Raw genomic sequence first — 112982 nt, 5'->3', positions numbered from 1 at the left:
GAGGCCGGGCCGGTCACCGGCGGCGTGGGCTCGACCGGGCGGTGCTGGCAGTCACACCAGGAGCCGCCCTTGCAGTCCTCGTGGCGTCGCTCGCGGCAGGCGCGGCAGATCATGCCGCAACCCTATGCGCTCCGGCGGCCCGACCGGGCAGGACACGGACCGTACGGCAGGAGAATAATGCGCCCATGACCAGGCAGCCCGTCCGTTCGCCGGGACGCCCGACGCTGGACGCCGTCGCGGCGCGCGCCGGCGTGGGCCGCGGCACGGCCTCCCGCGTCCTGAACGGGTCCTCGCAGGTCAGCCCGCAGGCCAAGGCCGCCGTCGAGGCGGCCATCACCGAGCTCGGCTACGTGCCCAACCGCGCCGCGCGGTCGCTGGTCACCCAGCGCACCGACTCGGTGGCGCTGGTCGTCTCCGAGTCCCAGGAACGGGTCTTCGGCGAGCCCTTCTTCGCCGGGGTGCTGCGCGGGATCAACGCCGCCCTGCTGGAGACGCCGCTGCAGCTCTGGCTGGCCATGGCCGCCTCGGCCGGGCAGCGCGAGCGCGTCGAGTTCCACCTCACCGACCAGCACGTCGACGGCGTGCTCCTGCTCTCCCTGCACGACGAGGACCCGCTGCCCCAGGTGCTGCGCGAGCGCGGCATGCCGTTCGTCCTCGGCGGGCGGCCGGCCAACCCGCACCCGGAGGACTACTTCGTAGACGTCGACAACGCCGCCGGCGCGCGCAAGGCGGTGGAATACCTGCTCGCCGCCGGGGGCCGCCGGGTCGCGACGGTGGCCGGCCCGCAGGACATGGAGGTGGGCCGGGCCCGGCTGGCCGGTTACCGCGCCGCGGTGCCCGGCCCCGGCCTGATCGAGTACGGCGACTTCAGCGAGCGGGGCGGCGCCGAGGCGATGCGCGCCGTGCTGGCCCGCGAGCCGGACGTCGACGCCGTCTTCGCCGCCTCCGACCTGATGGCCAGCGGCGCGCTGCGGGTGCTGCGCGAGTCCGGCCTGCGGGTGCCCCAGGACGTGGCGCTGGTCGGCTTCGAGGACGCCCCCGTCGCCCGGCAGTGCGAGCCGCCGCTGACCACGGTGCACCAGCCCGTCGAGGAGATGGGCCGGCGCATGGCCGAGCTGCTCGTCAGCCGCATCCGCCGGGAGCCGGTCGAGAATTCACACGTTCTGCTCGACACCCACCTGGTCCGTCGCGCCTCCGCCTGACCCGTCCTGGCCTGGGTCTCATTCGGGGCAATTCCCGGCGTCTTGACGGCCGGGACACGGCGGCGCAACGGTGGCGAAACGCCGCTCGGTCACGCTGGACGCCATCGGGCCGGCATCGCCGTGCCGGCCGCCCGGACGGGAGGAGTTGCATGTTGTTGCGGGTACGGGTCACTCTGCCGGACCGCCCGGGTGCCCTCGGCCAGGTCGCGCGCACGCTGGGCGTCGCCGGAGCCGACATCGTCCAGGTGGTGGTGCTGGAGCGGCTCGGCGGCCGGGCCGTCGACGACTTCACCGTCGTCTGGCCGGGCGCGTCCCGCGTCGAACGGCTCCTCGCCGGCCTGGCCGCCATCCCGGGCGTGCAGGTCGACGGCGTGTGGAAGGCCATCGGCGCGCCGGTGTCCGGTGGCCACGACGCCGAACTGCTCGCCCAGGTCGCCGCCAACCCGGCCGACGGGCTCGCCACCCTGGTCGACGCCGTGCCGGGGCTGCTGGCCGCCGACTGGGCCGCCGCCGCCGTGGTGCCCGCCGACTGGGCCGCGCGCAGCGCCGCACCCCGGCCCCTGCCGGCCGACGAACCGTCGCTGCGCCTGCCGATCGGCAGCGAACCCTCGGTCGCGTACGCGAGCTGGCGCGCGCCGTCCCCGCTGCGACTGCCGGAGGTCACCCCGCTGCGGGCCCGCCCGCTGACCGGCCCGGACAGCACCCGGTACGCGGTCGCCCCGTTCGGCCGCGCCGGACTGGTGCTGGTCGTCGCCCGCCCGGCCGACGCGGAGCTGCCCGCCGCGGCGTTCCACATCACCGAGGTCGACCGGGTCGCGCAGCTGGTCCGCGCCGCCGCGGTGATCCTCGGCGACCGGCTCGATCGCGCCGGTGTGCCACCGGTCGCATCGGCTGTGATTGAACCCTCATAGTTTTCGCAGCTCAAGCAATGTGCAGGTAACACCGGCGCGGGACGCTTAAATTCGGTTCAGGCGACTCGATCCGGAAGGGAAGTGCCGGCCCATGGCGCTGTGGCGGATCCGAGCGACGGTCGACGACCGCCCGGGCTACCTCTCGGTGCTCACGGCGAGCCTCGCGCTCCGCTCGGTCAACATCCTCGCCGTCCAGGTGCACACGACCGAGGGCGGCGCCGTGGACGACTTCCTCGTCGACGCCCCGGACACCATGTCCGAGCGGGAGTTGCAGTCCGCGATCGCGCGGGGCCGCGGCCGCGACGCGTTCGTCACCCGGGCCGAGGCCCAGGGGCTCGCCGACCAGCCCACCCGGGCCCTCGCCCTGGCCGGCCGGCTCGTGCACGACCCCGACGCGCTGGGTGAGGCCCTGGTCTCGCTGCTGGACGCGGCCGAGGTCCGCTGGCGCCCGGCCGGGGCGGTGGTGCTGCACGGCTTCGACGAGCAGCACATGACGCTGATCGACCCGGCCGGCGGCACCTACGAGGTGGTGCGCCCCGCGCCCGCGTTCACCCCGGCGGAGTACGCGCGGGCCCAGGCGCTGGTCGAGGTGAGCGGGGCCGTCCTGCGCCGCGCGGTCGAACAGACCACCCTGCTCCTCCCGGACGGCGCCGAGCTGCTGGTGCGTGAGGCGACGGGCGACGACGCCGAGAACGTACGCCGGCTGCACGAGCGCAGCTCCGCACAGACTCTGACCCGGCGCTACCTCGGCGGCGCGCAGGCCCCGTCGGACGCCCGACTGCGCCGGATGCTCGAGCCGGCCTCCGGCATCACCCTGCTGGCGGCGCACCTCGACCCGGCGACGGGCGAGGAGAGCGTGGTGGCGGTGGCCACGCTGCTCACCGAGGGCGACCTCGGCGAGGCGGCCCTGCTGGTCGAGGACGCGTGGCAGCGCCGCGGCATCGGCACGGCCCTGCTGCGCCGGCTGAGCACCTGGGCGGCCCGGACGGACCTGGAAGCGGTCGTGGCCCACGTCGGCGCCGACAACGTGGCGATGCTGCGGACCCTGCGCCGCCTCGGCGTGACAGGCCCGAGCGAGCGCGACGGCACGGTCCTGAGCTTCACGCTGCGCACGGGCGGCCGCCGCACGGCCGCCTCGGAGACTCCTGCCACCTCCGGGTGACGGGTGAGAGCGGCGGCGGCGGGCTCCCGGGCCCGCCGCCGCCGATGGGTAGCCGGCTCCGGCCCGCTGTGGGCGCCGCCGCCGTAGGTGCCGCGTGCCTCGCACGACGGTCGCCCGGCAAGGTCGCCGGGTGGGCAGCCCCGCTGACGGCGGGGGTCAGCGGATCAGGTCGGCCGCCAGGAGGTCCATCAGCAGGCCGTCGTGCCAGGTGCCGTCCGGGCCGCGCTCGTACTGCCGCATGATGCCGACCGGGCGGAAGCCGGCCTTCGCGTAGCAGCGGATCGCCGCGGTGTTGTCGGCTGCCGGGTCGATCACCAGGCGGTGGAAGCCCTCGTCGTCGATCAGGTGGGCGGCCAGGGTGCGGACGGCGTCCGTGCCGGCGCCGCGGCCGTGGACCGACGGGTCGAGGAAGATGTCGATGCTCGCGTGGCGGTAGTCCGGGTCCTGCTCCGCCGACCACTGGATCGCGCCGACGACGCGGTCCGCCAGCAGCACGGCGTAGTAGCGCAGGTCCGGGTCCACGAGGGACTCCCGGGTCTCGGCCGCGAGGTCGCCGCCGCCCCAGCGGGCCCGGACCTCGGGCTTCTCCCGTACGGCGACCAGCGCCGCCACGTCGTCCTCCGTCGCGGGGCGCAGCGTCACCACCGCGCCCCGGAGCACGCGCCCCGGACCCCCGGGCGGGTCAGGAGTGGCGGGCACCGTGCTCGACGCAGGTGGCCGTCCAGCCCGTCGGCACCACCTGCACCCTCATCCGGCGGCGGCAGTCGGGGCAGTAGCGCGGCGGCTCCAGGCGGCGGGCCTCCGCGCACGCGCTGTGGTCGCCCTCGCCGGCCGCCTCGCCGCACCGGTCGCAATACCCGAGGAGGGTCACAGCGTCGCCGACAACGCCTTGACCGGCATCTTCAGCTCCTTGAGCAGCTCCAGGTCGGCCGTCGCGGGGCGACCCAGCGTGGTCAGGTAGTTGCCCACGATCACCGCGTTGATGCCGCCGAGCAGGCCCTCCTTCGTACCCAGGTCGCCCAGCGTGATCTCGCGGCCCCCGGCGTACCGGAGAATGGTCTTGGGCATCGCCAGGCGGAACGCCGCGATGGCGCGCAGCGCGTCCTTGCCCTCCACGACCGGGCGATCGCCGAGCGGGGTGCCGGGACGCGGGTTGAGGAAGTTGAGCGGCACCTCGTGCGGGTCGAGCTCGGCGAGCTGGGCGGCGAACTCGGCGCGCTGCTCGACCGTCTCGCCCAGGCCGAGGATGCCGCCGCAGCAGACCTCCATGCCGGAGTCGCGGACCATCCGCAGCGTGCCCCAGCGCTCCTCCCACGAATGGGTGGTCACAACGTTCGGGAAGTACGACTTGCAGGTCTCGAGATTGTGGTTGTAGCGGTGCACGCCCATCGCCACGAGCTCGTCGACCTGCTCCTGCGTGAGCATGCCGAGGCTCGCCGCGACCTGGATGTCGACCGCCGCCCTGATCGCCGCGACGCCCTCGCGCATCTGGGCCATCAGGCGCTGGTCCGGCCCGCGCACGGCGGCCACGATGCAGAACTCCGTGGCGCCCGTCGCGGCGGTCTGCTTGGCCGCCTCCACCAGCGACGGGATGTCCAGCCACACCGAGCGGACCGGCGACGTGAACAGGCCCGACTGGGAGCAGAAGTGGCAGTCCTCGGGGCAGCCGCCGGTCTTCAGCGAGACGATGCCCTCGACCTCGACCTCCGGGCCGCACCAGGCCATCCGCACCTCGTGCGCCAGCTGGAGCAGGGCCGGCAGGTCCTCGTCGGGCAACCGCAGCACCTCGAGGATGCCGGCCTCGTCGAGCCCGGCACCGTCGGTCAGCACCCGGGCCCGGGCCCGGTCGAGGATCTCTGGCATGCCCGTACCCTACAAGGCATTCCGGGCCGGGAGGGTGTCGGCGATGAGTGATAGTTTCCCCGGCGAAACGGTCGGATCGGTGATTGCGGGGGACGCGGTGACGGGCTGGCAGGACGCGCTCGAGCGCCAGTCCCTCGCGCGCGCCAAGGCCGGGTTGACCCGCACGCTGCGGCCCCGCGCCGCCGGCGACGCCGTCGTCGACCTGGCCGGCAACGACTATCTCGGCCTGGCGGTCCATCCCGAGGTCGTCGAGGCCGCGGTCGGGGCACTGCGGGCGTACGGGCTGGGCGCCACCGGTTCGCGGCTCGTCCGCGGCTCCACGGAGGCGCACGCGGCGCTGGAGACGGACCTGGCGGAATGGCTGGGCTTCCCCCGCGCGCTGGTGTATTCCTCGGGCTTCCTCGCCAACCTCGGCGCGATCCGGGCGCTGGCGGGCCCCGGCACCCTGCTGATCTCCGACCGCTACAACCACGCCTCGCTGATCGACGGCTGCAAGTCCTCCGGCGCCGAGGTCGTGGTGGCCCCGCACGCCGACCCGGCGGCCCTCGCCGCGCTCCTCGCCGCCCACCCCGGCCGCGAGGTGGTGTATGTCACGGAGTCGGTCTTCTCCGTCGACGGCGACCTGGCCCCGCTGGCCGACCTGCACGCGGTCACCTCGGCGCACGGCGCGCTGATGCTGGTCGACGACGCCCACGCCCTGGGCGTGCTCGGCCCCGAGGGCGCGGGCGGCGTGGCGGCGGCCGGGCTGTCCGGCGCCCCGGACGTGGTCGTGACGGCGACGCTGTCGAAGGCGCTGGGCGGCGCCGGTGGCGTCATCGCGGGCCCGGAGCCGCTGGCCCGGCACCTGATCGACACCGGGCGCACGTTCATCTACGACACGGCCCCGCCGCCGTCCGTCGTGGCCGGGGTGGGTGCCGCCCTCCGGCTCGCCCGCCGGGCCGACGACCGCCGCGCGCTGCTGACGACCCGGGCCGATGCGACCGTACGCCGGCTGCACGCGGCCGGCTTCACGACACCCGCCCCGGCGGCGGCCGTGCTGTCGGTCCCCGCCCCGGGCCCGGAGGCGGCGCTGGCCTGGGCGGCGGACTGCCGCGACCGCGGGGTGGCCGTGGGCTGCTTCCGGCCACCGTCCACCCCGGACGGCTCGTCGCGGCTGCGGCTCACCCTGAACGCGGGCATCGCGGCGGAGGACTTCGAACGGGCTTTGGACGTGATCGCGGAGTGCGCACCATGACGACCGGCGACGACCGGACCCCCGACCCGCCCGATCCCGGGGCGGCCCCGCCCACCCACGGCCACCAACCGGCCGCGCCCGGGCCGGCCGCTCCACCGGCCGCCGCTCCACCAGCCGCCGCCGCCGAGCCAGCCGCCGCCAGGCCGGCCTACGCCGCTGAGCCGGGCGCCGCTGCGGACGAGCCGGCCTCCGCTGCCGCGCCGGGCACCGCCCCCGCCGAGCCGGCGCCCGCGGTCCGGCCGCGGCCCGTCGAGCCGGGCGAGTGGCGGGGCATCGTGCTGGTGACCGGCACCGACACCGACGTCGGCAAGACGATCGTCACCTCGGCCGTGGCCGCCGCCGCCCAGGCCGCCGGGCTGCGGGTGGCCGTGATCAAGCCGGGTCAGTCCGGCACCGCCGACGGCGGCCCCACCGACATCGACCGGGTGACCCGCCTCGCCGCGCCGCACACGTGCCGCACGCTGGCCTCCTACCCCGAGCCGCTCGCGCCCCTTGCCGCGGCCCGGGTCGCCGGAATGGCGCCGCTGGAGCTGTACGAGGTCGTCGACGTCATCCGCGCCGAGGCGGCCAAGCACGACCTCGTCCTCGTCGAGGGGGCCGGCGGGCTGCTGGTGCCGATGGGCGTACGCCCGTCCGGCCAGCCGTGGACGGTGGCCGACCTCGCGACCACGCTGGGTGTGCAGACGCTCGTGGTGACGCGCGCCGGGCTCGGCACCCTGAACCACACGGCGCTGACCCTGGAGGCGCTCGACCGGCGGGGCGTACCGGCGAAGGTGGTGCTCGGCGCGTGGCCCGCCGAGCCCGAGCTGGTGCACTGGGCCAACCTCACGGAGCTGGTGCCGTACCTGGTCGGGGCCCTGCCGGACGGCGCCGGCCAGATGGACCCGGGCGTCTTCCAGCGGTCCGCCCCGGGCTGGCTGACCCCGGCCCTGTACGGCGTCCTCGACGACTGGCGGGTCTGGGCCGACGAGGTGAGCTGACGGCCCGGCGCCGCGCGACGGTGACCGTGTGTCGCTAGCGTGGGGGGATCGTGATCCGTACGGCGAGGGACTGGGGCTGGCGTGGATGGCATAGGCGGGCAGGTGGTGCTCGTGCTGGTGCTCGTACTGGTGAACGCCGCGTTCTCCGGCAGTGAGATGGCCCTGGTGTCCTTGCGGGACAGCCAGCTGCACAAGCTGGAGCGGACGTCGAAGGCCGGCCGCGTGCTGGGCCGGCTGACCCGGGACCCGAACCGGTTCCTGGCCACCATCCAGATCGGCATCACGCTGGCCGGCTTCCTCGCGTCCGCGGCCGCCGCCGTGTCGCTGTCCGAGCCGCTGATCGAGCCGCTCGGGTTCCTCGGCGCCGCCGCCCGGCCGACCGCGATCGTGCTGGTCACCATCGCGCTGACGTTCGTCACGCTGGTCATCGGGGAACTGGCGCCGAAGCGGATCGCGATGCAGCGTACGGAAGGATGGGCCCTGCTGGTCGCCCGCCCGCTGGACCTGCTCTCGACGATCTCGCGGCCGGCGGTCTGGCTGCTCTCCGCCGCCACCGACCTGGTGGTACGCCTCGCCGGCGGCGACCCGCGCGCCCAGCGCGAGGAGGTCAGCACCGAGGAGATCCGCGACATGGTCGCCGCGCAGCAGGACTTCTCCGCCGAGCAGCGCACGATCATCTCCGGGGCGTTCGAGATCGCCGACCGGATCCTGCGGGAGATCCTCGTGCCGCGCCGCGACGTGCTGTCCCTGGCCACCGGGCTGCGCTCGCGCGACGCCCTCGGCCAGCTCATCGCGGGCGGCCACTCGCGGGCGCCGGTCGTCGGGCCGGCCGGTCTCGACGACGTCATCGGCGTGGTGCACCTGCGGGATCTCGTCGGCGCGGAGGGGCCGGTCGACGCCGTGGCCCGGCCCGGGCTGTTCCTGCCCGAGACGCTGCGGGTCTCCGACGCGCTGCGCCAGATGCGCCTGGAACGCCAGCAGCTGGCCATGGTCGTGGACGAGCGCGGCGCCATCGACGGCATCGTCACGATGGAGGACCTGGTCGAGGAGATCGTCGGCGAGATCTACGACGAGACCGACCGGGACGTGGCCGCGGTGGTCAAGGAGGCCGACGGCGCCCTGCTCATGCCCGGCTCCTTCCCGATCCACGACCTGCCCGACATCGGCTTCGCGGGCGACGTACCGGACGAGGGCGACTACACCACGGTCGCGGGCCTCGTGCTGGCCGCGCTCGGGCACATCCCCACCGGGCCCGGCGAGACCGTCACGCTGCCCGAGTTCACCGCCGAGGTCGTCGAGGTCACCGGGCGGGCGATCACCCGGGTCCGGCTGCGGGCCCTGCCGCGCGAGGACCACGACCCCGAGGATTAGGTACGCCGTTGCGGCGGGCGCGGCGACGGCGGGGCGGGCCGGTTCTCCGCCGGTGCCGGCGGCATGACCCGGGTCTCGCCCGCGGCCACGGTGAGCGGTGAGCCGTGGTGGTGGAAGGTCAGATCGGCACCGCTGACCGCGTACGTGACCCGGGTGTGCTCGACCGTGACCCGCAGCCTGCTCTCGCGCCACCGGAGGCTGAAGCGGAGCCGGGGCAGGCGCTCCGGCAGGCGCGGCGCGAAGGACAGGTGGCCGTCGTGGTCGCGGAGCCCGCCGAAGCCCTGCACCAGCGCGATCCAGGCGCCCGCGCAGGCGGCGATGTGCAGGCCGTCGCCGCTGGCCTCGCCGCCGGAACGCAGGTCGAGCAGGGCCGCCTCCGCGGCGTAGTCGTACGCCAGCTCCAGGTGGTCGGTCTCGGCGGCCAGCACGGCCTGCGCGGGTGCCGACAACGACGAGTCCCGCACCGTACGGGCCTCGTAGTAGGCGAAGTTGCGCCGCTTCTCCTCGGCGCTGAAGGCGTCGCCGCGCAGCATCATGGCGAGCACCACGTCCGCCTGCTTCACCACCTGGCGGCGGTAGAGGTCGAGGTACGGGTAGTGGAGCATCAGCGGGTAATCCTCGTCCCCGGTGGCGAAGTCCCACTCCTCGAGCCGGGTGAAGCCGCTGTGCTGCTCGTGCACGTCGCGCTTGGCCGCGTACGGGATGAAGAGTCGCCGGGCCGCCGACCGCCAGGCGCCGATCTCGTCCGCGGTGACGCCCGGCGCGCCGAGCCGCTCGGCGGCGTCGGCGGCACCCAGCAGATTGGACTGCGCCATCAGGTTGGTGAAGAGGTTGTCGTCGACCAGGGCGGTGTACTCGTCCGGCCCGGTGACGCCGTCGATGTGCACGACCCCCTCGTCGTCGGCGTGGGTGATCCAGTTCCACAGGCGGGCGGTCTCCACCAGGATCTCCAGCCCCGCCTCGCGCAGGAAGTCCTCGTCGCCGGTCGCGGCGACGTAGCGCAGCACCGCGACGGCGATGTCGGCGTTGACGTGCAGGGCCGCCGTCCCCGCCGGCCAGTATCCCGAGCATTCCGGGCCACCGATCGTCCGCCACGGGTACGCCGCCCCGGCGAGCCGCAACTCCCGGGCGCGCCGCCGGGCCGCGTCCAGGGTGGCGTGCCGCCAGCGCAGGGCCGGCCCGACGCACGCCGGATGGGTGTACGTGAGCACCGGCAGCACGAAGGTCTCGGTGTCCCACAGCACGTGGCCGTCGTAGCCGTTGCCGGTCAGCCCCTTGGCCGCGATCGGATGCGGGCCGGCCTGCGCGCCGGCCTGGAGGACGTGGAACAGGCCGAAACGTACGCCCTGCTGCACCTCGGGGTCGCCGTCCAGCTCGACGTCCGCGGTCGCCCAGAAGTCGTCCAGGTACTCGCGTTGCCGTTCGAGCAGGCCGTCGAAGCCGAGGCGTACGGCCTCGTCGCGGGCGGCGAGCGCGTTGTCCACAGGCTCCGCCACGCCCCACGCGTATGCGAGAAACTTGTCGAGCCGCAGCGGTACGCCGGGCTCCAGGGTGGTGCTGACCAGCGCCCGGATGCGGTCCGGTTCGGACGACGTCGTGAAGGGAGGGCCCACGTGGGCGACGGCCGAGGCCACCTCGATGCCGCTGCGCCGGGTGCGGTGCAGCAACGCGTCCGGCGTGTGCGACAGCGGCTCCAGCGGGGCGTCGAGCACCGCCGAGGCCCGCGGATCGTCGCGCTGATCCGGCTGCTCCTCGTTGGCGAGCAGGTCCGAGTCGATCCGGATCCGCACCGGCCGGTCCAGCGCCTCGACCTCGTAGCGGATCGCGGCGACCGACGGCAGCGGAAAGGACACGACCCGCACGCTGCGGATCCGCACGGCAGCCCCGGCCGGCGACACCCACTCGACGTCGCGGCTCAGGGTGCCCGCCCGCAGGTCGAGCCGCCGCCGATGATGCCGCACCGTCCCGGCGAGGATGTCGAACCGCTCGTCGTCCACGGTGAGGCTGATCAGCTTGCCGTTGGGAGCGTCGACGATCGTCTGGGTACGCTCCGGAAAGCCGTAGCCGGCCTCGGGGTATGGCAGGTCGCGCTCCTCGAGCAGCGAGTTGAGATAGGTGCCGGGCATGCCGCAGGGCGAGCCCTCGTCGAGGTTGCCGCGCAGCCCGATGTGCCCGTTGGCGAGCGCGAAGACGGACTCGGCCTGCCGGAGCACCGACGTGCTCCCCTCGGACGGGCCGCCTGCGTCCGGGCCGTTCGCATCCGGGCCGTTCGCGTCCGGGCCGCCGCCGGTCGGGCCGCCGCCGGTCGGGCCGCCGCCGGTCGGGCCGCCGCCGGTCGGGCCGCCGCCGGCTGCGTCCGGGCCGGGGGTGGCCGGTCTGAGCTTGTCGGGCAGGCCGGTCTCGGTGATCGTCCACGGCTCCGCGGGTCCCAGGTCACTCACCGGCGAGCTCCCGCACGCGCTTCTCCAGGTCCCCCGGCCGCAGATCGGGCCGCCCACCGGCATGCCCGACCGTCGCCCCGGACGCCGCCACGGCCCAGCGCGCGGCGGTCGCGGGATCCTCGCCCCGCAGCAGCGCCGCCGTCAGCGCCGCCGTGAAGGCATCCCCGCCGCCGGTGGTGTCGACCACCCGCTCGTCGGTGAGCGGCAACCGCAGATGACCGTCCCGCCACACGAAGAGGTTCCCGCCCTCGACCCCGAACGCCACCAACCGCGGCCCCCGCTCCAACAGCCGCCGGGCGTTGTCCACGGTGGGCGCCTCCCCCAGCAGCAACGTCGCCTCCTGCTCATCGGCCCGCACCACATCGGCAAACGCCAGCACGTCGCCACCCATCACGCCCCCGTCCCCCACCACGCCGCCCTTCCCCCCTGCCCGCCCGCTGTCCACTTCTCCACGCCCACCACTCCCACCCGCCGATCCGCCACCCTCTCCCGCACCGCCGCCACTTCCGCCCAGCCACACGCCGGCGCCGTCACCGCCCGGCCGCGCCCCGCCGCCGTCCCCGCCCGGCTGTGTCCCGCTCTGGCCCCCACCGCCGCTGCTTGGCCGTGCGCTGCTCTCTCCCGTGCCACCGCCGCTTTCATCCGGCCGTGCGCTGCCCTGTTGCTCACCGCCGCCGTCACCGCCCGGCCGCCGGCCCCCTTGCCCGCCGCCGGCCCCGCCCGGCCGTCCGCAGCTCTCTTCCCCGCTGCCGGCCCCGCCCGGCCGTCCGCGGCCCTCTTCCCCGCCGCCGGCCCCGCCCGGCCGTCCGCGGCCCTCTTCCCCGCTGCCGGCTCCGCTCGGCCGTCTGCCTTTTTCTGCGTCGTTCTCCTTCGCGGGGGTGGGTTCGGCGGGTGGGGGCACGCCGTCGAGGACGACCAGGGCGCCCGCGTGGTGGCCGATGCGGGCGGCGGTCAGGGCCGCCTCCGGGGGCTGTTGCAGCTGCACGAGGACGGCGTGGGCGGATTCGAGCACCCCGCGCGCCGCCTCGACGTCGTGTGCGGTCAGCAGCACGGCCTCCGGGAGGTGCTGGACGTAGCGCCACCTGCCATCGGCGTCGAGGAGTTCGACGATCAGGCCGGTCAGCGCGCCGGGGCGGCGTACCACCTGGGTGACGTCGATGCCGTCGCGGCGGGCCTGGTCGAGCAGGACGTCGCCGATGACGTCCTCGCCGGCCACGGCGACGAGGCGGGGGCGCACCCCGAGCCGGGCGAGCGCCACCGCCTGATTGGCGCCCTTGCCGCCGAGCTGCTCACGCCGCGCCGTGGCGTCGCCGGCGGTTCCGGGGCCGGGGACGGCGTCGACGGACAGGACGAGATCGCGGGCGAGTTGCCCGACCACGGCCGCTACCGGAGTGTTCACGGTGATCCAGTACCCGACAGAATGTGCGACATTCCCGCTCCCGGGCGCCATCACGGCGATTTGCCGTCGTTCAGGCATTGCGGCCGCCCCCGGAAGTTTCACTAGGCTCGGAGTCACCAAGAGTGATCAATACGTGAGGTGATATCCGTGACGAACAGCAGCCCGGTGTCCGGCGACGCCTACGAATACCTCGACACCATCAGCCCCGACGAGCAGCGCCGCCTCGACGCGGTGCGCCGGTACCGCCTCGTGGACCAGCCGGTCGAGGACGCGTACGACCGCATCGCGTACGTGGCCGGCGCCATCTTCGACACCCCGATCGCGACGGTGTCCCTGGTCGAGCGGGACAGGGTGTGGCTCGCGGCGTGCCAGGGCCTGACCGGCGTCCGCGAGGTGGGCAAGGAGCCGGGCCTCTGCGCGTCGGTGATCGCCCAGGACGACGTGTACGTGATCAACAACGCGTCGGTGGACCCCCGCACCCTGGAACACCCGCTGGTACGCGGCGAGCTCGGGCTGCGGTTCTACGCGGCGGCCCCGATCCGCACCCACGACGGCTACCGCCTGGGCACGGTCAACGTGATCGACAACCGCCCCCGCGAGGCGACGGCACGCCAGCTGAAGGCCCTCGAGCACCTGGCGTCGATGGTCTCGGACGAGCTCGAACTCCGCCTGATGGTGATCCGCAGCGCCGCGGCCGAGCAGCGCATGCGCGAAACCGTCAGCTGAACACCCAAGAGCCGGCACCGCACGGTGCGGGGCCCGGCGCGGCACCACACAACGCCGGCACGGGCAACCCAGCGGCGGGCGCCCCCTGAGGCAGGCGGCCCAGCGGCGGCCCGGGGCGGACGGCCCGACAGGGACAGCCCCGCGCAGGCGGCCCGGGGCGGGCGGCCCGGCCTGGAGCCGGCGGCCCGGCCTGGAGCCGGCGGCCCGGCCTGGAGCCGGCGGCCCGGCCTGGAGCCGGCGGCCCGGCCTGGAGCCGGCGGCCGCGCGGGTGGCCCGGGCAGGCGGCCCGGGGCGGGCAACCCCGAGGGGGCGACTCCGCCGGGGACGGCCCCGGCGCGGGCAGCCCCGGCACGGACGGCCCCGGCGCGGGACGCTTCAGAAAATGCGGGATCGGGTATCGGCCGGGTATGCGGACTCCACGGAAAGTCGCTGTGGTCGCCCATCAGCGCAAGACTCTTGGGGGCGGGCTCGATGAGCTGCGCCGGCGGATCACCGATGAGGGTGTCGAGGATCTGCTCTGGTTCGAGGTGCCGAAGAGCAAGAAGGCGCCCAAGCAGGTGCGCCGCGCCCTGAAGGAGCGGCCCGATCTGCTCGTGGTGTGGGGTGGCGACGGCATGGTGCAGCGGACCCTGGATGCGATCGCCGGGGCCAAGGGCGGGCCGAAGGTGCCCGTCGGCATCATTCCGGCCGGCACCGCGAACCTGCTCGCCACGAACCTGGGCGTGCCCGACGACCTGGCCGGCGCGGTGGATGTCGCGTTCCGCGGGCGGCGGCACCGGCTGGATCTCGGCGTGCTGAACGGCGAGCATTTCGCGGTCATGGCCGGGATCGGGTTCGACGGTGCGATGATCCATGATGCCGACGGGAAGCTGAAGGATCGGCTGGGCAAGATGTCGTACGTGTGGACCGGTCTTCGCCACCTCGACGACAACGCGCCCAAAGCGAGGATCAAGGTGGACGGCACCGACTGGTTCAAGGATGACGCGAGCTGCGTGCTCGTCGGGAACGTCGGCACGATCACCGGGGGCATCACGGCGTTCGACGACGCCAAGCCGGACGACGGGTGGCTGGACGTCGGGGTCGCCACGGCGCGGGGGGCCGCGCAGTGGGCGCGGACCATGGGGCGGATGGCGGTCGGGCGGTCCGACGAGTCGCCGTTCGTGCACATGACCCGGGCGCGGCGCATCGACGTGAAGCTGGGTGAGCCGTTGACGTACGAGCTGGACGGTGGCTCGCGCGGCGCCGTCAAGAAGATCCGCGTGGAGGTGGCGCCGGCCGCTGTCAAGGTCTGTGTCCCACGGCAACGATCGGATACCTGACACTTCCGTCCGTACCCTGAATCGCCATTTGTCAGGCTTTAAGCATGTATATCCGCTGGTAGTGGTCGGTTGCCGCCCCCAGACTGAGTCCAGTCCGGCATCGCTACGACTCTCCAGGGGGTTCGCATGACGTACCACCAGAGTTCCGCAGTGAGCGTCGCCACGGTGGTCACCGCCGCCACCGTAATCATGATCGGCTACCGGGTCGGGCGGGCCCACGCGGCTTGGCGGGATCTGCGCGCAGCGAAGCGCGACGTTCCCGCGAAGCGGAAGATCGCCTGGGGCCACACCCGGCCGCTGCTCCTGGGCGCATTGTTCCTGCTGGCCACCATGGTAGCCGCGGCGTACGACGCCGGGCACTGAACCTTCACCGCAGGACGAGGCCGGCGCGACGCCGGGCCGGCCTCGATGTCACGCCGAGAAGAGCGGGTTGACGCACGCCGGCCGCAAGGGCTGCGGCCGGCGTGCGTCAACCCATCGAGCCCTACAGCTGCTGCCACCAGCCGTCGACCGGCGGCGGGTTGTCCACGTCGACGCGCTCGCCCGGGCGGGGCACCGCGAGCCGCACGTCGCGGGCCTTCGCCTCCGCCCAGGCACGGTCGGCCGGCTCCGTCCAGTCGTGCAGCGCCAGGTTGAACGTGGCCCAGTGCACCGGGATCATCACCCCGCCGCGGACGTCCACGTGGGTGGCCACGCCGTCCTCCGGCACCATGTGGATGTCCGGCCAGGACTCGTTGTACGCGCCGATCTGCACGAGCGTCGCGTCGAACGGGCCGTGCTCCTCGCCGATCGCGGCGAAGCCGGGGAAGTAGCCGGTGTCGCCGGAGTAGAACACCTTGCGCTGCGGCCCGGCGATCACCCAGGACGCCCACAGCGTCCCGTCGCGGGAGAAGCCCCGGCCCGAGAAGTGCCGCGCCGCGGTGGCGATGAACTCGACGCCCGCCACGGTGGCGCGCTCGTCCCAGTCGAGCTCGATGATCCGGGTCGGCGGCACGCCCCAGCGCTCGAGGTGCGCGCCGATGCCGAGCGGCACCAGGAACGGCGCGGCCTGGAGGTCGACCAGGTTGCGGATCGTCTCCATGTCGAGGTGGTCGTAGTGGTCGTGCGAGATCAGCACGGCGTCGATCGGCGGCAGCGACCGCAGCGGCACTGGCGGCTCGTGCAGGCGCTTCGGGCCCTGGAGCCGCGACGGTGAACAGCGCTCGCTCCACACCGGGTCGACCAGCACCCGCCGGCCCTCGATCTCGATCAGCGCGGAGGAGTGGCCGTACCAGGTCACGTAGAGGCCGTCGCCGCCCGTCTCGGGGGTGACCACCGGGATGGGCCCGGCCGGATGCCGGCGCTCGCGGCCGGTCAGGGTGGCCGCCAGGATCCGCGGCATCGACGACGCCGCGAGCATGGTGGCGGGCACCGTGTTGTGGAACTTGCCGTCGGCGAACTGCGGGGAGCGGGCGTAGCGCTCACCGCGCTCGCCGTCCGCCCGGGCGCCGATCCGGCGGGAGCCGATCTGGAGCGGGACGTCGCGGGCGGCCCACACCGCCGCGGCTCCCAGCGCCAGCGCGACCCATGCCGCTGTGCGCCCTCGACGGCCGTTTGCCTGCTTCGCCATGCGCGGGTCCTCCGTGTCAGTTCTGTCCCGGCTGTCAGTCTGACCGGCCACGGGCCCTCACCGCCACCGGGTGCTGTGGATCTCCTCAGGAAGGGGCGCTGTGTCACACTGCGCCCGTGACAGTCGACACTCTTCAAAGTCAGCAGCAGCTCATCGTGCGGCAGCGCGTCCGTTTGATGGTCAATCAGTACGAAGTCCACGCCGTCGCCCCGGACGGGTCGGAAGCGGGCGTGCTCGCCTTCGCCCAGCAGAAGCGGATGGCGTTCAAGGAGCAGGTCACCCTCTACACCGACGACACCAAGTCGACGCCGGTGCTGGGCTTCAAGGCCCGCCAGGTGATCGACCTCGGCGCCACGTACGACGTGACGGACGCCGCCGGCACCCCGATCGGCCTCTTCCGCAAGAACTGGAAGGAGTCGCTGCTGCGCTCGACGTGGCACCTGGAGCAGCCCGGGCACGGCGAGATGATCGGCCGCGAGACCAACATGGCGGTCGCGATCCTGCGCCGGTTCGTGGACTCGCTGTCCTGGCTGCCGTACCACTTCGAGTTCCTGCTCGGCGACCGCCCGGCCTTCTCGGTGGTCAAGAAGTGGGGCCTGCGCGACAAGTACGTCGTGACGATCCACGACCCGCAGCTCGACCGCCGCCTGGTGGCGGCCATGGCCGTGGCCCTCGACGCGCTGCAGGCGCGCTGACGGCCCGGTACCCCGGATGTAATAGCGTCGGGCGCATGGAGGATCTCCGCGCCCGGCGCCTTTTCGGTGACGGCCTCGTCGCCCCCGGCGACCTGGCGGTCAGCCCGTTCCGGGTGGACCGGGACCGGATCGTCAGCTCGCCGTTCTTCGCCCGCCTCGGCGGCGTCACCCAGGTGATCAGCCCCGGCGGGGGCGGCCTGCTGGTGCACAACCGGCTGACCCACAGCCTCAAGGTCGCCTCGGTCGGCCGGGCCATCGCGGAGCGCCTGCTCCGCTCGTACGCGGACACCCTCGAGAAGCTCGGCGGCTGCGACCCGGACGTCGTGGAGGCCGCGGCCCTGGCCCACGACCTCGGGCACCCCCCGTTCGGCCACCTCGGCGAGCGGGTGCTCGACAACCTCGCCCGGCAGCGGCTGCGGCTGCGCGACGGCTTCGAGGGCAACGCCCAGTCGTACCGGATCGTGACGAGCACGGAGATCCGCGGCCAGGCCACGATCGGCCTCAACCTGACGGCCGCCACCCGCGCGGCGATCCTCAAGTACCCGTGGACCCGGCGTACCCACCCGTCGCCGCATCCGCGCTTCCTGGACCCGCCGCCGCGGGGTGCCGCCGCTCCCCCGGACGACCCGGACGGCGGGTCGCTGAAGTTCGGGGCGTACTCCACCGAGGTCGAGGACATGCTCCAGGCGCGGCTGCCCTTCGCGGGCCGGGTGGCGGACTGGCAGCAGACGCCCGAGGCCTCGGTGATGGACACCGCCGACGACATCGCGTACGCGATCCACGACCTGGAGGACGTGCACCGGGTCGGCGTCCTGCAGCAGGGTTCGGTGGCGGCCGAGCTGATGGCGTGGCAGCGCACCTCCTTCTCCGGTACGCCGGACGAGGACCTGGTCGCCCGCCGCCCGGGCAGCTCGATCGAGGCGCTGCGCCGCCAGTTGCACCGCAAGGACGGCTGGGTGGCCGACGACGACGCGTTCGCGGCCGCGGTCGAGCAGGTCCGCGCCGAGCTGGTCGACGGCCTGCTCAGCGCGCCCTTCGACGGCTCGCTGGAGGCGGAGGCCCAGGTCGCCGCGTTCTCGGCGACCTGGACGAAGCGGCTGGTCGACTCGATCGAGGTGACCGAGACCCCGGCGGTGCGCTCGGGTCATGTGCTGCTCGCCCCGGCGCAGTGGCACGAGGTGCAGGTGCTCAAGTTCGTGCAGAACCGGTTCGTGCTGGCCCGCCCCGATCTGGCGCTGCACCAGCGCGGCCAGGCGCGGCTGCTGGGCTCGCTGGTGTCGGCGCTGCTGGACTGGCTGGCCGACCCGGACGAGGCGGAGCGGCTCCCGCGGCGGCTGGGCGACCTGGTGGAACTCGCCGAGATGGAGCTGGGCGAGGGCACCCCGGACCGGTTGGCGCGGGCCCGCGGCCGGGCGGTCATCGACTTCGTCGCCGCGCTCACCGACAGCCAGGCGGTGGCGCTGATGGACGCGCTCTCCGGGCGTACGCGTCAGCTCTGGACCGACGCCTTTGTCCTTTGACTCTGGCGCAACGCCTGCAACGGTGTAAGCATGTAATCATGCGTTACCGCCCACCGTCCGGGACCCGGACCGAGCCGCCACCCGCCGACGACGCCGCGGCCTGGATCACCGGCGCCGCGCCCGACGGCTGGTTCGCCGAGCCGCCCGAGGTCGTCGTCGACCGCGACGAGATCATCATCTGGGGCCGGGTGCCGGCCCCGGGCCTCGCCGCCGACGCCACGGACGCCGACCGCACCGCCGCCCAGGCCGGGCGGATCCACCAGTTCCGCGAGGACAGCCGCGACGACCGGATCCGGGTCGCCCGCCAGGTCGAGCACCGCTACCAGCGCAAGGTCAGCTGGGGCGTGCGCTGCGGCGACACCGACGAGCTCTTCACCCACCTGTCCGCGCCGGTGATGACCCGCCTGCGCCAGCCCGAACGGCGGGTCCTGGACACGCTCGTCGACGCCGGCGTGGCCCGCAGCCGCTCCGAGGCGCTCGCCTGGTGCGTCCGCCTCGTCGGCGAGCACACCGACGAGTGGCTCACCGAGCTGCGCGACGCCCTCACCCGGGTGGCGGACCTGCGCCGGCAGGGGCCCGCGACGCTAGGGTAGGCGCGTGCTGCCCGAGGTCACCGCCGTCCGATACGTCACCCCGCTGCGGGAGGGCGGCTCGCTGCCCGGCATCGTCGAGGCCGACAACCTCGGCACGTACGTCGTGAAGTTCCGCGGCGCCGGTCAGGGCCCCAAGGCGCTGGTCGCCGAGGTCGTCTCCGGCGAGCTGGCCCGGCGCCTCGGCCTGCCCGTGCCGGAACTCGTCGTCGCCCAGCTCGACCCGGTGGTGGCCCGCGCCGAGCCCGACGAGGAGGTGCAGGAGCTGATCAAGGCCAGCGCCGGCGCCAACCTCGGCATGGACTACCTGCCCGGCTCGCTGGGCTACGACCCGGTCGCCCACCCGGTCGAGGCGGAGCTGGCCTCCCGCGTGCTGGTCTTCGACGCGTACGTGGAGAACGTCGACCGCAGCTGGCGCAACCCCAACCTGCTCGTGTGGCACGGCGATCCGTGGCTCATCGACCACGGCGCGACGCTGTACTTCCACCACAACTGGGCGCGGGCCGCGAACGTCGTGCACCGCGCGTACAAGTGGGACGATCACGTGCTGAAGCCGTACGCGACCGCCGTGCCCGCGGCAGCCGCCGACCTCGTCCCCCGGCTCACCGCGGACCTGCTCGACGAGGTGCTGACGCTGGTCCCCGACGAGTGGCTGGCCGAGTTCGACTTCGACAGCGCCGGCGACGCCCGCGCGGCGTACCGCGACCACCTGCTCGCGCGGGCGGCGGCACCGGCGGCGTGGGTGCCGGCCCCATGAGAGTCCCGTACGAGTACGCGATCATCCGCGCCGTCCCCCGCGTCGAGCGCGGCGAGCTGATCAACGTCGGCGTGGTGCTCTACTGCCAGCGGCTCGACTTCCTCTGCGCCCGTACGCACCTGCACGAGCAGCGCCTCCTCGCCCTCGACCCGAACGCCGACCTCGACAACATCCGCGCCGCCCTCAAGTCCTGGGAGATCACCTGCGCGGGCGGCACCGACGGCGGCGCGGCCCGCGAGCTGAAGCAGGGCGAACGCTTCCGCTGGATGGTCGCCCCCCGCAGCACGATCCTCCAGGCCGGCCCGGTCCACATGGGTCTGGCCGAGAACCCGGACGCGGAGCTGGACCGGCTCGTCGCCCTGCTCGTGCACTAGGCCCGCGCGGCCAGGTCCACCTTCGTCACCGATCCGCGCGGGGACTCGCTCACGATCGCCGGGCCCGGGTGCAGGCGGTCGTCGGTGGCGTACCACCCGGCGAGCCGGCGCTCGGCGGCCTCGTCACCGGCGTCGGCGGCGACGAGCAGCGCGGCCACCTCGTCGATCAGCCCCAGGTCGCCGTCGAGATCGTGCGACATGGCGCCGAAGCGGTCCCACAGCAAGAGCTCGTCGCCGTACCGGTGGGCGGCCTCGTGCAGCACGTAGTCGCGGATGAACCAGCCGCCGCCGATCGGGACGCCGGGGCCCACGCCGTACGTCGACGGGTCGAGCTCGCCGCGCCGGAACGCCTGCCAGACCCGCGACGCCGGCACCAGGCCGCCGTCGGCCAGCGGCACGTCCAGCGGGTCCACGGGCAGGCCGGCGGCCGGATCGAACTCGGTGTCCGCGGCGATCCACCGGGAGCCGTCCCACCACTCGGTGATCACGTGGTCGACGTGGAACTCGGGCTGGAGGTAGTCGGCGAACCCCACCCGGCTGCGCGCGGGCACGCCGTGCAGCCGCAGCGTCGCCACGGTCAGCAGGGTGAAGTCGCGGCAGCAGCCCACGACCCGCTCCTCCGGCGCCCGTTCCCGCGCGAGCGGCACGCCCGGGAAGCGCCGCTGGTCGTGACCGATCATCCGGTCCACCCAGCGGCTCTCGATCTCCTCGAGCCGGTCCGGCGGGAAGTCGAGGCCGCCGCGATAGTGCACGAGCACATTGCGGACGACGGCACCCAGCTCCGGCACGGTCGCGGGCAGCGCCGAGACGAGCTGTGCGTACGCCCGCGGATCCGAGTAGGCGGTCTGGCGGCGGTGATCGCGATCGGCCATGGCCGAAGTCTGCACCACCGGCACTAGGTAGTGGTGCTACCTTGTCTCGTGTGGAGCGGCGGCAGCAGTGGTTACGCGGGGTGCTCGACCTCTGCGTGCTCGGCGCGCTGACCCGCGGGGAGTCGTACGGCTACGAGATCGGGCAGCGGCTCGAGGCCGGCGGGCTCGGGCCGATCGCCGGGGGCACGCTCTATCCGGCCCTGCTCCGGCTGGAACGCCTCGGCCTGGTCGTCGCGGACTGGCGGGCCGGGGACGGCGGACCGTCCCGCAAGTACTACCGGCTCAGCGCGGAGGGCAAGGCCACGCTGGCGTCCGCCGGCGCCGACTGGGCCGTCTTCGTCGGCAACGTCAACGCAATCATGGAGGTCCCGTGACCGTCGATGACTGGCTCGCCGCGTTCGCGGCCGAGCTGCGCCGCCGCCGGGTCGATCCGGCCGCGCTGGTGGCCGAGGCCGCGACCCACCTGCGCGACAGCGGCCGCGCCCCGCTCCAGGTCTTCGGACCGCCGGCCGCCTACGCCGTCACCCTCGTCGACAGCCTGCGGGGCGCGACCGCCGAGCTGCGTCGCGCACCGTCCGGCGAGCCGCGCCTCGAGGCCACCAAGATCATCAAAAGGTACGGCCGCAGCACCGTCCTCCACGGCGTCGACCTGCGCGTCCACGCCGGCGAGACGGTGGCGATCATCGGCGCGAACGGCTCGGGCAAGAGCACCCTGCTGCGCATCTGCGCCGGCCTCATCTCCCCGGACTCCGGCCACGTCCGCATCCGGGGCACGCTCGGCTACTGCCCCCAGGACGGCGGCACCGCCGACTTCCTCACCGCCGACGAGCACTTCGTCCTCGTCGGGGCGGGACGGGGCTCGTCGCGTACGGAAGCGAGAGCGCAGGGCCGCACGGCCGCCGCGGCCCTCGACTGGCCCCGGCCCGGCACCTCCGGGGTGGCCCGGCAGCTGTCCGGCGGCACCCGGCAGAAGCTCAACCTGGTCCTCGCCGGCCTCGGCGACCCCGACGTCCTGCTGCTGGACGAGCCCTACCAGGGCTTCGACAACGGCAGCTACCTCGACTTCTGGCAGCAGGTCTGGCGCTGGCGCGACGCCGGCAAGGCCGTGGTCGTGGTCACCCACCGCCTCGGCGAACTCGACCGCGCCGACGCGGTCCTCGACCTGACCCCGGGGAGCCCCCGATGAGAATCCTGACCGTCGCCGAGATGGCCCTCCGCGAGATTTCCCGCCGCCGCGGAGTCCTCATCCTGCTGGCCCTCCTGCCCCTCGCCTTCTACTACAGCCGCCGGGGCGAGGCCTACTGGCAGTCGGTCCGCTTCGTCTCCCTGGGCATCGGCTGGACCCTCAGCACGGCAGCCCTCTTCGCCGGCAACGCGGCCCGCACGATCGAACCCCGCCTGCGCCTCTCCGGCTACGCCACCCACGAGCTCTACCTGGGCCGCCTGGCCGCCCTGTGGACGGTAGGCCTGACCCTGATCGTCCCGTACTTCCTCCTCATCCGCCTCGACCTCGACGTCCGCTACGGCGCGGTGGCCCTGATCCTGCTCCTGACGGTGGCGGTAGCGGCACCGTTCGGCCTGGCCCTGAGCGCCCTGCTCCCCCGAGAACTCGAAGGAATGCTGGTCCTGCTCACGGTGGTAGCAATGCAAATGATGCTCGACCCCGAAACAACGGTGGCCCACGCCCTCCCCTTCTGGTTCTCCCGAGAAATAGGCACCTACGCCATCGAGAACCCCGCCGACCCGCACCTCATGACCCGAGGAACAATCCACGCCACAATAACGCTGGCAGTGCTGATATCCATGGTGGCAATAACCTCAACAATACGCCTCCGCCGCCGCCCCCATATGTCTCTGGCCGCGCAGTAAGGGTCGCAGCATCCACGACCCCCCGGCCCATGCCAACGGTGGAGCACGCACGGGTGGAGCGGCGCACGGGTGGAGCGGCACACGCTCGGTGCGCGGCACGCACGGGTGGAGCACGTGACGACGGCGGGGCACGTGCTGAGTGCGCGGCGCGCACCGGCCGCTCGGCAGAGGGCGACAGCCAGGACCGAAGAGCTGCACGGATGGACGGCGCGGCACGCGCTCGCGGGACTGTAAGTGTGCGCGGCGGGGGCACCGCGTGACGCGCGGGTGCCGCGTGACCCGCGAGCACTGCGCGACCCGCAGGCACTGCCCGACCCGCAGGCACTGCCCGACCCGCAGGCACTGCCCGACCCGCAGGCACTGCCCGACGCGTCACCGGGACGGGACGTGTCGGTCTGCCGTGCTCCCCATCCCTGCGGGCGCCCACCGGCTGAACTGGTGTTTTCCCCACGCCGAGAGCCGGCTGGGGTGCACACGCCTGCACCCTCTCGGTCGACGGCTCGGGCATCGTCTCGGGTCGGGTGCCGGGTCCAGGGGTAGCCGGTGACGGGACCCGGTCACGCTCAGGCATGGTCGCCTCGGCCGCCAAGCCGTCGCCGGCCCGGGCGAGCCCGTCGCCCGCCCGAGCGACCCCGTCCCCCGCCGGAACGACCCCGTCGTCCACCCGAGCGAGCCCGTCCTCCGCCGGAACGAGCCCGTCGCCCGCCCCAACGAGCCCGTCGCCCACCCGGGCGAGCCCGTTCCCCGCTCCAACGAGCCCGTCGCCCACCCGAGCGAGCCCGTCCCCCACCCGAACGAGCCTCGGCGGCGAGGCGATGGCCGCCGCGTCGTCGGCCCGGTCGCGGAGGCGGCGTAGGCGTTCGGCGTGACGGCGGCGCAGGCCCCAGGCGCGGTGCCGCTCATGCGCGCGACGAAATGCTTCACCCGCGGGAGAATGGGAGCGGGACGCGCCGTGCTCGCGCATTCCCGCCATCTGCGCACCGGTGAAGAACTGTAATTGCCGCACTCCAGAATTATCCCGCCCTCCCCTCGGGGCATCCAAACCAGGAATGTGCCATTATCGTTGTTGCGCCGCAGCGGCCAGGAGCAAGCCGCAGCGGCCAGGAGCAAGCCAACAACGGCCACGAGCAAGCCACAACGGCCAGGAGCAACCGGCCGGGGCGGTGAGGGAATTGCCGACGGCCGCACAGGGGCTATCGGCGCATGCCGCGGCGTATCGCCAGGGCCGCCCCGCCGGTCACCGCCACGGCGGCCACAGCGGCCGCGCCCACCGCCGCCCCCACCGCCGTGCGTCCCAGCCGGGCCGGCCCACCCCCGTGGCGGGGCCGGCTGGAGAAGACGTTGCCGTCGTCCGGCGGCGCGGGCAGGCGGCGGGACAGCCCCAGCCGGCCCATCAGTGGCCCGACCAGGACGTCGTACACCGGCGGCAGCGCGCTGAAACCGAATTCGATGAAGCGGTTCGTCGCCCCCACGCTGAGGGAGCGGCGGGGGTGGCCGGCGAGGCGGACCACGGCCTCTCCCATCCGCTCGGCGGTGTCGACCGGGGGCGGCGGACGGCCCACGAAGCCGGCGTAGTTGGCCGCGCTGGTGTAGATGGGCGTGTCGACGCTGCCGGGGACGAGTTCGCAGACGTGGATGTCCGGGGCGTCGAGGGTCTCCTGCCGGAGCGTGCGGGTCAGGGCGCGCAGGCCCCACTTCGCGGTCGAGTACGCCGCCATGTTCGGTGCGGTGATGTGCCCGACCAGGGAGCTGGTGAGGATCAGGGTGCCCCGGGCCTGGGTGCGGAAGACCCGCAGCGCCGCCCGCGCCACGTTCGCCGCGCCGAGCAGGTCGGTGGCGATCACCTTCTCGAAGACGTGCGGTGGCAGATCCTCGAAGCGGCCGTACGCCATCACCGCCGCCGTGTCCGCCCAGACGTCGATGCGGCCGAAGCGGGCCAGGGCGGCTGCGGCCAGGGCTTCGACCTCCGTGCGTACGCTCACGTCGGTGGGGACGACGAGCACGTCGCCGCCGCATTCCGCGGCCACCTTCTCCAGGTCGGCGAGGCCGCGGGCCGCGAGGACCAGCATGTCGCCCCGTGCGGCGAAGGTCAGCGCGGCGGCCCGGCCGATCCCGCTCGACGCGCCCGTCAGCACCACCACCCGTGCAGTCATGGCCCACCGATACCCCGTGGAACGGCAGTTTCACGGCGTGGGCCGCGAGAATCCGGGCGGGAGCGGGGAGACTGGCGGGATGGACCTGCCGATCAACCCGCCCGTGAAGCCGATGCTCGCGAAGCCGGTCGCCGAGATCCCGCCCGGGCAGCTCTACGAGCCCAAGTGGGACGGGTTCCGGTCGATCGTCTTCCGGGACGGCGCCGAGGTGGAGATCGGCAGCCGCAACGAGAAGCCGATGACCCGATACTTCCCCGAGGTCGTCGAGGCGGTCCTGGCGAACTTCCCGGCGAGATCGGTGATCGACGGCGAGGTCATCGTCGCCGACACCGCGCGCAACACGCTCGATTTCGAGGCGTTGCAGCAGCGCATCCATCCCGCGGCGAGCCGGGTGAAGCTGCTCTCCGAGCAGACCCCGGCCGGCTTCGTCGCCTTCGACCTGCTGGCGCTCGGCGACGAGGACCTGACCTCGCTGCCGTTCGCCGAGCGGCGCGCCCGCCTGGTCGAGTGCCTGGCCGGGGCGAAGCCGCCGGTCTACGTCACCCCGGCCACCGACGATCTGGAGACCGCGCGCCGGTGGTTCGCCGAGTTCGAGGGCGCCGGGCTGGACGGGCTCATCGCCAAGGGCAAGGACCTGGGCTACGAACCGGACAAGCGGGTCATGAGCAAGATCAAGCACAAGCGTACGGCGGACTGCGTCGTCGCCGGCTACCGCGTACACAAGTCCGGCGACAACCGGATCGGCTCGCTGTTGCTGGGCCTGTACGACGAGCGCGACGTGCTGGTGTCCGTCGGCGTGATCGGCTCCTTCCCGATGGCCGTGCGCGAGGAGCTCTTCGCCGAGTTGCAGCACCTGGTCACGACGTTCGAGGGGCACCCGTGGAACTGGGCGGCGCACGAGTCGGGCGAGCGGACCCCGCGCAAGAACGAGGTGAGCCGCTGGAACGCCGGCAAGGACCTGTCGTTCGTGCCGCTGCGCCCGGAGCGGGTGGTCGAGGTGCGCTACGACTACATGGAGGGCGTACGGTTCCGGCACACCGCCCAGTTCGAGCGGTGGCGGCCGGACCGGGAGCCGCACTCCTGCACGTACGAGCAGCTGGAACGGCCGGTCCGGTTCAACCTGGCGGACGTCCTGACGAGCCGCTGAGGGATTCTGTCAGAACCACCGCGTAGCCTCGTGCGCGGAAACCGCCGTCGGAAACGAAGGCCGCGGGAACCGCCGCCGCACCGGGTGCGGCGGGGACTGCCGCCGGAAGAAAGGCCGCGCACTGTGCCGCGTACCCCCCGCCTGGTCCTGGCCGCCCTGCTCGCCGCGGTCGTCATGACCGCCGGCTGCACGCTGCCGGTCTTCTCGCCCGAGGACAACGACGGTGCGACGCCGCCGCGGACCAGCGGCAGCAAGGCGCCGCCCGCGGTTCCCGGCACCCAGGCGCAGTGGACCCCGTGCCCGGAGGTGCCGCAGGAACTGGTCGGCCGGGGCGCTCAGGGCATGGCGTACGACTGCGCGTCGGTGGCCGTGCCGGTCGACTGGAACGCACCGCAGAGCGGCGGCACCTACGACGTGGCGATGATCCGGGTGCGTGCGAAGACCCAGCGGGACCGGATCGGCTCCCTGCTGATCAACCCGGGCGGCCCCGGCGGTTCCGGCATCGACACGGCGATCTACCTCTCCTTCGGCCAGGCGCTCGGCGGGCTGCCCACGGAGATCACCGACAAGTTCGACCTCGTCGGCTTCGACCCGCGGGGCGTCGGCCGGTCCAGCCCGGTGAAGTGCATCAGCGACGCCGACCAGGACGCCACGTTCGCCGCGCCGCCGGACCCGACATCCGACGCCGATTTCCAGCGGATCGTGGATCTCAACAAGCGGGTGGCGGAGGGCTGCGGCCGCAAGTACGGCGACCAGCTGGTGAACTTCAGCACCGAGCAGGCGGCCCGGGACATGGACGCGCTGCGCGCCGCGGTCGGCGACGCCAAGACCACCTACCTGGGATTCTCGTACGGCACCCTGCTCGGCGCCACGTACGCGCAGCTGTTCCCGGGCAAGGTCCGCGCCCTGGTCCTCGACGGCGCGGTGAACCCGAAGCAGGACTTCATCGCCGGCTCGGAGTCGCAGGCGAAGGGCTTCGAGCGCGCGTTCACGAACTTCACGCGGTGGTGCACCGCCACCCCGGACAAGTGCCCGATCGCCCCGGACGCGCGGAAGGCGGTGACCGACGCGCTGGCCAAGGCGGCGGCCTCCCCGGTGCCGGGCGACGACGGCCGCGACGCCACGCCCGGCTGGATCTTCGTGGCGGTGATCTCCTCGCTCTACAACGAGGCCGGCTGGCAGCAGCTCGCCAAGGCCGTCGACCGGTTGCAGGGCGGCGACGCGAACGGCATCTTCGACCTCGCGGACCAGTACGCCGACCGCAAGCCGGACGGCAGCTACTCCAACCTGTTCGACGCGAACCTGGCCGTGAACTGCGCGGACACGGACGAGGCGCCCTCGGTCGAGCGGATCCGCCAGCTCCAGGGCGAGTGGCGCGCGAAGTATCCGCTGTTCGGCGCGGCGCTGGCGATCGGCATGCTGCCGTGCACGTTCTGGCCGGGCAAGAAGGACCCGTACCCGGTCGGGGCGGCGACGGGGGCCCCGCCGATCGTGGTGGTGGGTACGACCGGCGACCCGGCGACGCCGTACGAGAACACCGCCGAGCTGGCCGGCATGCTCGGCACCGGGCAGGTGCTGACCTGGGAGGGCGAGGGCCACACCGCCTATCCGGCCACGCCGTGCATCGTCAGCGCCGTGGATCAGTATCTGATCGGTCTGAAGGTGCCGGCGAAGGGGCTGCGCTGTCCGGCACGCTGACGCCCTCGCGCTCCGCCAGCTCCTCGAGGAGCCGGCGGACCCGGCGCAGGTTGTTCTTCAGCTCCTCCTGCTCGTCGTGCTTGAACGCGTCGGTGTCGACGATCAGCTTGCTGGCGAAGTGCGCGGTGATCAGGGGGACGACCACGAGCACCATCAGCGAGATGAGCATCGCCGCCATGATCCGCGCCTGCCACGACTCGGGCGAGATGTCGCCGTACCCGACCGTGGAGGCGGTGACGACCGCCCACCACAGGGCGTCGCCGAAGGACACCTTCTCGAAGATGTCGTAGAGCACCGAGCAGATGACGATCAGCATCAGGTACGACAGCATGAGCGTCCGCGGCGAGTTGGCCAGGTACACCAGCCCGCGGTAGACGTGCCGGAAGGGCAGGAGCAGCAACCGCATGGCGTCATCGTGCCCGGGGTCCGGCGCCGCGCGGCTCAGCCCGACGGGCGTGTCAGGATGTCCGCGTGGCTGACCTGATCTTCCGCGCCGCGGTGCGCGACGACGTACCCGTGATCCTGGACCTGTACGACGGCGGCCGGCTCCCCCGGCCCGGGGAGCCCGAGCCGTCGGAGGCGGCGTACCTGGCCGCGTTCGAGGCGATCGACGCCGATCCGCGCAACGAGCTGATCATCGCCGAGCTGGACGGCGAGATCGTCGGCACCTTCCAGCTGACCTACATCCCGTCGCTGAGCCGCCGCGGCGTCGAGCGGGTGACGATCGAGGGCGTCCACGTCCGCGCGGACCGGCGCGGGCAGGGCCTCGGCCGGCGGATGATGGCCTGGGCGCTCGACCGGGCCCGGGCGCGCGGCTGCGGCCTGGCGCAGCTCACCAGCGACAAGCGCCGCACGGACGCGCACCGCTTCTACGCGTCGCTGGGCTTCCACGCGACGCACGAGGGTTTCAAGATCATTCTGTGACGTCCCAGTTCGCGGGGTTCAGCTTGCTGGGCTGCACCCGGGGTGGCTCGCCCGGCATCTTGGGGTGGTCGGGCGGGTAGGGCAGGTCGCCGGCGCCGGCCCTCTCGTCGCGCGCCGACCATTCCAGCAGCGGCGTGATGTCGTGTGCCACGTCGTCGATGGCCGCGTGCGGGTCGCCGATCCGCGCGAACCGGGCCGGCACCGTCCGCAGGTCGAAGTCGTCGGGTTCGACCGCGGGCAGCTCCGACCAGGTGACCGGGGCCGAGACCGTGGCCCGGGCGTTCGCCCGCAGCGAGTACGCGCACGCGATCGTCCGGTCCCGTGCCATCTGGTTGTAGTCGAGGAACACCCGCTCGCCCCGCTCCTCCTTCCACCACGACGTGGTGATGCCTGCGGGGTTGCGCCGCTCGATCTCCCGCGCCAGCGCGATGGCCGCCCGGCGCACCTGCACGAAGGACCACTTCGGCTGAATCCGTACGTAGATGTGCACGCCCCGGCCGCCGGAGGTCTTCGGGTAGGACGCCCAGCCCAGCTCGTCGAGCACCTGCCGGGCGACGCCGGCGGTGGCGACCACGTCGGCGAAGCCGGTGCCGGGCTGCGGGTCGAGGTCGAGGCGCAGCTCGTCGGGGTGGTCGGGGGCGTCGCGGCGTACCGGCCAGGGGTGGAAGACGATCGTGCCCATCTGGGCCGCCCAGGCCACGTGCGCCAGGTCGGCCGGGCAGAGCTCGTCGGCCGTGCGCCCGCTCGGGAACGTGATCGTCGCGCTCTCCACCCACGGCGGCACGCCCCGGGTGGAGAGGCGCTTCTGGAAGAACATCTCCCCCTCGATGCCGTCGGGGAAGCGCTGCAGCGTGGTGGGCCGGTGGTGCAGGGCCCGCATGATGCCGTCGCCGACCGCGAGGTAGTACTCGAAGACGTCCCGCTTCGTGTAGCCGCGCTGCGGGAAGCAGACCTTGTCGGGGCTGCTCAGCCGTACGGAATGACCCGCGATCTCGATCTCTTCGGCGGGCGACCTGGAAGCTGCCATGCGATGACCTTAAGCCGGAACGGCGGCGGCCGTCCCCTCCGCGCGGAGGGGACGGCCGTGGCGGAGCGGAACGTCAGGCGTGGCGACGACGCCGGGTGTAGAAGACGGCGCCGGCACCGGCCGCCACCATGAGGGCACCGATGGCCATCGTCATCCCCATCGGCGCACCGGTCTTGGGCAGGGTGCCGCCGGCGCTGACGCCGCCCGGGGTGGTCTCGCTGGGCGTGGCGGCCGGCGAGGTGACGGGCAGCTCGCCGCCCGGCGGGACGGTGTCGACGCTCGCGGTCGGGGTGGCCGGCGTGGTGGTCGCCGGGGTCGTCGTCGCCGGGGTGGTGGGCGTGGTGCGCGACGGCGTCGGCGAAGCGGTGGGGCTCTCGCCGCCGTAGCCGCCGTTGCCGCGGGTCGGGCCGGTGGTGGCCGCACCCGGCGTGCCGCCGTACCCGTAGCCGCAGTCCTCGTCGCGCTGCCCCTCCGCGCACGGGGTCGTCATCACGGCGGGGCGCTGGGCGCGGGCCGCGGCCTCGTCGCCCGCCGCCGCGGCGGGCGTCCCGGCCAGCGCCAGGGCGGCAAGGACGGTGACGCCCGCCGCGGGCAGTACGGCGGCCAGTCGGCGCGTCAAACTCATGAGGAGCATCCGTTCTGTTGCTGTAAGTCCGTCTCGGTCCGGTGGGAGTTTAGCGCCTTCTGCCCTTTTTGCACGTAACGCCCCCCTTTTCTCACGAGGGAACTCCCCCGAATCTGTGGCTGCGCCAGAGGTGGGACAGCGCGAAGACCTTGAGCTCGAACTGGGGATCCGCGGCGAACAGGCCCCCGCTGTAGGGCGCCTGCAACCGCACGGACGCCCCGGAGTCGAGATAGACCGAGACGACCGTACGGGCACCCCGCCGCTCCGCCCGCACGTCCACGACCCGGCTCCACGGCTGCACGCCCGCCCCGAACGGGGTGACCGTGCGAATCCCCTCGGCCCCGATCTCGGTACGCACCCGCGGCCGCAGCAGCACCCCGCCGAGCGCACCCAGCACCGGCGGCCCGGCGGCGAGCCACGGCCAGACCCACGCCGGCGGCGCGGCGGAGTCGGTCAGGACCAGGACCACGGCCGTGGCCAGCACCGCCGCGGCGGCGAGCAGGCCGAGATAGAGGCCGTGCCCGAGGGCCTGCTGGCGGGTGGGCCGGAATCGCGCAGCATCCATGCAAGCTCAACGGCCCGGGGTACGCCCGCCCGCCGCACTCCCGGTGCGCTCCGACGTACCGTGGAGGGCATGGCAACCGAGGAGACCACCCTGCCCACCACCGAGGACGAGTGGCGGGTCCGCCTCAGCCCGGACGAGTTCCGGGTCCTGCGGCAGGCCGGCACCGAGGCACCCTGGTCCGGCGAGTACGTGAACACCAAGACCGAGGGCATGTACCACTGCCGCGCGTGCGGCGCGGAGCTCTACCCCAGCGACACCAAGTTCGACTCGCACTGCGGCTGGCCGTCGTTCGACGACGCCATCCCCGGGGCCATCAGGGAGATCGACGACCACAGCCACGGCATGGTGCGGACGGAGATCCGCTGCGCCCGCTGCGACAGCCACCTGGGCCACGTCTTCCGCGGCGAGATGATGACCGCGAAGAACACCCGGCACTGCGTGAACAGCCTCTCGATCAGGCTGGACCCGAAGGCCTGACGAGCGCCCGGCGCCGGACCGGGGTCACCGGCCGGCGCCGGTCAGCCGCGCGGGCGCAGCACCGCGTCGGTCGCCACGGCCACCACCACGGTCCCCGCCGCCATCCCGAGCGCCACCAGGACGCCGCCGATCACGAAGAGGCCGCTGTCGTCGGCCATGGCGGCCTGCACCGTCCAGGCCAGCGAGAACGCCAGGGTCATCGCCGCCGCCGCGTACCAGCGCGGGACGCCGGCGACCACCGCGAGGACCAGCAGCACCACGAGGGTCAGCAGGCAGCCGGCCACCTGCGGCACCGTGTACGGCCCCGACTCCACCAGCGTGACCGGGTCGACGTCCTTCTCCGTGTCACCGCCGAGGAAGACCAGCCAGGTCAGCACGGTCGCGGCGGCGAGCACGAGCGCGCCGGTCAGGGGCCGCCGGGCGAAGAGTGATCTCATCCGGCCGCGAGGTCCTCGACGAGGTAGCGGACACCGTTCTCCGCCGTCTGCCACTCCCCGGCCGCGGTGACCCGCCACTGCGGGCCGAGCCGCGGCGCGTACGTGTCGCCCTCGACCTCCAGGTCGATCCGGGTGCGGACGATATGCCCCGCGTGCGGCAGCAGCGCCGTGTAGACCGCCTCGCCGCCGATCGCCCAGAAGTCGTCGTGCTTCTCGAGCAGCTCCTGCACCGAGTGGACCGGGGTCGCGCCGGGGGCCGCCCAGCCGGGGCGCCGGGTCAGCACCACGTTGCGGCGGCCGGGCAGCGGGCGTACCCGCTCCGGCAGCGAATCCCAGGTGGCCCGGCCCATCACGACGGTCGCGCCCATGGTGCGGTCCTTGAAGATCCGCTGCTCTCCCGGGACCCGCCAGGGTATGCCGCCGGCCGCGCCGATCACGCCACCCCGGGCCTCGGCCCAGATGAGGTGGATCGTCATACCGCCACCGGGGCGCGCAGGGCGGGGTGGTGCCGGTAGCCGGTCACCGTGAGGTCCTCGTAGCGGTAGTCGAAGAGGGACGGCGCCGGCGCCAGCTCCAGCCTCGGGAACTCGTACGCCTCGCGGGACAGCTGCTCGCGCACCTGGTCCACGTGGTTGGAGTAGACGTGGCAGTCGCCGCCGACCCAGATGAAGTCGCCCGGCTCGAGCCCCACCTGCGCCGCGATCAGGTGGGTGAGCAGCGCATAGCTGGCGATGTTGAACGGCACGCCCAGGAACATGTCGGCGCTGCGCTGGTAGAGCTGGCAGGAGAGGCGGCCGTCGGCGACGTAGAACTGGAACATCGCGTGGCACGGCGCCAGGGCCATCTCGGACAGCTGGCCGACGTTCCAGGCCGACACGATCATGCGGCGGGAGTCGGGGTCGCGGCGCAGGGTGGCCAGCAGGTCGGTGATCTGGTCGGCGTGGCCGCCGTCCGGCGTGGGCCAGGACCGCCACTGCTTGCCGTAGACCGGGCCGAGCTCGCCCCTGTCGTCGGCCCACTCGTCCCAGATGGTGACGCCCTGCTCGCGCAGCCAGGAGACGTTGCTGTCGCCGCGCAGGAACCACAGCAGCTCGACCGCGACGGACTTGAAGTGCACCCGCTTGGTGGTGATCAGCGGGAAGCCGCGGGAGAGGTCGTAGCGCAGGCGTTCACCGAAGAGGCTGACCGTGCCGGTGCCGGTGCGGTCCGCCTTGGGGACGCCGGTCTCGAGAACCCGGCGGAGCAGCTCTTCGTACTGGGTGTCGGCCATGGCCGACACCGTAACGCGTTCCGCCGCCCGGGGCGGCTACCACCCCGGGCGAGCTGGAACACACCTCGCACTCAATGCGACCAGGACTCGCTCATCGCGGAGATCTGCTGGTTGAGCTGGGCCAGGTCCCGGTTCGGCTCGTCGGTCTTCTTCGGCTGCTCGGCCTTGAAGCCGAGCTGGGTGCCGAGTTGCTGCCAGCGATCGAACAGGATGGCCTCGATCAGCACGTCCTTGACATCGTCGTGTGCGGCCTTGAGCTCCGTAAAGGCAGTCTCGTACCGCTCCACCTTTTTCAGCAGTTCCGAACGCTCGTGATTGGTCATGTCCGCACAGTAGCGAGAAATGAACCTTCTTCGGGTTGATATCCGCAAAAGCGGGCGATGCCCGGGTTGACCCGCTAGAGGTCGAACTCCCCGTCCTTGGCGCCGCCCACGAACGCGTCCCATTCGGCCGGCGTGAAGAAGAGGACATCGCCGTCCGGGCGGCGGGCGTCACGGACCGCCACCCCGTCGTCCAGGAGGGCGACCTCGACCGCCGACTCGTCGGACGATGCACTGCGGCGCCACTGTGCGCCGCTCAGGTTCAGCTCGAACTTGTTGACCACGGCGGACAGTGTGCCAGCAGGTCAGAATGCATTTCAGCCGAGGTGGCGGGCCCCGGCGGTCAGCCCGCGAGCTTGCCGGCGACCCGGACGATGCGCTGTGCCAGGTGGTCGAGCGCGGCGAACTGGACGTCGGTCAGCGGTGCGTCGTTGGTGCCGCCGGTGACGTGGGAGACGCCGTACGGGTTGCCGTCGGCGAATTTCAGCGGATCGGTGTACCCGGGAGCCACCACGACGCCACCGAAGTGGTAAATCGTGTTGTAGAGCGCCAGCAGCGTCGACTCCTGGCCGCCGTGCGCGGTCATCGAGGCGGTGAAGCCCGCGTACGCCTTGTCCGCCAGCAGCCCCTGCCCCCACTGCGGGCCGAGCGTGTCGATGAACTGCTTGAGCTGGCTGGCGACGTTGCCGTACCGGGTCGGCGTGCCGAACAGCACCGCGTCGGCCCACACCACGTCGTCGGCGGTGGCCTTGGGCTCGTCCTTGGTGCGGTCGAAGTGCTGGCTCCACGCCGCGTTCGACGCGATGGCCTCCTCCGGCGCCAGCTCGGGCACCTGGCGCAGGCGTACCTCGGCGCCGGCCTTCTCGCCGGCCTGCTGCAGCCGCTCGGCCATGCCGTGGATCGTGCCCGTGGACGAGTAGTAGATGACGGCCAGCTTGACGTTAGCCACGAGGGCCCCTTCCGTCGTTGATAGGATCGCCAACAAACGTAGGGAAGTTCCCGGGGCCCCGCGGGTGAAACGTCAGAGAAGCAGTTCGCTGCCCTGCGGGCCCACCGCGTCCGCGTGGTCGTCGTCCATCCAGACCCCGTCGCTGGCGAGGTAGCGGAACCGGTAGTGGCCGGGGTCGAGCCGCAGGGTCACCGTACGCATGCCGTCCTTGCGGACCTTGAGCTCGTGCAGCCCGGGCTGCCAGTCGTTGAACGTGCCGACCACGCTGACCGGGCCCTCCGGGGTGTCCCGGGGCAGGCAGAACGTCACCCGGGTCTTGTTGCCGAACAGCTTGCTCCGCTTGATCATCCGCGCGCCCCCAATGCCGGTCTCCGCAGGGACCAACGGCCGGGGACGCGAGAAGTGACGCATAAGATTCCCGGGTGCCTCCGGAACCCCGCGAAGAGATCCGGGTGGCGTCGTTCCGCGAGCTCGGCGTCACCACCCTGTACGCGATCCTCAAGCTGCGCGTGGACGTGTTCGTCGTCGAGCAGCGGTGCCCGTACCCGGACATCGACGGGCGGGACACCGAGGCCGCCACCCGGCACGTCTGGCTGGCCCGCGGCGACGACGTGCTGGCGTACCTGCGGATCCTGGACGACGGCGGGGTCGAGCGGATCGGCCGCGTGGTGACCGCGCCGCAGGCCCGGGGCAAGGGGTACTCGGGCCGGCTCATCGAGCACGCCCTCGCCGTCATCGGCGACCGGCCCGCGGTGCTCGGCGCGCAGGCGCACCTGGCCGGCTTCTACGGCGGCTTCGGCTTCGAGATCTCCGGCGACGGGTACGTGGAGGACGGCATCCCCCACGTACCGATGCGACGGGGTTGATCAGGGCAGCGCCGCGACGATCTCGCTGACCGAACGGCGGCGGCCGGTGTAGAACGGCACCTCCTCGCGCACGTGCCGGCGGGCGCCGGAGGCCCGCAGGTCACGCATGAGGTCGACGATGCGGTGCAGCTCGTCGGCCTCGAACGCCAGCATCCACTCGTAGTCGCCCAGCGCGAACGCGGCGACGGTATTGGCTCGCACGTCCGGGTAGCCGCGGGCCATCCGGCCGTGCTCGGCGAGCAGGTTGCGGCGCTCCTCGTCGGGCAGCAGATACCACTCGTACGACCGCACGAACGGGTACACGCAGATGTACGGCCTCGGCTCCTCGTCGGCGAGGAAGGCGGGCAGGTGGCTCTTGTTGAACTCGGCCGGCCGGTGCAGCGCCATCTGCGACCACACCGGGGTCAGGTGCCGGCCCAGCCCGGTACGCCGGAACAGCCCGTACGCCTCCTGCAACGCGTCCGGCGAGCCGGAGTGCCACCAGACCATCACGTCGGCGTCCGCGCGCAACCCGGCGACGTCGTACGTGCCACGCACCGTCACGTCCTTGCCCGCGAGCTGCTCGAACAGCGTGTCGACCTCGCCGGCCAGCCCCTCGCGCAGCGCCCCCAGCGGCTCCGAGGCCCGGAACACGGACCACATCGTGTAGCGGATCGTCGAGTTCAGCTCGTTGATCCGGGCGGCGTTGCTCTGCGGCTCGCTCATCGCTCCTCCAGGTATTTCAGGACGTCGTCGGCGGCGGTCTCGCCGCTGGCCACGCACGCCGGGATGCCGACGCCGTCGTACGCGGCGCCGGCCAGCGCGAGGCCGGGCCGGTCGCCGAGCGCCGCCCGGGCGAGGGCGACGCGGTCGAGGTGGCCCGGTGCGTACTGCGGGAGTCCCCCGCCCCAGCGCTGCACCCACGACGCCACCGGCGGCGGCAGCTCCCCGCCGATGAGCCGGCCCAGCTCGGCGTGGGCGGTCGCGGTCAGCACCGCGTCGTCGTGCTGGAGCGTCTCCTCCTCGCCGGCCCGGCCCAGCGAGGCGCGCACGATCACCGGGCCGTCCTCGCGGGCCAGATGCGCCCACTTGCGGGTGAAGAAGGTGGCCGCCTTGACCAGGGTGCCCTCGGTCGGCGGCACGAGGAAGCCGGACAACTCGGGCAGCGGCGTGCCCGGGGGCAGGGCGAACGCGGCCAGCGCGACGCTCGCGTAGTCGAGCGCCTCGATCTCGGCGGCGGCGGAGAGGTCCACCCCGGCGATCATGCGGGCGGCGGGACGGGCGGGCACGGCGAGCACGACCGCGTCGACGTCGTCGGTCTGCGGCTCGGGGACCGGGCCGAGCAGGAGCCGCCACCCGTGCGCGGTGCGGGTCAGCTCGCGCACGGGCAGGCCGAGGCTGATCCGGGCCCCGCTCGCGGCGGCCGCGGCGCCGATCAGCCGGCCCATCCCGCCGTCGACCGCGGCGAAGATCGGCCGGCCGGGCACCCGGACCGAGGCGGCCTGGGCGGCCCGGACGGCGGCGGCGAGGGTGTGCTCGGCGCGCGCGGTGCGGGCCAGGGCGGGCATGGTGGTGGCGAGGGACAGCTGGTCGGCGCGGCCCGCGTACACGCCGCCGAGCATGGGGTCGACCAGCCGGTCGGCGATCTCGTCGCCGTAGCGGGCCCGGACCAGCGCGCCCACCGCGACGTCCTCGTCCTCGCCGAGCAGCGGGCGGCCGTCGTCGGGGTCGGCGCCGGCGACCGGCCGCGCGACCGTCCCCAGCAGGCCGGGATCCCCGGGTACGCCCATGAGCGTCCCGGCCGGCACCTTCTCGAGCCGTCCGCCGATGGCCAGGGCGGCCGGGACCGGGGCCGGGTGCACGAGCGAGTCGCCGAGGCCGAGCCGGCGGGCGAAGCGCACCGCCGCGGACTCCTCGCCGCCGGGGGCGCCCATCAGGAACGACTCGGCGCCGCGCTCGACGGTGATGCCCGCGAGCTCACCGGTGCGCAGCTTGCCGCCGAGCCGGCCGGACTGCTCGTACACGATGATCTCGGTGTCGGCGGGCGCGCGGTCACGCAGGCGCACGGCGGCGGCCAGCCCGGCTATGCCGCCGCCGACGATCGCCACCCGCTTCCGCACGCGTTCCACCCTGACAGGTTCGGTCGTCCCCCGGCCACCGGGGTCGTTCGATGTGAGCGGCACGGCACCACCCTGCCGGGCCGTCAAGATCGGATACCAGGGCCGAAGGTCCCCCGCCCGCTCAGGCGCCGGCCGAGTGGACCAGCGACACCAGGCGGGTGAGCACGTCCGGGTCGGTCTCGGGCAGGACGCCGTGGCCGAGGTTGAAGACGTGCCCGCGGGCCGCCCGGCCCTCGGCGATCACCCGGCGGGCCTCCCGCTCGACGACCTCCCACGGCGCGAAGAGCACCGCCGGGTCCAGGTTGCCCTGCACCGAGCGGTCCGGCCCGACGACGGCCGCGGCCCGGTCGAGCGGCGTGCGCCAGTCGACGCCGACCACGTCCGCCCCGGCCTCGCCCATCGCCCCCAGCAGCACCGCGGTGCCCACGCCGAAGTGGATGCGCGGCACGCCCGCGCCGGCCAGCCCGGCGAGCACCCGCGCCGAGTGCGGCAGGACGTACTCGCGGTAGTCGGCCTCGGAGAGCGCGCCGGCCCAGGAGTCGAAGAGCTGGATCGCGCTCGCCCCCGCCCCGGTCTGCACCCGCAGGAAGGCGAGGGTGATGTCGGCCAGGCGGTCGCAGAGCGTGTGCCAGAGCTGCGGGTCGCCGTACATCATGGCCTTGGTCTTCAGGTACGTCCGCGACGGGCCGCCCTCGATCAGGTAGCTGGCCAGCGTGAACGGCGCACCGGCGAAGCCGATCAGCGGGGTCGCGCCGAGCTCCGGCAGCAGCAGGCGGACCGCCTCGTCCACGTACGCGACGTCGCCCGGCTCGAGCGGCCGCAGGCGCGCCACGTCGGCCGCGGTACGGATCGGGTCGGCGACCACCGGCCCGGTGCCCGCGACGATGTCGAGGTCGATCCCGGCGGCGGCCAGCGGCACCACGATGTCGCTGAAGAGGATCGCCGCATCGACGTCGTGGCGGCGCACCGGCTGCAGCGTGATCTCGGTGACCAGGTCGGGACGGCGGCAGGACTCGAGCATGCCCACGCCCTCGCGGATCTTGCGGTACTCCGGCAGGGACCGGCCCGCCTGCCGCATGAACCAGACCGGGGTGTGCGGCACGTCCAGGCCGCGGCAGGCGCGTACGAAGGCGGAATCCGCGGGAGAGTTGGTCACCCGCGCCATCGTGCCACGTGAGTGAACGGGGCCCTGCGGCGCGCCGCGCGCGGACGTGAGGCAGTGATCGGCATAGGCTTCCTCCATGGCGCCCACGTCCGCTGCACCCGAGGCGTTCACCCGCGCGGTGGCCGGGTTGCGGGCGACCGCCCCGCGCGAGGAGATCCTGCTCGAGGAGATCGCGGCACCGCAGCGGCTCGCTCCGTACGCCTTCGCCCTGAGCGCCACCGTCCTGCGCGACGGCGACGAGGTGGCCAGCGGCCGGCTGATCCTGCTGCACGACCCGGCGGGGCACGAGGCGTGGCGCGGCAACCTGCGCCTGGTCACGCTGATCACCGCCGAGCTCGAGGCGGACCTGGCCGGCGACCCGCTGCTGCCGGCCGTCGCGTGGACCTGGCTCACCGACGGCCTGGAGCAGCACGGCGCCGCCTACACCGCGATCGGCGGCACGATCACCCAGACCACGTCGACCCGCTTCGGCGAGCTGGCCGGCCCGGCGCCGACGGCCGACCTGGAGATCCGCGCCTCCTGGACGCCGACCTCCGACGACCTCGGCGCCCACCTGCAGGGCTGGTGCACGATGCTGGCCTCCACGGCGGGCCTGCCCCCGCCGGGCGTGACCACCTTCAACCGCCACCGCGCCGCGGCGCCCTGACCCGCCTCAGCACACCTTGAAGGCGTCGCAGGCCGTCTTGATCGGTACGGCCAGCCCGATGCCCTCGGCGTCCCGGGCCTTCGCCGTGGCCAGCCCGATCACCTCGTCGGCGGCGTTCACCACGGGCCCGCCGGAGTTGCCGGGGTTGATCGGCGCGTCGAACTGGATCGAGGGCCCGTCCGCGTCGGCCGGCCGGTAGGCGCTCACCACCCCGGTCGTCACGGTGTCCTCCAGCCCGAGCGGCGCGCCGACGACCACGACCTGCTGGCCGGGCTTCACCGTCCCCGGCGCCGGTTCCAGCCCCGCGACCTCGCGGTTGGCGCGCAGCAACGCCAGGTCCTCGCCCTTGCTGACCTTGACGATGGTGGCCGACAACTCGTCGCCGCCGCGCTCCAGGAACACCTTCCGGTCGCCGGCCTCCCACACCGACTCGACCACGTGGAAGTTCGTCAGCAGGTTGGCCTTGCCCTTGCCGGCCCGGTCGCCGACAGAGAAGGCCGTACCCGTGAAGTTGCCGGCCCGGACCCGGAAGACGCTCGGCAGCACCGTCGACGAGATCGCCTCGGGGTCGAAGACCCCGGCGAGCTGCTTCTCCAGCCGGTCGGCGCGCTTGGCCAGGTCGGACTCGCGCTGCTGGGACGCCGCGAGCCGCTCGCCGAGCCGGCCGTCGGCCCGGTCCAGCCGCCACATCATGAAACCGCCGCCGGCGAGCAGCAGCAGGACCAGCAGCATCGGCGCGAGCCGGCCGCGGCGGCGCGCCTCGGGATCGGCCACCACCGGGTACGGCGCTCCCCCGGCCGGTGAGGGCAGGTAGGGCCCGTCGTGGCGGGCCGGGCGCGGATGACCCACCCGGGGCGGCAGCGGCGCCGGCGGCCGGGCGGCGGTCGCCCACTCGCCGGAGGGGTGGTCGGGCAGGCTCAACAGCGGATCCTGCGGCGGCCGGCGCTGACCCGGCATCCCGAAGGGATCGTAGGCGGTGGTCATGAAACTCCCGGGTCGGCGGGCGTGCGCTTCCGGGAGGTAGTACGCACGGAACCGCCCCCGCGGACGGGTCCCGGGCATCCATTTTCCGCAATGAAGTCGATCGAGCTCCGACGCGCCGGTACCCGGCTGCACACGCGGGGGGATGCATCCCCGTACGGTTACGGTGTGACCGACGAAGCACCCCTGCCCCGTCGGGACACGCCGGACCACGAAACCGACGGACCGCACGACGTGCCGCCCGACCCGACGTCTGGCGGTCCCGAGCCTGCCCGCGCCTCCGTTCCCCTGACCGCGCCCCGTGAGGGCACGCCCCGCCCGGTGGAGTCCGCCGGCGAGCTGGCGGAGGTCGTCGCCCGGATGGCGGCCGGCTCCGGGCCGGTCGCCGTCGACGCCGAGCGGGCGTCGGGCTACCGCTACACCCAGCGGGCCTACCTGGTGCAGCTGCGCCGCGAGGGTGCCGGCACGGTGCTCATCGACCCGATGCCGCTCGACGACCTGGGCACCCTGGACGCCGCGCTCGCCGACACCGAGTGGGTGCTGCACGCGGCCAGCCAGGACCTCGCCTGCCTCGCCGAGATCGGCATGAAGCCGCGGCGGCTGTTCGACACCGAGCTGGCCGCGCGGCTGGCGGGTTTCGAGCGGGTCGGCCTGGCCGCCATCACCGAGCAGCTGCTCGGCTACTCGCTCGAGAAGCACCACTCCGCCGCCGACTGGTCGACCCGCCCGCTGCCCGAGTCGTGGCTCACGTACGCGGCCCTGGACGTCGAACTCCTCACGGACCTGCGCGACCGCCTGGCCGACGAGCTGGAACGCCAGGGCAAGGCGGAGTGGGCGGCCGAGGAGTTCGCCGCCCTGGTGGCCGGCGCCGACCGGCCTCCGCGTACACGTCCCGACCCGTGGCGGCGCACGTCGGGCATCCACCGGGTCCGCGGCGCCCGCGCCCAGTCCCGGGTCCGCGCCCTCTGGTACGCCCGCGACGGCGTGGCGGCCCGCCGCGACTCGGCGCCCGGCCGGGTGCTGCCCGACTCGGCGATCATCGCGGCGGCCGAGCTCGACCCGAAGGACGAGCGCACCCTGCTCGGCCTGCCCGGCTTCGGCGGCCGCTCGGTGCGCCGGCTGGCCCGGGTGTGGCTGGACGCCCTGGACGCCGCCCGCGCCCTCGGCGACGACGAACTGCCGGTCAACCAGCCGGTCGAGGGGCCGCCCCCGCCGCACCGCTGGGCCGAGCGCGACCCGGTCGCCGCGGCCCGGCTGCAGCGCTGCCGGCAGATCGTCATCGGTACGGCGGAGGCGCACACCCTGCCGCCGGAGAACCTGATCAGCCCGGACTTCATCCGCCGCCTGGCCTGGTCGCCGCCGGCCGAGGTGACCCCGCAGACGATCGCCGACACCCTGCGCGGCTTCGGCGCCCGCAACTGGCAGGTCACCCTCATCGCCGACGGCCTGGCCAAGGTCCTCCCCGACCCGGCGCCCGCCGCCTGATCCCACCCCCGCCACGCGCCGACCGGGTCCACCCGGCCGGCGCGTGTTCGTCGGTGCTCTTGCCCTCGCCGCCAGAATGAGGCCACTCGCGTGCAACCCCGCGAGCGCCGCCCTGGCTCCTTATGGCGACGAAGGGAGCACGACCGAGTGGAAACGAAGAACGCGGAGGAATTCCGCGAGTTCGTCCGCGGACGGTTCGAACCGCTGCGCGCGCTCGCCTATGTGACATGCGGTGACTGGCAGACCGCCGAGGACGCCGTGGCGGGTGCCCTGGCCCGCCTCTATATGCGCTGGGACAAGGTGGCGGCGCCGGACGCGTACGCCCGGACGATGGTCGTCCGGGCAGCGATCCGGGAGAAACGCCGGCCCTGGCGGCGGGAGCGCTCGGCCGGTGACGCGCTGCCCGACGTGGCCGGCCCCGATCCGTCCGGCGACGTCGACGAGCGGCTGCGACTGCGGGCCGCGCTGAGCCACGTACCGAAACGGCAGCGGGCGGTGCTCGTCCTGCGGTTCCTCGAGGGCCTGAGCGTCGAGGAGACCGCGGAGATCCTCGGGTGCCGGCCCGGGACGGTCAAGAGCCAGAGCGCCCGAGGACTCGACACGTTGCGGACCGTCCTGGCCGCCGAGGCAATCACCCTGCACACTTTCGAGAGGAACGGCCATGTCCTACCACATTCAGGACGTGTTGAAGTCGGTGCAAGAGGCCGCACCGGCACCGCACACCACCACTGACGACATCATCGCCCGGGCCCGCCGGAGCCGGACCCGCCGGACCGCCGCCACGGTCGCCGGCAGCGCGGTGGCCGGCATCGCCGCGGTCACCGTCGCGGTGAGCGCGGCGGCCACCTCGGGCGCGTCCTCGTCCGGTTTCGGCGCGGCGGGCCAGCCGAGCGGGTCCGCACCGGCCCAGCCGGCCGTCTCGGCACCCGCACCTCAGGTGTCGGCGCCGGCGCCGCTGCCGGTCAAGCGGATCGACTTCGTCACCACCCTCACCGGCTACCGGACCGGGGCGTACCACGCCGGGCCGCCCGGCCTGGTCACCGCGGGCTTCCAGGAGCTCCCGGTCTATCGCGACGGCGAGACCTGGCCCGGGGACGACGGGGTCAAATACCCGCTGGCCACCGGAACGATCACCGCCTACCGGGCGAAGCTCTACAAGCCGGAGTCGTTCGCCTTCGACGAGAGCGCGACGCAGAAGCCCGGGAAGCGGTACCCGATCACCGTCGAGGGGCGGCCCGGGTTCGGCATCGACCTGACCTACATCTCGCCCGCCGACGGCACCAAGAAGTGGGTCAAGACGGCCCTGGCCTGGGAGTACGCCGACAACGCGTGGGCCACGTTCGTGCCGCGGGACGGCCAGGGGGCCGTGAGCCGGGCGGACGCGCTGAAGATCGCGGGCGGCCTCACCCTCGGCGCCAAGCGCGAGGTGAAGGCGCCGTACCGGTTCGGTTACCTGCCCGAGGGCTGGCAGGTGGTCGGGGCCGAGCAGACCGACGCGGACACCAGCAACCGGGTGTCGACGGTGTACCTGCACCAGGGCCCGATGGCCGACCCGGTCACCCGGGTCGACGAGCTGCCGCCGCGCACCATCAAGATCGAGGTGTCGAAGGGCAAGCTCAAGAACGCCTCGCTCGCGGGCAAGGACGGCGTGCACTGCTACACCGCCCGCGCCAACTGCGTGATCGTCCGCGGCGACCACCTGATCGATGTCGTCGATCTGGACGGCGCGCTCGGCAACGCCCAGGTCGAGCAGCTGACCAGGGGCCTCCAGCCGGCCGATCCGGCCGCCCAGGGCACGTGGGTGAAGATCGACAAGTAGGCAGCACGGAAGACGGCCTGGCGGAACCCCCTCCGCCGGGCCGTCGGCATGCCGCGAACCTCGCACCGGTCGCACAGCCAGGTCAGTAGCCTTAGTTCCTTACCGGCGAGTAACATTGGCCCGTCAACGCCCTGGGTTCACGCCTGCAAGGAGGCTTGTTGTGCCCCGAGTAAGTCGCGAGGTCGTCTTCGTCGACGGCGTCCGCACCCCGTTCGGCAAGGCCGGCGGCATGTACGCCGAGACCCGTGCCGACGATCTGGTGATCCGGTGCATCCGTGAGTTGATGCGCCGCAACCCCCAGCTACCCCCCGAGCGGGTCGACGAGGTGGCCATCGCCGCCACGACCCAGATCGGTGACCAGGGCCTGACCATCGGCCGTACCGCCGCCCTGCTGTCCGGCCTGCCCAAGACCGTTCCCGGCTACGCCATCGACCGGATGTGCGCCGGCGCGATGACCGCGGTGACCAACGTCGCGGGCGGCATCGCGATGGGGGCGTACGACGTCGCCATCGCCGGCGGCGTCGAGCACATGGGCCGGCACCCGATGGGCGAGGGCGTCGACCCGAACCCGCGGATCCTGGCCGAGAAGCTCGTCGACCCGTCCGCGCTCGTCATGGGCGCCACGGCGGAGAACCTGCACGACCGCCTGCCGCAGATCACCAAGGAGCGGGCCGACGCGTTCGGGCTCGCCTCGCAGGAGAAGACGGCGAAGGCGTACGCGAACGGCAAGCTCCAGCCCGACCTGGTGCCCGTCGCCGTCCGCAGCGCCGAGGAGGGCTGGGGCCTGGCCACGGCCGACGAGGCGCCCCGCGAGACCTCGATGGAGAAGCTCGCCGGCCTGAAGACCCCGTTCCGCCCGCACGGCCGGGTAACCGCCGGCAACGCGGCCGGCCTCAACGACGGCGCCACGGCGGCGCTGCTGGCGAGCGAGGACACCGCCCGCGAGCTGGGCCTGCCCGTCGCCATGCGGCTCGTCTCGTACGGATTCGTCGGCGTCGAGCCGGAGGTCATGGGCTACGGCCCGATCCCGTCGACCGAGAAGGCGCTGCGCCTGGCCGGCCTGACCATCGACGACATCGGCCTCTTCGAGCTGAACGAGGCGTTCGCCATCCAGGTGCTCGCGTTCCTCGACCACTTCGGCATCGCCGACGACGACCCGCGGGTCAACCCGTGGGGCGGTGCGATCGCGATCGGCCACCCGCTCGCCTCCTCGGGTGTCCGGCTGATGACGCAGCTCGCGCGCCACTTCGCCGAGCACCCCGAGGTGCGCTACGGCCTCACCGCGATGTGCATCGGCATCGGCATGGGCGGCACCGTGATCTGGGAGAACCCGAACTGGGAGGGGAACGACAAGTGACGGCTCTGCCCGACTACCCGAACGAGGTCGTGACCAAGGCGCTCGTCCGCCTGGTCAAGGTGCCGGGGCTGGCGAAGCCCGCCGCCCTCATCACCCTGGACAACGGGTTCGACCACAAGAAGCCCAACAGCTTCGGCCCGGCCGGCCTGCGCTCGCTCGACGAGGCGATCACGAAGGCCACCGAGGCGGACCCGGCGTTCATCGCGCTGACCGGCAAGCCGTACATCTTCTGCGTCGGCGCCGACATCACCGGCATGCCGTTCATCACCGAGCGGGACCAGGCCGTGGCCCTGGGCGAGCTGGGCCACCGGGTGTTCGCCCGGCTCAAGAATTCGAGCATCCCGACGTTCGCGTTCATCAACGGCGCGGCCCTCGGCGGCGGCCTCGAGGTCTCCCTGCACTGCCACTACCGCACGGTCTCCGGCGGCGCGGCGGCGCTCGGCCTGCCCGAGGTGGCGATCGGCCTGGTGCCCGGCTGGGGCGGCAGCCAGCTGCTGCCCAACCTGATCGGCGTGCCGGGCGCGGCGCAGGTCATCCTCCAGAACCCGCTGACCCAGAAGGTGCTCCGGCCGAAGCAGGCCGCCGAGCTGGGCGTCGCGGACGTGCTGTTCGAGCCCGCCGACTTCCTGGAGCGCTCGCTCGAGTGGGCGGCCGGCGTGGTCAAGGGTGAGGTCGAGGTGCAGCGCCCCGAGGTCGACCGGGACATGTGGGAGGGCGTGCTCTTCTTCGCGAAGCAGCAGCTCGACGAGCGGCTGCACGGCGCCGTCCCCTCCGCCAACAAGGCCCTCGAGCTGCTCGCGCTCGCCAAGGACGCCACGTTCGAGGACGGCACCGCCGCCGAGACCGAGGCCCTGGCCGACCTGATCATGGGTGACGAGTCGCGCGCCAGCCTGTACGCGTTCGACCTGGTCCAGCGCCGCGCGAAGCGGCCGGTGGGCGTACCCGACAAGGAACTGGCCCGGAAGGTCACCAAGGTCGGCATCGTCGGTGCCGGTCTCATGGCCTCCCAGCTCGCGCTGCTCTTCGCGCGCCGGCTGCAGGTGCCGGTCGTGCTCACCGACCTCGACCAGACCCGGGTGGACAAGGGCGTCCAGTACGTCCGCGACCAGATCGACAAGATGGTCGGCAAGCGCCGGATGGACGAGGGTACGGCGGCCAAGCTCCGCGGCCTGGTCAGCGGCTCGGTCGACAAGTCCGTCTTCGCCGACGCCGACTTCGTCATCGAGGCCGTCTTCGAGAACCTCGACCTGAAGAAGCAGATCTGGGCCGAGATCGAGAAGATCGTCGGGCCGGAGGCCGTGCTCGCCACCAACACCTCGTCGCTGTCGGTGTCGGAGATGGCCGCCGACCTCGAGCACCCCGAGCGGGTCGTCGGCTTCCACTTCTTCAACCCGGTCGCGGTCCTCCCGCTCCTCGAGATCATCAAGGGCGAGCGTACGGACGACGCCACGCTGGCCACGGCGTTCGCGGTCGGCAAGGAGCTGAAGAAGTCCTGCGTGCTGGTCAAGGACGCCCCGGCGTTCGTGGTCAACCGCCTGCTCACCCGCTTCACCAGCGAGGTGTTCAAGGCGATCGACGCCGGCACCCCGCTGGCGACCGTGGACGTCGCGCTGGACCCGCTGGGCCTGCCGATGCGCCCGATCGCGCTGCTCCAGCTCGTCGGGCCGGCCGTCGCCTACCACGTGGGCGGGACGCTGCACCGGGCGTACCCGGACCGCTTCGGCGACAGCCCCAACCTCAAGAAGATCGTCGACGCCGGCCTGCCGCTCATGGTCGACGACGAGATCAACCCCGAGGTGGTCGCGCTGGTCGAGGGCGGTTCCGCCCCGCTCACCGCCGAGGAGGTACGCCGCCAGGCGCTCGACGCCCTGGCCGGGGAGATCCGCCTGATGCTCGACGAGGGCGTGGTCGCCGAGGCCCAGGACATCGACCTGTGCATGCTCCTGGGCGCCGGGTGGCCGTTCCACCTGGGCGGCGTGACGCCGTACCTGGACCGCAGCGGCACCTCGGAGCGGGTCACGGGCAAGCGCTTCCTGCCCCGGGGAGTCGGCAGCCTGCCGGCCTGATCCTCGCGAACCGACGCCCCCGCGCCCGTCCCTGGTGCGGGGGCGTCTTCGTGACAGCACTGTGTCGCAACAGTGACGGGTAGCCGACGCCGCCGGCAACCTGGGCTGGGTAGGCTCCCCCGGCTGACGTCTTTAGTTCTGGAGCTCCCATGTCACAGCCGCCCTACCCGCCCCAGCCCGGCCAGCCCGGCCCCGAATCGGGCGGTGGCTACCAGCCGCCGGCGGCTCCCGGCTCCTACCCGCCCCCGGGCTCGTACCCACCGCCCTCGTCCGGCGCGGGCGCCTACCCGCCGCCGCCGTCGTCCGGTGCCGGGGCCTACCCGCCGCCCTCGTCCGGTGCGGGCGCGTACCCGCCGCCGCCCTCGTCCGGTGCCGGGGCCTACCCGCCGCCGCCCGGCGGTCCCGGCGGCTACCCGCCGCCGCCCGGCGGCGTTCCGCAGTACGGCGCCCCGCAGCCGGCGCCCAAGAAGAACTCGACGCTCAAGATCGTGCTGATCGTCGCCGGCGTGATCGCCCTGCTCTGCGTCGCGGGCATCGGCGTCGCGGTGTACGCCGCCAAGGACAAGGTCGAGCAGGTCGTCGACGCCGCGAAGATCTCCGTCGTGGAGCCGCAGACCCTCGGCGGCCGGCCCAAGGCCAGCGACCCCACCCTGCAGAGCAGCGTGGACGGCCTGGACAGCGAGATGTCGAAGATCCCCGGCGCGACCAGCTCCATCGGAGCCATCTACGGCGACGCCAAGGAACAGGACATCGTCATGGTGGCGGCGGCCTCGTCGATCAGCGGCTCCGCGCAGAGCCGCTACGACGAGTTCTCCCAGGGCCTCGGCCAGGGCGGCATCAAGCTCGACAACCTGACCGACACCGACCCGGGCCCCCTCGGCGGCATCGCCAAGTGCGGCGACAGCGACACGAGCGGCGTACCGATGGCGGTCTGCGTATGGTCCGACAACGGCAGCGTCGGCATGATCGCGATGCTCTTCAAGGGCAAGGCGGACCTCGAGAAGGAATTCATCTCGATGCGCGGCCAGATCGAGAAGAAGTCCTGACCCACCGCCCCTGACGCCCCGGCCCCGGCCAGGGCGTCAGGGCCGCGCCCGCGGCCGACACACCGGCCCCGGCCGGCGCGCCGGGGCTCGCGGCCGGCGCGTCGAAGCCCACGGCCGGCGCGTCAGAGCCCCCGGCCGGCGCGTCAGAGCCCACGGCCGGCGCGTCAGGGGCCGTCCGGCTCCGAGACCGGAAGCGTGCAGGGCGGCACGATCGTGGGACGCCGTGCGGCGGCCCTTGCGGTTAAGCTCGCCGCAGCCCGAACCCTGGAGCGTTGATGTCGCAGCCGCCATATCCCGGCCCGCCCTACCCCGAGCAGCCCTCGGGGCAGCCGTACCAGCAGCCCGGCCCCGGCTACGGCGGCCCGCCCGGATATCCCTCGGCGCCCTACCAGGGTCAGCCCAACCCCGACGTGCCGGCATCCGTCCCGCCCGGCTACCCACCGCAACCCACCTACGGCCAACCCGAATACACGCAGGTCGACTACGGCCAGGCCGGCTACACCCAGCCCGGGTATCAGCAGCCGGGCGCCCAGCCGGGGTATCAGCAGCCGGGTTACGAGCAACCTGGTCCTCCGCCCGGATATCAGCAGCCCGGTTACCCGCAACCCGGTTACCCGCAGTCCGGTCCGCCGATGACCGGTGGCTATCCGCCGCCGCCGAAGCCCAAGAGCCGCGCCGTACCCATCACGCTGGTGTCCATCGCGGTCTTCCTGGTGCTGTGCGTCGGCGGCGGCACCGCGGTCTACCTGGCGGGCCGCAACGCGGCGGACGACGTGGTGGTCACCGACCCCACGACCACCCCGACGAGGACGGCACCCCGCGGCGTCATCACCGTGGTCGAGCCGCGGACCCTGGGCGGCCGGCCGAAGCTCACCGACGCCCAGTTCGCCGGCGCGGCCGAGCAGCTGAAGCGGGGGCTGGCCAAGGTGCCGGGCGCGTCCCGTACGGTCAGCGGCCTCTACGGCACCCCGGCCGACCAGAACATCGTCATCGTCGCGGCCGCGGCGGCCGAGGTCTCCGACCCCCGCCGGGAGCTGGACGGGATCTTCCTCGGCGTGGGCGTCGGCGGCCTGGAGATCACCGGCCTCACCACCGCCCCGCCGGGCCCGCTGGGCGGCTACGCCAAGTGTGGCCGGGGCGAGGCGGGCGGCGCGCCCCTGATCATGTGCGGCTGGGCCGACGAGGGCAGCGTGGGCTGGCTGCTCTGGTACTACGAGTCGATGAGCGACGCCAAGGCCGAGCTGGCCACCCTCCGAGGACAGGTCGAGAAGAAGTCAAACTGACACGCCGTCAAGCCGCGTCACACGTTCATTGCACCTCGGTCACGAACGTGACGCGGTCCTCCTCGCCGGGCCGCCCGATGCCGTACCGAAACATCGAGCGGCCAGGATGGTTCGCCGGACCCGCCGGGTCCCCCGTCACCCATCTTGACTGGTAGAGGAGCGTACGGTGATCCTCCCGCAGCTTCGACGCGTCCGCTGGGCCGTGCGAGCGACCCTCGTCCTGGGCGTCGCGGCCTCCGTGGTCGCGAACATCCTGCACGCCCTCGACAACCCGATCAGCCAGGCCATCGCCGCCTGGCCGCCGCTCGCCCTGCTGCTGACCGTCGAGCTGATCTCCCGGGTCCCGGTCCACCGCCGCTCCCTCGCCTTCGCCCGCCTCGTCGCCACGGCCACCATCGCGGGCATCGCGGCCTGGGTCTCGTACTGGCACATGGCCGGCGTGGCGGCCCGCTACGGGGAGACCGGGGCGTCGCCGTACCTGCTGCCCCTGTCGGTGGACGGCCTGATCGTGGTGGCGAGCATCTGCCTGGTGGAGCTGGGCGGCCGGATCGCCACCCTCGAGCAGGAGGCCCGCCGCACCCCGGCCGCGGAGCAGGGACCCGGCCGCACGCCGGCGACCGCGGAACAGGAGGCCGCGCACGCCTCGGCGACCGCGGCCGTCCCGGGCTTGATCCCGATGCCCGCGCAGGAGAGCCCCGGCACGGCGGCACGACGCCTGACGGCGGAGGCCCTCGCCGAGGTGGCCGCCGCGCTGCCCAAGGCCGGCGGACCGAAACCCGCCACCCGGCCCGCCACCACCCGGCCCGACCCGGCCCGGCCCGCCACCGCTCGGAGCGCCAACGCCCGGACCGACTCCGCCGGGACCGCCGCCACCCCGGCCAGTTCCGCCCGGCCTGCCGCCACCCGGGCCGACTCCGCCCGGACCGCCGCCACCCGCCGGGTGGCCGAGGCGGAAGCGGCCACCTCCGCCTTCACGCCGACGCGCACCGGGCAGGCGCGCCCGTTGACCACCGCGAAGCCGGCGGCGAAGGCCACGGCGAAGCCCGCGAAGGTGCGTCGCACGCCGGCCGAGACGCTGGCCGCGGCCGAGAAGATCCGGGCGGCCCGCCCCGGCGTGACCGAGGCCCAGCTCGCCGCCGAGCTCGGCATCAGCACCGCCCGCTGGCGCACGATCCGCCGCGAGGCCGAAGCCGCCAAGGGCCTCCGCCTGGCCGCCTGACCCCGGCTCAGCCCGGGGCCACCCCGGCTCCGCGGGGCCGGGCCCGGACGCCTCAGCCCGGGGCCACGCCCAGGCCCTTGGTCTGGGGCACCGTCGCCGAGGCGGCCACCACCGGCGTCGTGTCCGCGGCCGGGAGGCTGACCGTCACCTCGAGGCCGCCGCCCGGCTGCGCGATCGCCGACACCGTGCCGCCGTGCGCGTCGCACACCGCCCGGACGATCGACAGGCCCAGGCCCGAGCCGCGCGAGCCCGTACGCTCCCAGCCGCCGCGGCGGAACGGCTCGAACAGGCCCGGCACGTCCCCCGGGTCGACCTCGTAGCCCGTGTTGCCCACCACCAGCCGCGCCTGGCCGTCCACGTTGGCGGTGCGCAGCCAGAGCTTGCCCATCAGGTGGTTGTAGCGGATCGCGTTCTCGATGAGGTTGCCGGCGAGCCGGTCCAGCAGGCTCGGGTCGCCCACCACGTTCGCGGCCTGGAGGTCCGTCGTCACGTCGAGCTTGAGCCGCTCCGCCTCCGCCTTGACCGCCGACAGCGCGTTGTAGACGCTCGTCGCGAGGTCGGCGGGGACCTTGCGGACCAGCCGCCGCCCGGACTGGGCCTCGCTGCGCGCCAGCACGAGCAGCGCATCGACCAGGCCGTTGGCGCGCTCCGAGGCGTTGCGGACGACCTTGGCCATGCGGCGGTACTCGGCCACGTCCGCCTCGTCGTCGCTGAGCGTCACGTCGATCTCGGTGCGCATGACCGCGAGGGGCGTACGCAGCTCGTGGGAGGCGTTGGCCACGAAGCGCTTCTGCGACTCGAACGCGCCCGCGAGGCGGTCCAGCATCGCGTCGAACGTCCGGGCGAGCTCCGCCACCTCGTCGTCCGCGCCGGAGTAGCGGATCCGCTGGTCGAGCGTCTCCTCGCCGAGGCGCCGGGCGGTCGCCGTGACGTGGTGCAGCGGGCGCAGCGCCCGGCCGGCCACCGCGTACGCCCCCGCGATGCCGATGATCCCGATGGCGAAGAGCGCGATCAGCCCCTTGACCAGCAGCTCCTGCGACGCGCGGTCGACGAGCTGGGTCTGCCACGTGAGCGCGTCGAGGCGGCTGCCGTCGGAGAGGACGACCTGGGTGCCGCCCTGGAGCTCGTCCGCGGGGTGCAGCGCGTCGCCGACCAGCAGCCAGGCGAGCAGCACCAGGATGGCGCCCGCGCCGACGAGGAGGATGCCGTTGAGCAACGTGAGCCGAAGCCGGAGCGTGGGCCGCAGCCGCATCTGCTCGCGCCGGGTGGCGTACACGGTCACGGGTTGCCTCCGGCAGGCGTCATCACGACCGGCTCGGGCACCCGGTAGCCGGCGCCGACCACCGTCTCGATGAGCGGCGGGTCGCCGACCTTCTTGCGCAGGGTCATGACGGTGACGCGGACGGTCGTGGTGAACGGGTCCGTGTTGGCGTCCCAGACGCGTTCCAGCAGCTCCTCGCTCGACACCACGCCGCCGCGGGCCTTGAGCAGCTCCTCGAGGACGCCGAACTCCTTGTTGGTGAGGTCGACCGGGACCCCGCCGCGGGTCACCACCCGGCGGGTCTGGTCGAGCACCAGGTTGCCGACGGTCAGCACGGGCGGGGCGGCCGGGGTGGCCCGCCGGCCGAGCGCCTGGACGCGGGCGACCAGCTCGTCGAAGGCGAAGGGCTTGGGCAGGTAGTCGTCCGCGCCCAGTTGCAGGCCCTCGACGCGGTCCGCCACCGTGCCGCTGGCGGTGAGCATCAGCACCCGGGTCAGCGCACCCGACTCGACGAGCGCCGCGCAGATCTCGTCGCCGTGCATGCCGGGCAGGTCTCGGTCCAGGACGACGACGTCGTAGCGGGTCACGTACGCCATCTCGTGACCGGCCAGGCCGTCGTACGCGACGTCGACCGCCATCCCCTTGCGTCGCAGTCCCCGCGCGATCGCATCGCAGAGGTTCCGCTCGTCTTCCACCACCAGCACGCGCACCCGAGGGTCCTCCGGATCCTTCTCAGCCCGCCGACCAGCTTTGCCGCCGCCGCGTTAAGAGGCTGTGAGTGCAGGCTACCCGCCGGTCACGATCCGGCCATCGGTCAGCGGCCACAGCGCGACGGAGGCGTCGAGGGCGCGGCAGACCAGGACCTGGGTGGTGGCCTGGCAGTCGCCGGAGACGTCGGTGGCCTCGCCCAGCACGCGTACGGCCAGCGTCCGCGGGTCCAGGGACGCGTACCAGACGATGTCGTCGCCGATGAGCTGCCGGATCCCGATGACGGTCCCGTCGGCGCGCACCCGGCCGGCGGGGCGCCAGAGGCCGAAGTCGCCGTGCACCTCGCCGGTACGCGGGTCGACCACGGCCAGCGGTGACCGCGCCTGGTCCTCCTCCCGCCCAGCGACCAGCAGGTACGTCCCGGCAGCCGCCGCCGCGGCCCAGCGCGGGCTGGTCCAGCGGACCGCACCGGTCACGGGGTCGACGACCTGCACGCCGCCGCGGTAGCCGAAGAGGCAGATCTCGCCCGCGCAATCGGGCTCCACCCAGCGCCCGGAGAGATCCAGCGGGCTCGCCCAGCGCTCGGTGAGGTCGCTCAGGGCGTACGCGGTGACTCCGGCCGGGCCGCCGACCAGCAGGATCTCGCCGGCCGGCCAGAGGGTGATGCCGCGCCGCGACCAGCTGGGCGGCACCGGCAGGTCGGCGGCGGTGACCACCCGGCCGCTGACCGTGTCCCGCACGTCGAGGTGGCCGTCGACGGCGGCGGTGACGAGCCGGTGCGGGAAGCCGTCGGCGCCGTACCCGGTCTCGACCGTGTACGCCAGCGCCGGCTCGCGCAGGACCCAGCGGTGGCGGCCGGTGGCGAGGTCGACGCCGTACCAGCTGAGCTTTCCCGACTCGGGGATGTTCTCGTGGAGCAGGACGAGGCCGTCGGCGGCCGAGACGCTGAGCATCCGGGCGGGCGCGCGCCAGAGGGCCCGGTCGGTGCCGGCCGCGACGGCGACCGTCGCCTCGGCGCCCATGGTGTCGACCCGGTACGACACCAGCACGGTGGACCCGGCCGAGGTGACGGAGAAGACCGCCCCGGTGACCGCCGCCGTGCTCCGGTGCAGAAGCTCGCCGCCGGGCAGCGCGTACGTGCTCACGATCCGGCTCTGCACCGCGGTCGTCGGCTGCGCGGGCGGCGCGTCCACCACGTAGAGCCGATCGTGCTCGACGAACATGGCATCGCCCAGCCGCGCGGGAACGATCACCGGCCGCCACGGCGCCTCCCGCGGCACCGCGCCGGTGACCAGCGCGAGCAGCACCGCGGCGGCGAGGGCAAGCCCGGCGCGGTACGGGTGCGGGGACCGCCGGACGGGCAGGGGCGCCGGTTGCCGCTCGTGGTGCAGCTCGCCGAGTTCGATGACGACGTCGCCCACGCCGTCATTGTGCGCCCGGCACGGCGCGGTGGCGACCGCCCGCGTGCGTCAGCCCAGGTGGCGATAGATCGCGACGCCGCCGGGGACGCGGCAGCCGACGAGGTCGCCGCCGGAGTGGAAGTCGGTGCCGCCCGCGACCCGGCCGAGCGGCTGGACCGCCGCCGCGCCGGGCCGCAGCAGGCCGACCGCCGTGCCGGGGGTGGCCGGCCCGACCGTGGCCAGCACGACGTTCTCGTCGCCGGGCGCGGACGCCAGGCTGGTCCAGTAGCGCAGGTCGATCCGCGCCCGGCCGGTACGCCGGTCGAGCACCCGCCGCGGGCGGCCCGCCGGCTCGAGCTCCAGCACGGTGTCGTCGTCGAAGGCGACCAGGTCGGCGGAGGGGCCGGCCCGCCACAGCGTCGCCCCGGTCCGCGGGTCGAGGACGGCCGCCCCAGCGCGGGTCTCGGCGCAGGGCAGCCCGCGGCAGGTCCCGGAGGCGCCCTGCGGGTCCGGCAGTTCCTGTTGCCACAGCTCGTCGAGGGTGTCGGAGGCGTACGCGGCGACCAGACCGCCCTCGCCGAACGGGCCGTAGTGCACGAGCAGGGCCGTGCCGGCGTCCTCGAACCAGGTCGGCCCGTGGCCGCCGACCCGCGGCATCTCCCGTTCGCGCAGCACGGCACCGGTGTCGGGCGCGCGGACGGTCAGGCGCGCGTCGGAGAGCACGGCGATGGCGCGGCGGGCCGGACCGGTCCAGACCACGGAGACGGAGCCGGGCACCGTCGCCGTCCAGCGCCGGTGGCCGGTGGCCAGGTCGACGCCGGACAGCGAGGTGCTCAGCGCCGGTTCGGTGTGCAGGACGTCGCTGGACGCGCCGTACAGCCCGCCGGGGGCGCCGGATTCCTGGTCGTACTCGGTGCCCGGCCGGAACCGTTCCTCCAGGACCATGCCGAGGCGGTCGTCGAGGCGCTGCAGCAGGGTCGGCGACCGCCAGCGGACCGCGCCGGTGGCGGCATCGAGGACCGTGGTCGTCCGGCCGACGGTGAGCATCACCAGGCCGTCGCCTCCGCCGGCGATGTAGTACGGCTTGTCCTCGCTGCCGGGCGGTCCGGGGACGTTCCAGAGCTCCCGGACCGGGTCCGTCGACCAGGCGCCGACCCGGGGCTGGTCGCCGCGGAAGTCGACGACGTAGAGGTGGCCGTCGAGCAGCTGGAACTCGGCGCGGTCGGCGACCGGCACCAGCGCGATGCGCTGCCAGAGCAGGGACGAGGTGGGGGCGGCACCGCCGAGGGCCAGGACGAGCAGCACGGCGACGAGCAGGCCGGCGCGGCGGTAGACGTACGCGGGCGGCGGGGTGGCCGGGACGGGCGGGGCCGGGGTGCCGGGGCCCAGCTCGATCAGCGCCACGCTATCCCCTTCGTTCGTACGCCCACACCACCAGTTCACCCGCCGTCGAGCGGCAGACCAGCCGGCCGGGGGCCGCCTGGCAGTCGCCGGTGCCGGCGGGGAGGTCGGACAGCAGCTCCGGGCGCCCGGCCCCCGGGGACGCGATCGCGACCATCGTACGGGCACCCGCGTCCACCGTCCGGGCCACGAGGAGGTGGTCTCCGCCCGTACCCGGGACGATCCGCCAGCCGTGCAGGTCCACGACGACCTGGCCGCTCGCGGGGTCGATGATGCCGGCGGGGTCGGTCTCGCCGGCCGGCGTGCCGAAGGCGACGACCAGGCCGCCGCGCTGCTCGACGCTGCGCCACTCGGGCCGGAACCAGCTCGTGGCGCCGTCGGCCGGGTCCACCGCGCGTACGCCGTCGGGGCCCGCCAGGCAGGTCAGGGCGCCGCAGGTGGTGACGCCGAAGGCGAAGCCGGCCGGCCGGGTCCAGCGCTGCCGCAGCGTGACCGGGTCGAAGGCGGACACCACCCGGCCGGTCAGGGTCGGGTGCCGCAGCAGCAGGAGCCCGCCGGAGACGACCGGGTTGTCCGGCCCGTAGTCGGCGGCGGGGAGCTGCGCCCGGGCGAGCACGGCACCCGTCGTGAGGTCGTGCACGACGGCCGTACGGTCGTCGTGCAGCAGCAGCATCCGGGGTTCCTCCCCGGCCGGTCCGGGCACGCCGGCCAGCACCGCGGTCGACGGCACGTCCACCCGCCAGCGGGTCCGTCCGGTGGCCGGGTCGACCGCCTCGACCGGGCCCTGCACCCGCCGGCCGGGGCCGGAGAAGCTGCGCACGCTGGAGACCGCGAGCAGGGCGGGCGAGCCCGCCACCGTGACCACGCTGCCGGCGCGGCGCCAGCGCGGCGTGCCGTCCGCCAGCGAGACCGCGGTGGTGCCGTAGTCGACCCGGGTGGTGCCCGAGTACGGCCGCAGCAGCACCAGCCCCTCCCCGGTACGCAGCCGGTACGTGGGCGCCTCGGACCCGGCCTGCCAGTGCTGCCGCCCGTCGGCCAGGTCGTACGACACCAGCGTGCCGAGGCTCTGCGCCAGCAGGTCGCCGTCCCCGGTCAGCGTGTACGGATCGGCCGGCCCCACCCGCACCGAGAACACCGGCGACAGGGCGGGTGGGCGCGGCGAGGCGGACGCGGCGGAGCCGAGCAGGACGAGGACGGCGGTGAGCACCGGCGCGAACCAGCGCGGCACGGTCGAGTGCCCGGGCGCGGCGTACTCGTCGGGCTCACCGCGGTCCAGGCCCAGGTCGATGACTACCGTCGCACCGCCGAACGTCTCCGCCGCCATACCCTCAAAGGTAACGGCTTAATAACGAAAACGCCCGCCCGCGTCAGGAAGTCGGCTGACGCACCCCCGCCGGGTCCTCGAGCCGCGACACCCACTCGGTCACGTCGCGCGCCACATCCTGGGCGGTGAGGCCCAGCGCCGCCAGGATCTCCGCGCGGCTGCCGTGCGGGTGGAAACCGGGCGGCACGCCCAGGCTCCGCAGCGGCACGTCGACGCCGGCGTCCCGCAGCGTGCTCGCCACGGCCTCGCCCACGCCACCGGCGCGTACGCCGTCCTCCAGCGTCACGACCAGGCGGTGCGTGCCGGCCAGCCCGGCCAGCTCGATCGGCACCGGGCGGACCCAGCGCGGGTCGACGACGGTCACGCCGTACCCCTGCCCGGCGATCCGCTCGGCGACCTCCATGCCCAGCTTGGCGAAGGCACCCACGGCGACCAGGAGCACGTCCTTGCGCTCACCCTCGCGCAGCACGTCCACCGGGCCGGCCCGGCGCACCGCCGGGAGGTCCGCGGCGACCGAGCCGGTCGGGAAGCGCACGATGGTCGGGCCGTCGTCCACGGCGACCGCCTCGCGCAGCTCCTCGCGCAGGGTCGCGGCGTCCCGGGGCGCGGCGATGCGCAGGCCGGGGACCACGCCGAAGACGCTCATGTCCCAGATGCCGTAGTGGCTGGGGCCGTCCGGGCCGGTGATGCCGGCCCGGTCGAGCACGAAGGTGACCGGCAGCTCGTGCATCGCCACGTCGAGCAGGACCTGGTCGAAGGCGCGGTTGAGGAAGGTCGCGTAGACCGCCACGACCGGGTGCAGGCCGCCCATGGCCAGGCCGGCCGCGGAGGTGGCCGCGTGCTGCTCGGCGATGCCCACGTCGTACGCCCGCTCCGGGTACTTCCTGGCCAGCGCGGCGATGCCGGTGGGCTCGGCCATCGCGGCCGTGATGCCCACGACGTCCGGCCGCTCGTCGGCGATCGCGACCAGCTCCTCGGCGAAGACGTGCGTCCACTTCACCGAGGGCTTGGCGGTCAGCGCGCCGGTCTGCGGGTCGAAAGCGCCCGGGCCGTGCAGGCAGTCCGCCTCGTCGTCCTCGGCGGGCCGGTAGCCGTAGCCCTTGCGGGTCACCGCGTGCACGATCACCGGCGCGTTGAAGCCCTTGGCGCGGCGCAGCGCCGACTCCATGGCCTGGGTGTCGTGCCCGTCGACCGGGCCGATGTACTTGATGCCGAGGTCCTCGAACATCGGCTGCGGGCTGACCGCGTCCTTGATGCCCTTCTTGACCGCGTGCAGCACCTCGTACGCCGGCTTGCCCACCAGCGGCGTCGAGCCCAGCGCGTTCTTGACCAGGTCGAGCACCCGCTCGTAGCCCGGGTTGAGGCGCAGCGTGGACAGGTGGTCGGCGAGCCCGCCGATCGTGGGCGCGTACGACCGGCCGTTGTCGTTGACGACGATGACCAGCTTGTTCTTGGCCGCGGCGATGTTGTTGAGCGCCTCCCAGCACATGCCGCCGGTCAGCGCGCCGTCGCCGACCACAGCCACCACGTGCCGGTCCTCGCCGCGCAGGGCGAACGCCTTGGAGATGCCGTCCGCGTAGGACAGCGCGGTGGAGGCGTGGGAATTCTCGATCAGGTCGTGCTCGCTCTCGGCGCGGCTCGGGTAGCCGGAGAGGCCACCGCGCTGCCGGAGCAGGTCGAACCCGTCCTGGCGGCCGGTCACGATCTTGTGCACGTACGCCTGGTGCCCGGTGTCGAACAGGATGCGGTCGCGCGGCGAGTCGAAGACCCGGTGCAGCGCCAGCGTCGTCTCGACCACGCCCAGGTTGGGGCCCAGGTGCCCGCCGGTGCGGGACACCTTGGCCACCAGGAAGTCGCGGATCTCGGCGGCGAGCAGGGTGAGCTGCTCAGGGCTCAACCGCTTCAGGTCGCCGGGCGTCGCGATGGTGCCGAGGATGCCGGACGACGTCTGATCACTGCGCTCGCTCATGAGGCGTCAGTCTATCCGCGTACGGCTCTTCCGCACCTGGCGCGATCGGCTACTGCGACGTCCTCCACAAAATCTGCACAACGCCCGAGCCATGACTCATCTCACGAGCAGCGCCACGCACTCCACGTGCTGGGTCATCGGGAAGCAGTCGTACGCCTTGAGCCCCGCGACCCGCCACCCCAGCTCGGTGAACGTGCGCACGTCCCGGGCCAGCGCCGCCGGGTCGCAGGCCACGTACGCGACCGCCCGGGGCCCGGCCGCCGCGATGCCCCTGACCACCTTCGCGCCCGCCCCGGACCGCGGCGGATCCAGCACGACCAGGTCGACCGGGCCGGCCAGGCGCCGCCGGGCCAGCGCGACGTCCACCTTCGCCGCCACCACCTCGACGGGCAGGTCGGCGAGGTTGCGCCGGGCCGCGGCCACCCCGGCCGGGGACGACTCGACGACCGTGGTCCGCGCCCCGGTCCGCTCCGCGAGGGCCGCGGCGAACAGGCCCGCGCCGCCGTAGAGGTCCCAGGACGATTCGCCGGGGCGGGGGTCGAGCAGCTCCAGCACCGTGGCGACGAGGGTGTCGGCGGCGGCCGGGTGGATCTGCCAGAAGCCCTCGGCGGGCACCTGCCACCCGCGCCCCGCCGCCAGCTCGCGCACCTCGGCGGAGCCGGCCAGCAGGGCACGGTCGCCGCCGTGCGCCTCGTCCAGCAGGTCGCCGGGGGCGGGGGCGGTGTTGCGGGCGTACACGGTCACGTCGCCGCCGGTCGACGCCACCGCCTCGACCGCGGAGACGCCCGGCCAGGCGCGTGCCGTCACGTCCAGCTCCTGCACGAGCGGGTGGGCGATCCGGCAGCGGTCGATCGGGACGACCTCGTGCGAGCGGTGCTTGAGCAGGCCGGGCCGGTCGGCGGCGTCGACGGCGTACCGCACCCGGGTGCGCCAGCCGAGCGGGCCGCCCGGCAGCGGCTCCACGCGTACGCCGAGGGTGTCGGTCAGGCCGCCCATGCGCGTGAGCAGCTCGCGCACGACCGCGGTCTTCCACTCCAGCTGCGCGGCCGGAGCGACATGCTGCAGATCGCAACCCCCGCAGAGACCGGGCTTCGCGTACGGGCAGGGCGGCGTGACCCGGTCCGGCGAGGCCCGGTGCACGGCCACGGCGTCGGCGCGCAGGTAGCCGCGGTGCAACTCGGTGATCTCGGCGGTGACCCGCTCCCCCGGCAGCGCGTGGCGCACGAAGACGACCTGCCCGTGCTCGTCGCCGATCCGCGCCACGCAGTGCCCGCCGTGCGCGGGAGCACCGACCGTGACCTCGACCCGGTCGCCCTCGACGAGCTCGTCCCCGGCCGTGCTCATCGGCTCTCTCCCGTTTCCGTGGAGGCGGGCGGCGTCTCCGGCTGCTTGGCGCCCGCCGGCACCGCGTGGTCCGTCCGGCGGGTCCGCGGGCCCCGCGCCGGCGCCCGGCTCAGGTCGCGGTCCAGCCGGTCCAGGTCGCGGTCCTGGCTGGAGCGCAGCTGCCACGGCACGCTGGTCACCATCACGCCCGGCTCGAACAGCAGCCGGCCCTTGATCCGCAGCGCGCTCTGGTTGTGCAGCAGGTTCTCCCACCAGCGGCCCACCACGTACTCGGGGACGAAGACGGTGACCACGTCGCGCGGCGAGCCGCGGCGCACGCTCTTGACGAAGTCGATGATCGGCCGGGTGATCTCCCGGTACGGCGAGTCGACCACGGTCAGCGGCACCGGGATCTGCCGCCGCTCCCACTCCGCCTGGATCTTGCGGGTGTCCTTGTCGTCCACGTTGACCGTCACCGCGGTCAGCGTGTCCGGCCGGGTCGCCTGCGCGTACGCCACCGCCCGCAGGGTCGGCAGGTGCACCTTGCTGACCAGCACGATCGCGTGGTTGCGCGAGGGCAGCACCGGGCGTTCCTCGGTGGGCTGCAACTCCTCGGCGACCCGCACGTAGTGCTTGCGGATGCTCAGCATGAGCACGTAGATCAGCACCATCCCGGCGATCGCGATCCACGCGCCCAGCAGGAACTTGGTGATCAGTACGACGACCAGCACCGCGCCGGTCATCGCCATGCCGAAGGTGTTGATCGCCCGGGAGCGGAACATCTGCCGGCGCTTGAGCGGATCGCGCTGGGTCCGCAGCAGCCTGTTCCAGTGCTTGATCATCCCGGCCTGGGAGAGCGTGAACGACACGAAGACGCCCACGATGTAGAGCTGGATGAGCCGGGTGACCTCGGCGTCGAACGCCACGATCAGGGTCATCGCCGCGACGGCCAGGAAGATGATGCCGTTGCTGAAGGCCAGGCGGTCGCCGCGGGTGTGCAGCTGGCGCGGGAGGTACCGGTCCTGGGCGAGGATCGAGCCGAGCACCGGGAAGCCGTTGAAGGCGGTGTTCGCGGCCAGGAACAGGATCAGCGCCGTGACCGCGCCGACCAGGTAGAGCAGGATCGAGCCGTTGCCGAAGACCGTCTCGCCCAGCTGGGTGGTGACCGTCTTCTGCACGTACCCGGGCGGGCCGCCGACGATCTGCGCCGGGTCCTCGACGAACTGCAGGTGGGTCGCGCGGGCCAGCATCACGATGCCGACCAGCATCATGATGGCGATGCCGCCGAGCAGCAGCAGCGTGGTGGCCGCGTTCTTGCTCTTCGGCGCCTTGAAGGCGGGCACGCCGTTGGAGATGGCCTCCACCCCGGTCAGCGCCGCGCAGCCCGACGAGAACGTGCGCAGCAGCAGGAACACGAACGCGAAGCTGGTGAGGTGGTGCTCCTCGGCGTCGATGACCAGGCCGGCGCTCGGCGCGCGCAGGTCCTGCCCGAGCACGAAGACCCGGACCAGGCCGGTGACGATCATGCCGAGAATGACGATGATGAACGCGTACGTCGGGACGGCGAACGCCGTGCCGGACTCCCGCAGGCCGCGCAGGTTGAGCGCGCCGAGCACGACGATGGCCGCGATCGCGATGCCGATCTTGTGCTCGGCGACGAACGGCACCACCGAGCCGAGGTTGGAGACGCCGGCGCTGACCGACACGGCGACCGTCAGGATGTAGTCGACCAGCAGCGCGCTGGCCACCGCCACGCCGAACTTCGGGCCGAGGTTGACCGTCGCCACCTCGTAGTCGCCGCCGCCCGACGGGTACGCGTGCACGTTCTGCCGGTAGCTCGCCACCACGGTCACCATGACCACGGCGACGGCCAGCGTGATCCACGGTGAGTAGAGGAAGGCACCCGCCCCCGCGATGGAGAGGGTGAGCAGGATCTCGTCGGGCGCGTAGGCGACGCTCGACAGCGCGTCGGACGCGAACACGGGCAGCGCGATCCGCTTCGGCAGCAGCGTGTGCTGCAGCCGGTCGGAGCGGAAGGGCCGGCCGAGCAGCAGGCGCTTGGCTAGGGACGTCGAACTCGCCACAAGCGCCAAGAGTACGGCGGCAGGCGCCACGCCGTCGGCCGCCCCGGCCAGCGTCCGTCGCACGGACATGGCACGCTCTGCCCATAGGCAACCCGCGGGAAGGCAGACGACGTTGCACGTGGTGATCATGGGCTGCGGCCGGCTCGGCTCGACGCTGGCCCACAAGCTCGACGCCCGCGGCCACTCGGTCGCGATCATCGACCAGAATTCCGACGCCTTCCGCCGGCTCGGCGCCGAGTTCAGCGGCCTCACCGTCACCGGCATCGGCTTCGACCGCGACGTGCTCCGGCAGGCCGGCATCGAGCGCGCCGACGCCTTCGCCGCGGTGTCGAGCGGCGACAACTCGAACATCATCTCCGCGCGCCTGGCCCGCGAGACGTACGGCGTGTCCCGCGTGGTCGCCCGCATCTACGACGCCCGCCGCGCGCTGGTCTACGAGCGCCTCGGCATCCCGACCGTGGCCACGATCCGCTGGGCCGCCGACCGCATGGTCCGGCACCTGGTCCCCGAGGGCACGGTCGAGGTGTTCCGCGACCCGACCAGCGCCATCTCGATCGTCGAGGCCCCGCTGCACCGCGAGTGGGTGGGCCACACGGTGAAGGCGCTGGAGGAGGCCACCGGCGCCCGGGTGGCGTACCTGATGCGCTTCGGCATCGGCTCGCTGGCCACGCCGTCCACCGTGCTGCAGGACGGCGACCAGGTCTTCGTGCTGGTCACCGACGACATCGTCGATCAGGTGCTCGCGGCCGCCGCGACCACCGAGGTGGGGGGTCACCGGTGAGGATCGCCATCGCGGGCGCCGGCAACGTGGGCCGGTCCATCGCCCAGGAGCTCATCGGCAACGGCCACCACGTCATGCTGATCGAGCGCCAGCCCCGCCAGCTGCGCCCCGAACGGGTGCCGGAGGCCGACTGGGTGCTGGCGGACGCCTGCGAGGTGAGCAGCCTCGAGGAGGCCGACGTGGCCGGCTGCGACGTGGTCATCGCGGCCACCGGCGACGACAAGGCGAACCTGGTGGTCTCGCTGCTGGCCAAGACGGAGTTCGCGGTCAACCGGGTGGTCGCCCGGGTCAACCGGGCCGAGAACGAGTGGCTGTTCACCGAGCAGTGGGGCGTCGACGTCGCGGTGAGCAAGCCGCGCCTGATGGCGGCCCTGGTCGAGGAGGCGGTCACCGTCGGCGACCTGGTCCGGATCATGACGTTCCGGCAGGGCGAGGCCAACCTGGTGGAGATCACGCTGCCGGCGAACGCCCCGTACGTCGGCGAGCCGGTCCGCTCGGTGCCGATGCCCCGGGACTCGGCGCTGGTCGCCGTGCTCCGCGGCAAGCGCGTGCTGGTGCCCACCCCGGACGACCCGCTCGAGGCCGGCGACGAACTGATCTTCGTCTGCACCTCCGAGGTCGAGGACGCGGTCCGCGCCGTCGTCCTCGGCAAGACCGGCGACCTCGGCTGACCCCACCGACCCCGCCCGTCCGGCGGGTCCGGCCCCGCCCCGTCCGGGGAACGCCCCCGCCCAAGCCTGGCTCGGACGGCCGGCCCGGCTCAGGCCTCAGGCGGCCTCGGCCGGTTCCTGCTCGGCGGCCTGGGCCGAGGTCACCCGGTGCACCGCCCACGCCGTGAAGGCGAACGTGGCCGCGTAGATGGGCCAGCTGATCAGGACCCGCACGATGCCGATCGCGTTGGCCTCGTCGGCCAGGTAGAGCCAGCCCTGCACGCCCGCGCGGACGAAGAGCGAGGCGGCCCAGAGCAACGTCAGCCATTGGAACGTACGGAAGAGCTTCGGGTTGTCGAACCAGTCGTGCTTGCCGCCGTTGGCCAGCACGCCCCACACGTACCCGATGATCGGGCGGCGGACCGCGACCGACGCGATCAGCAGGACCACCTGTCCCAGGGTGAGCAGGATGCCCGGCAGATAGAAATTCTTGGCGTCGCCGGTCCGCCAGGCCAGGAAGGCGCCGACGGCGATGCCGAAGAGGCCGTTGACCGCGTGCCGGATCGGCTGCTTGCGGCTCAGCCGGTAGGCGCCGATGGCCAGTGCCGAGCCGACGCTGCCGCCGATCGCCCAGTAGAGGGCGGTCTTCTTCCCGAGGTCCAGGACGGCGTCCCCGAGCAGGACGTTGAGCACCACGAACACGAGCACCGGCAGGCTGGACTCGATGAGCCCGCGCACCCCGCCCAGCTGCTCGGAGATCTGCTCGCTCATCGAGGGAAAGGGTTCGTCCTCGTCCCTGCCCGGTTCCTTCACCGGGTGCAGGTCGAGTTCCTCGACAACCTCCTCGGCGACCCGCTCCTCCACCGTTTCGTGCGCGGCGTGACGGGGCTCGTTGCCGGGTGTCACCGGGGCGCCTCCAGCTCGTAGTACGGGTTGTAGATGACCTTGCGGTCGTCCCGGATCGCGATCCGGCCGCGCGCGGTGAGCTGGCGTCCCGGTTCGATGCCGACGATCGAGCGGCGGCCCAGGAAGACGAGCGTGACCACGTCGCTGCCGTCGTAGAGGTCGGCCTCCAGCGTCGGCAGGTTGGTCCGGGGAGTGTACGCCACCGTGCGCAGCCGGCCCGACACGGAGACGACCTGGCCGCGCTGGCACGTCCCGGCCGGCACGGCGCCGCACTTGGCGCTGTCGCGCTGCAACTCCTGCGCGTCGAGCTCCTCCTCGGAGGCGGTCAGCCGCTCGAAGAACCGGCGCAGTCCGGTGGTGCGCTCATCGGTCGTCATGACCTCTGCCACCTCTGTCGGCAAGCCACGGAACCACCGGAAGGGATACCGGTGGAGGCCTCAGTGTGGGAGCAGGCCCTCCGACCACGGTACGCCGGAAGCGCCCCCGGTGACCCACGTCACCGGGGGCGAATTCGATCAACCGCCCGGGCTCAGCGCGCGTGACGCCCGTTGACGCCCGGCGCCTGCTGGTTCGGCGCCACGTCCGGCGGCGTCGGATCCTCGTGGTGATGGTGGTCGTGCGCGTGCTCCTCGGCCGCCTGGGCCATCTCCCGGGGCAGCCGCAGCGGCAGCGCCTCGCGCACCGGCCGGGCCTCGTTGTCCCGGACCACGACCAGGCCGCGCAGGCAGTCGCCGAGCACGCCCTCCTGGGACGGGTCCGCGGCGGCCAGGCCCTGATAGAGGGCGCGGACCATCCAGCGCGGGCCGTCCACGCCGACGAAGCGGACGTCGGCCGGGCCGTCGGGCGTGTTCACCCGCGCGGTCAGCTCGATGCCGTACGGCCCGTCCACCTCGCGCGGGGCGGCACCGTCGGACTTCATCGCGGTGGCGATCTCCTCGCGCACCTCGTCCCAGATGCCCTCGCTCCGCGGCGCCGCGAAGACGCCCAGCTGGAGGGCGCTGTTGCCGTGCACCAGGACGATCTGCTCGACGCCGCCGTCCGGGTTGGCCTGCACCCGCACCTCGACCCCCTCGACCGCGGGGATCAGCAGGCTGCCGAGGTCGAGGCGCTGGATCCCGCCGGGCGCCTGCGCGCTGTCCCAGGGGCCGAAGTCGGGCGCCGGCGGGAGATCACCCATGCTCTGGGCGAGTGCCGCCGACTGCGGCGCGTCGTCCGGGCGTACGTGCCGCGGGCCTCCGCGCTTGCGGGAGAACATCTGCTTGCCACCTTCCCGATCTAGAACTGCTGTTGCGCCGGCGCCTCCACCGGCGGGGTGCCCGGCCCGGCACCTTGCTGCGGCAGGGCGCCGTGACCGCCGGTGGAACCGTGGCCGCCGGCACCGCGCGCGCTGTCGCCGAGCTCCTCGACGACGTGGAACACGGCCCGCTCGACCCGCTGGACGACCAGCTGGGCGATGCGGTCCCCCCGGGAGATCTTGACGCTGTGTTCCCGGTCGTGGTTGATCAGATTGACGAGGATCTCGCCGCGGTAACCGGCGTCGACCGTACCGGGCGCGTTCAGCACCGTCACGCCCAGGCGAGCGGCCAGCCCCGAGCGGGGATGCACCAGGCCCACGTAGCCGTCCGGGAGGGCGATCGCGACCCCGGTCGGCACGCACTTCCACGCGCCCGGGGGCAGCTCCACGGTCTCGGCCGCGTACAGGTCGGCGCCGGCGTCGCCGGGGTGCGCGTACGCCGGCAGCGGCAGGCCGGGGTCGAGGAGACGGACCTGGATGTCCACGGGCGGAAGTCCTCACGTCGAGCGGTTCGTGGCGGCACCCACCCTGCCATCCTGCCGTGGCCGGGGACGGAGGCGCGCCGTACCCTCACCAGCGTGACATCCGAGGCCTCCGCACGCACGGCCGGACCCACCGCGTACGCCGAACGCCTGCGCGCGCCCTGGTGGATGTGGCCGGCCGCGGCGGGCGTCGCCGCCCTGCTCGCGGCCGAGATCTGGATGGGCAGCGACGGCCTGCGCGCATGGGTGCCGTTCGCCGTCCTGCTCCCGCTGTCGGCGCTGCTGCCGTGGCGGCTGGGACGGCTCCGGGTGGCGGTCACGGCGACGGAGTTCCAGGTCGACGACGCCCGGCTGCCGCTGTGGGCGATCGGGGACGTGCTGGCGCTGGACGCGGACGGCAAGCGCGAGGCGCTCGGCGTCGGATCGCATCCGCTGGCGTTCGTGGTGCAGCGACCCTGGATCAAGGGCGCGGTCCAGGTGGTGCTCGACGACCCGGCCGACCCGACACCCTTCTGGGTGATCAGCACCCGGCACCCGGTCGAGCTGGCCACCGCCCTGCTGGCGGCTAAGCGGGGTTGATCGGGCGCTTCTTGCGCAGGTCCTTGACGAGCTTGTCGCCGAGGGAGCGGGTCGCCCGGCGGTTCAGGTAGCTGGCCACGGCCGCGCCGGTCAGCAGCGGTCCCATCGTGGTCAGGTTGCGCCCGAAGCGGCGCAGCAGGGTGCCCTGCAACTCCTTGCGGGCCGCCGTGCCCAGCACCGTCGCCACGCCGACGCCCGGCACCAACGGGTTGACCCCGCGCTGGCCGGACCAGGCCTGTACCAGCGCCACCGCCTTCTGCCCGGCGGTGCCGGCGACCGGGACGCCGTACACCTCGTGCAGCTCGCCGATCAGCTTCAGCTCGACCGCGACCACCGCCACCGTCTCGGCGGCGAGCAGCACCGGCGCCGAGAGCAGCGTGGGCGTGACGGCCCACTCGACCGAGGCCACGCCGCCACCGGCCGCACCCACCCCGGCGGTAGCCCGGGCGGCGTTGCGGATGAGACGCTCGGCGAGCTCGTCGCCGTCGAGGCCGTCGTGGTGGCGCCGCAGCGTCGCCAGGTCACGGACCGGTACGTGCGGAGCGACGTCGGCGACCACATCGGCCATCCAGCGCATCGCCGCCCGGGGCCGGAACAGCTGGCCCAGCCCCCGCCGGCGCACGTCGCCCACCAGGCGGCCGAGCAGGTGCCGGCGCTTCTCCGGCGCCAAGTCGTCGGCGGTCAGCGCGGCCACGGTGGCACCGATCTCGGCGTCCTCCGTGACCTGCTCCGGCGTTCCCGCCGGGTCGACCTTCATGAGCTCACGCCCCGGCTCTGCGGTCGGTGCCGAGTTCTCGTCTGGGCGGCTCATGGTGGTCGACCTCCCCGTTACGTCTGCCGTCGAAGACCCCTGTATCCAGTGAATCAGGCGGGCACACGGGTCACACGCCGCGCACGTCCCCGGGACGGGTCCCGGAGGGTCACGCGGCGCCCGGCCGTCGACGACGACCGGGTGGTTCCTGCGGCGAGGACGCGGTCAGGCGCACTCGCGGCAGATCAGTTCCCCGTTGCGCTCGACCGCCAGCTGGCTGCGGTGATGCACGAGGAAACAGCGGGCGCAGCGGAACTCGTCGGTCTGCATCGGCAGAACCTTGACGGTCAGTTCCTCGTCGGCCAGGTCGGCACCGGGGAGCTCGAAGCTCTCCGCCACCTCGACCTCGTCGACGTCCACTGCGCCCGACTGCGAGTCGGCGCGGCGGGCCTTGAGTTCCTCGAGGCTGTCCTCGCCGAGGTCGACCTCGTCGCGACGCGGAGCGTCGTAGTCGGTGGCCATCGGTTTTCACTCTCCTGTATCGATGTGTCACTTGGCGTAAGTAACGCCGGCGACGACGTTTCGGTTCCCGTTGTGACGGACTTTTCTCCCGGCCCGAACAGCAGGGAACGACCATCCGCCGAGGCGCCCCCACCCCCTCGTGAAACTGCCCCGGCAAACGCGGCACCTTACCGCCCTCGTGGGACGCTTGTACGTCCGCAGGCGGCCAATTGTTCCCGATGTGACTGAGGCGACATCAAGGTAGGGGCCCCAGCGCGTAGATCATCGTCGCCGCGCCGGAAACATTCCCTCTTTCCGCGCGCGCGCTTGCCAGACGCTAACCTCACCGGCAGACCCTTCTGCCACCTGACCGGGGAGTTCTCCACCCATGAGCTTTGCGCGCGTCCGAGCGCTCGTCGTGGTCGGCGTTCTCGCCGTCGCCGCCGTGGTCTTCGTCGTCGTGGCCCTCGTCCGCGACACCCAGCGGGGCGCGGTGGCCGACGGCGGCTGCGGTGACGGCTCGGTCCTGGCGAACATTACGCTGCCGGACGACCCCGAGCAGGTGACCGTCAAGGTCTACAACGGCACCGACCAGCAGGGACGCGCCGACAACGTCACGAACGAGTTCAAGAACCGGCGGTTCAAGACCCAGCCTCCGGCGGAGAACAACAAGAAGACCGACGGCGTCGCGGTCATGCGGTACGGCCCCGAGGCGGTCGGCTCGGCGTGGCTGCTGCGGGCGTACTTCCTGAACCAGGCCGACGTGCAGTACAACCCCAAGCGCAAGGGCGCCGTGGTCGACATCGTCATCGGCAGCCGGTTCCAGCAGCTCGCCACCACCACCGAGGTCAACCAGTCGCTGGTGGAGCTCGGCGAGCCGCAGCTCCCGCCGGGCGCGTGCGCCGCACCGGACAAGAAGGACTCCTGACCGGTGCGGGGCGGCCGCCGGGCTCAGGGACCGCCGGCCGCGTCCAGCTCCACGAGCGCGTCGTGCAGGGCCGGGAAGATGGCCGGCGGGGCGGCCACGAGCATGTCCTTGCCGGCCGGATGACCGTCGAGTCCGGACACCACCAGCCCCGCCTCGGTGGCGACCAGCCCGCCGGCCGCGTGGTCCCAGGCGTTGAGCCCCTTCTCGAAGTACGCGTCCACGCTGCCCTCCGCCGCCATGCAGAGGTCCAGCGAGGCGGCGCCGAAGCGGCGGATGTCGCGCACCCGGGTGATCAGGCCGGCCAGCACCGCACCCTGGTGCGCCCGCCGGGCCGGGTCGTAACCGAACCCGGTCGCCACCAGCGACTGGTCCAGCGTCGTGCGCGCCGAGCCGCCGAGCCGCCGGTCGCCGTGCCACGCGCCGCCGCCCAGGGTCGCCGTCCACTCGTCGCCGGTCGCGGCGTTGCGGACCACCCCGGCCACCACGGTGCCGTCCACCTCGGCGGCCAGCGACACCGCGTACTGCGGCAGGCCGTAGAGGTAGTTCACCGTGCCGTCGATCGGGTCGAGGATCCAGCGGACCCCGCCGGTGGCGGCGGTGCTGTCGCCGTACTCCTCACCCAGCACGCCGTCGCCCGGCCGCTCGCGCCGCAGCGCCTCCACGACCTGACGCTCCACGGCCTTGTCCGCCGCCGTCACCACATCGGTGTCGGTGCTCTTCGTCTGCACGTCGGTGATCGCCTCGGCGCGCATGCGCCGGGCCGTCCCCGCGGCCTCCCGTGCGATCCGTACGGCGATCGCCAGCAACTCCTCCGGCGTCGATACCCCGGCTTTCTCAGCCACCCCACACCGCCCTTTCAGCCGGTACCATTCTCCCGCCCGGCGCCCGAAGAGAGGTCGGCGACCCCCCGCGGCGTGCTGCGGCGGGAGGATCTCGCTGGACGGCGCTACAATTCACCCCTGCCCACGCTTCACGGACACCCGCCCGCAAGCCCGTCCGCGTCCCGCGGGCTCCCACACCACACCGGCCAGCCCCGTTCCGCCGCGTGCTGCGCCGGGCCCATGGCCGTGTTTCATCGCCCTCCGGAAGGTCATTCGTGACAGAAGCCCACCAGACCGGTGCCGACGTTCGCTCTCTCACCGAGGCCCTGATCGCCCACGCGCAGGGTGCGGGTGGGCAGATCACGTCGGCCGAGGTCGTGCAGACGGTCGAGTCCGCCGAGGTGACACCGGCCCAGGCCAAGAAGATCCTCCGTGCCCTCGTGGACGCGGGCGTCACGGTCGTCGTGGACGGCTCGGCGAGCACCCGCCGCCGGGTGGCCGCCGCGCGGGCCGCGACGCCGGCCTCGAAGGCCACCACCGCCAAGGCGACCCGCGCCCCGGCCAAGAAGGCCGCTCCCGCGCCGGCGCAGGCCGAGGGCGGCGCCGCCCCGGCCGCCACGCCGGCCACGGCCGCGAAGAAGGTGGCCGCCAAGAAGGCCCCCGCGAAGAAGGCCGCCGCCGGTCCGGCGAAGGCGACCAAGGCCACCAAGGCGGCCGCTCCGGGCGAGGGGCCCGCCGAGGGCGAGGAGATCGATCCCGAGGAGCTCGCCGCCGAGATCGAGGACGTCGTCGTGGAGGAGCCGCCCGCCCTGGTGCAGGCCGCCGCCACCGACGCCGCCAGCTCGGCCACCGACGGCGACTTCGAGTGGGACGACGAGGAGTCGGAGGCGCTCAAGCAGGCCCGCCGCGACGCCGAGCTGACCGCCTCGGCCGACTCGGTCCGCGCCTACCTGAAGCAGATCGGCAAGGTCCCCCTGCTGAACGCGGAGCAGGAGGTCGAGCTCGCCAAGCGCATCGAGGCCGGGCTGTACGCGGCCGAGCGGCTGCGCGCCTGCGACGAGGGCGAGGAGAAGCTCGACCGCAACTTCGAGCGCGACCTGCGCTGGATCGGCCGCGACGGCGAGCGCGCCAAGAACCACCTCCTCGAGGCCAACCTGCGCCTCGTGGTCTCGCTGGCCAAGCGCTACACCGGCCGCGGCATGGCGTTCCTCGACCTGATCCAGGAAGGCAACCTCGGCCTCATCCGCGCCGTCGAGAAATTCGACTACACCAAGGGCTACAAGTTCTCCACGTACGCCACCTGGTGGATCCGCCAGGCCATCACCCGCGCCATGGCCGACCAGGCCCGCACCATCCGCATCCCGGTGCACATGGTCGAGGTCATCAACAAGCTCGGCCGCATCCAGCGCGAGCTGCTCCAGGACCTGGGCCGCGAGCCCACCCCGGAGGAGCTGGCCAAGGAGATGGACATCACCCCGGAGAAGGTGCTGGAGATCCAGCAGTACGCCCGGGAGCCCATCTCGCTGGACCAGACCATCGGCGACGAGGGCGACAGCCAGCTCGGCGACTTCATCGAGGACTCCGAGGCGGTCGTCGCGGTCGACGCGGTGTCGTTCTCGCTGCTCCAGGACCAGCTCCAGCAGGTGCTCCAGACGCTCTCCGAGCGCGAGGCGGGCGTGGTGCGGCTGCGCTTCGGCCTCACCGACGGGCAGCCGCGCACGCTCGACGAGATCGGCCAGGTGTACGGGGTGACCCGCGAGCGCATCCGCCAGATCGAGTCGAAGACGATGTCGAAGCTGCGGCACCCGTCGCGCTCCCAGGTGCTGCGCGACTACCTCGACTGATCCCGGCCATCCCGCCGGCGGTGGTGCCCCGTGCACCCGCCGCCGGCGGAACCCGGGCTCAAGCGGGGCTCAAGATCCGCTGTCAGGTACTGGACACGGACACTTGATCAATACGGGAGAACCCGCCATTCAGTCAACATTGCGTGCCCTTTTCGTCACCACCCGTACATCATCGGGTGGTCATCAGACCGTTGTGCAGAAGTGATCGTTGACGTGGCACCCTTGGGGCACGGCACACTAGCCGGACCACGTGTGACTTGGGTCCCCCCAGGGCACAGTGGGAAGGCTGCAACGGCCAAGGGTGTTGCACGATGGGTGAGCAGTAGCCGAGGAACATGTTCATCGGTGACGACCAGAGGAGGAAGGCGATGACCCCGACTCTCACGCCGCCGGCGGGAAGCGTGGCCGGAACAGCAGCCGATGAACGGTGCGACCGCTGCAATGCAGCCGGGAAGCTCCGTTTGACTCTGGCTGGTGGCAGCGAGCTGGTGTTCTGCGGACACCACGCCAACAGGTACGCCGAGGACCTGGTGAAGATCGCGGTTCAGTACGCGGCCGACCCCGAGTTCACGTGGCGCGGCGCGGAAATGATGTCTAACTCCAACTAATCCCCGGATAGGCAACGGAAGGGCGTCCCGGTGTGGGGGCGCCCTTTTCCCGTCCCCGAAACCCACCCGCCGCCTGCCCGCGCCCGCATCAGCCGGATTTCCCGACCCCGCACCCGTCGGATTTCCCGACCCCACGCCCGTCGGCTCTCCCGACCCCGCGCCCATCGGCTCTCCCGACCGTGCCCATCGGCTCTCCCGCGCCCGGACCAGCCGACTGCCTCCGCCACCGGGGCCGCCGGCCGCCTTTGCCCGGCCGGCTGCCCGGCTGCCCGGCTGGCCGAACATGCCGGACGTGCGCAACGCGGCGGAGACGCCCGCAGAGGCCTCCGAGCCGTCGTGCTTTGCGAGCACCCCGCACCCGCCCACGGACGCCGACGCACCCGTCCACGGCCCTGCGGCCCCGGCGCAGCCGCTCAGCGGCTCCGTCCCGGACCTGCCGGCCCGGAACGCCGCCCAGGACCGCCCGCGCCCTCCCGGGCGCTTGGGGGCGCGCTCAGAACGTCTGGATGGTCGCGATCCGCTCCTCGAGCTGTTCGATCGTCGCCTGGGCGCTCGGCGGCCCCCCGCACAGCCGCCGCAGCTCCGCGTGGATCTTGCCGTGGGGCAGGTTGGTGCGGTGGTGGTGAGCGGCCACGAGCGTGTTCAGCTGCCGGCGCAGGGCGACCCGCCGTTCCGCCGCGCTCATCGTCACCACGGGTTCGCGGGGTGACGGGACCGTTTCCCTGGACGCCGACGCGGCCGCCCTCTTCTGGGCCGCGAGCTGTTCCGTCTGGCGCTTGTTCAGCAGGACGGCGACCTGGTCGGGGCTGAGCAGCCCGGGCAGGCCGAGGTATTCCTCCTCCTCGGGTGTGCCCGTACGGGCGCCCGTGCCGAAGGACGTGCCGTCGTAGATGACCTGGTCGAGTTCCGCCGTCGCGGACAGGGCCTCGAAGCGCTTCTCCAGCTCCCCCTCGGCGTCCTCGGTGCGTTGGGCGCGCTCGAGGAGGTCGTCGTCGAGCCCGTCCGGGTCCTTGGGGGCGCCCAGGATGTGGTCGCGCTGGGCCTCCATCTCGCTGGCGAGGCCGAGCAGGTGCGGGACGCTGGGCAGGAAGACGGTCGCGGTCTCGCCCTGGCGGCGGGCGCGGACGAAGCGGCCGATCGCCTGGGCGAAGTAGAGGGGCGTCGAGGCGCTGGTGGCGTACACGCCGACGGCCAGGCGGGGGATGTCGACGCCCTCGGAGACCATCCGGACCGCGACCAGCCAGCGCTGCTCGGAGAGGGCGAACTGGGCGATGCGGGCCGAGGCGCCCTGGTCGTCGGAGAGGACCACGACGGCCTTCTCGCCGGTGATCTCGTCGAGGAGCTTCGCGTACGCCCGGGCGGTCTGCTGGTCGCTCGCGATGACCAGGCCGCCGGCGTCGGTCATGCCGTGCGAGCGGAGGCGGGAGAGCCGGGCGTCGGCCGCCCGCAGCACCTGCGGCATCCAGTCGCCGCGGTGGTCCAGGGCGGTACGCCACGCCTGCGCGACGAGGTCCTTGGTCATCGGCTCGCCGAGGCGGGCCGCCAGTTCGTCGCCCGCGTTGGTGCGCCAGCGGGTCTCCCCCGAGTAGGCGAGGAAGATCACCGGCCGGACGACGCCGTCGCGCAGGGCGTCGCTGTAGCCGTACACCGAGTCGGAGCGGGAGCGTTGCAGGCCGTCGCCGCCGCGCTCGTACTCGACGAAGGGGATCGGGTTCTCGTCCGAGCGGAACGGCGTCCCCGTCAGCATCAGCCGGCGTTCGGCCTGGTCGAAGGCCTGTTTGACGCCGTCGCCCCAGGTGCGCGAGTCACCGGCGTGGTGGATCTCGTCGAGGATCACCATGGTGGGGCGGGTCATCGTGCGCCGCCGGTGCACCGCCGGCGCCATGCCCACCTGGGCGTACGTGAGCACAGCCCCGTGGAAGTCGCGCGCCGTGTGCACGTCCGAGTTGCGGAACGCCGAGTCGAGCTGGATCCCGACCCGGGCCGCGGCGTTCGCCCACTGGGTCTTCAGGTGCTCGGTGGGGCAGACCACGGTGACCGCCTCGACCGTGCCGTCGTTGAGCAGCTCGGCGGCGATGCGCAGGGCGAAGGTGGTCTTGCCCGCGCCCGGGGTCGCCACGGCCATGAAGTCGGGCGACCGTTTGCGCAGGTAACCGACCAGCGCCTTGCGCTGCCAGTCGCGCAGCGGGGGGAAGGTCTCGAGGTTCGGCAACGGCGGACTCAAGCTGCGGCGATCCCTTCCATAACACAACGCCAGTCACACAAACGCCCCCGCGGAATGCCGCGGGGGCGGAACCCAGCATAGCGGCGGAGGCCGCCCGCACCACGGCTACGGCACGGCCAGCGGGGCGGACCAGCGGCGGTACAGGGCGAGCAGGCGTACGGCCGTCATGCCCGCCGCCGCGGCGACCAGGGTGACCGGATCGGCGACGCCCAGCCAGCTCAGGACGGTGACGGCGACGGCACCGCCGAGCGCCACCACCGCGTAGATGTCGCGTTGCAGCACCGCCGGGATCTCGGCGGTGAGCAGGTCGCGGGCCACGCCGCCGCCGATGCCCGTGAGCATCCCCACCAGGCAGGCGCCCACCGGCGGTACGCCCGCGTGGAGGGCCTTGACCGTGCCGGTGACCGTGAACAGGCCCAGGCCCGCCGCGTCCAGGAGCAGCACGCCGCGCCGCAGCCGGTTGAGCTGCGGGTGGAAGCGGAACACGGCCAGCGAGGCGGCGACGGCGGTGACCGCGTACCGCCAGTCGGAGAAGGCGAGCGGGGGCGCCGCGCCGATCACGAGATCGCGCAGGATGCCGCCGCCCAGCGCCGCCACGAAGCCGACGAAGGCCACACCGAACACGTCGAGCCGCTTCGCGACCGCCGCTCCGGCGCCCGAGGCCGCGAAGACCGCCACTCCGACGAGGTCCGCGACGAGCAGGCTGTAGCTTCCCGTCACGGCGTGTTCTCCTCGCTCAGACCTGCATCGACTCGTAGATCTCCTTGCACTGCGGGCACACCGGGGAACCCGGCTTCGGCGACTTGGTCACCGGGAACTTCTCCCCGCACAGCGCCTCCACGAAGGTGCCCATGACGGCGCTCTCCGCGATCTTCTCCTTGCGCACGTAGTGGAACATCTCCGGCCCGGTATCGGCGTCCTTCGTCTCCGGGCGCTCGAGGATCTGCGTGCTCACAGCATCTGCCTCTCGTCAGGGTCCAAGCTCGTCGGTGTCAAAGCTCTCGTCGGTGTGACTGCTGCCGCGTGCCCCCCGGTCTCCGCGGCGGAAGCTCCAACCCGCAAGTCTGGCACCTCACGCCTGGTCGGTCCAACGACGGGCGCCCCGCGCGGCGCCGTACCGTTGCCATCGTGACCGATTCCACGCGGCCGGTGGGCCGCTTCACCATCCGTTACGGCGATCACGTGACCCGGGCCCGCCGCGACGGCCGCCCGGTGGTGGCGCTGGAGAGCACGATCGTCTCGCACGGCCTGCCCCGCCCCGACAACCTGCGCGTCGCCCGCGAGATCGAGCGGACCGTACGCGACAACGGCGCCGTCCCCGCCACGATCGGGATGATCGGCGGCGAGCTGATCGTCGGCCTGTCGGACGCCCAGATCGAGCACCTGGCCGGCGCGGACGGCGTGGCGAAGCTCTCCGTCCGGGACCTGGCCGTCGCGGCCGCGTCCGGCGCGGACGGCGCCACCACCGTCGCCGCGACCAGCGCGGTGGCCGCGTCGGCCGGCATCGGCGTGTTCGCGACCGGCGGCCTCGGCGGGGTGCACCGGGAGGCGAGCGCGACGTTCGACGAGTCCGCCGACCTGACCACGCTGGCCCGCACCCCGATCGTGGTGGTGTGCGCCGGCGTCAAGTCGATCCTCGACGTGGGCGCGACGCTGGAGCGCCTCGAGACGCTGGGCGTGTCCGTGGCCGGCTACGGCACCCGCCGCTTCCCCGGCTTCTTCGTCACCGACGGCGGCTTCGACGTGGACTGGCAGCTCGACTCCCCCGCGCAGGTGGCGGCGGTGATGGCGGCCCGCGAGGAGCAGGGCGTCGGCGCCGGCGCGCTGGTGCTCGGCAACCCGCTGCCGGCCGATGAGCAGCTCGACCCGGCCCTGCACGACCGCACTCTGGCCGAGGGCCTGGAGCTGCTGGCGCGGGACGGCGTCACCGGCAAGGCGGTGACGCCGTTCCTGCTGGCGCACTTCCACAGCAGCACCGAGGGTCGCAGCCTGGAGGTCAACGTCCGGATCATCCTGCGCAACGCGGCGCTGGCCGCGCAGATCGCCGCCGCGGCCACCCCGGCGCACGCGGCGCTCGGCTTCTCCCTGCCGGGATGAGGCAATCGGGATGAGGCGCTCCAGTGCGGGGGTGATCGTCGTCGGTGATCTGGTGACCGACGTCCTGGTGGTGCGCGCCGGCCCGCTCGCCGCCGGGTCGGACACCGACGCCCGGATCCGGGTCGGCGGCGGCGGCCAGGCGGCGAACACGGCCGCCTGGCTTGCCCACGCCGGCGCGGCGGTGACCCTGGTCGCGGCGGTCGGCGACGACCCGGCCGGCCGGGAACGGGTGGCCGAGCTCACGGACGCGGGGGTGCGCTGCGAGGTCCGGCGCCATCCGGACGCGGCGACCGGGAGCGTGGTCGTGCTCAGCACCCCCGACGAACGGACCATGATCACGGACCGGGGCGCGGCGGTGCTGCTGGACCCGGCCGACGTCGCGGCCGCGGTCAAGGGCGCCGGCGACGCCGGCCACCTGCACCTGTCCGGCTATCCGCTGCTCCACCCGGGCTCCCGGCCGGGCGGGCTGGCGGCGCTGGCCGCGGCCGCCGAGCGGGGCCTGACGACCAGCGTCGACGCGGCCTCGGCGGCGCCCTTGCGGCAGGTGGGTGACTTTCTCGAGCTCGTACGCGGAGCCGACCTGCTCCTCTGCAACGCCGACGAGGCGGACGTGCTGGCCGGCCCCGGCCGGCCGGAGGACCAGGCGGGGTTCCTCACCGCCTATGCCCGGAACGTGGTCGTCAAGCGTGGTGGGGACGGCGCCGTCTGGAAGATCCGGGACGGGGTGTTGCGGTCGGTGACGGGTGTCCGCGTACGGTCGCTTGATCCGACCGGTGCGGGTGACGCCTTCGCCGCGGGCCTGCTCGAGGCATGGTGTTCCGGCGCGGAGCCGCAGGCCGCGCTCGCCGCCGGCGCCGCACTCGGCGCGGCGGCCGTGCAGCGGGTCGGCGCGCGGCCCTGAGAGACGCCCGCGCGGCCCTGAGAGACGCCCGCGCGGCCCTGAGAGACGCCCGCGCGGCCTTAAGAAGGCAGCCGCGCCCCTGAGAAGGCAGCCGCGCGGCCGTGAGTAGGCAGCTCGGCCGGCGGTTCAGGTGGGCTCGACGTCGATGGTGCGGGGGGTCGTGGGCTGCGGGTCCGGCTGCTGGTCGAGGGCGCGCGGCGCCGGCGCGGGCCGGGGCGCGGGCGGGTTCGCGCGGCTCTTCGGCGGGCGGTCGTTGGCGATCAGGACCGCCGCCCAGGGCAGGAAGACCATGCCGGCCGCGCACAGGGTCAGCCACAGCGGGAGCAGCGGGGGCCGGACGCTGATCAGGATCGCGCCGACGATCAGGCAGGCGGCGCGCAGCGCCATCATCGAGACGTAGCGGATCTCCCGGCTGCGGAGTTGGTCGTTCTGGCTGCGGGCGGCGTCGGTGATCAGCACCGGCCGCTCCGGCTGCTTCTTCACCGGCTCATCCTTGCACCGACAGGGGGGCGCCGACCAGTTTCGACGCAGGCCTCCGGTCGTCGCCAAGTGTTTCAGTACGCCGCGCGCCGACCGATCTAGAGGCCGTGCGGGCGACCTCCTTGTTGCAGCGACGCCGGTGGGCCGGCATCGCGCTCGTCGTCGTGGTCGCCCTCGTCGGGACGCTCGCCTCGTGGGGCGCGGCCCGCAACGTCGGCGCCGACGAGCGGCGCTACGCCGCCCAGCTGATGGATCGCTACACCGCCGACCTCACCCGGGCGATCAACACCGAGCTGCAACGGTACGCCGACACGCTCACCGACGTCGCCATCGCCCTCGGCGCCCAGAGCGACCTCTCCGCCGCCGACTTCAACTGGATCACCGCCAAGGTGAGCAACCGGCGCATGCCCGGCGCGAGATCCCTCGCCTTCGTGGTCCCCGCGCCGGACGGGGACGTCGCCGCGGTGGGCGGCTACTGGCGCGGCCAAGGGGTCGCCGACCTGCGGCTCCGCCCGATCGGCACGGGGGTCGAGCACGCCTTCACGGTGTTCACCCGCTCGTTCGACGGCACCCGGCTGACGGCCGGCCTGGACCTGAGCGTCGCGCCCGAGGCGGTCGCCACCCTCGACGACGCGCGGGCCTCGGGCGGGTTCGCGGTCAGCCCGGCGTACGTCGTGCCGGAGGACCGGGACCGGCCGGCCGCGGCGCAACAGCGGTCGTTCACCTTCGCCGTACCCGTGTACTTCGTCGGGGGCACCTTCCGCGCCTGGCTGATCATGAGCGTGCACGGCGGTGACCTGCTCAACGACACGCTGCGGGAACAGGCGCACGGCGCGGTGACCGCCGAGCTGTCCGATCCGTCCGGCACCGGCGACCGGGCCGTCGCCGAGGCGACCGGGGAGTCCCGGCCGTCGGCCGCCCTCGACCGGACGTCGGTCGTCGCGGCCGGGCTGCGCACCTGGACCCTGCACGTGCACCCCAGCGCCCAGATGCTCGACGAGACCGAACGCGGCATCGTGGGTTCCACCTGGGCCGTCGCGCTGACCATCACGCTGCTGCTGACCGCCTTGATCGGACTGCTCACCGGCGCCCGGAACCGGGCCATGACCAGGGTCGACGTGGCCACCGCCGCGCTGCGCCGGGACATCGCGCGCCGGCAGGCGGTGGAGACCAAGCTGCGGGAGCGGGAGAACGAGCTGCGGCAGATGGCCCTGCACGATCCGCTGACCGGGCTCGTCAACCGGGCCGGCCTGGACGCCCGGCTCGCCGGGACGGTCGGGCGCCGGGCGGACATCGCGCTGCTGCTCATCGACCTGGACGACTTCAAGCTGGTCAACGACGCGTACGGGCACGCCGCCGGCGACACGGTGCTGACCGAGTTCGCGCACACCCTCCGCGCGACCGTCCGCGCCGACGACGTGGCCGCCCGCATCGGCGGCGACGAGTTCGTGGTGCTCCTCACCGAGATCCCGGACGCCGAGACCGCGATCGCCGCGGCCCAGCGCGTCGTGTCGGCGGCAGCCGCCTCCCCGGTGCGCCTCGGCGACGACAGCGTCCCGATCCGCGCCAGCGTCGGCGTGACCACCGCCCGCCCCGGCGACACCCCGAAGGACCTCCTGCGCCGCGCCGACATCGCGATGTACCAGGCCAAGCACCTCGGTACGCACGGCGTCCAGCTGCACGACCCGTCGATGACCGACCGCCGGGCGGCCGACGCCCAGCTCGGCGAGGACCTGGCCGGCGCGGTGGAGCGCGGCGAGCTGACGGTGCTCTACCAGCCCCTGGTGGACCTCACCGACGGCCGCCCGATCGGGGTGGAGGCGCTGGTCCGCTGGCAGCACCCCACCCACGGCACGGTGTCACCGGCCCGGTTCATCCCGATCGCCGAACGCAACGGCTCGATCAGCGCCCTCGGCCTGTGGGTCCTGCGCGAGGCGTGCGCCCAGGTCGTGGAGTGGGGCGCGGACACGTACGTCAGCGTCAACCTGTCGCCGCGGCAGCTCCAGGAGCCCACCCTGCTCCAGGACGTCCTGGCGGTCCTCGCCGCCACCGGCCTGCCCCCGGCCCGGCTCGTCCTCGAGATCACCGAGTCCGCCCTGGTCGACGACGCCGCGGGGATCACCATGCTGGCCGCCTTCCGCGAGCACGGCATCCGGGTGGCGATCGACGACTTCGGCACCGGCTACTCGTCGCTGCACTACCTGACCCGGCTCCCGGTCGACATCCTGAAGATCGACCGCAGCTTCGTGGCGGAGCTGAACGGCACCCCGGAGGGCGCCGGCATCACCGAGGCGATCCTGCGCCTCAGCCACGCCCTGCATCTGACCACGGTCGCGGAAGGCATCGAGACCACCGAGCAGGCCACCGAGTTGCAACTCCTCGGCTGCGGCATCGGCCAGGGCTACCTGTTCGCGCAGCCCCTCCCGGCGGGCGACGTCCTCACCCTGCTGTCGCACCCTTCGCCGCCGCCTTCATCTCTTTCTTGAACGCCCGCACCCGCACAAGCGAATCCCCGTCGACGATGTCGGCCACCGACCGATACGCCCCCTCCTCGCCGTACCCGCCGGCCGCCTCCCGCCACCCCGAGGGCCGCACGCCGTACTGCTTCCCGAGCAGAGCGGCGAAGATCTGCGACTTCTGCTTCCCGAACCCGGGCAGCGCGGCGATCCGCTTGACCAACTCCCGGCCGTCGGCGACCTCCCGCCACAGATTCGCAGCGTCACCGTCATAGCTGCCCACAATGACCCGGCACACCTCCTGCACCCGTCCGGCCATCGCCTTCGGAAAACGATGCAGCGCGGGCGGCTCGGCGAAGATCGCGACAAGCGCATCAGGATCGAACCCGGCAAGCTCGGTCGCGGTGGGCGGGTGCCCGAGCCGCTGAGCAAGCACGTACGGCGAACTGAACGCCTTCTCGAGCGGAATCTGCTGGTCCAGAACCATCCCGACGAGGAGGGCGAGAGGGTCCTGATTGAGCAGCTCGTTCGCTTCTTCTCCGATCGGGAGGGCGATGGCCATGATCGATTCCTGTCTTTCGTGAAGGCGCCGCCGCGCCGCCGGCTCAGCACGCTCCGTCGATGACATCCTGTTCCCGCCACCGGCCGTCGCGGCCGTTCGGGGATTCGGAGACCAACTACAGCATGACCGACGCAGTCGTACCAGCCACCGTCGACCGCTGGCTGTACCACTTCACACACGTCGACAACGTGACCGCCATCCGGGATGCCGGCTGCCTGAGTTGCGACGTCGTAGCGCGGCGTGGCATGACGCGATCAGAGGTCGGCGCGGCGGACATCAAGGAGGCGCGGCGGCAACGGACCATTCCAGTCCCCCCGGCGGGCCATGTCGGTGATTACGTACCGTTCTATTTCGCACCTCGCTCGCCCATGATGTACCGCATCGCGTGCGACCATCGTGACAGCGTGCCGGGTCGGTACCAGGGCGGCGACCTACCCCTGGTCTACCTGGTCACCACCGTGAAGGCCGTGGTGGAAGCCGGACTGACGTGGGTCGCCACCGATGGCAACGCCGCGACTGCGACCAGCGAATTCACGTCGGACCTGAACGACATGGCGCGGATGGTCGACTGGGAGCTGATGGGCGCCGAACGCTGGAACAACACTCCCGAAGACCCCGACCGCCAGCGACGACGTCAGGCCGAGTTTCTCGTGCACCGCTCGCTGCCCTTGACGCTCGTCCGATGGGTAGGGGTGCACAACAACCAGGTCAGGTCTCAAGTCGGTAAACTACTTATGGATCATGCTCTCGGAGAGCGGATTGTCGTCAGACCCCACTGGTACTACGGGTTCGGACGGAGGTGAGCAAGGTGATCGAGGAGGGCTCGGGCAACCTGTTGACGGCCGAGGTCGACGCACTCGTCAACACGGTCAACACGGTCGGCGTCATGGGCAAGGGCATCGCACTCCAGTTCAAGCGGGCCTTCCCGGCCAACTTCCGCGCCTACCGGGCCGCCTGCTCCCGGGGTGAGGTCCAACTCGGGGTGGTCTGGGCCTTCGACACGGGTGTCCTGGGCCCGCGACGATACATCCTCAATTTCCCGACCAAGTCGCACTGGCGAGACGACTCCCGGCTCGAGGACATCGCAGCCGGCCTGGAGTCGCTGGTCGCGACCGTGCTCGACCGAGGGATGACCTCGGTCGCGATTCCCGCACTCGGGTGCGGGAACGGCGGCCTGGCCTGGGAGGACGTACGACCGCTGATCGAGCGGGCCGCCGACCGGATGCCCGGGGTGCGCGTGGTGGTCTATCCGCCGGAGGGCGCCCCGTCACCGACAGCGATGCCGAACGCCATGCCGCGACCACCTCTCAACCCGTCGCGGGCCCTGTTGCTGACGACCATCAGCCGGTACCTGATACGCGCACGGCTCCAGGAAGTCCGGGACGGCGTCAGTGAGCTCGAGATCCAGAAGCTGGCCTACTTCCTCCAAGTGCTCGGGGCTCCCCTCCGCCTGACCTTCGTCCGGGGAACCTACGGGCCGTATGCCCCTGCGCTGAGCCGCACCCTGGACATGCTGGAGGGGCACCACCTGAACGGGCTCGGCGACAGATCGGCGCGGGTGACCGAATTCGCCCCGATCAACCCTGTCCGAGAAAGTGTCGAGGAGGCCGAGCGGCTCCTCCAGGACGAGCCTGCCGGCCTTCGCCGCCTCACGACGCTGCTGGAACTGGTCGACGGTTTCGAAACCCCATACAGCCTGGAACTTCTCGCCACGGTGCATTTCGCTTCCGGCCACGAGCCGGAGACGGCCGATCATGGCGCTCTTGCCGAGCGAGTCGCCTCCTGGAGCCTGCGCAAGGCCCGGATGTTCACCGACAAGCACGTTGCGGTAGCCGCGCGCCGGCTCGCCGAGGCCGGTCTTCTGCCTGCCTGACGGGTGACCACGCGGGCCGCGCTCCAGGGCGAGCTAGGCCGTTCGGACCCGAAGCGACACCGACGCCGGCTATTGGGCCAGCGCGCGCTCCACCCCCGCCGCCAGGGTCCGGTCCGCTTCCAGCGCCCGGCGGGCGTCCGGGTCGGCCAGCGTCGCGGCCGGGTCCGGGACGAGGTGGCCGCGCAGGTTGAGCAGCCGGGCCGGCGGCACCGCGCCGTCGAGGCCGGCCAGGGCTGCGAGCGCGCGGAGCTGGTCGACCGGGGCCAGCCGGAGGCGGCGGAGGTCCATCTCGCCGATGACGCTCATCAGCGCCTGCCCGTCCGGGGTCCGCACCGCGGCCAGGCATTCCAGGACCTCCGGGACCGCGCGGCGCAAGTAGGTGCTGCGGGTGACCAGCCGCAGCCAGGCCAGCACGTCCTCGACCGGGAGGCGGCCCGCGTCGCGCGCCAGCATGCCGAGGAGCATGCGCGCCGAGCGGCCGAAGTGGAGCTGGGATGCCGACTGCTCGGCGCCGCCGCCGAAGACCGCCGCCATCGCCGGCTCGTACGCGGCCGCCAGGTCGTCGGCGCGGCGGGCCGAGTCGACCCAGACGCGGGTGAGGCAGTGGGCGACCGTGCCGGACCGGTCGCCGCCGACGGGTACGACGGTCGTGACGGCGTCCGGCACCCAGCGGGCGAGCGGTTCGGCGGCCAGCCGCACGAGGTCGGCCCCGGTGTCGACGGTGAGCTGGAGGCGGTTGGCGATCCGGTCGTACGGCACCGCGGCGTCCGCGGCGAGCCAGTCGACGTCGACGGCGGGGAAGCGGCGCTCGGTCGTGGGGTCGAGCACCAGGTCCCGGCGGTCACCGTCCCAGGTGCGGATCACCGTCAGCGTGGCCACCAGCTCGTGCCACATGCCCGACGGGACCGCCGCCTCCCACTGCAGCGCGGCGGCGTGCAACCAGAAGGCCGGGTCCGCCGCGTGGACGTAGATCTCCGAGGCCCGGAGCGGTTCGCCGCAGGCCAGCGCGAGCAACGCCAGGTTCAGCGAGTACGTCGCCATGGCATGGTCGATCCGCTTGTCGACCGGCCGGTACTCGTGCGCCGGGTACCCCGGTCGCAGCAGCGCGGCCCGCAAGGCGTCCACCAGCCAGGCGCGGATCGCCACGCGGTCCTCGCCGGCGAGCATCGACGCGACGAACGGCAGCACGGTCGCCCGGGTGCCCAGCGGCGAGAATCCCAGCAGCGTACGGACCAGCCCGTCGTCGCGTTGCCCGCCGCTGAGCGGGAGTCGCGCGACGGCCGCCCGCGCGGTGACCTCGCGGACCGCACGCACCACGAGCCGGGCCACGAGAAATTCGCCGAAGGTGGCGTGCAGGAATTCGAACGTCTGCTGGAGGCGGTCGTCCTGGGTGGCCCGCGACCGCTGGATGAAGAAGAACCGGCCGACCAGTTCCTCCCCCGCGGTCAGCGGCCGGTGGAACGCCTCGGTGTGCCCCGGCCGCACCGCCGTCAGGCCCAGCGCGGCGAGGTCGGCGTCGAGTTCCCGCTCGGTGACCGACTGGCGGCGCCGGTTGAACATCGCGAACGCCACCACGGACAGCCGGACCAGCTCGTCCTCGACCAGTTCCGGCACGACCGCCTCGGGGGCGCGCGGGTGCAGCCGGCGTACCTCCCGCTCGGCGAAGCTGCCCAGCAGCCGCTCGTAGAGCTCGGCCCGCCCGAGCGTACGGTCCTCCTGCAACGCGTGCGTGGCGGCGTCGTAGAGCGCGAGCATGAGCAGCAGCAGCGGCTGCTCGCAGAAGTCGGGGAAGCTGTCGAACACCCCGGCGGGCAGCGGACGGTAACCGCCGACGCCGGCGTTCCCGCGGTTCCACGTCGCCAGCCAGGCCGTGACCTGCGCCTCGTCGAAGCCTTCCAGCCGTACGGCCAGCGCGCCGCCGGGCAGCCGGGCGCGATCCGCCACGGCGAGGCGGCTGGTGACGACCACGGCGACCGGCCGCCCGAGGACGGCTTCGCGCTGCTGGAAGGCGGCGACCCGCTGCAGGTAGTCGGACTGGTGGATGCCGGTGGCCTGGATCAGCTCGTCGAACCCGTCGAGGAGGAGCACCGGCAGGGCGCCCTCGGCCGCCCGGGTCAGCTCCGGCCACGCGACGCTCTCCCCGATCGTCGCGCGGACCGCCAGCTCGACCTGGTCCTGGATCTCGGCCTCGGCCGGCACCTCGCGCAGCACCACCCGGACCACCAGGAAGTCGGCGGCCGGCAGCCGGGCGGCCAGCACCCGGGTCAGCGCGGACTTGCCCGCCCCCGGCTGGCCGAGCAGCACCATCGGCGCCTCCGCGGCCCGCGGCGTGGTCAGGTAGCGGGCCAGGAACGCCGCCAGGTCGTCGCGGACGTCGCCGGTCCACCACGACTCCTCCGCCGGGTTCGCGCCGGGCGTCGCGGTCCGGACCCGGAACCGCGGGTCCAGGTAGGCCTCCCCCAGCGCCGGCACGCGCACGTCGCCGGCATCGCCGCGGACCACCGGCTGCGCCAGGTCGGCCCGGTAGGCCGCCGCGAGCGCGGCCCGCCTGCCCTCGGCGCGCCGCCCGGAATCCGAGCGCTCCAGCAATTCCCGCAGCTCGCGCAGGCTCTGCCCGATGGCCCGGGACTCGGTCCGCTGCATCCAGATCCCGAATTCGGGTACGTCCAGAGCCAGCCGCCGGCTCATCTCCTCATACCGGCGCACCGCCCTCGCCGGCAACTCCTGCCCCACCAGCCGCTGAGCGGCGAGCCGGTCCGCGTCACTCGCGCCCTCCCACACGGCAAGACCCGAAAGAAACTGATGCAGCCGTACGCTCGCAGCCACGTAATAGTGGGTCAGGCCCGCGAACAGGTCCCGCTCGGCCAGCTCGGCCGAGGGCACGGGGATCGCCGCGGTGAGCAGGTGCTCGAGCCAGTTCCCGTCGACGCGGGTGCCGGTGGCGAGCCGGAGCTGCTCGTCGCGGGTCAGCTCGGGCGAGCCCACCCCACCGGCGACCACCACCTCGTCGAGCACCTCGAAGTACGCCGCGAGCACGAGCACGCCGTGCGCGGCCTGGAGCCGGTTGCTGCGGTCGTGGCGCGACAGTCCCCGTACGGTGTCGGAAAGCCTGCCGGTCACCTCCCGGCCGAGCCGGACCATCTCGGTCTTGGCGTCGAACAGCGACAACGCGACCTCGGAGCCGCCGGCGGTGGCGACGGACAGCAGCCCGCCGAGAAGGTCGTCGACGGCTTTGGCGGCGGGGCCGGCCCCGTCGAGCAGTCGGACGGCATCGACGTAGCGCAGTCCCCGTGACATCCGACCATGATGTCGGCCCCGCGGGCGGCGGCCAACCCCGGTTTGCCCCCGCCCCGTACGGGCAACCCTGCCACCATGAGCGACTACGACACCGAAGCCGTCCGGGACGTGCCGAGCAACACCCGCCCGGACCGGGGCGACGACGACCCGGGCCTGTCCAGCACCATCGCCGCGGGCACCGACCCGGAGCAGCTCAGGAACGGCGGCCCGCCGCCCGCGGACGGCGGCATCATGACCACCACGGGCGGTACGGCCGGCCCGAACAGCTTCCGCCCCCGGGCCCGGCACGGCGAGGGCGTCGCCCCGACCACCATGGGCGACGCGACGACCGGCGCCCTGGACCCGGCCGACAACACCTACACGAGCGACGCGAGCAGCACGGCGGTCGACTGACCCGCTATCGTCGCTCGCGATGAGGGCTTTGATCCAGACCGTGAGCCGGGCCAGCGTGACCGTGGACGAGCAGGTCGTCGGCAAGATCGAGGACGGCCTGCTCGTCCTGCTCGGCGTCACTCACACCGACACCCCGGCGCTGGCCGCGACCCTGGCCCGCAAGGTCCACGACCTGCGCATCCTCGACGACGAACGCTCCGCCGCCGAACTGGCCGCGCCCCTGCTGGTGGTCAGCCAGTTCACCCTGTACGGCGACGCCCGCAAGGGCCGCCGCCCCACCTGGTCGGCCGCGGCCCCCGCCGAACTGGCCGAACCCCTGTTCACCGCGTTCGTCGAAGCCCTGCGCGCCCGGGGCGCCCCGGTCGAGACGGGCCGCTTCCGCACCCACATGCTCGTCGAAAGCGTCAACGTCGGCCCCCGAACCGTCCTCCTGGAGCTGTAGCCCCCGGGTTCTCCTAGAAGAAGCCCCGGCGCTGGGCGGACTGCTGCAGCCAGCCGTTGAGCTGCGCGGTCCAGTCGATCTGGTCGACGGTCCGGTAGTCGACATCGAACCGGCCGAAGGCGTCGTGCCCCTCGGTGAACAGCCCGCCGCGCTTGTCGATCTCCAGCACCACCTGGAGCTGCTGCGGCGTCGGGATGAAGGTCACCTCGAGCTGGTTGATGCCGTGCGCGAACTGGGCCGGCGGGTAGAACTCGATCTCCTGGTAGAACGGGAGCGTCTGCTGCACGCCGTACACCCGGCCGCGCTCCACGTCGGCGCGGCTGAAGCGGAAGCCGAGCCGCAGGAACGCGTCGAGGATCCGCTCCTGGGCCGGCAGCGGGTGGACCGCCACGGCGTCCAGGTCACCCTTGTCGACCGCCCGGGCCACTTCGAGCTCCGTACGCAGTCCCATGGTCATCCCGTGCAGGTGCTGCCCGTACACCTCGGTGATCGGGGTTTCCCACGGCACGTCGAAGCGGAAGGGGACGTCGTAGCGCGCGCCCGCGTCGAGCTTGAACGAGCCGGTCAGGCGCTGACGGTGGAATTCCTGGTCGGTGTTGTACTCGCTGTCGCCGCTCTCCACCTCGACCCGGGTGATCAGGCCGACCGCGACGTACTCGATGTCGACGGCGTGGTCCCCGCCCATGACGTGCACCTGGCCCTCCAGGTAGCCGCCGGGCCGGCAGTTGGGGTTCGCGAGCACCGTCTCCACGGACGGCCCGCCCACACCCATCGCCTGCATCATCCGCTTGAAGACCACCGAACCTCCTCCTGGCGAAACGTTCCACCTGCAGATTACCGGGGTTGAACAAGGTAATCGGAATTGCGCCCGATTCAGTCCATCTCCCATCAATCCGGGTGGGTTGCCGGGCGGGCGACCTCAGGGTTCTCCCTGATTCATGCCACCCGGACGCCTTCCTCACCTCCGCTTAACGCCCCCCGGTCCAAACTTTTGATCACCGGCACGAATGCGGCTGGGGAACGACATCGGTTGACGCGGGGAGGGGACTGAAAGGTGGTCCTGCAGATGAAGGCGACGGAGTCCACGGTGGTAACCGCCGAGAACATCATGACTGACGGTGTCGAGGCCCTGGCCGACCTGGACGCCACCGACGAGCGCGGCGTCTCCGCCGACCTCGTCCGGGCGTACCTCAACGGCATCGGGCGCACCCGGCTGCTGACCGCGGTCGAGGAGGTCACCCTCTCCAAGCGCATCGAGGCCGGCCTCTACGCCGAGGAGAAGCTCCCCGAGGCGAGCGACGACCTGGCACCCCTCTTCGAGATCATCGTCGCCGAGGGCCGCGCCGCGAAGAATCACCTGCTGGAGGCGAACCTGCGCCTCGTGGTGAGCATCGCGAAGCGCTACACCGGCCGCGGCATGGCGTTCCTCGACCTGATCCAGGAAGGCAACCTCGGCCTCATCCGCGCCGTCGAGAAATTCGACTACACCAAGGGCTACAAGTTCTCCACGTACGCCACCTGGTGGATCCGCCAGGCCATCACCCGCGCCATGGCCGACCAGGCCCGCACCATCCGCATCCCGGTGCACATGGTCGAGCAGGTCAACCGCATGGTCCGGGCCCGCCGCGACCTCGCCGCCCAGCTCGGCCGCGAGCCCGGCGTCGCCGAGATCGCCCAGGCCATGGGCGTGCCGGAATTCCAGATCATCGAGCTGATCTCGTACGACCGGGAGCCGGTCAGCCTGGACCAGGCGGTCGGCGAGGACGGCGAGAGCGCCCTCGGCGACTTCGTGGCCGCGGTGGACCCGAACGCCGAGCCGGGCAGCACGGTCACCCAGGGCGAGCTGCGCAACGAGGTGGAGATCGTGCTCGCCACCCTGTCGGAGCGCGAGTCCGCAGTGATCCGCCTCCGCTTCGGCCTCGACGACGGCCGCCAGCGCACCCTCGACGAGGTGGGACGCGAGTTCGGCCTCAGCCGCGAGCGCATCCGCCAGATCGAGAAGGTGACGATGTCCAAGCTGCGTGACCCGCAGCGGGCGGCGCGCCTGGAGGCGTACGCCAGCTGATTCCCCCGTACCACGTGTGAGGCCGGCCGCTGTTCGTGGCCGGCCTCACACTGCTTCGAGGCGGCGGGGACCGGTGTCCGGGCGTACGCCGGGCTCCCCGATCTCCATGGACGCGTGCAGGACCGCATAGCCGTCCGGCCGGGCCAGGACCGGGTTCAGGGACAGGGCGCGGACGCGGGGGTGCTCGTCGGCGAGGCGGCCGACGCGGAGCAGCAGATCGATCAGGGCGTCCCGGTCGACCGGCGCCGAACCGCGGTAGCCGTGCAGCAGCGGTGCCGCGCGGGGCTCGTCGACCAGGGCCGCCGCCGCGCGGTCGGTGAGCGGGGCGGCCCGCCAGGCGAGGTCACCGAGCAGCTCGCTGGCCACGCCGCCCAGGCCGAAGCCGACCACCGGGCCGAACGCCGGGTCCTCCACCACCTCGACGGTGCAGGCCACGCCCGGTGCCACCATCGACTGGACCAGGACGTGCGGGCCGAACGCCGCCGCCAGCTCCCGGTACGCGGCGCGGACATCGTCCTCGTCGGCCAGCGCGAGGCGTACGGCGCCCAGGTCGATGCGGTGGCGCAGCGCCCGGCCCGCCGCCTTCAGCGCCACCGGATAACCGAGGGCCTCCGCGGCGGCGACGGCCTCGTCGATCGTCCCGGCCGACGTCGACGGTTCGACCGGGATTCCGTACGCGGCGAGCAGCTCGGACGGCGGCCCCTCGCACTCGGCGGCGCCCGGGTCCACACCGGAGAGCACCGGCAGCACCCCCGGCGGCCGGCGCAGCCAGTCGGCGTACGTGGCGACCCGGCCGAGCGCCCGCACCGCCTCCTCCACCGACGGGTACGACGGCACCTTCGCCGGCAACTGCCCGAGCAGGAACGTCGCCACCGTCGGCTTCTCCCCCGCGAGCGCCACGCTGCCCAGGGCGGCCGCGAAGTCGGCGTCCTCGTCGGGAAGCTGGCCGGGCAGCGGCGGCGCGAACACCACCACCAGCGCGTCGACCCGGTCGTCCACGGCCGCGTCCGCCAGCGCGTCGGCGAAGTCGTGCGCGCCGGCCTGCGGGCTGATGTCCTGCGGATAGCCCTCGGCCACGGTCAGCCCGTTGGCGCGGCAGGCGGCGACGGCCAGGCCGGACAGGGCCGAGGAGTTGCCGACCACGGCCACCCGGCGGCCGGACGGCAGCGGCTGGTGCGCGAGCAGGACCCCGACGTCGAACAGCTCGGCGACGGTGTCGACGCGGATGACGCCGGAGCGGGCGAACAGCGCGGTCACCGCCTTGGTGTCGGGGCCGGGCAGGTCTCCCGCCAGCCCCGGCGGGCGCGTCGCCGACGCCACCGCGACCACCGGCTTGACCCGGCTCATCCGCCGCGCCAGCCGGGCGAACTTGCGCGCGTTGCCGAACGTCTCCAGGTACAGCAGGACGAGGTCGGTGCCGGGGTCGTCCTGCCAGTACTGCAAAAGGTCGTTGCCCGAGACGTCGGCGCGGTTGCCCGCCGACACGAAACTGGACAGGCCCAGGCCACGGCGGTCGGCCTCGGCGAGCAGCGCCACCCCGAGCGCACCGGACTGGCTGAAGAAGCCCACCCGGCCCGCCGCCGGCAGTCGCGGCGCGAGCGTGGCGTTGAGGCGTACGGAAGGATCGGTGTTGGCTATTCCCAGGCAGTTGGGGCCGACCACGCGCAGGCCGGCCGCGTGCGCCGCGTCGACCAGCGCACGCTGAGCGAGCACGCCCTCCGGCCCGGCCTCGGCGAAGCCGGCCGACACGACCACCAGGCCTCCCGCGCCGGCCGCGGCGGCGTCGGCGACGGCGTCGTCAACCCCGTCCGGGGGTACGGCGATGAGCGCCAGATCAACCGCCGCACCGGCCTCCGTGGCCGACCGGTAGGCCCGCAGCCCCGCCACCCGGGCCGCGCTGCGGTGCACGGGCACGACCGAGCCGGTGTAACCGCCGTCGCGCAGGTGGCCGAGCAGGGCGGCGCCGATGCCCTGGCCGCTGGCGCTCGCGCCGTACACCGCGACCCCGCGCGGGTGCAGCAGGCGGGCGATGGACCTGGCCTCGGTGCGCTGCTCGCGGCTCTCCTGCACCTCGCGGGACTTCTCCGTCGGGGCGATCGAGAAGCTCAGATGCACCACGCCGTCGGCGTACCTGCGCTGGATCTGGTAGCCGAAGTCGCTGAACACGCGCAGCATGCCGCCGTTCTGCGGCAGCACCTCGGCGACGAACCGGGAGATGCCGTTCACCCGCGCGGCGTCGGCCAGGTGCTCGAGCAGCACCGAGCCGATCCCGCGGCCCTGGTGCGCGTCCTCGACCACGAACGCGACCTCCGCCTCGGGCGAGCCGGGACCGAGCCGCTCGTACCGGCCGACCGCCATGATCCGGGGGCCCGAGACGATGACGAACGCCTCCCGGTCGTGGTGGTCGACGTTGACGAACCGCTCGAGGTCGCGTTCCGGAATTCGCGGATACGGCGAGAAATACCGCAGGTAGCGGGTGCGGTCGCTCATCCGCGAGTGGAACTCCACGATGGCGGGCGCGTCGTCGGGACGGATCGGCCGCATGTGCACGGCGCTGCCGTCGGAGAGCAGCACGTCGGCTTCCCTGGTCACCGGGATCACCTCCCAATCTGGCGTCGCGGCGCCCCGGCAGCGGGGGTCCGCGGCCGGCAGCGTCGAGCGGTCGGTAAGCGTCGCGGCGCGGCGGGCGCGACAGGCGTGGCAAGCGTGGCAAGCCCGGCAAGCGTGGCAAGCCCGGCAGGCGTGGCAAGCCCGGCAAGCGCGACAGGCCCGGCAAGCGCGGCGAGCCCGGCAGGCGCCGCGAGCCCGGCAGGCGCCGCGAGCCCGGCAGGCGCCGCGAGCCCGGCAGGCGCCGCGAGCCCGGCAGGCGCGGCGGGCGGCGGGCGACGTGGTGTTGTGGCCGCGGGGGTTCGCGGGCGTCGGCGGGAGGTGGGCGGGGGCATCGGGTCAGTCGCGGGGGTCGTGGGGGTCGAGGCCGTGCAGCGGGAAGACCGCCATCCGGGTGGCCATGATGGCCTTGTCGACGGGGTCGGGGGCGGTGCCGGGCTCCCACCGCTCGACCGGGGGCGGCGTGCCGTCGGTCAGCTCGGTGGGGACGGGGCGGCCGGGGCAGCGCTCGGCGGCGAGCTTGCGCCACGCCGGCGGGGTGGGGGTGCCCGGGTCGAGCGGTTCGCCGGTGGCCACGGCGAGCAGGTGGGTCCAGGCTCGCGGGACCACCTCGACCAGCGCATACCCGCCGCCGCCGGTCGCGACCCAGCGGCCCTCGCACAGCTCGTCGGCCAGGGCGCGCAGAGCGACATATGCCGCACGCTGCCCGTCGACGGTCAGGCGCAGGTCGGCGAGCGGGTCGAGCCGGTGCGCGTCGGCGCCGCACTGGGTGAACAGCAGCTGCGGCTCGAACGCGCGGATCACCGACGGCACGATCGCGTGGAAGGCGCGCAGCCAGCCGGCGTCGCCCGTGCCCGGTGGCAGCGCGATGTTCACCGCCGTACCCTCGGCTCCCGGTCCGCCGGTCTCGCCCGGATAGCCCGTGCCGGGGAACAGAGCCAGGGGCGACTCGTGCAGGCTGACGGTGAGCACCCGGGGGTCGTCGTAGAAGGCCGCCTGCACCCCGTCGCCGTGGTGCACGTCGACGTCCACGTACGCGATGCGCTGCGCACCCTGGTCGAGCAGGCGCGTGATCGCGACGGCGGGATCGTTGTAGACGCAGAAGCCGGCCGCCCGCGCCGCCATCGCGTGGTGCAGACCGCCGGAGACGTTGACGGCGCGGGTGGCGGCACCGGACCAGACCGCGTCGGCGGCGGCCATCGTCGCGCCGCAGATCCGCGCCGAGGCCTCGTGCATGCCCTCGAAGACCGGGTTGTCGGGCGTGTTGAGCCCCCAGCCGCGGAAGAAGGGATCCAGCGGCGCCCTCCGCACGGCGTCGAGGTAGTCGGGCCGGTGCACGCGGATCAGCGCGTCGTCGCCGGCGGGCGCGGGCACCACCGTGCGCACCCCGGGCCGATCGAGGACGCCCAGCTCGCGGGCGAGCGCCATGGTCAGCTCGACCCGCACCGGATTGAGCGGGTGATCACCCATGTCGTACGCGAGCAGCGCCTCGTCCCAGATCACTGCCGTCGTCCCGTCCGCCATGCCCGTCACTCTGCCACGCCGGTCCGACAGAATGTGGTGCGCCGATTTGTCCCATCAGGGCCGAGCCGCGGCCGTTCCGGTAGGGTCTGCTCACCCACCTCGTCGGCGTGAAGTCAACCCCCGGCTACGAGGTAATATCGCTGCTGGGAGGGCCGCACTGTGAATGATCTCGTCGATACCACCGAGATGTACCTGCGCACGATCCTCGAACTCGAGGAGGAAGGCGTGCCGCCGCTGCGCGCACGTATCGCCGAGCGCCTGCACCAGAGCGGTCCCACGGTGAGCCAGACGGTCGCGCGCATGGAGCGCGACGGCCTCCTGACCGTCGAGAACGACCGCCATCTGCTGCTGACCGAGGAAGGCCGGGTCGCGGCGGTCGCCGTCATGCGCAAGCACCGGCTCGCCGAGCTGCTCCTGGTCAACGTCATCGGCATGCCCTACGAGGAGGCCCACGAGGAGGCCTGCCGCTGGGAGCACGTGATGAGCGACTCGGTCGAGAAGAAGGTGTACGAGCTGCTCAACCGGCCCACCCGCTCGCCGTACGGCAACCCGATCCCGGGGCTCGAGGTGCTGGGCATCCCGGCGGAGGAGCCGCTGGAGAGCAGCTCCACGGTGATCACCGCGGGCGAGCGCAACCTGGCGTTCCCGGGGCTCAGCGGCAGCGTGGTGGTGCGCCGGATCTGCGAGAGCGTCCAGACGAACGCGGGCGTGCTGCGGCAGCTGCACCAGGCGGGCATCGACCCGGGCGCGACGGTGACGGTGGCCCAGGAACGCGACGGCGTGACGATCGACCGGTCCGGGGACAAGATCCGCCTGCCGCGCGAGGTCGCCTCCCGCGTGTTCGTCGACGCCCACTGAGCCGGGTCCTTAGGCCCACTCCCGGCTGTTCCCGGCCCGGAATCGCAAGCTGACGCGCGGGTCGCGGCTGTCGCGCGGGTCGCGGCGGGTCCGCGGGTCCTGAGGTGCGTGGGTCGCCGAGTGCGGCCGGCGCGCGGGGTGCGGCGGGCGCGCGGCGGGCGGAGGTGCCCGCGGTGCGGCAGGTGCGCGGGTCGTGGGGTGCGGCAGGCGCGTGAGTCGCGGCCGGCGCGCCGGGAGCGGCAGGCGCGCGGATCGTGGGGTGCGGCAGGCGCGCGAGTCCCGGCAGGCGCGCCGGGAGCGGCGGGTGCGCGGGTCGTGGGTGCGGCAGGGCGCGTCTCAGTCGGCCCGTGCGTGGGTTGTGGCGGGCGGGGGTGCTCAGGCCGGGTGCGGGTTCGGGCGGGGCGGTCAGCCGTCGGTGGTGTTCATGGCGCGGGCCAGGGAGAGCAGGCTGGTCTGCATCTTCTTGACGTCTGCCGGGGGCGCGCCCTCCGCGAAGGTGAAGCGGAGGGTCTGGAGTTGCTCCGCGCCGCTGAGCCAGCCGATCTCGATCGACGGGCCGTGGCCGTTCGCGGGCTTCGACACCAGGCGGTAGCCGGCCTTGCCGAGGCCCTTCAGCTTCGTGGCCTTGGCCGGCATCACGGCCTCGAGGAAAAGGTCCGCGTCGGCCTTGGTGCTCTCCACGACCGAGAGCGCCAGGTACGGCCATTCCGCCGACGCGGTCTGCACCACGCACGTCGACGTCTTCTCGGCCTGGTCGGAGGCGGCGATGGAGAACTCGACGCCGATCTTCTCCTTGATGAACTGGTAGTCCCAGAGGATGCAGGCGCCGCCCGCGGAGGCCGCCGGCTGCTGGACGATCGGCACGGGTGGCAGCGCCACGGTGTCCGGTTGCTCGGTCGTGCAGCCGGTCAGGGCGAGCAGCGCCGCGGCGGCAGCGGCGGGGGCGATGGGACGCTTGCGCACCTGGGTCCTCCCGAATAATTCGGGCACACCGTACTGGCCCGGAGGGTCCCGCCGGAAGTCTTACTTAGACACAATTAATGTACGGACAGTGACGGCACCCCCTGCCACAGCAGGTGCCGCGCGCGGCGAGGAAGCCGGCGGTCAGCACGAAGAGTCCGGTGCCCGGGTCGGGGTAGCCCGCCCTGCCCTCGGTGAGCGCGGCGTCATGGGCGGCGAGGATCTCCGCCCGGCGCGGATGATCGGGGGCGAGACGCGACGGATGCGGCTCGGAAAGCGGTCGCGGGGCCAGCTCATCGTCCACCGCCCGACCCTAGCGGGTGCTACTTGACACTCGCCGTCAAGGAGCGGAAGGATGGGTCGATGCCGACGCGTGCCGAGCTCGTCGAGCAGGTCGTGCGGCTGCTCGACATCCGCCTCGTCGACCCGCTGGAGATCCTTCTCGAGGGCGACGACACGGTGGCGGCGCTGCGACGGCTCATTCGCGTACGGGCCGGGCGGTGGGCCGACCTCATGCGGGGCGACGACGACCGGGCGGCCGGCGGGGCCGCGATGCGGCTGGTGGCCACGCTGTACCCCGGCGACCGGCCGTTCGATCCGCCGCTGGAGTGGTGGCGTACGCCGCTGGGGCGGGTGGTCGCGGCGCGGGTGGGGCATCCCGCCGCGGAGTCCGTGTCGCTCGCGACCGCCGGGGCGATGCTCGGCATCACCCGCCAGGCGGTGCATGACCTGGTACGCCGCGGCAAGCTGCCGCGGCACCCGGACGGCGGGGTGCCCGCTGCCGCCGTACGGGAACGGTTGAGACTGTGCGACGAGCTGGGAGACAGCGATGATCAATGACCGCCTGGTCGACGCCGGGGACCTGCCGATCGCCGTACGCGACTTCGGCGGCGACCGGCCGCCCCTGCTCCTGCTGCACGGGGCCGGCGGCAACCTCGCGATGCTCACCACGCTGGCCCGGGCGCTGCGGCCGCGGCACCGGGTCATCGCGATGGACCTGCGGGGACACGGGCGTTCCGGTGACGGTCCGTGGTCGTGGGATGCCGCGCTGGGTGACCTCGCGGCGGTGACCGTACAGATGGAATTGGATCGTCCTGCCGTTGCCGGTCACTCGCTGGGCGGGATGCTCGCGGTGCTGTGGGGGCAACGGCATCCCGAGACGCCCGGGGTGGTGAGCCTCGACGGAAATCCGCCGCCGACGCACGCCGGGCAGCTTCCCGGGCTCGATCCGGAGAAGGCCGCCGCCGAACTGGCCCGGCTGCACGAGCTTTTCGACGGGATCCAGGCGGGTGCCGGCCGCGTGATTCCCGCGGCGGAGCTTCCCGACCTCGTCGAACGCCAGCAGATGGCGGCGCGGGACATGGGCGCCAACGAGAAGGTGTGGATCGAGGGCTTCCGGCGCAACCTCGTGCACAGGGACGGCGAGACGTCGACGCGGCCGACGGCGGAGACCACGGGCTCTCTGCGTACGCTGATGAACGATCTTGATCTGGGTCCCGCCTACGCCTCGACGCCCGCGCCGACGCTCGCGGTGCTGGCCACCCGCGACCTGCCGGAGCAGGAACCCTTCGCGGAGCTGTATGCGGCGCACCGGCGGTTCCTGGTGGAGCAGGCGGCCGCGGGGGCGAAGGCGAACCCGCGGATGCGGTATCTGCAGCTGGCGGACGCTTCGCACGCGATGGTGATCGAGCAGCCGGAGCTGTTGGCCAAGATCATTGGGGATTTCCTGGAGGGGTGAGGGGCGGCGCTCCCCCTCCCGGGGATGGGGTCAGCGCTCTCCTTGCGGTTCCGTGCTGTGCGGTTCGCTCTCGGCGAGCGGGTGCGGGGCGTTTTCGGGGGTCAGGGGGCGGGCGGCGCCGGAGCCGAGCAGGCCCAGGCCGATCGCCGCCACCACGACCAGCAGCGCGGGGAGCACGCCGACGTGCTCCGCGAGCAGGCCGATCAGCGGCGGGCCCGCCAGGAAGGCGCCGTACCCGATCGAGCCCGCGACCGAGACCCGGATCGCCGCCCGGAGCGGGTCGTCGGCCGCGGCGCTCATGCCGATCGGGAAGCCCAGCGACGCGCCCGCGCCCCACAGCAGCGCCCCGGCGAGCACGACCGGCACGCCGATGCCGGAAACGACCAGGAGCAGGCCGGCCAGGGCGGAGACCGCGGTCAGCCGCAGCGTGACGACCCGGCCCCAGCGTTCGATCGCCGCATGACCGAAGATCCGGCCGAGGGTCATCGCCGCGACGAAGAACCCGAAGCCGATCGCGCCGACGGCCTCGGTGGCGCCGTAGCCGTCGACCAGGCTGATCGCCAGCCAGTCGTTGGCCGCGCCCTCGGTGAATCCGAACCCCAAGATGAGTACGCCGATCAGCAGCGTGCGCGGCTCACGCCAGGCGTCCCGCACCCGGCCGCCCGGCGACTCCTCGCGGTGCAGTTCCGGGACGGGCAGGAAACGGCGCACGGTGAAGAGCATCACGACCGCGATCACGGCGGCCGTTGCGTACACCTGGGTCGTGACCGTCACCGCCGCGGTCGCCGCCGCCGCGCTGACCCCGGCCCCGGCCACCGTGCCGATACTGAAACCGGCATGAAAGCGAGGCATCAGCGTACGGCCGAGCCGCCGTTCCACGTCCGCGCCCTCGACGTTCATCGCCACGTCCCAGAGGCTGACGCCCACGCCGATGAACACGAGCCCCGCCCCGGCGAACGGCACCGAACCGGCCGCCGTCCCCGTGCCCAGACCGGCCAGCCCCACGACCACGGACATGCTGGCGTACAGCACCGACCGGGCCGGCCCGAAACGCTGGACGAGCGGCCCGGCCAGCGGAATCGCGGCAATCGACGCCCCGGACAGGCAGAGCAGCAACAGCCCGAACCCGGCCGACGACAGCCCCAGATCGGCCCGGATGGCGGGAGCACGGGCCAGCCACCCGCCGAGAGCGAGGCCATTGGCGGCAAACGCGACGCCGACGGCGATCTTGGCAAGTTCGAGACGGGAGCGGTCGACGACGGTCACCGTTCGAACTTAACCGTTAAAGCGATCGGTAATCCACAGATCGCGGCCACCGGAAGTTGCGCCGCCGATGCGGGCTCCGGCTTCGGCGGTGGGCGGGCCGGCTTCGGCGGTGGGCGGGCCGGCTTCGGCGGTGGGCGGGCCGGCTTCGGCGGTGGGCGGGCCGGCTTCGGCTCCTCAGCGGCCTGGCATGGACCGGAAATCGAGAAGTCCCCCGGACCGCAATGGTCCGGGGGACTCCCCAAGGTCAGCCTTCAGGCTCGCGGCTATTGCGCCGGGAGCCGTCCGGTCGGCTCGCGGCTACCGCGCCGGGGGCGGTCAGCTGCAGCCCGAGGTGGAGCCGCAGCCCTCGCAGACGTAGCAGCTGCCCGCCGGGCGCATCTTCGTGCCGCAGGTGAAGCAGAGCGGGGCGTCCGCCGAGGTGCCGAGGACGATCTCGAGCAGTTCCGTGGAGGAGTGCGCCGCGCTGGGTGCTTCCTTCTCCGCGTCGAGCGGGGACTTGGCCTCGACCGCCGGGGTGCCCGGGGCCGCGGCCGTGGGAGCCGAGGCGGCACCCACCGGGGCGGAGACTGGGGCGGACGCGGCCATGCCGGCCAGGTCCACGTTGGCCGCCTCCGCCGCCGCCTCGGCCGCGACCTGGGCCGCGCGCTCCTTGGCGGTGAAGATGCCCAGCTCCGCGCGGGTGTCGTACGGCAGGAAGTCCAGGGCGAGGCGCCGGAAGATGTAGTCCATCACCGAGGCCGCCATGCGCACGTCCGGGTCGTCGGTCATGCCCGCCGGCTCGAAGCGCATGTTGGTGAACTTGCTGACGAACGTCTCGAGCGGGACGCCGTACTGGAGTCCTATCGAGATCGCCACCGAGAAGGCGTCCATGACGCCGGCCAGGGTCGAGCCCTGCTTCGACATCTTGAGGAAGACCTCGCCGAGGCCGTCGTCCGGGTAGGACGACGCGGTCAGGTAACCCTCCGCGCCGCCGACCGAGAACGAGACCGTCTCCGACGGGCGCTTCTTCGGCAGGCGCTTGCGGACCGGGCGGTACTCGACGACCTTCTCCACGACCTTCTCGACCGCGCCCACTGGAGTTTTCTGGTCCGCCGCCGTCTCGGCGGTGGACCGCTTCGCTGCCGACAGCGGCTGGCCGACCTTGCAGTTGTCGCGGTAGATGGCGAGCGCCTTGAGGCCCAGCTTCCAGCCCTGGAAGTGGATGTGCTCGATGTCCTCGACGGTCGCCGACTCGGGCATGTTGACCGTCTTGGAGATCGCGCCGGAGATGAACGGCTGCACCGCGGCCATCATCCGTACGTGACCCATCGGCGCGATGGACCGCTCGCCCATGGCGCAGTCGAACACCGGGTAGTGCTCCGGCTTGAGGCCCGGGGCGTCGACGACGTTGCCGTGGTCGGCGATGTGCTCGACGATCGCCTCGACCTGCTCCTCGGGGTAGCCGAGGCTGCGCAGCGCGCGCGGAACCGTCTGGTTGACGATCTGCATCGAGCCGCCGCCGACGAGCTTCTTGAACTTGACCAGGGCCAGGTCGGGCTCGATGCCGGTGGTGTCGCAGTCCATCATCAGGCCGATGGTGCCGGTCGGCGCGAGCACGGACGCCTGGGCGTTGCGCCAGCCGTTCTTCTCGCCGATCTTGATGCCGTCCTGCCACTGCCTGGTGGCTTCCTTGACCAGCGCCGTGGCGACCGGGCTGCTCGGGCGGATCTCGTCGTTGGCCGCCGCGTGCTTACGCATGACGCGCTTGTGCGCCTCGGCGTTGCGGGCGTAGCCGTCGTACGGGCCGACGACGCCGGCGATCTCCGCGGAGCGGCGGTACGCCGTACCCGTCATCAGGGAGCTGATGCCGGCCGCGACGTTGCGTCCCGCCTCGGAGTCGTAGGGCAGGCCGGACGCCATCAGCAGGGCGCCCAGGTTCGCGTACCCGATGCCCAGCTGGCGGTAGGCCCGCGTGGTCTCGCCGATCTTCGGGGTCGGGAAGTCCGCGAAAGCGATGGAGATCTCCATCGCGGTGATGACGAACTCGATGCTCTTGACGAACTTCTGCACCTCGAAGCCGCCGTCGGCGTTGAGGAACTTCATCAGGTTCAGCGACGCCAGGTTGCAGGAAGAGTCGTCCAGCGACATGTACTCCGAGCACGGGTTCGACGCGGTGATGCGGCCCGTCTCGGGGTTGGTGTGCCAGTCGTTGATGGTGTCGTCGTACTGCAGGCCCGGGTCGGCGCACTCCCACGCGGCCTTGGCGATCTCGGTGAACAGCTTCTTGGCGTCGATGGTCTCGATGACCTCGCCGTGCAGCCGGCCCCGGAGGTCGAACGTGCCGCCCTCCTCGACCGCCCGCATGAACTCGTCGCTGACGCGGACCGAGTTGTTGGCGTTCTGGTACTGCACGCTGACGATGTCCGAGCCGCCGAGGTCCATGTCGAACCCGGCGTCACGCAGGGCCCGGATCTTGTCCTCCTCGCGGGCCTTGGTGGTGACGAACTCCTCGATGTCGGGGTGGTCGACGTCGAGGATCACCATCTTGGCCGCACGGCGGGTCGCGCCGCCGGACTTGATCGTTCCCGCGCTGGCGTCGGCGCCGCGCATGAAGCTGACCGGGCCGCTGGCGGTGCCACCGGAGGAGAGCAGCTCACGGGAGGAGCGGATCCGGGAGAGGTTGACGCCGGAACCGGAGCCGCCCTTGAAGATCAGGCCCTCTTCCTTGTACCAGTCCAGGATCGAGTCCATCGAGTCGTCCACGGACAGGATGAAGCACGCGCTGACCTGCTGCGGCGACGAGGTGCCGACGTTGAACCACACCGGCGAGTTGAAGCTGAACACCTGGTGCAGCAGCATCCAGGTCAGCTCGTGCTCGAACACCTCGGCATCGGCCGGCGAGGCGAAGTACCGGTGGTCCTCCCCCGCCTTGCGGTAGGTCTTCACGACCCGGTCGATCAGCTGCTTGAGCGACCACTCGCGCTCCGGCGCGCCGACCGCACCCCGGAAATACTTGGTGGTGACGATGTTCGCGGCGTTGACGCTCCAGAACGTCGGGTACTCGACCCCACGCTGCTCGAAGTTGATCGAGCCGTCCCGCCAGTTCGTCATCACGACGTCGCGGCGTTCCCACTCGACCTCGTCGTACGGGTGAACACCCTCGGTCGTCCAGACCCGCTCGACGCGCAGCCCCCCGACCGTGGCGCCCCCGTTGCCAGCGCGAGTGCGCTGCTTACCTGCTGTCATGCCGTCACCGGCCATGTGTGCTCCCCCTCGAACGATCGCGATTCCCCACCGCGATCCGCTTTCCTCTTTCAGGCCCTCCGGTACGCGCGGCGCCCCGCATCGGCGGTGCAGTTCTCGCGCTTGCTGCTGGCGTCCGCCCGGGCTGAGCCGGGCGGCTGCCTGGCCGCCGAAACCCGCAGGTCCGGCGGCGTGGCCCTGGTCCGTGAACCGGGCGATCGTCTGTGTGCTGCCGTGCCGGTCACGCGGTCCGGACGCGGCACGGCAGTGGTGGGCCGGCGCGGCGGCCGGTCCGGGTGGACCGGCCGGCATCGGCCGTTGGCGCTGACCAGGTGGTCGGCGCCGGGTGGCGTGGCCAGACCCGGCGGCCCGGCCTGACCTGGCCGGGTGCCTGACCTGGCCCAGTGCCCTGGCCTGGCCTGGCGCCCAGACCTGGCCTGGCCGGGTGCCTGGCTTTGCCGGGTGCCTGGCTTTGCCGGGTGCCTGGCCTTGCCGGGGTGGACCGGCTGGGTTGTCCGGCCCGGTCTGGCTGGGCGCCCTGGCCGGGTGCCTGGCTTTGCCGGGTGCCTGGCTTTGCCGGGTGCCTGGCCTTGCCGGGGTGGACCGGCTGGGTTGTCCGGCCCGGTCTGGCTGGGCGCCCTGGCCGGGTGGCCCGGTCCGGCCGGGTGCGCCGGCGGCCTGGCTGCCCGGGTCGTCGGCGTGTGACCGGTGGCCAGGTGACCGCCTGGCCTCGTGGGCCGACTGCGCGACCCGGCGGCCTGACCGCCTGGCGGCGACCCGCGGAGTTCCCGTAGCGCCCCGTCGGCACCGATGCGCGGCGGTTCTCCTTGGGCGGCCGGTTCCCAGCCTGTCCGGACTCCCAGCGCGTCCGGCTTCCAGGGCTTCCGGTTCCCAGGGCTTCCGGCTCCTAGGGCGCTCGGTCTCCGATCTTGGGTGTCCGGCCTCCGGGTCTGGTGGTGACGACATGCCGCACCGGCGGCTCCTTGCCCGTCGCGGCTTCCCGCGACTCTCTGTTCGTCGCGGCTTCCCGCAGTTCGGTGATCTCGCGCTCGAACTCGTCGAGGGAGTCGAACGACTTGTACACGCTCGCGAAGCGCAGGTAGGCCACCTGGTCCAGCTCGCGCAGCGGGGTGAGGATCGCCAGCCCGACGTCGTGGCTGGGCACCTCGGCCGCGCCCTTGGCCCGCACGGTCTCCTCGACCTTCTGCGCGAGCAGAGCGATCGAGTCCTCGTCGACGGGCCGGCCCTGGCAGGCCTTGCGCACCCCGCTCATGATCTTCGTCCGGCTGAAGGGCTCGGTGACGCCGCTGCGCTTGACCACCGCGAGCACCGCCTCCTCCACGGTGGTGAACCGCTTGCCGCACTCGGGACACGACCGACGACGACGGATCAACTGACCGTCATCGGCCTCACGCGAGTCGACCACGCGCGAATCCGCGTGTCGGCAGTACGGACACCGCACCGCAATCCTCCTGTCGCCGGGCTGTCGTCCCCAGGGAGTGGAGTGCGGCATTCCCGCAATCCGGGCACGTCGAACCCCAGCCCCGCGGTGATCATTATCCGCCTCGAAGCTGTGGACGAGCCTGTGGATTACGGAGGGACCTAACCCCAACCTGTGGACGACTTACACCCTTGTAACTACTAGATGTTGGGGTCGACGTTATGCCGCCGCGGACCCCGGCGCAAGTTCACCGGCGCGTCGGCGCGCCGTATTTTCTACCTCAACACGACGGGTGCCGCGGCGGTCACGGGCAGCTTCGATCCCTTGATCAACAATCTCCGGCGGCGGGCGGCGGCCGGGAGTGGACGGGGATGGCGGTGGATGGGCGCGAGGGCCGGCGTCGCCGCGAGGGGGCAGAGGGAGGAGTGGACGCAGCGGGACAGCGCGGCCGGGAACTCACGGCACGCATAGCCGGGGGAGCTCAAGCGACGCATGAGCGGAAAGCCCACGCCACGCATCACCGAAGGGCCCGGACGGCGCGCAGCACGAGCAAGCGGGGCGCGGAGCGGACACATCGACGGCGAGAGCGGCGAGAGCGGCGAGGCAGCGGAGCGGCGGCGAGGCGGCGACGCAGCGAGGCAGCGAGGCGGCGAGGCGGCGAGGCGGCGACGCAGCGAGGCGGCGAGGCGGCGAGGCGGCGAGGCGGCGAGGCGGCGAGGCAAGGGTGGCGGTCAGTGGTCGGTGGGGACGAGGAGGGTGTCTCCGGCGTACACGTAGGAGCCTTTGATGCCGTTGAGGTTGCGGATGTCATCGATCACTTCGCGGGGTGCGCGGCCGGGGGCCACTCGTTCGGCGATGGACCAGAGGGTGTCGTCGGGCTGGACGATCACCGTGGGGGCCGGGCCGGTCGGGGGTTCGTCGGCGCGGGAGGCAGTGGTCCACAACACTGCGCTGGCGAGGGAGGCCATCAGGACGAAGAATGTCAGCACGACGATCCGGCCTCGCCGCGTCAATCGCAACGGGGGGTGCGGCCCCTGACGCATACCGGCGGCTACCACGGCATATTCCTTTCCTCGCATACGTCGCTCGTACGCGCGTTCGATCGAACGCCCGTACGACGGTCTATCAGAACAGGCGTACGGAAGTCGAGCACTTCCGGGCGACACGCCGAGAGAAAGTCGTACAGATGTTTGAATATGTCGTACCGCGCCGATACGGTTCTCCATCAAGAGGGGTCAGCCGGGCAGACGTCATCCCCACGGCGGGTGTCCGGCTCCGCGAGTGCACCACGTGCCCATGAGGCACTGGCCGACAAGGAGGGCGGACGTGTCGACCGACGACCGGACGAGCCGGCAAGACCAGAAGGACCTGAAGCCCGAGGCCACCAACACCAGAGCGGCGATGCGACGCCGCAGCCCGGCCCGGGCGCGCAGCGCGGACGCGCCGCAGCTCCGGTCGGTCACCCCGGTGGTCAGCCAGTTCCCCGATCTGGTCACCGCCGACCTGACCGCCCGCCAGCGCCGGATCCTGGAATTCATCAAGGACTGGGTCGAACGGTACGGATACCCGCCCAGCGTCCGCGAGATCGGCGAAGCGGTGGGGCTCGTCTCCCCGTCCAGCGTCGCGTACCAGCTGAAGGAGCTCGAGAAGAAGGGCTTCCTGCGCCGTGACCCCAACCGGCCCCGGGCGGTCGACGTGCGGTCGCCGAGCGACATGGTCGACGACGAGACGCTGCGGTCGGCGCGGCCCACCCCGGCGTACGTGCCGCTGGTCGGGCGGATCGCGGCCGGTGGGCCGATCCTCGCCGAACAGGCCGTCGAGGAGTTCTTCCCGCTGCCGCGCGAGCTGGTCGGCGAGGGCGAGGTGTTCATGCTCGAGGTCAAGGGCGACTCGATGATCGACGCCGCCATCTGCAACGGGGACTGGGTCGTCGTCCGCCAGCAGCCCACGGCCAACGTCGGTGACATCGTGGCGGCCATGATCGACGGCGAGGCGACGGTGAAGAGCTACCGGCAGCGGGACGGCCACGTGTGGCTGATGCCGGCGAACCCCGCCTTCGACCCGATCCCGGGCGACGACGCGACGGTGATGGGGCGGGTCGTGGCGGTACTCCGCCGGGTCTGACCGGGCCGGGATGGTCTCGAGGTGGGCCGGGCGGGTCGGGCGGGCCGGCACGTCGGGCCGCCGCGAGCCGGCACGCGACCCCGGCATGGGCCAACAAGGCCGGGCCGGCCGACGCGGGCCGGCAGGCGACGCCTCGGCCTGCTCGGCGCACTGCTGCTCGCGACGAGGGCGGCCGGCCTACGGGTAATGAGCGAAACGGGCCGGCGCCCACGCCAGGCGGGTGCCGGCCCGTTTGGGCTTTGCGACGCCGTCGCTGTGGCAGTCAGACGCGCCACGGCGGTCAAACGCCGTCGCTGCGGCACTCAGACGCCGTCGCTGCGGCAGTCAGACACGCTTGGGCGGTCAGATGCCGTCGCTGTGGCAGTCAGACGCCGTCGCTTGGGCCGGTCGGACACGCGGGGCCGGTCGGACGCGCTGGGGCGGTCAGTAGCCGCGCGGGGGGCCGTAGTCCGGGCGGCCGTCGCGGGTGCTGCTCATGGAGTTGATCGGGCCGTTCTGGCGGCTGGCGGACGGGGTCTGGGCCGCGCCGGGGGCGCCGTGGAAGCCGGTCGGGCGGGAGGTGCCTGCCTGGCGGCCTCCGCCGCCGCCCGGGGGTGGTGGGGGTGGCGGGGCTCCGTAGACGCTTCCGCCGCGGCCGCCGCCTGCGGGGCGGGCTCCGGGTTGGCCGCCTCGGGGTGGGCCGGCGGGGGGCGCGCCGCCGGAGCGGCCGGGTTGGCCGCCGCCTCCGCCCGGGCGAGCGGGTTGGCCGCCTGCCGGACGAGCCGGCTGGCCGCCGGCCGGGCGCGCGGGCTGGCCGCCGGCCGGGCGCGCGGGCTGGCCGCTGGCCGGGCGTGCCGGCTGACCGGCGGGACGCGCGGGCTGACCGGCGGGTGGGCCGGCCGGGCGACCGGGCTGACCACCGCCGGGACGGGCCGGTTGACCGGCGGGGCGCGCGGGCTGACCACCGGCCGGGCGTGCCGGCTGACCGGCGGGACGAGCGGGCTGACCACCGGCCGGGCGGGCGGGCTGGCCACCGCCGGGACGCGCGGGCTGACCGGCGGGTGGGCCGGCCGGGCGACCGGGCTGACCACCGGCGGGACGACCTGGCTGACCGCCGGGCGGGCCGCCGGGACGACCGGGCTGGCTGCCGCCGGGACGGCCGGGCTGACCGCCGGGGCCGGGCTGGCCCGCGCCGGGGCGACCGGGGTGACCGCCTGCGCCGGGCTGGCCGCCGCCGGGACGGGCCTGGGTGCCTCCCGGGCGGCCGGGTTGGGCTGCGCCGGGGCGGCCGACGGGGGGTGCCGCTCCGGGTCTGCCGGATGCCGGGGCGCCTCCGTAGACGCCGCTGCCCTTGGCGCCGTAGACGCCGGGGGCGGAGGCCGCCGCGCCGGAGCCGTAGGCCGGGCGCTGGGGTGGGCCGCCCACCGAGAGGAGTTCGGTTTCGGCGTCGATCGGTTTCGGGCCGGTGCCTTCGGTGGGCTTCGCCGGGGGGTCGGGGAGGGGCTTCTTGCGGGCGCGGACGATGCCGAAGATGCCGGCGCCGACCAGGATCGCGCCGAGGACGCCGACGCCGCCGACCAGGTAGGTGATGTCGGAGATGCTCAGTTCGGAGAACCAGCTGGGGCCGTCGTCCGAGGCCTTGCCGTCCTTGGCCGCGGCCTTCGCCTGGAGGACCTGGGTCGCGGGGGTGTAGCGGCGGATGTGGTTGGCCGTGTCCTCGTCGTCGACGTCGCCGAAGTCGGAGACCGTGGCGAACGTCTTGCCGTCCGCGCTGTAGGTGATGGCCTCGCCGTAGCCGGGCTCGTTGGGCAGGCCCGTCACGCGCGGCTTGTTCTTCAGCGCGGCGACCACGTCACCGTTGGCGACATCCCATTCGAAAGCGTCCAGGTACGTCCGGAGCACGACCTTCGTCCCGCCGGGTGCGACCGCCCCGCCCGTGACGACGCCCTGCGCGAGCCGGGCCAGCGCGCTGCCCTCGGTGTCCGTACGCGGAAGCTGCACCTGCCCGACGCGCTTGAGCGGCACGCCCTCGGTGTTGTTCGTCTTCAGGGGCCCGGCCGGCGTGTAGAGCAGCGCCGTGCCGGTGATCTCCTTGGTGACGATGATCGGCTTGCCGCTGCCGTCGAGAAGCAGGGCCTCCGCGTCGTGGTAGTCGCCGGACGGGTACTTCAGGCGATGGATCTTGGGCTGCTTGGAACCGTCGACCGGCATGGTCCAGACGCTGATGGTGTCGCGGTGGTCCGGCGGCTTCTGGCGCACGCCGTTGTCGCCCGTGTCGGCGATCCACAGGGTCTTGCCGTCCGGGGACAGGATCAGGTCCTCGGTGTCGCGCGGGCCGTTGCCGCTGAACTCGACCTTCTTGGTGATGTCGCAGCCACCGTCGAGGTAGAAGACCCTCCGGCGGGAGCCCTCGGAGCTGTCGTTGATCACGACGTAGCCGTCGTCGGTCGCCACGATGCCCGAGAGCTCGTTCAGGAGCGGATCGGTGACCTTGCACACCTTCTTGCCGGCCACTGCCTTCGCCTGCGTGGCCACGGGGGCCGGCTCGGCGGAGGCGGGCACGGCCCCCAACACCACCAGCCCGGAGGCCAGGATGGTCGGGAACACGAGACGCCGCATCGGATCAGTGTCGCATGCAGTGTCCCGTGCCGGTGTTACGCGTGGATCAAGCCTGGGCAAATGGACCACGCCGGGGTGCGGACGCACCCCCTTCCATCATGGAGCCGTGCGGTAGCCGTCCAGCTCGGCGGCGAGCCGCTCGTCGACGCGTACGCGCAGCTCCGTGCCCTCGTCGGTGTGCCGCGTGTCGAGGACCTGACCCCGGCGGTGGATCCGCGCGACCAGGTCACCCCGGTCGTACGGGAGCAGCACCCGCAGGTCCACGGCCGGCCGCGGCAGCCGCTGCGCGATGGCCGCGTGCAGGTCCGCGATGCCCTGCCCCGAGCGGGCCGAGACGAAGACCGCGTCGGGCCAGGCCCGCTTGAGCCGCAGCATCGTCTCCTCGTCCGCGGCGTCGATCTTGTTGACGACCAGCAGCTCGGGGATGCGGTCGGCGCCGACCTCGCCGAGCACCTCGCGGACCGCCGAGACCTGCCCCTCCGGGTCCGGGTGAGCGCCGTCGACCACGTGCACGACGAGGTCCGCGTACGAGACCTCCTCCAGGGTCGAGCGGAACGCCTCGACGATCTGGTGCGGGAGGTGACGGACGAAACCGACCGTGTCGGACAGGGTGTAGACGCGCCCGTCCTCCGCGGCCGTACGCCGGGTGGTCGGGTCCAGGGTGGCGAACAGCGCGTCCTCGACCAGCACGCCCGCCGACGTCAGCCGGTTGAGCACGCTCGACTTGCCCGCGTTGGTGTAACCGGCGATGGCCACGCCCGGCACGCCGCTGTGGGAGCGGCGCGAGCGCTTGGTCTGCCGTACGGTGCGCATGGCCTTGATCTCACGCCGCAACTTCGCGATGCGGTGGTTGATCCGGCGCCGGTCGGTCTCCAGCTTCGTCTCACCGGGACCACGGGTGCCCACGCCACCGCCGCCGGAGCCGCCGCCGGCCCCACCGCCCTGGCGGGACAGCGACTCACCCCAGCCGCGCAGCCGCGGGAGGAGGTACTGCAGCTGGGCCAGCTCGACCTGCGCCTTACCTTCCTTGCTCTTCGCGTGCTGGGCGAAGATGTCCAGGATCAGCGCCGTACGGTCGACGACCTTGACCTTGGTCTGCTGCTCCAGGTTGCGCAGCTGGGACGGGGAGAGCTCGCCGTCGCAGATGACGGTGTCGGCGCCCGTGGCGAGGACCACGTCGCGCAGCTCCTCGACCTTGCCGCGGCCGATGAAGGTGGCCGAGTCGGGGCGGGAACGCCGCTGGATGAGGCCCTCGAGCACCTGGGAGCCGGCGGTCTCGGCCAGCGCGGCGAGCTCGGTGAGCGAGTTCTCCGCGTCCGAGACGCTGCCCTCGGTCCAGACGCCGACCAGGACTACTCGCTCGAGCCGCAGCTGCCTGTACTCGACCTCGGTGATGTCCGTGAGCTCGGTGGAGAGCCCGGCGACGCGCCGCAGCGAGTGCCGTTCCTCCAGCTCCAGCTCACCGGTGGTGACGTCGGGTTCGAAAAGCTCTGTTCGCAAAAGGTGACCTCCTCAGCCCGATGGTGGCACGCCGGAGCACCCGGCGCATCCACATAAGCGGGCTGAACGTTGTCGCAGAGTGTCTGACTCATCAGTAACCACCGCGATGGCCATCACGATTCCCGAAGCGCAAGAATGCGGGTACTCACCCGCCAACGACGGAGGGACTCCCGTGGTGACCACCCGCCTGCCCAGCGCAGGATTCTCGATCACGATCCGGATCGCCGTGACCGCCGACGCCTCGTCCATCGGCCGGCTCACCACCTGCGTAGGTGAGGCGGGCGCGATCGTGACGGCGCTCGACGTGGTGGACTCCGACCCCACCCGGGTCCTCGTCGACCTCACCTGTGACACCGCCGACTCCACCCACGCCGACCAGGTCGTGAAGAACCTGGAGGAACAGGACGGCGTCGACGTCCGCAAGGTCTCCGACCGTACGTTCCTGCTGCACCTCGGCGGCAAGATCGAGGTGTCGTCGAAGGTCGCGCTGCGTAACCGGGACGAGTTGTCGCGGGCGTACACGCCGGGCGTGGCGCGGGTCTGCATGGCGATCGCGGAGAACCCCGCCGACGCGCGCCGGCTGACCATCAAGCGCAACACGGTCGCCGTGGTCAGCGACGGCTCGGCGGTGCTCGGGCTGGGCAACATCGGCCCGGCCGCGGCGATGCCGGTGATGGAGGGCAAGGCCGCGCTCTTCAAGCGCTTCGGCGGCGTCGACGCCTGGCCGGTGGTGCTCGACACCCAGGACACCGACGAGATCGTGAGCATCGTGAAGGCGATCGCTCCGGCGTACGGGGGGATCAACCTCGAGGACATCGCCGCGCCGCGCTGCTTCGAGATCGAGACGCGGCTGCGCGAGCTGCTCGACATCCCGGTCTTCCACGACGACCAGCACGGGACCGCGATCTGTGTGCTCGCCGCGCTGACGAACGCGCTGCGAGTGGTCGGCAAGAACCTGGCGGACGTCAAGGTCGTCGTCTCCGGCGCCGGTGCCGCGGGTACGGCGATCATGAAGCTCCTGCTGCGCCAGGGCGTGGGCGACATCATCGCGTACGACCGCAGGGGCGCCCTGCACCGCGGCATGGACGACCTGAACGCCACCTGGCAGTGGCTGGTGGAGAACACCAACCGGGACAACTACTCGGGCGACCTGCCCGGCGCGATCGCCGGCGCGGACGTCTTCATCGGGGTCAGCGCGCCCAACCTGCTCACCGGCGCCGACATCGCGAAGATGGCGGACAGGTCGATCGTGTTCGCCCTGGCCAACCCGGACCCCGAGGTGGACCCGCGGGAGGCGCGCCAGCACGCCGCGGTGGTCGCGACCGGCCGCTCGGACCAGCCCAACCAGATCAACAACGTGCTGGCCTTCCCCGGCGTGTTCCGCGGCATGCTCGACGTCAGCGCCGAGCAGTTCACCGAGGAGATGGCGCTGGCCGCGGCCATGGCGATCGCCGACGTGGTCGGCGAGGACAAGATCAACCCGACGGTGATCATCCCCAGCGTCTTCGACGCCCGGGTCACGCCCGCGGTGGCCGCCGCCATCCGCGCCACGGTGAAGGGCGCGCCGGCCCCGCACAACGCGGCCGCCACGCCCGCCGCCGAGCTCGACGAGGCCCCCGAGGAGACCTTCTAGCGGGCGGCGGCCCAGCCGGTCAGCTCGCCGGTGTGGTCGGTGATCAGGCCGGCCACACCGGCCTCGACCAGGTCGGGCCAGAGCGTGACGTCGTTGGCGGTCCACGGCATGACCGCGACCCCGGCGTCGGCCAGCGCGGCGACCGTGCCCGGCGAGCCCAGCACCGCGTTCATGGACGGATTGCAGAAACTCACGCCCAATTCCTGCGCTACCTCGACCTGCGAGGTGTCGAAGGCATCCCGCAACAGCCCCCGGCGTACGTCGGGGGCGGCCTCACCGGCGAGGCGCACGATGGCCGGGTCGAAGCTCTGCACCACCGTACGGTCGAGCAGCCCCGCGTCCGCGACCTGCCCGACGATGAACTTCACCTGCTCGAGGGTGGCCGGCGGCTTGATCTCCAGGAGCAACTCGACACGCGGCGCGACGGCCGGGGTGACGCCCGCATCGCCCGCCGAGTCGGCCAGGACGGCGTGCGGGCGTAACAGGTCCAGCACCTCGGTGAGCTGCGGCACGCCGACCCCCGCGTACGCCGGCGAGAACCACGAACCCGCGTCCAGCCGGGCGATCTCGTCGAACTCCAGCTCCCACACCTTCCCGGAGCCGTCGGTGGTGCGGTCGACCGTACGGTCGTGGACCACCACCGGCACGCCGTCGGCCGTGGTGCGGACGTCGAACTCGATGAACGTGGCACCGGCGAGCACGCCGGCGGCGAGGGCGGGCAGGGTGTTCTCCGGCGCGACGGCCGAGTAGCCGCGGTGCGCCACGCGGTGCAGCGACCCCATCAGCTCAGCGCCGCCGCGTCGACCTCACCCGTCGCGAGCAGCACGGCCGGGCCCGCCAGCCACCATCGTCCCCGGTCGTCCGCGGTGACGGTGAGCCGGCCGCCGGGCACGTCGACGGCGACCACGCCCGTCTCGCGGCCCGCGTCGCGCAGCGCCACCGCGCCGACCGCGAGGGCACCGGAACCGCAGGACAGGGTCTCGGCGGAACCGCGCTCGTACACGCGCATGTGGACGTGCAGGTCGGCGTCCTCGACGGGTGCGCCGGAGGTGGTGAACTCCACGTTGACGCCTTCGGGGAACACCGCGCGGTCGTACCCCGGCGCCAGGTGCAGATCCAGCGAGGCCAGGTCCACCCCGTCGGGGAGGGCGGTGACCAGGTGCGGGTTGCCGCAGTCCACGGCCAGCCCGGGGATCGTCAGCGGGCCGACGGTCGCGGTGCTCGCCGCGTACACCCGGGGGGTGGTCATGCGGACCGCGATCGTGAGCTCACCGGGGACCGCGAGCACGACGCCGGCCCGGGTGGCGACCGGAAGGCCCTCGGGGCCGGCCGTCGCGAGGCCCTGGCTGAGCAGATAGCGGGAGTAGACGCGCACGCCGTTGCCGCACATCTCGGCGATCGAACCGTCCGCGTTCCAGTAGTCCATGAACCACTCCGCGTCGCCCGCGAAGCCGGCGCCGTCCGGGTGCTTGGCGCTGCGGACGACGCGCAGCACGCCGTCCGCGCCGATGCCGCGATGCCGGTCGCAGAGCGCGGCGACCAGCGCCGGCGTCAGGTCGAGCGCCCCGTCGGGGTCGGGGAGGATGACGAAGTCGTTGCCGGTGCCGTGGCCCTTGGTGAACAACACGCGGTCCATCATCGCGCAGCCGCGCGACAAGCCGCCAACGCGTCCGCGTGCAACGTCTCCGAGGCGCCGTCCAGCCAGGTGATGCGGGGGTCGCGGCGGAACCACGAACGCTGGCGGCGGACGAAACGGCGGGTGCCGCGTACGGTGTCCGCCCTGGCCTCCTCCTCGCTCAGCACGCCGTCGAGTTGCGCGAGGGCCTGCTGGTAGCCGAGCGCGCGGCTCGCCGTCCTGCCCTCGCGCAGGCCGGCGCGGTCGAGCCGGCGTACCTCGTCCACCAGGCCGCTCGCCCACATCAGGTCGACCCGCTCGGCGATCCGCCGGTCGAGCTCCTCGGTCCCGCGGTCGACACCGATCTGGACGGAGTCGTAGAAGGGCTTCGGCGCGGGCAGGGCCGCGGTGAACGGCGCGCCGGTCATCTCGATGACCTCCAGGGCCCGGACGATGCGCCGGCCGTTCGACGCGAGGATCCGCGCCGCGGCGTCCGGATCGGCCTCGCGCAGCCGGGCGTGCAGCGGCCCGGGGCCCGACACGGCCAGTTCCGCCTCCAGGCGTTCCCGAATGGCGGGATCCGTGCCGGGAAATTCGAACTCCTCGAGAACGGCCCGCACATACAACCCCGAACCCCCCACCAACACGGGTACGCGGCCCCGCCCGGCGATGTCCTCGACGGCGGCCCGGGCGGCCTCCTGGTACTCCGCGACGCTCGCCGGGAACGTGACGTCCCACAGGTCGAGGACGTGGTGCGGCACGCCTTCCCGCTCGTCGGGGGGCAGTTTGGCAGTGCCGATGTCCATGCCGCGGTAGAGCTGCATCGAGTCCGCGTTGACCACCTCGCCGCCGAGGGCGTGGGCGAGGGCGAGGCTGAGCGCGGTCTTCCCGGCGGCGGTGGGCCCGACGACGGCGACCACCGGAGGGGGTGGGAGCAACGGCACGGAGTCACCGTAACGGGCTGGTCACGGTC

Annotated in this window: 107 protein-coding genes and 1 pseudogene; 50 read left to right on the top strand and 58 right to left on the bottom strand. The window is 73.1% G+C overall.

What is annotated here, in order from left to right; genetic code table 11:
* The first annotated feature begins 185 nt into the window (after window positions 1–185).
* From CLV70_RS25915 to CLV70_RS25905, 3 genes are all read left to right on the top strand, one after another.
* Window positions 186–1202, top strand: a complete 1017-nt coding sequence (locus tag CLV70_RS25915; protein ID WP_106129196.1) for a LacI family DNA-binding transcriptional regulator — start codon at window positions 186–188, stop codon at window positions 1200–1202.
* A gap of 149 nt (window positions 1203–1351) precedes the next feature.
* Window positions 1352–2113 (top strand): ACT domain-containing protein, encoded by a 762-nt coding sequence (locus CLV70_RS25910; RefSeq protein WP_106129195.1) that lies wholly within the window; start codon window positions 1352–1354, stop codon window positions 2111–2113.
* Window positions 2114–2204: 91 nt separating this feature from the next.
* Window positions 2205–3275 carry a GNAT family N-acetyltransferase gene (locus tag CLV70_RS25905; RefSeq protein ID WP_106129194.1) on the top strand — a complete coding sequence of 357 codons (1071 nt, stop codon included), beginning with the start codon at window positions 2205–2207 and terminating at the stop codon, window positions 3273–3275.
* A 156-nt stretch (window positions 3276–3431) separates the two neighbouring features.
* On the opposite strand, the gene CLV70_RS25900 is transcribed toward CLV70_RS25905, so the two are convergent.
* From CLV70_RS25900 to bioB, 3 genes and pseudogenes are all read right to left on the bottom strand, one after another.
* Complete coding sequence (locus CLV70_RS25900; protein WP_106129193.1) at window positions 3432–3935, bottom strand: GNAT family N-acetyltransferase; 504 nt, start codon at window positions 3933–3935, stop codon at window positions 3432–3434.
* A gap of 22 nt (window positions 3936–3957) precedes the next feature.
* Window positions 3958–4131 (bottom strand): annotated as a pseudogene (gene bsaP / locus CLV70_RS25895) (biotin synthase auxiliary protein BsaP); the annotation flags it as partial.
* A gap of 11 nt (window positions 4132–4142) precedes the next feature.
* Window positions 4143–5138 (bottom strand): biotin synthase BioB, encoded by a 996-nt coding sequence (gene bioB, locus CLV70_RS25890; RefSeq protein ID WP_106129191.1) that lies wholly within the window; start codon window positions 5136–5138, stop codon window positions 4143–4145.
* Window positions 5139–5235: 97 nt separating this feature from the next.
* On the opposite strand from bioB, the gene CLV70_RS25885 reads away from it, so the two are divergent.
* From CLV70_RS25885 to CLV70_RS25875, 3 genes are all read left to right on the top strand, one after another.
* Window positions 5236–6372: an 8-amino-7-oxononanoate synthase gene (locus CLV70_RS25885; RefSeq protein ID WP_106129190.1), complete on the top strand. Its 1137-nt coding sequence runs from the start codon at window positions 5236–5238 to the stop codon at window positions 6370–6372.
* A 272-nt stretch (window positions 6373–6644) separates the two neighbouring features.
* Window positions 6645–7352, top strand: coding sequence for a dethiobiotin synthase (bioD, locus tag CLV70_RS25880; RefSeq protein ID WP_106129283.1), 708 nt, complete (start codon window positions 6645–6647; stop codon window positions 7350–7352).
* A gap of 81 nt (window positions 7353–7433) precedes the next feature.
* Entirely contained in the window at window positions 7434–8723 is a 1290-nt protein-coding gene (locus tag CLV70_RS25875) for a hemolysin family protein (protein ID WP_211303880.1), read from the top strand.
* On the opposite strand, the gene CLV70_RS25870 is transcribed toward CLV70_RS25875, so the two are convergent.
* Together CLV70_RS25870 and CLV70_RS41245 are read right to left on the bottom strand one after the other, a co-directional pair.
* Complete coding sequence (locus tag CLV70_RS25870; protein WP_245908460.1) at window positions 8720–11164, bottom strand: glycoside hydrolase family 65 protein; 2445 nt, start codon at window positions 11162–11164, stop codon at window positions 8720–8722. The genes CLV70_RS25875 and CLV70_RS25870 overlap by 4 nt on opposite strands.
* Complete coding sequence (locus CLV70_RS41245; RefSeq protein ID WP_245908459.1) at window positions 11157–12563, bottom strand: PfkB family carbohydrate kinase; 1407 nt, start codon at window positions 12561–12563, stop codon at window positions 11157–11159. The genes CLV70_RS25870 and CLV70_RS41245 overlap by 8 nt, the downstream gene beginning before the upstream one ends.
* 147 nt (window positions 12564–12710) lie before the next feature.
* Here CLV70_RS41245 and CLV70_RS25850 point away from each other — a divergent pair, with 147 nt between their 5' ends.
* The 3 genes from CLV70_RS25850 (at window position 12711) to CLV70_RS25840 (ending at window position 14971) form a co-directional block, all read left to right on the top strand.
* A complete protein-coding gene (locus CLV70_RS25850; protein ID WP_106129188.1) occupies window positions 12711–13289 on the top strand; it encodes a GAF domain-containing protein in 579 nt (192 codons plus the stop codon).
* Window positions 13290–13720: 431 nt separating this feature from the next.
* A complete protein-coding gene (locus CLV70_RS25845) occupies window positions 13721–14608 on the top strand; it encodes a diacylglycerol/lipid kinase family protein (RefSeq protein ID WP_245908458.1) in 888 nt (295 codons plus the stop codon).
* Window positions 14609–14758: 150 nt separating this feature from the next.
* On the top strand, window positions 14759–14971 hold the full coding sequence (locus CLV70_RS25840) for a hypothetical protein (RefSeq protein WP_106129186.1): 213 nt from the start codon (window positions 14759–14761) through the stop codon (window positions 14969–14971).
* A 121-nt stretch (window positions 14972–15092) separates the two neighbouring features.
* Here CLV70_RS25840 and CLV70_RS25835 read toward each other — a convergent pair whose 3' ends face one another.
* Window positions 15093–16217, bottom strand: a complete 1125-nt coding sequence (locus tag CLV70_RS25835) for an MBL fold metallo-hydrolase (RefSeq protein ID WP_106129185.1) — start codon at window positions 16215–16217, stop codon at window positions 15093–15095.
* A gap of 116 nt (window positions 16218–16333) precedes the next feature.
* Between CLV70_RS25835 and CLV70_RS25830 the strand changes: the two genes are divergently transcribed.
* From CLV70_RS25830 to CLV70_RS25810, 5 genes are read left to right on the top strand one after another with little or no spacing between them, the layout of a single operon-like run.
* Entirely contained in the window at window positions 16334–16912 is a 579-nt protein-coding gene (locus CLV70_RS25830; RefSeq protein WP_106129184.1) for an LURP-one-related family protein, read from the top strand.
* Between the two features lie 35 nt (window positions 16913–16947).
* Window positions 16948–18432 carry a deoxyguanosinetriphosphate triphosphohydrolase family protein gene (locus CLV70_RS25825; RefSeq protein WP_106129183.1) on the top strand — a complete coding sequence of 495 codons (1485 nt, stop codon included), beginning with the start codon at window positions 16948–16950 and terminating at the stop codon, window positions 18430–18432.
* 38 nt (window positions 18433–18470) lie between these two features.
* Window positions 18471–19025 (top strand): hypothetical protein, encoded by a 555-nt coding sequence (locus CLV70_RS25820; RefSeq protein WP_106129182.1) that lies wholly within the window; start codon window positions 18471–18473, stop codon window positions 19023–19025.
* 4 nt (window positions 19026–19029) lie between these two features.
* Window positions 19030–19779, top strand: coding sequence for a HipA family kinase (locus CLV70_RS25815; RefSeq protein ID WP_106129181.1), 750 nt, complete (start codon window positions 19030–19032; stop codon window positions 19777–19779).
* Complete coding sequence (locus CLV70_RS25810; RefSeq protein WP_106129280.1) at window positions 19776–20153, top strand: DUF3037 domain-containing protein; 378 nt, start codon at window positions 19776–19778, stop codon at window positions 20151–20153. Before CLV70_RS25815 ends, CLV70_RS25810 begins: the two co-directional genes overlap by 4 nt.
* On the opposite strand, the gene CLV70_RS25805 is transcribed toward CLV70_RS25810, so the two are convergent.
* Window positions 20150–21025, bottom strand: a complete 876-nt coding sequence (locus CLV70_RS25805) for a transglutaminase-like domain-containing protein (protein ID WP_106129279.1) — start codon at window positions 21023–21025, stop codon at window positions 20150–20152. The genes CLV70_RS25810 and CLV70_RS25805 overlap by 4 nt on opposite strands.
* A 50-nt stretch (window positions 21026–21075) precedes the next feature.
* Here CLV70_RS25805 and CLV70_RS25800 point away from each other — a divergent pair, with 50 nt between their 5' ends.
* From CLV70_RS25800 to CLV70_RS25790, 3 genes are read left to right on the top strand one after another with little or no spacing between them, the layout of a single operon-like run.
* Entirely contained in the window at window positions 21076–21399 is a 324-nt protein-coding gene (locus CLV70_RS25800) for a PadR family transcriptional regulator (protein ID WP_106129180.1), read from the top strand.
* Complete coding sequence (locus CLV70_RS25795) at window positions 21396–22211, top strand: ATP-binding cassette domain-containing protein (RefSeq protein ID WP_106129179.1); 816 nt, start codon at window positions 21396–21398, stop codon at window positions 22209–22211. Before CLV70_RS25800 ends, CLV70_RS25795 begins: the two co-directional genes overlap by 4 nt.
* Window positions 22208–22894 carry a hypothetical protein gene (locus CLV70_RS25790; RefSeq protein WP_106129178.1) on the top strand — a complete coding sequence of 229 codons (687 nt, stop codon included), beginning with the start codon at window positions 22208–22210 and terminating at the stop codon, window positions 22892–22894. Before CLV70_RS25795 ends, CLV70_RS25790 begins: the two co-directional genes overlap by 4 nt.
* A gap of 1193 nt (window positions 22895–24087) precedes the next feature.
* Here CLV70_RS25790 and CLV70_RS25785 read toward each other — a convergent pair.
* A complete protein-coding gene (locus CLV70_RS25785; protein ID WP_245908457.1) occupies window positions 24088–25047 on the bottom strand; it encodes an SDR family NAD(P)-dependent oxidoreductase in 960 nt (319 codons plus the stop codon).
* Window positions 25048–25126: 79 nt separating this feature from the next.
* Here CLV70_RS25785 and CLV70_RS25780 point away from each other — a divergent pair, with 79 nt between their 5' ends.
* On the top strand, window positions 25127–26194 hold the full coding sequence (locus CLV70_RS25780; RefSeq protein WP_106129176.1) for an ATP-dependent DNA ligase: 1068 nt from the start codon (window positions 25127–25129) through the stop codon (window positions 26192–26194).
* Between the two features lie 123 nt (window positions 26195–26317).
* Window positions 26318–27892 (top strand): alpha/beta hydrolase, encoded by a 1575-nt coding sequence (locus CLV70_RS25775; protein WP_425440222.1) that lies wholly within the window; start codon window positions 26318–26320, stop codon window positions 27890–27892.
* Here the strand turns inward: CLV70_RS25775 and CLV70_RS25770 are convergent.
* Entirely contained in the window at window positions 27822–28298 is a 477-nt protein-coding gene (locus tag CLV70_RS25770) for a potassium channel family protein (protein WP_106129175.1), read from the bottom strand. The genes CLV70_RS25775 and CLV70_RS25770 overlap by 71 nt on opposite strands.
* 65 nt (window positions 28299–28363) lie before the next feature.
* Between CLV70_RS25770 and CLV70_RS25765 the strand changes: the two genes are divergently transcribed.
* Complete coding sequence (locus CLV70_RS25765) at window positions 28364–28816, top strand: GNAT family N-acetyltransferase (protein WP_106129174.1); 453 nt, start codon at window positions 28364–28366, stop codon at window positions 28814–28816.
* Here CLV70_RS25765 and ligD read toward each other — a convergent pair.
* The 3 genes from ligD to CLV70_RS25750 form a co-directional block, all read right to left on the bottom strand.
* Window positions 28806–29843 (bottom strand): non-homologous end-joining DNA ligase, encoded by a 1038-nt coding sequence (ligD, locus tag CLV70_RS25760; protein WP_106129173.1) that lies wholly within the window; start codon window positions 29841–29843, stop codon window positions 28806–28808. The two genes, CLV70_RS25765 and ligD, sit on opposite strands and share 11 nt — an antisense overlap.
* A 73-nt stretch (window positions 29844–29916) precedes the next feature.
* Window positions 29917–30468, bottom strand: coding sequence for an LPXTG cell wall anchor domain-containing protein (locus CLV70_RS25755; protein WP_146164158.1), 552 nt, complete (start codon window positions 30466–30468; stop codon window positions 29917–29919).
* Window positions 30469–30559: 91 nt separating this feature from the next.
* Entirely contained in the window at window positions 30560–31033 is a 474-nt protein-coding gene (locus CLV70_RS25750) for a PH domain-containing protein (protein ID WP_106129171.1), read from the bottom strand.
* Window positions 31034–31102: 69 nt separating this feature from the next.
* Here CLV70_RS25750 and msrB point away from each other — a divergent pair, with 69 nt between their 5' ends.
* Complete coding sequence (gene msrB / locus CLV70_RS25745) at window positions 31103–31510, top strand: peptide-methionine (R)-S-oxide reductase MsrB (RefSeq protein ID WP_106129277.1); 408 nt, start codon at window positions 31103–31105, stop codon at window positions 31508–31510.
* Between the two features lie 41 nt (window positions 31511–31551).
* Here msrB and CLV70_RS25740 read toward each other — a convergent pair whose 3' ends face one another.
* The 7 genes from CLV70_RS25740 to CLV70_RS25710 all read right to left on the bottom strand — a co-directional run bounded on the left by CLV70_RS25740 (window position 31552) and on the right by CLV70_RS25710 (window position 34834).
* On the bottom strand, window positions 31552–31947 hold the full coding sequence (locus CLV70_RS25740; RefSeq protein WP_106129170.1) for a hypothetical protein: 396 nt from the start codon (window positions 31945–31947) through the stop codon (window positions 31552–31554).
* Complete coding sequence (locus CLV70_RS25735) at window positions 31944–32423, bottom strand: dihydrofolate reductase (RefSeq protein ID WP_106129169.1); 480 nt, start codon at window positions 32421–32423, stop codon at window positions 31944–31946. The genes CLV70_RS25740 and CLV70_RS25735 overlap by 4 nt, the downstream gene beginning before the upstream one ends.
* Window positions 32420–33217: a thymidylate synthase gene (locus tag CLV70_RS25730; RefSeq protein ID WP_106129168.1), complete on the bottom strand. Its 798-nt coding sequence runs from the start codon at window positions 33215–33217 to the stop codon at window positions 32420–32422. The genes CLV70_RS25735 and CLV70_RS25730 overlap by 4 nt, the downstream gene beginning before the upstream one ends.
* A gap of 71 nt (window positions 33218–33288) precedes the next feature.
* Window positions 33289–33540, bottom strand: coding sequence for a hypothetical protein (locus CLV70_RS25725; RefSeq protein WP_106129167.1), 252 nt, complete (start codon window positions 33538–33540; stop codon window positions 33289–33291).
* Between the two features lie 74 nt (window positions 33541–33614).
* A complete protein-coding gene (locus CLV70_RS25720; protein ID WP_106129166.1) occupies window positions 33615–33821 on the bottom strand; it encodes a DUF397 domain-containing protein in 207 nt (68 codons plus the stop codon).
* Window positions 33822–33880: 59 nt separating this feature from the next.
* The gene (gene wrbA / locus CLV70_RS25715; protein ID WP_106129165.1) at window positions 33881–34486 is read right to left on the bottom strand and encodes an NAD(P)H:quinone oxidoreductase; all 606 of its coding nucleotides are present in this window, start codon (window positions 34484–34486) and stop codon (window positions 33881–33883) included.
* Between the two features lie 72 nt (window positions 34487–34558).
* Window positions 34559–34834: an isoamylase early set domain-containing protein gene (locus CLV70_RS25710; protein WP_106129164.1), complete on the bottom strand. Its 276-nt coding sequence runs from the start codon at window positions 34832–34834 to the stop codon at window positions 34559–34561.
* Between the two features lie 74 nt (window positions 34835–34908).
* Between CLV70_RS25710 and CLV70_RS25705 the strand changes: the two genes are divergently transcribed.
* Window positions 34909–35352, top strand: coding sequence for a GNAT family N-acetyltransferase (locus tag CLV70_RS25705; protein ID WP_106129163.1), 444 nt, complete (start codon window positions 34909–34911; stop codon window positions 35350–35352).
* Here CLV70_RS25705 and hemQ read toward each other — a convergent pair whose 3' ends face one another.
* From hemQ to hemE, 3 genes are all read right to left on the bottom strand, one after another.
* On the bottom strand, window positions 35353–36057 hold the full coding sequence (gene hemQ, locus CLV70_RS25700; protein WP_106129162.1) for a hydrogen peroxide-dependent heme synthase: 705 nt from the start codon (window positions 36055–36057) through the stop codon (window positions 35353–35355).
* Window positions 36054–37451: a protoporphyrinogen/coproporphyrinogen oxidase gene (locus CLV70_RS25695; RefSeq protein ID WP_425440220.1), complete on the bottom strand. Its 1398-nt coding sequence runs from the start codon at window positions 37449–37451 to the stop codon at window positions 36054–36056. Before CLV70_RS25695 ends, hemQ begins: the two co-directional genes overlap by 4 nt.
* 121 nt (window positions 37452–37572) lie before the next feature.
* On the bottom strand, window positions 37573–38616 hold the full coding sequence (gene hemE / locus CLV70_RS25690) for a uroporphyrinogen decarboxylase (protein WP_211303879.1): 1044 nt from the start codon (window positions 38614–38616) through the stop codon (window positions 37573–37575).
* Between the two features lie 76 nt (window positions 38617–38692).
* Between hemE and CLV70_RS25685 the strand changes: the two genes are divergently transcribed.
* Window positions 38693–39262 (top strand): DUF3000 domain-containing protein, encoded by a 570-nt coding sequence (locus CLV70_RS25685; RefSeq protein ID WP_106129159.1) that lies wholly within the window; start codon window positions 38693–38695, stop codon window positions 39260–39262.
* Between the two features lie 6 nt (window positions 39263–39268).
* On the opposite strand, the gene CLV70_RS25680 is transcribed toward CLV70_RS25685, so the two are convergent.
* Window positions 39269–40246 carry a S1C family serine protease gene (locus tag CLV70_RS25680; RefSeq protein ID WP_106129158.1) on the bottom strand — a complete coding sequence of 326 codons (978 nt, stop codon included), beginning with the start codon at window positions 40244–40246 and terminating at the stop codon, window positions 39269–39271.
* A 165-nt stretch (window positions 40247–40411) separates the two neighbouring features.
* Here CLV70_RS25680 and CLV70_RS25675 point away from each other — a divergent pair, with 165 nt between their 5' ends.
* The 8 genes from CLV70_RS25675 to CLV70_RS41240 all read left to right on the top strand — a co-directional run bounded on the left by CLV70_RS25675 (window position 40412) and on the right by CLV70_RS41240 (window position 50518).
* Window positions 40412–41728 carry an HRDC domain-containing protein gene (locus tag CLV70_RS25675; protein ID WP_106129276.1) on the top strand — a complete coding sequence of 439 codons (1317 nt, stop codon included), beginning with the start codon at window positions 40412–40414 and terminating at the stop codon, window positions 41726–41728.
* Window positions 41729–41875: 147 nt separating this feature from the next.
* Complete coding sequence (locus tag CLV70_RS25670; protein ID WP_106129157.1) at window positions 41876–42460, top strand: SigE family RNA polymerase sigma factor; 585 nt, start codon at window positions 41876–41878, stop codon at window positions 42458–42460.
* Window positions 42390–43547, top strand: coding sequence for an acetyl-CoA carboxylase biotin carboxyl carrier protein (locus CLV70_RS25665; RefSeq protein WP_146164157.1), 1158 nt, complete (start codon window positions 42390–42392; stop codon window positions 43545–43547). The genes CLV70_RS25670 and CLV70_RS25665 overlap by 71 nt, the downstream gene beginning before the upstream one ends.
* A gap of 160 nt (window positions 43548–43707) precedes the next feature.
* The gene (locus CLV70_RS25660) at window positions 43708–44904 is read left to right on the top strand and encodes a thiolase family protein (RefSeq protein WP_106129155.1); all 1197 of its coding nucleotides are present in this window, start codon (window positions 43708–43710) and stop codon (window positions 44902–44904) included.
* Window positions 44905–44909: 5 nt separating this feature from the next.
* On the top strand, window positions 44910–46970 hold the full coding sequence (locus CLV70_RS25655) for a 3-hydroxyacyl-CoA dehydrogenase NAD-binding domain-containing protein (RefSeq protein WP_106129275.1): 2061 nt from the start codon (window positions 44910–44912) through the stop codon (window positions 46968–46970).
* 149 nt (window positions 46971–47119) lie between these two features.
* A complete protein-coding gene (locus CLV70_RS25650) occupies window positions 47120–48016 on the top strand; it encodes a hypothetical protein (protein WP_106129154.1) in 897 nt (298 codons plus the stop codon).
* Between the two features lie 275 nt (window positions 48017–48291).
* The gene (locus CLV70_RS39215; RefSeq protein WP_146164156.1) at window positions 48292–49299 is read left to right on the top strand and encodes a hypothetical protein; all 1008 of its coding nucleotides are present in this window, start codon (window positions 48292–48294) and stop codon (window positions 49297–49299) included.
* A gap of 166 nt (window positions 49300–49465) precedes the next feature.
* The gene (locus tag CLV70_RS41240) at window positions 49466–50518 is read left to right on the top strand and encodes a DUF2637 domain-containing protein (protein ID WP_245908455.1); all 1053 of its coding nucleotides are present in this window, start codon (window positions 49466–49468) and stop codon (window positions 50516–50518) included.
* 52 nt (window positions 50519–50570) lie between these two features.
* Here CLV70_RS41240 and CLV70_RS25635 read toward each other — a convergent pair whose 3' ends face one another.
* From CLV70_RS25635 to CLV70_RS25600, 8 genes are all read right to left on the bottom strand, one after another.
* Window positions 50571–51770 carry a sensor histidine kinase gene (locus tag CLV70_RS25635; RefSeq protein ID WP_106129274.1) on the bottom strand — a complete coding sequence of 400 codons (1200 nt, stop codon included), beginning with the start codon at window positions 51768–51770 and terminating at the stop codon, window positions 50571–50573.
* 26 nt (window positions 51771–51796) lie between these two features.
* The gene (locus CLV70_RS25630) at window positions 51797–52489 is read right to left on the bottom strand and encodes a response regulator transcription factor (RefSeq protein WP_106129152.1); all 693 of its coding nucleotides are present in this window, start codon (window positions 52487–52489) and stop codon (window positions 51797–51799) included.
* 75 nt (window positions 52490–52564) lie between these two features.
* A complete protein-coding gene (locus tag CLV70_RS25625) occupies window positions 52565–53908 on the bottom strand; it encodes a PQQ-binding-like beta-propeller repeat protein (RefSeq protein WP_106129151.1) in 1344 nt (447 codons plus the stop codon).
* A gap of 48 nt (window positions 53909–53956) precedes the next feature.
* The gene (locus CLV70_RS25620) at window positions 53957–55291 is read right to left on the bottom strand and encodes a PQQ-binding-like beta-propeller repeat protein (protein WP_106129150.1); all 1335 of its coding nucleotides are present in this window, start codon (window positions 55289–55291) and stop codon (window positions 53957–53959) included.
* A gap of 1 nt (window position 55292) precedes the next feature.
* Entirely contained in the window at window positions 55293–56612 is a 1320-nt protein-coding gene (locus CLV70_RS25615) for an outer membrane protein assembly factor BamB family protein (RefSeq protein ID WP_106129149.1), read from the bottom strand.
* A 43-nt stretch (window positions 56613–56655) separates the two neighbouring features.
* A complete protein-coding gene (gene dxs, locus CLV70_RS25610; protein ID WP_106129148.1) occupies window positions 56656–58581 on the bottom strand; it encodes a 1-deoxy-D-xylulose-5-phosphate synthase in 1926 nt (641 codons plus the stop codon).
* A 96-nt stretch (window positions 58582–58677) separates the two neighbouring features.
* Window positions 58678–59925, bottom strand: coding sequence for a class I SAM-dependent RNA methyltransferase (locus CLV70_RS25605; RefSeq protein ID WP_106129147.1), 1248 nt, complete (start codon window positions 59923–59925; stop codon window positions 58678–58680).
* The gene (locus CLV70_RS25600) at window positions 59922–61988 is read right to left on the bottom strand and encodes an APC family permease (protein ID WP_211303878.1); all 2067 of its coding nucleotides are present in this window, start codon (window positions 61986–61988) and stop codon (window positions 59922–59924) included. Before CLV70_RS25600 ends, CLV70_RS25605 begins: the two co-directional genes overlap by 4 nt.
* Window positions 61989–62100: 112 nt before the next feature.
* On the opposite strand from CLV70_RS25600, the gene CLV70_RS25595 reads away from it, so the two are divergent.
* Together CLV70_RS25595 and CLV70_RS25590 are read left to right on the top strand one after the other, a co-directional pair.
* Window positions 62101–62769 carry a potassium channel family protein gene (locus CLV70_RS25595; protein ID WP_106129145.1) on the top strand — a complete coding sequence of 223 codons (669 nt, stop codon included), beginning with the start codon at window positions 62101–62103 and terminating at the stop codon, window positions 62767–62769.
* Entirely contained in the window at window positions 62766–63440 is a 675-nt protein-coding gene (locus CLV70_RS25590) for a potassium channel family protein (protein WP_106129144.1), read from the top strand. The genes CLV70_RS25595 and CLV70_RS25590 overlap by 4 nt, the downstream gene beginning before the upstream one ends.
* Before the next feature lie 96 nt (window positions 63441–63536).
* On the opposite strand, the gene CLV70_RS25585 is transcribed toward CLV70_RS25590, so the two are convergent.
* From CLV70_RS25585 to dut, 4 genes are all read right to left on the bottom strand, one after another.
* Window positions 63537–64325 carry a DUF3159 domain-containing protein gene (locus CLV70_RS25585; RefSeq protein ID WP_106129143.1) on the bottom strand — a complete coding sequence of 263 codons (789 nt, stop codon included), beginning with the start codon at window positions 64323–64325 and terminating at the stop codon, window positions 63537–63539.
* Window positions 64322–64702, bottom strand: a complete 381-nt coding sequence (locus CLV70_RS25580) for an OB-fold nucleic acid binding domain-containing protein (protein WP_106129142.1) — start codon at window positions 64700–64702, stop codon at window positions 64322–64324. The genes CLV70_RS25585 and CLV70_RS25580 overlap by 4 nt, the downstream gene beginning before the upstream one ends.
* Window positions 64703–64854: 152 nt before the next feature.
* Window positions 64855–65580, bottom strand: a complete 726-nt coding sequence (locus tag CLV70_RS25575; RefSeq protein ID WP_106129141.1) for a DUF3710 domain-containing protein — start codon at window positions 65578–65580, stop codon at window positions 64855–64857.
* Window positions 65581–65600: 20 nt separating this feature from the next.
* Window positions 65601–66104 carry a dUTP diphosphatase gene (gene dut / locus CLV70_RS25570; protein ID WP_106129140.1) on the bottom strand — a complete coding sequence of 168 codons (504 nt, stop codon included), beginning with the start codon at window positions 66102–66104 and terminating at the stop codon, window positions 65601–65603.
* Window positions 66105–66197: 93 nt separating this feature from the next.
* On the opposite strand from dut, the gene CLV70_RS25565 reads away from it, so the two are divergent.
* On the top strand, window positions 66198–66680 hold the full coding sequence (locus CLV70_RS25565; protein WP_106129139.1) for a DUF3093 domain-containing protein: 483 nt from the start codon (window positions 66198–66200) through the stop codon (window positions 66678–66680).
* Here the strand turns inward: CLV70_RS25565 and CLV70_RS25560 are convergent.
* Together CLV70_RS25560 and CLV70_RS25555 are read right to left on the bottom strand one after the other, a co-directional pair.
* The gene (locus tag CLV70_RS25560; protein WP_106129138.1) at window positions 66667–67437 is read right to left on the bottom strand and encodes a hypothetical protein; all 771 of its coding nucleotides are present in this window, start codon (window positions 67435–67437) and stop codon (window positions 66667–66669) included. The genes CLV70_RS25565 and CLV70_RS25560 overlap by 14 nt on opposite strands.
* 219 nt (window positions 67438–67656) lie before the next feature.
* On the bottom strand, window positions 67657–67953 hold the full coding sequence (locus CLV70_RS25555; RefSeq protein ID WP_023561654.1) for a DUF4193 domain-containing protein: 297 nt from the start codon (window positions 67951–67953) through the stop codon (window positions 67657–67659).
* Between the two features lie 367 nt (window positions 67954–68320).
* Between CLV70_RS25555 and CLV70_RS25550 the strand changes: the two genes are divergently transcribed.
* Window positions 68321–68860: a LytR C-terminal domain-containing protein gene (locus tag CLV70_RS25550; protein ID WP_106129137.1), complete on the top strand. Its 540-nt coding sequence runs from the start codon at window positions 68321–68323 to the stop codon at window positions 68858–68860.
* A 23-nt stretch (window positions 68861–68883) separates the two neighbouring features.
* On the opposite strand, the gene CLV70_RS25545 is transcribed toward CLV70_RS25550, so the two are convergent.
* On the bottom strand, window positions 68884–69702 hold the full coding sequence (locus tag CLV70_RS25545; RefSeq protein ID WP_106129136.1) for an inositol monophosphatase family protein: 819 nt from the start codon (window positions 69700–69702) through the stop codon (window positions 68884–68886).
* Between the two features lie 254 nt (window positions 69703–69956).
* Here CLV70_RS25545 and CLV70_RS25540 point away from each other — a divergent pair, with 254 nt between their 5' ends.
* Window positions 69957–71525, top strand: a complete 1569-nt coding sequence (locus CLV70_RS25540) for an RNA polymerase sigma factor (protein ID WP_106129135.1) — start codon at window positions 69957–69959, stop codon at window positions 71523–71525.
* Window positions 71526–71893: 368 nt separating this feature from the next.
* Complete coding sequence (locus tag CLV70_RS25535; RefSeq protein WP_106129273.1) at window positions 71894–72133, top strand: DUF7455 domain-containing protein; 240 nt, start codon at window positions 71894–71896, stop codon at window positions 72131–72133.
* Window positions 72134–72626: 493 nt separating this feature from the next.
* Here CLV70_RS25535 and CLV70_RS25530 read toward each other — a convergent pair whose 3' ends face one another.
* From CLV70_RS25530 to CLV70_RS25520, 3 genes are all read right to left on the bottom strand, one after another.
* Entirely contained in the window at window positions 72627–74357 is a 1731-nt protein-coding gene (locus tag CLV70_RS25530; RefSeq protein ID WP_106129134.1) for a DEAD/DEAH box helicase, read from the bottom strand.
* A gap of 105 nt (window positions 74358–74462) precedes the next feature.
* Entirely contained in the window at window positions 74463–75077 is a 615-nt protein-coding gene (locus tag CLV70_RS25525; RefSeq protein WP_106129133.1) for a trimeric intracellular cation channel family protein, read from the bottom strand.
* 16 nt (window positions 75078–75093) lie between these two features.
* Window positions 75094–75312: a DUF3039 domain-containing protein gene (locus tag CLV70_RS25520; protein ID WP_106129132.1), complete on the bottom strand. Its 219-nt coding sequence runs from the start codon at window positions 75310–75312 to the stop codon at window positions 75094–75096.
* 194 nt (window positions 75313–75506) lie between these two features.
* Between CLV70_RS25520 and CLV70_RS25515 the strand changes: the two genes are divergently transcribed.
* Together CLV70_RS25515 and CLV70_RS25510 are read left to right on the top strand one after the other, a co-directional pair.
* Entirely contained in the window at window positions 75507–76454 is a 948-nt protein-coding gene (locus CLV70_RS25515; RefSeq protein WP_106129272.1) for a pseudouridine-5'-phosphate glycosidase, read from the top strand.
* A 10-nt stretch (window positions 76455–76464) separates the two neighbouring features.
* Window positions 76465–77355, top strand: coding sequence for a carbohydrate kinase family protein (locus CLV70_RS25510; RefSeq protein ID WP_106129131.1), 891 nt, complete (start codon window positions 76465–76467; stop codon window positions 77353–77355).
* Window positions 77356–77481: 126 nt separating this feature from the next.
* On the opposite strand, the gene CLV70_RS25505 is transcribed toward CLV70_RS25510, so the two are convergent.
* The gene (locus tag CLV70_RS25505; RefSeq protein WP_106129130.1) at window positions 77482–77838 is read right to left on the bottom strand and encodes a DUF3099 domain-containing protein; all 357 of its coding nucleotides are present in this window, start codon (window positions 77836–77838) and stop codon (window positions 77482–77484) included.
* Between the two features lie 104 nt (window positions 77839–77942).
* Here CLV70_RS25505 and CLV70_RS25500 point away from each other — a divergent pair, with 104 nt between their 5' ends.
* Complete coding sequence (locus CLV70_RS25500) at window positions 77943–80321, top strand: putative bifunctional diguanylate cyclase/phosphodiesterase (protein WP_106129129.1); 2379 nt, start codon at window positions 77943–77945, stop codon at window positions 80319–80321.
* On the opposite strand, the gene CLV70_RS25495 is transcribed toward CLV70_RS25500, so the two are convergent.
* Window positions 80275–80853, bottom strand: a complete 579-nt coding sequence (locus tag CLV70_RS25495) for an HhH-GPD-type base excision DNA repair protein (protein ID WP_106129128.1) — start codon at window positions 80851–80853, stop codon at window positions 80275–80277. The two genes, CLV70_RS25500 and CLV70_RS25495, sit on opposite strands and share 47 nt — an antisense overlap.
* A gap of 122 nt (window positions 80854–80975) precedes the next feature.
* On the opposite strand from CLV70_RS25495, the gene darT reads away from it, so the two are divergent.
* Window positions 80976–81656 (top strand): type II toxin-antitoxin system toxin DNA ADP-ribosyl transferase DarT, encoded by a 681-nt coding sequence (gene darT, locus CLV70_RS25490; RefSeq protein ID WP_158277827.1) that lies wholly within the window; start codon window positions 80976–80978, stop codon window positions 81654–81656.
* Window positions 81653–82726, top strand: a complete 1074-nt coding sequence (gene darG / locus CLV70_RS25485) for a type II toxin-antitoxin system antitoxin DNA ADP-ribosyl glycohydrolase DarG (protein ID WP_211303877.1) — start codon at window positions 81653–81655, stop codon at window positions 82724–82726. The genes darT and darG overlap by 4 nt, the downstream gene beginning before the upstream one ends.
* Window positions 82727–82795: 69 nt before the next feature.
* Here the strand turns inward: darG and CLV70_RS25480 are convergent, their stop codons facing one another.
* Window positions 82796–86023, bottom strand: a complete 3228-nt coding sequence (locus CLV70_RS25480) for an NACHT domain-containing protein (protein WP_106129126.1) — start codon at window positions 86021–86023, stop codon at window positions 82796–82798.
* Between the two features lie 75 nt (window positions 86024–86098).
* On the opposite strand from CLV70_RS25480, the gene CLV70_RS25475 reads away from it, so the two are divergent.
* Window positions 86099–86416: a hypothetical protein gene (locus CLV70_RS25475; protein WP_106129125.1), complete on the top strand. Its 318-nt coding sequence runs from the start codon at window positions 86099–86101 to the stop codon at window positions 86414–86416.
* A 19-nt stretch (window positions 86417–86435) separates the two neighbouring features.
* Entirely contained in the window at window positions 86436–86858 is a 423-nt protein-coding gene (gene dtd, locus CLV70_RS25470) for a D-aminoacyl-tRNA deacylase (protein ID WP_106129124.1), read from the top strand.
* Window positions 86859–86871: 13 nt separating this feature from the next.
* Here dtd and CLV70_RS25465 read toward each other — a convergent pair whose 3' ends face one another.
* Window positions 86872–87657, bottom strand: coding sequence for a sporulation protein (locus CLV70_RS25465; protein ID WP_106129123.1), 786 nt, complete (start codon window positions 87655–87657; stop codon window positions 86872–86874).
* A 309-nt stretch (window positions 87658–87966) separates the two neighbouring features.
* On the opposite strand from CLV70_RS25465, the gene sigB reads away from it, so the two are divergent.
* Window positions 87967–88923 (top strand): RNA polymerase sigma factor SigB, encoded by a 957-nt coding sequence (sigB, locus tag CLV70_RS25460; RefSeq protein ID WP_106129270.1) that lies wholly within the window; start codon window positions 87967–87969, stop codon window positions 88921–88923.
* 45 nt (window positions 88924–88968) lie between these two features.
* On the opposite strand, the gene CLV70_RS25455 is transcribed toward sigB, so the two are convergent.
* Both CLV70_RS25455 and CLV70_RS25450 read right to left on the bottom strand, forming a co-directional pair.
* On the bottom strand, window positions 88969–91467 hold the full coding sequence (locus CLV70_RS25455; RefSeq protein WP_106129269.1) for a bifunctional acetate--CoA ligase family protein/GNAT family N-acetyltransferase: 2499 nt from the start codon (window positions 91465–91467) through the stop codon (window positions 88969–88971).
* A gap of 402 nt (window positions 91468–91869) precedes the next feature.
* Complete coding sequence (locus CLV70_RS25450; RefSeq protein ID WP_106129122.1) at window positions 91870–93054, bottom strand: acetoin utilization protein AcuC; 1185 nt, start codon at window positions 93052–93054, stop codon at window positions 91870–91872.
* A 159-nt stretch (window positions 93055–93213) separates the two neighbouring features.
* Between CLV70_RS25450 and CLV70_RS25445 the strand changes: the two genes are divergently transcribed.
* A complete protein-coding gene (locus CLV70_RS25445) occupies window positions 93214–93912 on the top strand; it encodes an iron-dependent transcriptional repressor DtxR (protein ID WP_106129121.1) in 699 nt (232 codons plus the stop codon).
* Between the two features lie 405 nt (window positions 93913–94317).
* Here CLV70_RS25445 and CLV70_RS25435 read toward each other — a convergent pair whose 3' ends face one another.
* Together CLV70_RS25435 and CLV70_RS25430 are read right to left on the bottom strand one after the other, a co-directional pair.
* The gene (locus CLV70_RS25435) at window positions 94318–94875 is read right to left on the bottom strand and encodes a hypothetical protein (protein ID WP_245908454.1); all 558 of its coding nucleotides are present in this window, start codon (window positions 94873–94875) and stop codon (window positions 94318–94320) included.
* Window positions 94876–94939: 64 nt separating this feature from the next.
* Entirely contained in the window at window positions 94940–95176 is a 237-nt protein-coding gene (locus CLV70_RS25430; protein ID WP_106129120.1) for a C1orf53 family protein, read from the bottom strand.
* 59 nt (window positions 95177–95235) lie between these two features.
* On the opposite strand from CLV70_RS25430, the gene CLV70_RS25425 reads away from it, so the two are divergent.
* Both CLV70_RS25425 and CLV70_RS25420 read left to right on the top strand, forming a co-directional pair.
* Window positions 95236–95712 (top strand): hypothetical protein, encoded by a 477-nt coding sequence (locus tag CLV70_RS25425; protein WP_106129119.1) that lies wholly within the window; start codon window positions 95236–95238, stop codon window positions 95710–95712.
* The gene (locus CLV70_RS25420) at window positions 95702–96610 is read left to right on the top strand and encodes an alpha/beta fold hydrolase (RefSeq protein ID WP_106129118.1); all 909 of its coding nucleotides are present in this window, start codon (window positions 95702–95704) and stop codon (window positions 96608–96610) included. Before CLV70_RS25425 ends, CLV70_RS25420 begins: the two co-directional genes overlap by 11 nt.
* Before the next feature lie 30 nt (window positions 96611–96640).
* Here CLV70_RS25420 and CLV70_RS25415 read toward each other — a convergent pair whose 3' ends face one another.
* From CLV70_RS25415 to CLV70_RS25395, 4 genes are all read right to left on the bottom strand, one after another.
* A complete protein-coding gene (locus tag CLV70_RS25415) occupies window positions 96641–97876 on the bottom strand; it encodes an MFS transporter (RefSeq protein WP_106129117.1) in 1236 nt (411 codons plus the stop codon).
* Window positions 97877–98191: 315 nt separating this feature from the next.
* Window positions 98192–101101, bottom strand: a complete 2910-nt coding sequence (locus CLV70_RS25410; RefSeq protein WP_425440226.1) for a vitamin B12-dependent ribonucleotide reductase — start codon at window positions 101099–101101, stop codon at window positions 98192–98194.
* Between the two features lie 904 nt (window positions 101102–102005).
* The gene (nrdR, locus tag CLV70_RS25405; RefSeq protein WP_106129115.1) at window positions 102006–102560 is read right to left on the bottom strand and encodes a transcriptional regulator NrdR; all 555 of its coding nucleotides are present in this window, start codon (window positions 102558–102560) and stop codon (window positions 102006–102008) included.
* Between the two features lie 710 nt (window positions 102561–103270).
* The gene (locus CLV70_RS25395) at window positions 103271–103507 is read right to left on the bottom strand and encodes a LysM peptidoglycan-binding domain-containing protein (RefSeq protein ID WP_245908453.1); all 237 of its coding nucleotides are present in this window, start codon (window positions 103505–103507) and stop codon (window positions 103271–103273) included.
* Between the two features lie 358 nt (window positions 103508–103865).
* Between CLV70_RS25395 and lexA the strand changes: the two genes are divergently transcribed.
* A complete protein-coding gene (gene lexA, locus CLV70_RS25390; RefSeq protein WP_425440219.1) occupies window positions 103866–104663 on the top strand; it encodes a transcriptional repressor LexA in 798 nt (265 codons plus the stop codon).
* Window positions 104664–105086: 423 nt separating this feature from the next.
* Here the strand turns inward: lexA and CLV70_RS39835 are convergent, their stop codons facing one another.
* Both CLV70_RS39835 and hflX read right to left on the bottom strand, forming a co-directional pair.
* Window positions 105087–107261 (bottom strand): hypothetical protein, encoded by a 2175-nt coding sequence (locus CLV70_RS39835; protein ID WP_158277826.1) that lies wholly within the window; start codon window positions 107259–107261, stop codon window positions 105087–105089.
* Window positions 107262–107357: 96 nt separating this feature from the next.
* Window positions 107358–108761, bottom strand: coding sequence for a GTPase HflX (gene hflX / locus CLV70_RS25380; RefSeq protein ID WP_106129114.1), 1404 nt, complete (start codon window positions 108759–108761; stop codon window positions 107358–107360).
* A 106-nt stretch (window positions 108762–108867) separates the two neighbouring features.
* Between hflX and CLV70_RS25375 the strand changes: the two genes are divergently transcribed.
* Entirely contained in the window at window positions 108868–110394 is a 1527-nt protein-coding gene (locus CLV70_RS25375; protein ID WP_425440218.1) for an NAD-dependent malic enzyme, read from the top strand.
* On the opposite strand, the gene CLV70_RS25370 is transcribed toward CLV70_RS25375, so the two are convergent.
* Genes CLV70_RS25370 through miaA form a run of 3 tightly spaced genes read right to left on the bottom strand, consistent with a single transcriptional unit; the run spans window position 110391 to window position 112953 of the window.
* Window positions 110391–111176, bottom strand: a complete 786-nt coding sequence (locus CLV70_RS25370; RefSeq protein WP_106129112.1) for a glycerophosphodiester phosphodiesterase — start codon at window positions 111174–111176, stop codon at window positions 110391–110393. The two genes, CLV70_RS25375 and CLV70_RS25370, sit on opposite strands and share 4 nt — an antisense overlap.
* The gene (gene dapF / locus CLV70_RS25365; protein ID WP_106129265.1) at window positions 111176–112021 is read right to left on the bottom strand and encodes a diaminopimelate epimerase; all 846 of its coding nucleotides are present in this window, start codon (window positions 112019–112021) and stop codon (window positions 111176–111178) included. The genes CLV70_RS25370 and dapF overlap by 1 nt, the downstream gene beginning before the upstream one ends.
* An 8-nt stretch (window positions 112022–112029) precedes the next feature.
* Window positions 112030–112953 (bottom strand): tRNA (adenosine(37)-N6)-dimethylallyltransferase MiaA, encoded by a 924-nt coding sequence (gene miaA, locus CLV70_RS25360; RefSeq protein WP_245908452.1) that lies wholly within the window; start codon window positions 112951–112953, stop codon window positions 112030–112032.
* Window positions 112954–112982: the final 29 nt, after the last annotated feature.

It is taken from the genome of Pseudosporangium ferrugineum, from assembly GCF_003002065.1.
Taxonomy (GTDB): domain Bacteria; phylum Actinomycetota; class Actinomycetes; order Mycobacteriales; family Micromonosporaceae; genus Actinoplanes; species Actinoplanes ferrugineus_A.
Note: the sequence above shows the minus strand (reverse complement) of the source record. Positions and strands in the feature narration are given on the sequence as shown.

What these genes read in the sequence shown, in the direction of transcription:
- CLV70_RS25915 (WP_106129196.1), top strand. Translation starts at nt 186, where the DNA reads ATGACCAGGCAGCCCGTCCGTTCGCCGGGACGCCCGACGCTGGACGCC.
- CLV70_RS25910 (WP_106129195.1), top strand. Translation starts at nt 1,352, where the DNA reads ATGTTGTTGCGGGTACGGGTCACTCTGCCGGACCGCCCGGGTGCCCTC.
- CLV70_RS25905 (WP_106129194.1), top strand. Translation starts at nt 2,205, where the DNA reads ATGGCGCTGTGGCGGATCCGAGCGACGGTCGACGACCGCCCGGGCTAC.
- bioB (WP_106129191.1), bottom strand. Translation starts at nt 5,138, where the DNA reads ATGCCAGAGATCCTCGACCGGGCCCGGGCCCGGGTGCTGACCGACGGT.
- CLV70_RS25835 (WP_106129185.1), bottom strand. Translation starts at nt 16,217, where the DNA reads ATGGCGAAGCAGGCAAACGGCCGTCGAGGGCGCACAGCGGCATGGGTC.
- CLV70_RS25825 (WP_106129183.1), top strand. Translation starts at nt 16,948, where the DNA reads ATGGAGGATCTCCGCGCCCGGCGCCTTTTCGGTGACGGCCTCGTCGCC.
- CLV70_RS25820 (WP_106129182.1), top strand. Translation starts at nt 18,471, where the DNA reads ATGCGTTACCGCCCACCGTCCGGGACCCGGACCGAGCCGCCACCCGCC.
- CLV70_RS25810 (WP_106129280.1), top strand. Translation starts at nt 19,776, where the DNA reads ATGAGAGTCCCGTACGAGTACGCGATCATCCGCGCCGTCCCCCGCGTC.
- CLV70_RS25805 (WP_106129279.1), bottom strand. Translation starts at nt 21,025, where the DNA reads ATGGCCGATCGCGATCACCGCCGCCAGACCGCCTACTCGGATCCGCGG.
- CLV70_RS25790 (WP_106129178.1), top strand. Translation starts at nt 22,208, where the DNA reads ATGAGAATCCTGACCGTCGCCGAGATGGCCCTCCGCGAGATTTCCCGC.
- CLV70_RS25785 (WP_245908457.1), bottom strand. Translation starts at nt 25,047, where the DNA reads ATGACTGCACGGGTGGTGGTGCTGACGGGCGCGTCGAGCGGGATCGGC.
- CLV70_RS25780 (WP_106129176.1), top strand. Translation starts at nt 25,127, where the DNA reads ATGGACCTGCCGATCAACCCGCCCGTGAAGCCGATGCTCGCGAAGCCG.
- CLV70_RS25770 (WP_106129175.1), bottom strand. Translation starts at nt 28,298, where the DNA reads ATGCGGTTGCTGCTCCTGCCCTTCCGGCACGTCTACCGCGGGCTGGTG.
- ligD (WP_106129173.1), bottom strand. Translation starts at nt 29,843, where the DNA reads ATGGCAGCTTCCAGGTCGCCCGCCGAAGAGATCGAGATCGCGGGTCAT.
- CLV70_RS25755 (WP_146164158.1), bottom strand. Translation starts at nt 30,468, where the DNA reads ATGAGTTTGACGCGCCGACTGGCCGCCGTACTGCCCGCGGCGGGCGTC.
- CLV70_RS25750 (WP_106129171.1), bottom strand. Translation starts at nt 31,033, where the DNA reads ATGGATGCTGCGCGATTCCGGCCCACCCGCCAGCAGGCCCTCGGGCAC.
- msrB (WP_106129277.1), top strand. Translation starts at nt 31,103, where the DNA reads ATGGCAACCGAGGAGACCACCCTGCCCACCACCGAGGACGAGTGGCGG.
- CLV70_RS25740 (WP_106129170.1), bottom strand. Translation starts at nt 31,947, where the DNA reads ATGAGATCACTCTTCGCCCGGCGGCCCCTGACCGGCGCGCTCGTGCTC.
- CLV70_RS25735 (WP_106129169.1), bottom strand. Translation starts at nt 32,423, where the DNA reads ATGACGATCCACCTCATCTGGGCCGAGGCCCGGGGTGGCGTGATCGGC.
- CLV70_RS25730 (WP_106129168.1), bottom strand. Translation starts at nt 33,217, where the DNA reads ATGGCCGACACCCAGTACGAAGAGCTGCTCCGCCGGGTTCTCGAGACC.
- CLV70_RS25725 (WP_106129167.1), bottom strand. Translation starts at nt 33,540, where the DNA reads ATGACCAATCACGAGCGTTCGGAACTGCTGAAAAAGGTGGAGCGGTAC.
- CLV70_RS25710 (WP_106129164.1), bottom strand. Translation starts at nt 34,834, where the DNA reads ATGATCAAGCGGAGCAAGCTGTTCGGCAACAAGACCCGGGTGACGTTC.
- hemQ (WP_106129162.1), bottom strand. Translation starts at nt 36,057, where the DNA reads ATGAGCGAGCCGCAGAGCAACGCCGCCCGGATCAACGAGCTGAACTCG.
- hemE (WP_211303879.1), bottom strand. Translation starts at nt 38,616, where the DNA reads ATGGCGCGGGTGACCAACTCTCCCGCGGATTCCGCCTTCGTACGCGCC.
- CLV70_RS25685 (WP_106129159.1), top strand. Translation starts at nt 38,693, where the DNA reads ATGGCGCCCACGTCCGCTGCACCCGAGGCGTTCACCCGCGCGGTGGCC.
- CLV70_RS25680 (WP_106129158.1), bottom strand. Translation starts at nt 40,246, where the DNA reads ATGACCACCGCCTACGATCCCTTCGGGATGCCGGGTCAGCGCCGGCCG.
- CLV70_RS25665 (WP_146164157.1), top strand. Translation starts at nt 42,390, where the DNA reads ATGTCCTACCACATTCAGGACGTGTTGAAGTCGGTGCAAGAGGCCGCA.
- CLV70_RS25650 (WP_106129154.1), top strand. Translation starts at nt 47,120, where the DNA reads ATGTCACAGCCGCCCTACCCGCCCCAGCCCGGCCAGCCCGGCCCCGAA.
- CLV70_RS39215 (WP_146164156.1), top strand. Translation starts at nt 48,292, where the DNA reads ATGTCGCAGCCGCCATATCCCGGCCCGCCCTACCCCGAGCAGCCCTCG.
- CLV70_RS25635 (WP_106129274.1), bottom strand. Translation starts at nt 51,770, where the DNA reads ATGCGGCTGCGGCCCACGCTCCGGCTTCGGCTCACGTTGCTCAACGGC.
- CLV70_RS25615 (WP_106129149.1), bottom strand. Translation starts at nt 56,612, where the DNA reads ATGGCGGCGGAGACGTTCGGCGGTGCGACGGTAGTCATCGACCTGGGC.
- dxs (WP_106129148.1), bottom strand. Translation starts at nt 58,581, where the DNA reads ATGAGCGAGCGCAGTGATCAGACGTCGTCCGGCATCCTCGGCACCATC.
- CLV70_RS25605 (WP_106129147.1), bottom strand. Translation starts at nt 59,925, where the DNA reads ATGAGCACGGCCGGGGACGAGCTCGTCGAGGGCGACCGGGTCGAGGTC.
- CLV70_RS25580 (WP_106129142.1), bottom strand. Translation starts at nt 64,702, where the DNA reads ATGACGACCGATGAGCGCACCACCGGACTGCGCCGGTTCTTCGAGCGG.
- CLV70_RS25575 (WP_106129141.1), bottom strand. Translation starts at nt 65,580, where the DNA reads ATGTTCTCCCGCAAGCGCGGAGGCCCGCGGCACGTACGCCCGGACGAC.
- CLV70_RS25560 (WP_106129138.1), bottom strand. Translation starts at nt 67,437, where the DNA reads ATGAAGGTCGACCCGGCGGGAACGCCGGAGCAGGTCACGGAGGACGCC.
- CLV70_RS25555 (WP_023561654.1), bottom strand. Translation starts at nt 67,953, where the DNA reads ATGGCCACCGACTACGACGCTCCGCGTCGCGACGAGGTCGACCTCGGC.
- CLV70_RS25550 (WP_106129137.1), top strand. Translation starts at nt 68,321, where the DNA reads ATGAGCTTTGCGCGCGTCCGAGCGCTCGTCGTGGTCGGCGTTCTCGCC.
- CLV70_RS25535 (WP_106129273.1), top strand. Translation starts at nt 71,894, where the DNA reads ATGACCCCGACTCTCACGCCGCCGGCGGGAAGCGTGGCCGGAACAGCA.
- CLV70_RS25510 (WP_106129131.1), top strand. Translation starts at nt 76,465, where the DNA reads ATGAGGCGCTCCAGTGCGGGGGTGATCGTCGTCGGTGATCTGGTGACC.
- CLV70_RS25495 (WP_106129128.1), bottom strand. Translation starts at nt 80,853, where the DNA reads ATGGCCATCGCCCTCCCGATCGGAGAAGAAGCGAACGAGCTGCTCAAT.
- darT (WP_158277827.1), top strand. Translation starts at nt 80,976, where the DNA reads ATGACCGACGCAGTCGTACCAGCCACCGTCGACCGCTGGCTGTACCAC.
- CLV70_RS25480 (WP_106129126.1), bottom strand. Translation starts at nt 86,023, where the DNA reads ATGTCACGGGGACTGCGCTACGTCGATGCCGTCCGACTGCTCGACGGG.
- CLV70_RS25475 (WP_106129125.1), top strand. Translation starts at nt 86,099, where the DNA reads ATGAGCGACTACGACACCGAAGCCGTCCGGGACGTGCCGAGCAACACC.
- dtd (WP_106129124.1), top strand. Translation starts at nt 86,436, where the DNA reads ATGAGGGCTTTGATCCAGACCGTGAGCCGGGCCAGCGTGACCGTGGAC.
- sigB (WP_106129270.1), top strand. Translation starts at nt 87,967, where the DNA reads ATGACTGACGGTGTCGAGGCCCTGGCCGACCTGGACGCCACCGACGAG.
- CLV70_RS25455 (WP_106129269.1), bottom strand. Translation starts at nt 91,467, where the DNA reads ATGCGGCCGATCCGTCCCGACGACGCGCCCGCCATCGTGGAGTTCCAC.
- CLV70_RS25450 (WP_106129122.1), bottom strand. Translation starts at nt 93,054, where the DNA reads ATGGCGGACGGGACGACGGCAGTGATCTGGGACGAGGCGCTGCTCGCG.
- CLV70_RS25425 (WP_106129119.1), top strand. Translation starts at nt 95,236, where the DNA reads ATGCCGACGCGTGCCGAGCTCGTCGAGCAGGTCGTGCGGCTGCTCGAC.
- CLV70_RS25420 (WP_106129118.1), top strand. Translation starts at nt 95,702, where the DNA reads ATGATCAATGACCGCCTGGTCGACGCCGGGGACCTGCCGATCGCCGTA.
- CLV70_RS25410 (WP_425440226.1), bottom strand. Translation starts at nt 101,101, where the DNA reads ATGACAGCAGGTAAGCAGCGCACTCGCGCTGGCAACGGGGGCGCCACG.
- CLV70_RS25395 (WP_245908453.1), bottom strand. Translation starts at nt 103,507, where the DNA reads ATGGCCTCCCTCGCCAGCGCAGTGTTGTGGACCACTGCCTCCCGCGCC.
- CLV70_RS39835 (WP_158277826.1), bottom strand. Translation starts at nt 107,261, where the DNA reads ATGCGGCGTCTCGTGTTCCCGACCATCCTGGCCTCCGGGCTGGTGGTG.
- CLV70_RS25375 (WP_425440218.1), top strand. Translation starts at nt 108,868, where the DNA reads ATGGCCATCACGATTCCCGAAGCGCAAGAATGCGGGTACTCACCCGCC.
- CLV70_RS25370 (WP_106129112.1), bottom strand. Translation starts at nt 111,176, where the DNA reads ATGGGGTCGCTGCACCGCGTGGCGCACCGCGGCTACTCGGCCGTCGCG.